The sequence below is a fragment of the Belnapia mucosa genome, assembly GCF_016775475.1.
Classification (GTDB): Bacteria; Pseudomonadota; Alphaproteobacteria; order Acetobacterales; family Acetobacteraceae; genus Belnapia; species Belnapia mucosa.
The window spans coordinates 341264-455657 of record NZ_JAEUXJ010000002.1; the positions used below are offsets into that span (position 1 = coordinate 341264).

The following is a 114394-nucleotide window of genomic DNA, read 5'->3' on the forward strand; positions in this document are numbered from 1 at the left end:
ACCGTCACGCTCGATCTCGGCCAGCGCCTGGCGCGGCGGGGCATCGCGGTGCATTTCCTGCTCCGCGGCTATGGCGGGCGGCTGAAGGGGCCGGTCCGGGTCGATCCCGCCCAGCATGACAGCCAGGCGGTGGGCGACGAGGCGCTGCTGCTGGCGGCCGAGCGGCCGGCCTGGATCTCGGCCGATCGCGGCGCCGGGGCGCGGGCGGCGGTGGCGGGCGGGGCACAGGCCCTCATCATGGATGACGGGCTGCAGAACCCGACGCTCGAGAAGGACCTCTCGCTGCTGATCATCGATGGCAGCTTCGGCTTCGGCAACAACCGCATCATCCCGGCCGGGCCGCTGCGGGAGACGGTGGCCGCCGCCGCCGCCCGCTGCCGGGCCGCCGTCATCATCGGCGAGGACGAGACCGGCGCCGCCGCGCTGCTGCCGCCCCGCCTGCCGGTGCTGCGGGCGCATCTGCGGCCAGGGCCGGAGGCGGAGATGCTGGCCGGGCAGCCGGTGCATGCCTTCTGCGGCATCGCCAATCCGAAGAAATTCTTCGCCACCCTGGGCGAGGCGGGTGCTGTCGTTGCCGGCCGCGCCCCCTTCGCCGACCACTACCCCTTCGATGCCGGCGATATGCGGGACATCCTGGCCGAGGCCGACCGGCTGCGCGCCATCCCGGTGACGACCCGCAAGGATTTCGTCCGCATCCCGCCGGCCTTCCGCAGCCGGGTCACCGTGGTGACCGTGCGCCTGGAATGGGAGGATACGGCGGCGATCGAGGCGCTGCTCGACCCCCTGGCGCAGCGGGTGCCGATCCCGGCCTGACCCCGATGCCGAACCCGCAGCACCGGCTGGAAACCGCGGCGGCACGGCTGCTGCTCGGCCTCTCGCGGCGGCTCGGGCCGCGTCGCGCCTCGGATTGCGGCGGCTGGATCGCCCGCACGATCGGCCCGTTGCTCCCCGTCTCCCGCATTGCCCGGCGCAACCTGGCGCGCGCCCTGCCATTGCTTCCGGCCGCCGAGCGGGACCGGGTGGTGCGCGCCATGTGGGACAATCTCGGCCGCACCGTCGCCGAGCTGCCGCATCTCCCGGTGCTGGAATGGGAGATGGTGGGACGGGAGCATCTGGTGCCGCTGATGGAGCATGGCGGCCCGGCCATCCTCGTCTCCGGCCATATCGGCAATTGGGAGGTGCTGCCGCCGGCGCTGGCCACGCTCGGCATCCGCATGGGCAGCGTCTATCGCGCCGCGGACAATGACGCCGTGGACCGGCTGATCCGCGAATGCCGGGCGGCGGCGGTCGAGGGCGAGCCGCTGCCGCTGTTTCCGAAAGGCTCAACCGGGGCGCGGGCGGCGCTGCGCTACCTCTCGGGCGGCGGCGTCCTGGGGATGCTGGCCGACCAGAAGCTGAATGACGGCATCGCGGCGCCCTTGCTCGGCCTGTCGGCGATGACGGCGCCGGCGCCGGCCCAGCTCGCGCTCCGCTTCGGCTGCCCGATCATCCCTGGCCATGTCGAGCGCCTGGGGCCCTGCCGCTTCCGGCTGGTGGTGGAGCCGCCGCTGCCCGTCCCCCCCGGCCCGGACCGGCAGGTGCAGATCCTGGCCCTGACAACGGCGATCAACGACCGGCTTTCGGCCTGGATCACGGAGCGGCCGGCGGAGTGGCTCTGGCTGCACCGGCGCTGGCCCGAGTGACGCCCGCGTGACTATACCGGCTGGACGGTTGACGAACCGTCCAGCCGGTATAGTATTCCGCCATCATGATGGATGGCACCCCCCACCCGGCACCCGATGCCCGCACCCGCATCCTCGATGCGGCCGAAAGCCTGGTCCGCGCCAAGGGCGTTGCCGGGCTGACGCTGGACGCCGCGGCGCGGCTCGCCGGCGTCTCCAAAGGCGGGCTGCTCTATCACTTCGCCTCGAAGGAGGCGCTGCTCATCGGCCTCATCGCCCGCATGGCCGAGTTCATCGCCGAGGACTTCGCCGCCGGCACCGCCGCCCAGCCCGAGGGGCCGGGCCGTGTCGCCCGCGCCATGCTCGCCTGGGGCTTCGGCCAGACGCCGGAGGCGATGAACGAGCGTTGCGACCGCGCCGCCGCGGTTTTCCTGGCCACCTTCCATCACGACCCGGCCCTGCTGGACCCGGTCCGGGCCATCATCGCCCGGATGCGCCAGGCGGTGGCGGAGGATGGGCTGTCGCCGGGTGTCGGCGGCATCGTCATGGCGGCCGGGGATGGGCTCTTCATGGCCCGGATCTTCGGCATGTACGCCCCGACGCCCGGGGAGATGGCGGCCATGCACGCCACCCTCTCGCGCCTGATCGAGGAGTCCCCCGCATGAGGCTCTCCACCGCTCTTGCCGGCGCGGTCCTGACCATGCTGGCCGCCGGCGCCGGCGCCGCGACCCAATTCCACCCGGCCATGCCCGGCCTGCTGGGCCTGATCAGCGAAACCCTCCGCTGCGGAGAGGCGCCGGATGGCGCGCTGCTCGCCTTCGATGTGCTGGACGAGGCGGAGGTGCTGGAACTGCTGGATGCGCCGGAGGCGCCCTCCCCGTGAACCGCCGGGCGGCGCTGCTCGGCCTGCTGCTGCTGGCCGGATTGGGCGGCACCTTCGCCTGGGTGCAGCGCAGCGAGGCTGACCGCGGCCCGGCCCCGGTCGAGGCGCCGCTATCTCCGGTCGGGGTCGGCGCGCTCGGCCGAGTGGAGCCGATGAGCCGCATCCGGAAGCTGAACCAGCCAGGCGGCATGGCCGTGACCCGGCTCGGCCGCTTGCTGGTCGCCGAGGGCGACCGGGTCGAGGCGGGCCAGCTCCTCGCCGAATTCGACGATGCGCCGCAGAAGGATGCCGCCGCCGCCCAGGCCGAGGCGCAGGTCCGGCAGGCCCGCACCGCGCTGGAGCGCATCCGCGCCGCCGGCCGGCCGGAGGAAATTGCCGCCCAGCGCGCCCGGATCGAGGCGCTGCGCTTCGCCGAGGGCAGCGCCCGCCGCGATGCCGAACGGGCCGAGGCGCTGGTGCCCTCCGGTGCCGGCGGTGCCGCCGTGGCGGAGCGGGCCCGTTTCGCCGCCGCCCGCGCCGCCGCCGAACGGGCCGAGGCGGAGGCGACGCTGCAGCGCCTGCTGGTGCCGCGACCCGAGGATCTGGCGGTGGCCGAGGCGGAACTCGCCATGGCCGAGGCCGGCCTCGCCAAGGCGCGGGCGGATGCGGCCCTGGCGCGGGTGGTGGCGCCGATCGATGGGACCATTCTCAAGCTCTATGCCCGGCCGGGCGACCAGGTCGGCAGCGACGGGTTGCTGGAGATGGCCGATCTCACCCGGCTCGATGTCGTCGCTGATGTCTATGAGACGGATATCCCCCGCCTCCGCCCCGGCGCGCCGGCCGAGGTGGTGGTGCCCGGCGATGCGCGCCGCTACCCGGCCGAGCTGCGCGACATCGGCTGGCTGGTCCGCCGCACCACCCAGGCCGGAACCGATCCCGTCGCCGCCGTCGATGCCCGCACGGTCGAGGTGCGCCTCACCCTCTCGCCCGAGGGGCGCGCCGCGCTGGAGCGGCGGACCAATATGCAGGTGCAGGTCTCGATCCGGCCATGAACGCCATCCCCCGCACCGCCGAGGCGCCGCTGCTGCCCTGGGCGCCGGAGCTGACCGGCGAGGCGGCAGCCGAGGCCTCGCCGCCACCAACGCCGCCGCGCGGCCCGGGCCTGTTCGATGCGCTGTGGCTGCCGCTCCGCCTCGCCTGGCGGCAGTTGCGGGCCGAGCGGTCCCGGCTGGCCTCGGCTATCGCCGGCGTGCTGTTCGCCTGCGTGCTGGTCTTCATGCAGCTCGGCTTCCGCTCGGCGCTGTTCGAGAGCGCGACGGCGCTGCTCTCGGCCATGCGCGCCGATATCTTCCTGATGCATCCGATGACGACGGTGAGCTTCAAGCCGGAGACGCTGCCGCGCGTGCGCGTCAGCCAGGCCATGGCGCTGCCCGAGGTGCAGGCGGCGGTGCCGGTCTATCTGGCCCAGGCGACCTGGCGGAACCCGGAGAATGGCAGCCGCCGCGCGGTGCAGCTGGTCGGCTTCGACACCGAATCCGGGGTGATGGAATTTCCCGGCCTGGCGCCGCTGATCGAGACGCTGAAGCGGCCGGACACGCTCGCCTTCGACCGCCGCTCCCGGCCCGAATTCGGCGATGTGGCGCGGCTGCTCGCCGAGCGCGGGCCCTTCCCGGTGCAGGTTGGCAACCGGCTGATGGAGGTGGCGGGGTTGGTCGAGATCGGCCCCTCCTTCGGCGCCGACGGCAATGTCGTGATGTCGGAGCTGAATTTCCGCCGCATCATGAAGGACCGGCAGGCCTCGGCGGTTGATCTCGTCGCCATCAAGCTGCGGCCGGGCGCCGACCGCGCGGCGGCGGTGGAGCGGCTGCGCGCCGTGCTGCCGCCCGATGTGCTGGTGCTGAACGGGTCGGAGCTGGTCGCGCATGAGCGCGACTATTGGGAGAATGCCACGCCGATCGGCTTCATCTTCATGTTTGGCAGCATCATGGGCCTGATCGTCGGCATGGTGATCGTCTACCAGATCCTGTTCAGCGACATCGCCAGCCATCTGAAGGAATACGCCACGCTGAAGGCGATGGGCTATTCGAATGGCTTTCTCGGCCGCGCCGTGCTCTCGGCCGCGCTGATCCTCGCCGTGCTCGGCTTCCTGCCGGGCTTCGCGCTCTCGGCGGTGCTCTATGACGTGGTGGGGAAGGGGACCTTCCTGCCGCTGGCGATGGACACCGAACGCGCGCTCGGCGTCTTCGCCATGATCTTCACCATGTGCGGGCTGGCGGGGCTGCTGGCGATGCGGAAGCTGCGCGACGCCAACCCGGCCGACATGTTCTGATGACGGCGCCGATCCGCCTTTCCGGCGTCACCTATGCCTATGGCAAGGGCGAGCTGGCGCGGCCGGTGCTGCGCGATGTTGATCTCGCGGTCGGACCGGGCGAGGTGGTGCTGTTGACCGGTCCCTCCGGCAGCGGCAAGACCACGCTGCTGACGCTCATCGGCGCGCTGCGGGCGATGCAGGCGGGCGATGCCCTGGTGCTCGGCCAGCAGATGGCGGGCGCGAGCGAGGCGCAGCGCGTCGCGCTGCGCCGGCGGATCGGCTTCATCTTCCAGCAGCACAACCTGCTCGGCTTCCTCACCGCGCGGCAGAATGTAGCGATGGCGCTGGAACTGCATCCGGGCCTGTCGGAGCGGGATCGCTTGACCCGCGCCGGGGAAATGCTGGCCGCGGTCGGCCTGGCGGACAAGACCGAGAGCCGGCCCGACCAGCTTTCCGGCGGCCAGCGGCAGCGGGTGGCGGTGGCGCGTGCCCTGGCGGGACGGCCGGGGCTGATCCTGGCCGATGAGCCGACCGCGGCACTCGACCGGCAATCGGGCGGCGATGTGGTGCGGCTGCTGCGGGAGTTGGCGCGGCGCCAGGGCGTGCCGATCCTGATGGTGACGCATGACCCGCGCATCCTCGATATCGCCGACCGGATCGTGGCGATGGAGGATGGGCGCATCCTGCCTGCGAATGAGGCAAAGTCCGTCTCAGCGGCCTGATCGGCCATGATGTTCCGGTTGACGTGCAAAGCCGGCAACCGCGACGATCCTGGCCAGATTTCAACAGGGCAGGACAAACATCATGCTGGGACGAGGCATCATGGCCGCGGCGGCGCTCGCCTGCGCGCTGTTCTCCACCACCACCGCCCGCGCCCAGCAGACGCTGGAGGCGATCAAGGCGCGCGGGCAGCTTGTCTGCGGCATCGGCACCGGCGTGGCCGGCTTCGGCCTGCCGGACAGCCGCGGCGTCTGGCAGGGGATGGATGTGGATCTGTGCCGTGGCCTGGCCGTCGCCATCTTCAACGACCCGGCCAAGGTGCGCTTCGTGCCGCTCTCCTCCTCGACGCGCTTCACCGCGCTCGGCGCCGGGGAGGTGGATGTGCTGTTCCGCACCAGCACCCAGACCATGCTGCGTGACGTGACGCTCGGCCTGCGTCATGTCGTGACCTACTTCTATGACGGGCACGGCTTCATCGTCCGCGCCGGGAGCGTGGCCAAGGTCTCCGAGATGCGGGACGCCACCATCTGCCTCGTGCAGGGCACGACGAATGAGCAGGTGACGGCGGATTATTTCCGCAGCATCAACACGCCCTTCCGCCCGGTGCTGTTCGAACGCACCGACCAGGCCGCGGCGGCGCTGCAGGCCGGGCGCTGCGACAGCTTCGGCACCGATGCCTCGCAGCTCGCCGGCGTGCGGTCCACCATGCCGAAGCCCGCCGACTGGACCATCCTGCCCGAGCGCTTCAGCAAGGAACCCTATGGCGCCTATATCCGCCGTGACGACCAGCAATGGTTCGACGTGGTGCGCTGGTACACCACCGCCCTGATCGAGGCGGAGGAGCAGGGCGTGACCCAGGCCAATGCCGAGGAGATGCGCCGCACCAGCACCAACCCGAACACGCGCCGGCTGCTGGGCGTGACACCGGAACTGGGCGAGGCGCTGAAGCTCGACCGCGCCTGGGCCTACAACATCATCCGCGCCATGGGGAATTACGGCGAGATCTATGACCGGTCCTGGGGGCCGGAGACGCAGATCAACCTGCCGCGCGGGCCGAACGAGCTCTGGACCCGTGGCGGGCTGGTCTACGCGCTGCCGATGCGCTGAGTATTCCCCACAAAACCGCTGCGCGGCTTTGCGGGGGCCCCGGATTGTCGCTCAGCGTCCAAGGCCTCGCACGCCTTCCGCGGCAAAGCCGCGGAAGGGCACCAGGTCAGAGGTATCAGCCGTTGCGCAGCGCCACGGTGAAGGGCGCTTCGGTCTTCGCCGTGACCTCTTCGAGCGTGACCTCCGGGGCCAGCTCGACCAGCTTCACCTCGGTCTCGCCACGCCGGGCCAGTTCGAAGACGGCGAGTTCGGTGATGACCATGTCCACCACCCGGGCGCCGGTCAGCGGCAGGGAGCATTCGCGAAGCAGCTTCGGCTTGCCGCTGGCGGTGTGCTCCATCAGCACCACCACCTTCTTCACCCCGGCGACGAGGTCCATGGCGCCGCCCATCCCCTTCACCATCTTGCCGGGGATCATCCAATTGGCAAGGTCGCCATTGGCCGCCACCTGCAAGGCGCCGAGGATGGAGAGGTCGATATGCCCGCCGCGGATCATGGCGAAGCTGTCGGCGCTGCTGAAATAGCTGCTGGTCGGCAGTTCGGTGATGGTCTGCTTGCCGGCATTGATCAGGTCAGCATCCTCATCCCCCTCATAGGGGAAGGGGCCGAGGCCGAGCATGCCGTTCTCCGACTGGAGCTGCACATTGATCCCCGAGGGGACATGGTTCGCCACCAGCGTCGGGATGCCGATGCCGAGATTGACGTAGAAACCGTCCTCGAGCTCGGCCGCGGCGCGGGCGGCCATCTGGTCACGGGTCCAGGGCATTGTCCGTCTCCCTTACGCCAGCACGCGCTTGCGGGTGGTGCGCTGCTCGATCCGCTTGTCGAAGCCGGGCGGGCACTGGATCATGCGCTTCACGAAGACGCCCGGGGTGATGATGTGGTCCGGGTCGATCTCGCCCGGCTGCACCAGATGCTCGACCTGCGCCACCGTCATGCGGCCGGCGGTCGCCATCATCGGGTTGAAGTTCCGCGCCGTCTTCCGATAGACGAGGTTGCCCTCGGTATCGCCCTTCCAGGCATGGATGATGGACAGGTCGGCGACGAGGCCGCGTTCCTGCACATAGGTCTCGCCGTCGAACTCTGCCGTCGGCTTGCCCTCGGCCACCTTCGTGCCGACGCCGGTCTTCGTATAGAAGGCCGGGATCCCGGCGCCGCCGGCGCGGATGCGCTCGGCCAGCGTGCCCTGCGGGTTGAACTCGATCTCGAGCTGGCCGGCCAGGTATTGCTCGGCGAAGGTCTTGTTCTCGCCGACATAGCTGCTGATCATCTTCCGCACCTGGCGGGTCTGCAGCAGCAGCCCGAGGCCCGCATCATCGATGCCGGCATTGTTCGAGACGATGGTGAGGTCGCGCACGCCGCTGTCGCGAATCGCCTCGATCAGCAGGGATGGAATGCCGCAGAGGCCGAAGCCGCCGGACATGATCATCATCCCGTCGCGCAACACGCCCGCCAGCGCGTCCTTCGCGTCGCGGTACACCTTCCCCATGGGCTCAAGCTCCCTCGATCCGGCGGCAACCTAGTCTTCCGAAGAATGCGACGAAAGAGGCGAAGGGGCCTCTTGCGCCCCCCGCGAGGGGCGGTTATACCGCGCCACCTTCCCGGGGGGGCCATAGCTCAGTTGGGAGAGCGCTTGAATGGCATTCAAGAGGTCGGCGGTTCGATTCCGCCTGGCTCCACCAGGAAGTTCACCAGGGCTTGGTCGCTACGGCGACCGGGCCCTTGTTGATTCCGGGCCTCAGCTTTTCCGGTAAAGCGTCGGGATCGCCGGATCGACCGCGACCGAGAGCAGCATCGGCCCCGGCGCGGCAAAGGCTTGGCGCAGGGCTGGCTCGATCTCCCCGGGCTCCGTGACCCGCAGCGCCGGGCAGCCCATGCCGGCGGCGAGGCTCGGGAAGTCGAGGCCGGGCAGGTCGATCCCCGGCGCATGCTCCACCCCCAGCACCTGGCTGAAGGACCGCATGGCGCCATAGCCGGCATTGTCCACGACGATGACCGTGACCGGCAGCGCCTCCCGCACCGCGGTCCAGAGCGCCTGGATCGAATACATCATGGATCCGTCGCCGATGACCGCCACCACCCGCCGGCCCGGCTGGGCCAGCGCCACCCCGACCGCGGCCGGCAGCCCGTAGCCGAGGCCGCCGCTCGCCATGGTGTAGAAGCCGCCCCAATCGGGAATCGGCAGATGCGCCTGGATCGCCGGGCGGTGGGAGGGCGCCTCCTCGACGATGATGGAATCGGCCGGGCGGGCGCGGGCGAGTTCGTGGAAGAGGAAGCCGGCCGGGATCGGGCCGGCGGGCGCGGGCGCCGGCGGCAGGGCGCGCGGCGGCGGGGCAGGGCGAGTTGCCTCCGGCAGCAGCGCGGCCAGGGTCGGCAGGCCGAGGCGGAGGCTGCCGAGGATGCCCATGCCGGTAGGGGCGGCGGCGATCGCCTCGCCCTCGACCGTCATCTGGATCACCGGCGGCAGGCGGTACTGGCCGGCGACATGGAAGGTGAAGACCGGGGCGCCGAGGACCAGCACCAGGTCATAGGGGGCGAGGGCCGCCGTCACCGCCTCCGGCGCCGCGGCCAGGAAGCCGGCAAAGAGAGGATGCCCCTCCGGGAAGCTCACCCGGCTGGAAAAGGGGCTGGCCAGGACCGGGGCGCGGAGCCGCTCGGCCAGCGCCACCGCGGCGGGGCCGGCGCCCGTCGCATCCACCTCCGGCCCGATCACCAGCACGGGGCGCTGGCTGGCGGCGAGCGCCGTGGCGGCCTCGGCCAGCAGTGCCGGGTCGGGCGCCGTCTCCCAGCCGACGCGGCGGGGTGGCAGCGGCGCGGCGGGGGCCGCCCAGTCATCCATCGGGATGGAGACGAAAGTCGGGCCGCAGGGGGGCTGCATGGCGATGTGCCAGGCATGGGCGATGGCGGCCGGGACATCCTCGGCCCGGGCCGGCTCGACCGACCATTTCACGTAGGGTTTCGGGAATTGCGCCGCCTCGGTGGCGCCGAGGAAGGGGTTCAACGGCAGCAGGCTGCGCGCCTGCTGGCCGGCGGTGATGACCAGCGGCGCGTGGTTGCGGAAGGCGGTGAAAATGCTGCCCGCAGCATGACCGACGCCGGCGGCCGAGTGCAGCGAGCAGAAGGCTGCCCGGCCGGTGGCACGGGCATGGCCATCCGCCATCGCCACCACCGTGCTCTCCTGCAGGCCGAGTACGTAGCGGAAGTCGTTCGGCCAGCGGTCGAGGAAAGGCAGTTCGGTCGATCCCGGATTGCCGAAGACGGTCGTCATCCCGCAATCGCGCAGCAGATCCATCACCGTCTGGCGCACCGTGCTCATGCTGCCCTTTCCCCCGTGTCGACGCTGATGGTGTCCGGCGTCGTCCTGGGCGACGCTAGGCGGAAAGCCCGCGACCCCGGAAGGGACCACCCCGCATGACCCGCCCCGCCATCGGCACCATCCTCCCCTCCTCCAACCGCATGGTGGAGAGGGTGCTCACCGCGCTCATGGCCCATTTTCCGGGCGTCGATTCCTGCGTCGCCCGCATCCCCTATTTCGGCCAGGGGCAGGGCCAGCCGGCGGATGCCTACGACACGGCGAGCTTCGAGGCGGCGGCACGGCTTCTCTCCCATGCCGCGGTGGGCGTGGTCTGCTGGAACGGCACGCGCGGCGCGGCGCTCGGCCTGGAGCACGACCGGGCGCTGGCCGCGGCGATGGCGGCCGCGGCGGGCTGTCCAGCCACCACCACGGCGCTGGAGACGGCGCGGCTGCTGGAACGGCTGGGCGTGCGGCGGATCGGCCTCGTCGCCCAGGGGCCGCTGGAGGAGGCGGCCGCCCATGCCGCTGGCCTGCCGGCCGAGACGGTCGGGCTGCGGGGCCTTGGGATCCGGAACAATGCCGAGGCGAGCGCGGTCGATCCCGCGACGCTGGCGGCCCTGGCACGCGAGGTGGCGCCGGGCGCGGAGGCGGTGCTGCTCTGGAGCACCAACCTCCCCGGATTGGGACTGATGGCGGGGCTGGAGGCGGAGCTCGGCATCCCCGTCCTCGATTCCGCCGCCATCGGCGTCAGGGCCTGCCTGGCAGCGGTCGGGGTGGACCCCCGTGCCGCCGCCGGCTTCGGCCGGCTGTTCAGCCTGCCAGGCTAGAGCATGATCGCCGAAGGCTGGAACGGCCGGAGGCGTGAATCATGCGACCCAAACAATGAACTCAAGCGCGATCCACGATCACCGGATCGCGGATCGTGCTTTAGTCGCCGGCCGCGGCGCGGCGCAGCATCTCGTCGTCATTCGCCGCCTCGGGCGGCAGGCTGGCATCGATGCGGTTGAAGGTCGCCAGGGCCTGACCGACGATCTGGTCCATGTTGTAGTAGCGATAGGTCGCCAGCCGCCCGACGAACCAGACATCCGTCTGCGCATCCGCCAGCGCCTCGTAGCGCTTGTAGAGCGCCTGGTTCTCCGGGCGGGGAATCGGGTAGTACGGATCGCCCTCGCCGCTCGGATATTCCAGCGTGATGGTGGTCTTCGGATGCTGCTGCCCAGTGAGGTGCTTGTACTCGCTGATGCGGGTATAGGGCACTTCCTCGGCCGGGTAGTTCACGGTGCCGACCGGCTGGTATTCCGCCTGGTCCAGCGTCTTGTGCTCGAACCGCAGCGAGCGGTAGGGCAGCTTGCCGTAGCGGAAGCCGAAATACTCATCGACCGGCCCGCTCCAGATCACCCGGCGATGCGGCACCTGGTCGCGGATCTCGGCATAGTCGACGCCGGTGCGGACGGTGATGTTCGGATGCGCCAGCATGCGCTCGAACATCTTGGTGTAGCCTTCGGCCGGCATGGCCTGGAAGGTGTCGGTGAAGTAGCGGTCGTCGGTATTGGTCCGTGTCGGCACGCGGGCGGTGACGGACTTGTCCAGCTCCGACGGGTCGAGCGCCCATTGCTTGCGCGTATAGCCGCGGAAGAACAGCTCGTAGAGCTCCCGCCCGACCTTCGAGACGACGACATCCTCCGAGGTGCGGATCGCATCGACCGTCTCGGCCCGCTCCGCCATCCACTGCTCGACCTCGCTCTCGGTCAGCGAGAGGCCGTAGAGGCTGTTGATGGTGTCGAGGTTGATCGGGATCGGCACCCGCATGGTGTTGCCAGTGCCGGGCTGCTTCACCTCGGCGAGCACGCGATGCTCATAGGGGCGCCAGGAAGTGAAGCGCGAGAGGTAGTCGAAGACCTGCTGCGAGTTGGTGTGGAAGATATGCGGGCCGTAGCGGTGCATCAGCACCCCGGCCTCGTCCAGATGGTCGTAGGCATTGCCGGCGATATGAGGCCGGCGATCGATGACCAGTACCTTCTCCCCGCGCACGGTGGCAAGGCGCTCGGCCAGGACGCTGCCGGCGAAGCCGGCGCCGACGATCAACCAATCAAACATGAGATGCCCTCCGCAGCGTGGTATCGGCAGCGGGGCGCTGGCGCAGCGTGGCGGCGCGCAGCCCGGCTTCGATCTGTCCATCCATTTCGGCCCAGGTCTGGTCCCAGGACATCTGGGCCAGCCGGCGATCGACCTGCTTCAGCCAGGGCGCCCGCGGCCGTTCCAGCACTTGTTGCAGGGCGGCGGCGAAGGTCACCGGCTCCTCGGCGATCTCGACCAGTCCGGCGGTGCCATCCGGCTTCGGGCCCCAGTCGCGCACCACATCAGTGATCGGCGTCGAGACCACGGGCAGGCCGGCGGCGAGGAATTCCGGGGTCTTGGTCGGGCTGATGAAGCGCGTGCTCTCGTTCTGGGCGAAGGGCATGAAGCCGGCATCCCAGCCGCCGAGATAGCGCGGCAGCTCGGCATATTGCCGGCCGCCCAGCCAGTGGATGTTCGACAGGCGCGGCAGCGCCGCCGGGTCGATCTTCACCACCGGTCCGATCATGACGAACTGCCAGTCCGGCCGCGCCGCGGCGAGGGCGCCGACCAGCTCGGCATCCATCCGCTCATCGATCACGCCGAAGAAGCCGATCCGCGGATGCGGGATATCGGCCTGGTCCTCGGGATCCGCCTGGCCGGCCCGGGCCGCGGCGTAATGCGCGGTGTCGATCGAGGAGGGGAAGCAGGAGACCTTCGGATGCCGGTTGCGCTTCGCCTCATAAAGGCTGCGGCCGCCGGTGAAGACCAGGTCGGCCCGGGCCAGCAGCGCCCGCTCCAGCTCCAGCATCCGGGGCGGGGCACCACGGAAGGCCGAAAGCTCATCCATGCAGTCATAGACGGTGAGGTCGGGGTTGAGATGGCCGGCGAATTCCAGCGCCATCGGGGTGTAGAACCAGACCACCATCGGCCGCCCGGCCTCCGGCGCCAGCAGCTCGTCGAGCAGGCTGCGCTGGGCGGCGATGACGGCGTCGCTGGTCAGGCCCTCGGGCAGCAGCGGCACGGCGACGGTCACGCCCTGCGGCGTACGGTTCAGGTCCATCCGCGGCGAGATACCAGGATGGAAGATCGGCTCCTCGACGAAAAGGACTTCGTAGCCCCGGGCGGCGCGCGTCAGCAGGTGTTGCGGTCGCTGGAAAACGAAGTTCCAGCGCAGATGCGACAGGCACAGCAGCAGCGTGGACGGGCGCGCTGCCGGCTGGCCTTGGGCCGAGCTCTGGGCAGCGGTGCCCGGCGGGGCATCGGTCATGAGGGGTCCCTTCTGTTGCAGTCGCCTTGGGACCGCCGGCGGGGAACCCGCCGACAGTGGATCGATCCGGGCACACGAAGCCTGCGGGCGCAGGCCATGCCTACGGATCGGTTATGAACCCATAACGCTGCGGTCACCCCACAGGTTCCCCTCCGGCGGGTGGGCCGGAGCGGCGGCGGCAACGGGAAGGGGTCAGCCGGGGGCGGGCACCTTGTCGCGATAATTGCAATGCGCCGCCGCCGGGCATCGCCAGCATTCGGGCACCCGGGCCTTGCAGACGTAACGCCCGTGCAGGATCAGCCAATGATGGGCATCGCGCAATAATTCGGGAGGGCAACGCTTCACCAGCCCGTCCTCTACCTCCCGCGGCGTCTTGCCGGGTGCAAGACCGGTGCGGTTGCCGAGGCGGAAGATATGGGTATCGACCGCCATGGTGTTCTCGCCGAAGGCGACGTTGAGCACGACATTGGCGGTCTTCCGTCCCACCCCCGGCAGCGCCTCCAGCGCCTCGCGCTCGGCCGGCACCTCGCCGCCATGGCGTTCCAGCAGCAGGCGGGAGAGGGCGGCGACATTCTTCGCCTTGCCCTGCCAGAGGCCGATGGTGCGGATGAAGGGGGCGATGCCCTCGGCGCCGAGCGCGGCCATCTCGGCCGGGCCGGGGGCGGCGGCGAAGAGGGCAGGGGTGCAGCGATTGACCGCCGCATCGGTGGTCTGGGCCGAGAGCACCACCGCCACCAGCAGGGTGAAGGGGGTGGTGTAGAGAAGCTCCGTCTCCGGCTTCGGATTGTGCATCGCCAGGGCGCGGAGAAACTCCGCCGCCTGGGCCGCCGACATCCGCCGGGCCCGGCGCGGCTGTTCCGCCGTGCCGTGCAGCGGCCGGCGGGCAGATGTTTCAGGCGCCGGGACAGCGGGCTTGACGGGAGATCGCGGCATCTTCGGGATTCAGGGCGTGACAGGACCGCCAGCCCATCCCATGTCCGGCCTCGTGATGCCAGCCCCTGCCGAACCCGTGCTGTTCGAAGCCGTCTGCACCCCGTCCCGCAGCCTCGGGCCGCGGGGCATGCGCATCCTGGCGGCAGTGCTGCTGACGCTCTCGGCCGGGACGGGCGGATTCTTCCTAGCGCTCGGCGCCTGGCCGGTCCTCGGCTTCTCGGGCCTGGAGGCGCTATTGGTGCTGGGGCTGATGCTGCTGCACCGGCGCCAGGCCCGGCGGGCGATGGAGGTGCTGATCCTGACCGGGGGGCGCCTGACCATCCACCGGACCGACCGGCGCGGCCGACGGGAGGAGATCGCGATCGATCCCTATTGGGCGCGGTTGCGGCTGGAGGAACGGCCCGGTCGGGTGAGCCTGCTGGTGCTGCGCCAGCGCGGCGAGTCGGTGGAGATCGGTGCCCTGCTGGGCGATGAGCAGAAGCGCGACCTGGCGCGCGCGCTCGGCGAGGCGCTGCGGCGCTGGCGGGAGCCGGTCTTCGACAACCCGCAGCTGCGGGAGCCGCCTATTCCGTCGGCGTCAGGCTCTTGATGAGGTCGAAGACGCGCTTGCGGACCGAGGGGTCGGTGATCCGGTAATAGGCGCGGACGAGTTCCAGCGTCTCCCGCCGGTGCAGCGTGTCGTCTTCGAAGGCGTCCTGGCTGTCGGAGAAGCCCATGGCGCGGCGGACGCCGTTCATGGTGCCGCCCATCGCATCCGGCATGTCGTCGAAGAAGAAGCCGATCGGCACGTCCAGCACGCGGGCGAGGTCGAACAGCCGGCTGGCGCCGATGCGGTTCACCCCACGCTCGTATTTCTGGACCTGCTGGAAGGTGAGGCCGAGCGCTTCGCCGAGCTTCTCCTGACTCATGCCGAGCAGGGTGCGTCGCAACCGGACCCGGGTGCCGACATGCACGTCGATCGGGCTGGGGCGCGGTTCCCGCGCGGTGCGGTCGAGGAGCTCGTCGCTCGGCATGTCCGGTCCATCCAATCCCAGGGAGGGCCGCCGCGGCGCCGCCCGTCATGGTTGTTTTAGGGGTGCAGCAACGAAGCGTCAATACTTTTGAGATTTCTCAATAAAGATCACACCCGCTCCGGGCGCGGCGACTCCATATCGGATACAACCTGACGCCGTAGCAGCCAGGCCAGCACAAGGCAGGCGAGCGCCGCCGCAAGGGGGATCGCCAAGCCGAATCGGGCGAAGGACGGGGGTGCATCCGGCCCCGGCAATGCAACCGCGGCCGTCCCGGCCTGGCCGAGCGGAATCGCCGCCAGCTCCCGACCTCGCGCATCGAAGACCGCCGAGATGCCGGTCTGCGCCGCACGGGCCAGGGGCAGGCCTTCCTCCACCGCCCGCAGCCGCGCCGTGGCGAGATGCTGCCAGGGGCCGGCCGAGATGCCGAACCAGCCGTCATTTGTGATGTTCACCAGCCAGTCCGGTCGGGGGGTGGGGGTGACGGCGGCGGGAAAGATCACCTCGTAGCAGATCAGCGCGCCGAAGGGCGGCAGGCCGGGCGGGGCCAGGCGCTCCGGCCCGGGACCGGCGGAGAAATCCATCCCCCCCGTCACCAGCCGGATCGGCAGCAGGCCCGAGAGCGGCATGTATTCGCCGAAGGGGACGAGATGCGACTTGTCGTAGATCGCCTCGATCCGGCCCGACTGGTCGAGCGCGACCAGGCTGTTGAAGACCTCCCGCAGGGATCCATCCGGGCCCCATTCGGCCCGTACCGTGCCGGCGAGCAGCATGGCGCCGGGCGGCAGGGCAGCGGCGGCCAGGCGCTGCGCCTCGGGGTCCTGGGCGAGGAGGAAGGGGCTCGCCGTCTCCGGCCAGATCGCCACCAGCCGGCGGCCGGCGGCGGCTGCGTCGCGGGCCGCGGCGGCGGTGAGGTCGAGATAGCGCTGGAAATTCGGCATCCGCTGCTCGGGGCGCCACTTCACCTCCTGCGGGATGTTTCCCTGCACGAGGAGGAGCTGCACCGGCTGGTCCGGCGGGGCCGGCTGGCCGAGCCGCCAGGCGCCGAAGCCGGCGAGGCCGGCCAGCAGCAGCGCCGCCCCGGCCCAGGGACGCCAGCCCGGCAGCAGCGGCAGGCCGGCCAGAACCAGGGTCAGCAGCGAGAGGCCATGCACGCCGACCAGGGCGGCCGGCTGCACCGGCAGGGCGGCGAAGGCCCAGACCGTGCCAATCAGATTCCAGGGAAAGCCGGTGAAGAGGAAGCCGCGCGCCAGCTCCGCCAGTACCCAGGCCCCGGCGAAGCCGAGGAGTCGCGGCCAGCCGGCGGGAAGGGCCCGCGCCACGAAGACCGGCGGCAGCACGAAGAGGGCGAGCGGGATGGCCAGCGCCGGCGCGGCCAGCGGTACCAGCCACCAGAAATGCGCCACATCGGTCAGGATGGCATAGGTCACCCAATAGATGCCGGCGATCCAATGCCCCCAGCCCCAGGCGAAGCCGAGCCAAGCGGCGCGGCGCGTATCGGGCGCGGCAGCGATGAGCGCCAGCAGGCCGGGGATGGCCAGCAGCAGCACCGGCACCGCATGCACCGGCGGCAGGGCGAGGGCGGAGAGCAGCCCGAGCGCGAGGGCGGCCAGCAATTGCTGCCGCCAGGGCAGGGCGGTGAGACGGCGGAGGATCACGCCGGCAACTAGCCCGGCCGGGTCGGCCGCGGCAAGCGGCCATCCCGTGTCAGCCGAGCGGCTCGACCCCGACCACCCGCCAGCGCGGCGGCAGCCAGCCCTGGCAGGCCAGGGAGAGCGCCAGGCCGCGCCCCGGCTGGCCGGGACCGGCCAGGATCAGCCGGGCACGGCCGAGGCCGGTCGGCTCCATCTGCGGCGCCGGCCAGGCGGGGCCGAGCCGCGCCTCGGCGAGGGCCAGCAGCCCCTCCGGCGTCCCCAGCCGCTGCTGCACGATCTCTTCCAGCCGGCCGAGGAAGGGATGGGCCGGCGGGTGTGGAGCTGCGCGCAGCGCCCTCCAATCGACCAGCGCTTCCACCGCCGCCCGGTCGCCGCCGCGCAGGGCCTCGGCGATGCCGCCCGCGGCGCGGAGGGGGGCCGCATAGGCGGTGGCGACCAGCAGGACCAGGCTGGCAGCGGTGAGGAGGACCAGCCCGACGCGGCCATTGCGTGCCCGGCTGGCCATTCGGTCGAGCACCGCTGGCGGGGGCGCCTGGGGCTGGCGGGCATCGAAATTCGCCCAGACCTCATCCCAGGGGTCATCGCTGGCGCTTGACCTCGCGCCCAGGCTGCGGGTCATCATGATACGATGCCTGCCGCATCGGCGGCATCGGAGATCTGATTTACGAGAGGCGATCCCATCGCACGCTCCATTGTCTCAGTAGATGGGATTTTGTCTCGTTTATATGAGCGAGGGGTTAAAGTGCGGCCGGCATGCCGATCAGGATGGTGAGGCGATGCGCATTCTCCCGCTGCCCCTGCTGCTCGGCCTGGCGCTGGCTGGCTGCAAGACGCCGACGCCGCAGACCGAGAAGGCCTGGGTCTTCGCCTGCCCCGAGCCGGGCAGCCGGGTGACCTGGGATGATGGCCGCAGCCCCACCTTCACCGGCACCGACCCGGCCGAGCCCGGCCTCTGCACCGCCGAGGCGGGCGGGACGCCGGTGAAGCTGGCCTGGGGCATGGTCGAGGGGGCGAGCTATGAAGGCCGCGGCCACGGACCCGGCATGGCCAGCCTCTTCCCGGCTAGGACCGGGGCCAATGCCGCCTACAATGCCCAGGTCTCCTCGCCGGGCAGCGGCATCCGCTATGAATTCGAGACCCGCTGGCGGGTCGTCGGCTTCGAGAAGCTGGAGGTGCCGGCCGGGCGCTTTGACACGGTGGTGCTGGAGCGGGTGGTGAATGGCACCGGGTCCAACGCCACCCAGAATTTCACCGTGCGCTATTGGCTGGAGGGCGTCTCCGGCATCCTCTTGCAGCGGAAGGTGACGCTGGGCCGCGGGGCTTCCTCCCTGCTGCGCGACCTGAAGGCAACCTCCATCAGCCTGCCCCCGCCGCCGCCCCGGGCCCCGCCGCCGCCCGGAGCGCCCTCTGGCCCGCCAGCCTGAGGTTGTGCAACCCTTCTCCCATTGCAACTTTCCGGCTTCTGCCCAAATGGTAAGGAACCGGCCGGAACGTTGCCTGGGGGGAGAGGGCCATGAACATCCAGACGCCAAGCCACGTCATCGACACCAAGGCCTCGGTCGAAGCCCGGCCGAGCCGGGCGGAGGCGGAGGCGGCGGTGCGGACCCTGCTCCGCTGGTCCGGCGACGACCCGGACCGCGAGGGGCTGGTCGATACCCCGGCCCGCGTCGCCCGCGCCTATGAGGAATTCTTCGCTGGCTACGAGGTGGACCCGGTCGAGCTCCTCGCCCGCTCCTTCGAGGAGACGGATGGCTATGACGAGATGGTCGTCCTGCGCGACATCCGCGTCGAGAGCCATTGCGAGCACCACATGGTCCCGATCATCGGCCGGGCGCATATCGCCTATCTGCCCGCCGGCCGCGTCGTCGGGATCAGCAAGCTGGCCCGCGTGCTCGAGGTCTATGCCAAGCGGCTGCAGATCCAGGAGAAGCTGACCGCGCAGGTCGCCAATTGCATCAACGACGTGCTGAAGCCGAAGGGCGTCGCGGTGGTGATCGAGGCGGCGCACCAGTGCATGACGACGCGGGGCATCCACAAGCCCGGCGTCACCATGGTGACCAGCCGGATGCTCGGCGCCTTCCGCGACGATCCCTCCACCCGGCGGGAATTCCTGGCGATGATCGGCGGCCAGCGGAGCTCCGCCGAGGGCTAGGACTGCCGCAGCCGGGTGAGGCGGTCCTCCGCCTCCTCCGGCGGCATGTCGAGCGCCGTTTCCGCCACCTCCCGCCCGAAGCCGGCGCGGGCGAGGGCGGCGAGGGCCTTCAGCCGCGCCTCCCGCGGCATCGGCTCCGGTGCGAAGGGGCCGATCCGCCGGCGGCGGCATTGCGCCAGCGCGGCGTCGATCTCAGCGCCTTCGGATTCGGGCAGGGCGGCCGCAGCCACCTCCCGCGCCACACCCTTGCCGGCGAGATGCGCGGCGATGGCGCGGCGGGACCGGCCGGAACGGGCCAGGCGCCGCGCCCGCGATTCGGCGAAGGCGGCATCATCCACCGCGCCGAGCGCCACCATCTGCCGTGCCACCTGCGCTGCCAGCGCCCGCGCCGCCGCGGCTGGCGTGGGGTCCAAGCCCTCGGCCTCGGCCCGCCGCGCCCAACGGTCCACCCGGCGTTGCAGCACCCGGCGCAATCCGACCTCGGTCGCGGCGAAACGGGCGAGATGCGCCAGCGCGGCCTCGCGCAGCGCCGCCTCGGTCGGGGGCGGGCCGGCGGGGCGGGGGGAGCGGGGCCCCTTTGGTCGCTCTTTCGTCATGCGCTCCATCCTGCCACGCCGCCGCCAGGGCTGGCGAACCACTCGGGTCGCAGGCATAGGGGCGCGGAAATCGTACCCAGGGAGTCCTGCATGGCCCGCTACCCGACCAATGGCCTGAGCCTCGACCAGGCCAATGCCATCACCGCCGCCGCCCTCGCCAAGGGGCGGGAACTGGGCCTGATGCCGCTGACCGTGGTGGTGCTGGATGCGGGTGGGCAGGTGAAGTCGGTCCAGCGGGAGGATGGCGCCTCGCTGCTCCGGCCGGAGATCGCGCTCGGCAAGGCCTATGGCGTGCTGGCGCTCGGCCTCGGCGGGCGGGAGCTGGCGCGGCGGGCCCAGGCGATGCAGGGCTTCATGAATGCGCTCTCGGATCTCTCGGGTGGCCGCGCCGTGCCAGTGCCGGGCGGCGTGCTGGTCTGCGATGCCGGAGGGGTGATCCTCGGCGCGGTCGGCATCAGCGGCGATGCCTCGGCCCAGGATGAGGTCTGCGCCATGGCGGGAATCGCCGCGGCCGGGCTGAGCGCCGAAACGGGTGATCCGGCCTAGCGGCAACCGGCAGTCATTCCGGCCGTTGCTGAGGCCTCACCCGGTCCTGCCGGGGTAAGCCAAGGAAGGTAACGCCGGAATGACCAATCGCACCCAATGGATCGCCATGACTGCCGCCGCGGGCCTGCTCGCGCTGCCCTGCCTCGCCCTCGGGCAGACCGCGCCGCAGGCCAACCCGCCCGGCACCCCGCCGAATCGCGTCGATTCCATGAACGGCGCCCGCACCAACACGGATGGCACCCCCGGCAACCCGCCGAGCACCGCGACCCAGCGCGGCGTCGATTCCACGACCGGCAACCGCACCCCGGCCGATGGCACCCCCGGCAACCCGCCCGGCACGGCGGCCGGCCGCGCGGTGGACCGGGCGCTCGGCACCAATACCACGGGCGCGCATCCGGAGAACGAGCGCAACCGCACGGCTTCGCCCGCCAATACCGGCGCCGCGACCGGCACCCTCGCGGTGGACAGCGCCGCGCTGCATAACGGCCGGCGGGCCAGCAAGGTGATCGGCTCCGCCGTCTACAACGAGAACAATGAGAGCATCGGCGAGGTGGACGACATCCTGATCCCGCCGGGCGGGACCTCCCCAGTTGCGGTGATCTCGGTCGGCGGCTTCCTCGGCATCGGCGCCAAGCTGGTGGCGGTGCCCTATGACCGGCTGAACATGGCCGCCAACAGCAATGGCCGCTGGACCCTGACCGGCGCCACCAAGGAAAGCCTCGGCAGCCTGCCGACCTTCACCTATGAAGGTACGGCAACCGACCGTCGCGGCTGAACGAAGGGCGAGCGGGGCTTCGATTCCCCGCCCGCTTTCGCCGTTTTTCACCGCGGGATGGTTTGACGCGGCGGTCCGAATGCGGCCAAATCCCCGGCTTCTCCCGCCAGGGCCCGCGATCGACGCAGGGTAGGGGAGAAGTCAGGAGCCCAGAGCCCGTGATCCCGTCCTTGATGCCCACCTACAACCGCGCCGACCTCGCCTTCGAGCGGGGCGAGGGCGCCTGGCTGTGGACGGCGGATGGGCGACGATTCCTGGATTTCGGCTCCGGCATCGCCACCGCCTCCATCGGCCATGCGCATCCGCATCTGGTGCAGGCCATCGCCGAGCAGGCGGGGCGGGTGATGCACACCTCGAACCTCTACCGCATCCCGCAGGCCGAGCGGCTGGCGGCGCGGCTGGTCGAGACCTCCTTCGCCGACAGCGTCTTCTTCTGCAATTCGGGCGCCGAGGCGAATGAGGGAATGATCAAGGCCGTCCGCAAATACCATGCGGAGAACGGCCATCCCGAGCGTTTCGTGACGATCTGCTTCGAGGGCGCCTTCCATGGCCGGACCCTCGCAACGCTGGCCGCCACGGGCAACGAGAAATACCTCGCCGGCTTCGGCCCGCCGGTGCAGGGCTTCAAGCATGTGCCCTTCGGCAACATGAACGCGGTCCGCGACGCCATCGACGGCACGACGGCGGCGATCATGGTCGAGCCGATCCAGGGCGAGGGCGGCGTGCGCCCGGCCTCGCTCGACTTCCTCCGCGCGCTGCGCGCCGCGGCGGATGAGTTCGGCATCCTCCTCGCCCTCGATGAGGTGCAGACCGGCATGGGCCGTTCCGGCAAGCTCTGGGCCCATCAATGGGCCGGGATCGAGCCGGATGTCATGTCCTCGGCCAAGGGCATCGGCGGCGGCTTCCCGCTCGGCGCGATCCTGGCCAAGGAGCGGGTGGCGCAATACCTGAAGCCCGGCACCCATGGCAGCACCTATGGCGGCAACCCGCTGGCCTGCGCCGCGGGCAATGCCGTGCTGGACGTGATCCTCGCCCTCGGCTTCCTGGATGGCGTCGATCGCGTGGCGCGGCATCTCTGGCACGGGTTGCGCGAACTGGCCCATCGCCATCCGGCGGTGGCCGAGGGCGTGCAGGGCGCCGGCCTGCTGCTCGGCCTCAAGCTGCGGCCGGAGGTCTCGAATGGCGAGATGCAGAATGCCGCAGTGGCGGAGGGGCTGCTGACCGTCGCGGCCGGGATGAATGTGCTGCGGCTCGCGCCGCCGCTCATTATCACCGAGGCCGAGGCCGATGAGGCGCTGCAGCTGCTCGACCGCACCTGCCTGCGCTGCACCCCGTCCCAGGCCCGGGACGCGGCGAAATGAGCGCGGCGCTGAAGCCCATGGCCGGCGGGGGGGAGCATCCCCCCCGCCACTTCCTCGAGCTGATGGATTTCGAGCCGGCAACGCTGCGCCGCATGCTCGACCTCGCCGCGCAGACCAAGCGCGGCCTCGGCGCCAAGCCGCTCGCCGGCAAGACGGTGGCGCTGATCTTCGAGAAGCCCTCCACCCGCACCCGCGTCAGCTTCGAGGTCGGCATCCGCCAGCTCGGCGGCGATGTGGTCTATCTGAACGCGCGGGACATGCAGTCCTCCCGCGGCGAGGAGCTGAGCGACACCGCCAAGGTCCTCTCGCGCTATGTGGACGCCATCATGATGCGGACGCATGACGTGAACCGCATCCGCGAGATGGCAGCGCATGCGACGGTGCCGGTCATCAACGGCCTGACCGACATCTCGCATCCCTGCCAACTCATGGCCGATGTGCTCACCTTCGAGGAACATCGCGGCCCGATCGCCGGCCAGGTGGTGGCCTGGGTCGGCGACGGGAACAATGTCGCGCAGAGCTTCATCCAGGCCGCCGCGCGCTTCGGCTTCACCCTGCGCCTGGCGACGCCGGCCGCGCTGCGCCCGCCGCAATGGGTCATCGACTGGGCCCGCGCCCAGGGCGCGACCATCGAGCTGACCGAGGATCCGGTCGAGGCCGTCCGCGGCGCCCGCTGCGTCGTGACCGATGCCTGGGTCTCGATGAATGACGAGACCGGCGACGGCTCGGCGCCCAACCGTCACAACCTCCTCGCCCCCTATCAGGTGACGCCGGAGCTGATGCGGCATGCCGCGCCGGACGCCATCTTCCAGCACTGCCTCCCGGCCCATCGCGGCGAGGAGGTGGCGGCGGAGGTGATCGACGGGCCGCAAAGCGTCGTCTTCGACGAGGCGGAGAACCGGCTGCATGCGCAGAAGGGCGTGCTGCTCTGGGCCCTCGGCGCCGGCTGACCGGGTGGGCGAAGGCGGTCCGGCCTCCTATCTAAGGGGCCGAATCACCGAGGCCCCCTGAATTGTCCGACCCCACCCAGCCTTCCGCCAAGCCCGATTTCCTCCAGCATGACCGGCCGCCCGTGCCGGATATCAGCCTGCCGCGCGGCATCCAGCCCTTCCACCTGGCGGACCAGCCGGTGCGCGGCCGGCTGATCCGGCTCGGCCCGCTGGCCGATGCGCTGCTGACCCGGCACGAGAACCACCCCCAGGTGACGAAGCTCGCCGGGGAGGCGCTGGCGCTGACCGCCGGCCTCGCCGGGGCGCTGAAATACCGGGGCAGCTTCTCCCTCCAGGCCAAGGGTGATGGCCCGGTCTCCATGCTGCTCGCCGATTGCACCGAAGGCGGGGCGCTGCGCGGCTATGCAAGGGCGGATGCCGAGGCGCTGGCGCGGCTGCTGGCGCGCGACCCGATCGGCGATGCGGCGGCGCTGCTCGGCCGCGGCTACCTCGCCTTCACCTGCGACCAGGGTCCGGACATGGACCGCTACCAGGGCATCGTCGAGATCAAGGGCCTGACCCTCGCGGCGATGACCGGCCACTACTTCGATACCTCGGAGCAGCTCCGCGCCCATGTCCGCCTCGCCTGCGACCGGACCGAGGCCGGCTGGCGGGCCAGCGCCCTGATCATGGAGCGAGTGGCGGGGGAGGGCGGCATCGCGCCCGAGCTGGATGCCGGGGCGCAGGAGGAAGCCTGGCGCACCGCCCTGGCCCTGGCCGCGACCCTGACCGATGCCGAGCTGCTGGATGACGCGCTGCCCTCGCATGCGCTGCTGCACCGGCTCTTCCATGCCGAGGGGCTGCAGCTCGACCGGCCGCGGCCGCTCTCCTATGGCTGCCGCTGCTCGCGCTCCCGCCTCGCCGGCGTGCTGGCGAGCTTCGGCGGGAACGATCTCGACCACATGGCGCAGGAGGACGGGGCGATCACAATGACCTGCGAATTCTGCAATCTGGACTTCCGCTTCGATCGTGCGGAGGTGCGGGGTAGCGGGACTGGGGGCTGAGCCGTTACACTATTCGTCCCGATTTCCCCGGAGGACGCTTCCGCATGACCGACCGGCGCGGCCTGCTGCTGCCCCTGCTCGTCGCTGCCTGCGGCGGCCGGCCCGAACCCGTGCCGCTGCCGCCCGGGCCGCTCTCCTACAAGCATCTCACGCCGCTGCCGCTGAACGTCGCCAGCATCGAGATCGGGCAGGAGCCGCCTCTGGCGATCCCCGGCGATATCGGCGCCCGGCTCTCGCCCTCGGCGGCGGAGGCGGTGCGGGTCATGGCACGGGACCGGCTGATCGCCGTCGGCACCACCGGCCAGGCGAATTTCAGCGTGACCCAGGCGCAGCTGGTCCAGGCGCGCGATTCGCTGAATTGCCTGCTCGCCTGCCGGCTCGAGATTCTCTCCTCCCTCGGCAGCCGGCTCGGCTTCGTCGAGGCGCAGTCCCGCCGTGCCGTCAGCGGGCCGGATGCGAACCGGCCGAACGCGCCGGAAGCGCTGCTGCGGCGGACGATGGACGACCTGAATGTGGAGTTCGAATTCCAGCTCCGCCGCACCCTGCGCGACTGGCTTTCCGCCACCGCGCCGAATGCGGATGGCGGCTTGGCGGCGCCGGCGCCCGCGCCGGTGAGCCAGGAGGATCTGCCGCCCGGGCCCGGCACGGCGCCGTCGCGGCGCGAAACGTTACCGCCCTGAACGGCAGCGGCGGGAACCGGGGCCGGCGCCGGGCGATTCAGCCGGCATGCACATCCTTCGCGCCAGCGGCCTCCTGGCCGCGACCCTGACCCTTTCGGCCTGCATGGTGCGGGTGCCGGTGAGCGAGCAGCCGCCGCCGCGCTATGCCACGGCCTCCCCCTATGCCGCATCGGCGCCGGGCGCCTACCGCCCGGCCGATCCGTATTGCGCCGAGGCCGAAGCCGTGGCGGCGGATCAGGCCATGCGGGCCGATGTGACCGGCCGTGGCCGCGATGCCCGTCGGGCCGAGCGCACCGAGCAATATGCCCGGCGCGACTGCCGGTAGCCTCGTCGCCTCAGGCGGGCTGGACGGTATTGGTCAGCGTCCCGATGCCGTCGATCTCGCAGCGGATGACATCGCCCGGCTTCAGGGTACGCGGCGGCTGCATGGCATAGCCGACGCCCTCCGGCGTGCCGCTGATGATCACGTCGCCCGGCTTCAGGGTGAAGCCGATCGAGAGCTGGCGGATGATCTCCTTCACGTCGAAGATCATCTTGCTGGTATGGCTGTCCTGCCGCTTCTCGCCATTCACGTAGCAACGGATGCCGGTGTTCAGCGCGTCCAGCTCCTCGGCCGGGATGATCCAGGGGCCGAGCGGGCAGGAGCGATCCAGCGACTTGCCCTTGAACCACTGGCCGTAGCGGCGCTGCAGGTCGCGGCCGGTGACGTCATTGCCGATGGTCCAGCCGAAGACATGGGACAGCGCATCCTCGGCGCTGATATCGGCCCCCTCGCGGCCGATGATGACGGCCAGCTCGACCTCGTAGTCCAGCCACTGCGTGGTGTTGGTGTGCGGCGGGATCAGCTCGTCCGGGCCGATGACGGTGTCCGGCGCCTTGGTGAAGAATTGCGGGTATTTCGGCAGCTCGCTGCTGGTGATGCCGCGGGTGCGGTCGCCCTCCGCGACATGGTCCATGTAGTTGCGGCCGACGCAGAAGACGTTGCGGCGGGGGCGGGGGATCGGCGCCAGCAGCCGCCAGCCGCCGGCCGGCAGCACCGCGCCGGGCGGCGGGGCGGCGGCCAGGGCGCGCACGGCGGCCAGGGCGGCGGGCCCCGCTTCGATCAGCGTCAGCATATCGGTCACCTGGGCGGCGAGCGCCCCGTTCGCCGCGGTGGCGAGGTCGAGCATGCGGCCATCCTCGAGCACGGCGCCGAGGCGCGTCCCCTTGGCATCGGTGAAGGTGGCGAGCTTGGTCATGGATGAGTCTCCCCTGGATGATGGCTGTCGGCGCCCAGGGGACCGCGTGTGCCGCCGGGTGGCAAGCCCCCCGATCGCGGGGAGTTGCAATCCAAATGGATGCATCAGTGGCGATGTCGGCAACCTTGAGTTGCTAGAGGCGCGGCCTGCTTGTAAATGGGGGTATAAGCCAACAGGGTTGTGCCGCGTGCCGCTCGCAAGCGTTCCCGAGTCCTCGCCATCCCACCCGGGTCGTCGCGCCGTTCTGGCCGGACTTGGCATGCTGGCCGGCGCGGGCCATGCCCTGGCCCAGCCGAGCGATGCGAGCCGTGCCGAATGGCGGGCCTTCCAGTCCCGCTTCCTGGCGGCCGATGGGCGGGTGGTCGATACCGGCAATGGCGGCGTCTCGCATTCGGAAGGGCAGGGCTGGGCCCTGTTCTTTGCCGTCCGCGCCGATGACCAGGCCGCCTTCCAGCGAATCCTCGGCTGGACCCGGCGGGTGCTGAAGCGGCCGCGGGACGAGTTGCATGCCTGGCGCTACCGCCCCGAGGCGGCGATGCCGGTCGAGGATCTGAACAACGCCACCGATGGCGACATCTTCATCGCCTGGGCGCTGCTGGAAGCCGGCGAGCGCTGGGGCAATGCCGAGTACACGGCGATCGGCATCGCCATCGCGCGCGACATCCTGCGGCACCTGGTGCGGCGGGCGGGCGCCTTCAGCGTGCTGCTGCCGGGGGCACGCGGCTTCGAACATGCCGGCACCACCATCATCAACCCGTCCTACTATGTCTTCCCGGCCTTCTCGGCGCTGGCGCGGGCGGTGCCCGACCGGGCCTGGGTGCGGGTCGCGGCGGATGGGCTGGTCCTGCTGCGGGCCAGCCGCTTCGGCCGCTGGGGCCTGCCTCCGGACTGGGCGGTGCTCAGCAAGGCGGATGGCGAGGTGAAACTGCCGCAGAGCTGGCCGCCGCGATTCTCCTTCGATGCGGTGCGGGTGCCCCTCTATCTGGCCTGGGCGGGACTCGGGGCGGAGCCTGCCATGGGACGGGCGCGTAATTTCTGGACGGACCCATCCCATCCCTTCGTCCCGGCCTGGACCGATCTCGAAAGCGACCTCCTGGCTCCTTATCCGGCTTCGCCAGGGGTCATGGCCGTCGCCCGGCTGGCCAGCCAGCAACGCGGAAACGCGCTTCCCGCCTTGCAAAGCCTCGCTTCTGTGGTTTCCGCACCCGACTACTACTCGGCTGCCCTGAGCCTCCTGGTTCGCTTCGCCTGGGGGGATGCCGAAGCTGCGGCAGGTTAATTAACGTCTCACAAGATAAAAACCTGTTCCGTTTTCTGACCCCTCGCGGCATCTTGTCCGCGATACGGGGAACCATTTTGTGATGGCGCAGGACTCCGACGTCGCCAGGGTGGCTGCGGCCCTCAAGGCACCTGGGATCCGCTATAGAAGCTTCGGCAATGATCCGGTGCGTGGGGCCACGCCGCCGGCTGACAATGCTGCGGGCGCCTTACCCGATCATGACCGCGTCCCGGAGGATGCCGCACCTCCCGCGCCGCAGCCTGCCGCACAGGCACCGCAGCCGGTCGAGCCGCCGGCCGCCAGGGCCATCCCCGACCGCATCGTCTATGCCCCGCCGGCGATGCCGGAGGCGCCGGCCCCACAGCCCGTCGCCCAGCCGGCCTATGCCGTGCCGCCCCAATTGCCGCCATCTCCCCCCGCGCCGTCCGCCTTCGTGGCGCAGCATCAGACGTCCCCGGCACCGCCCTCCTTCACGGCGCAGCCCTATATTCCGTCGGCGCCGCCCGGCTACCCGCCGCCGCAGGCCTATGCCGCGCCGGCCTATCCGCCGGCCGGCCCGCCGCCCAGCTTCGCGCCGATGCAGCCTGCCATGCCGCCTCCCGCTCCGGCGCCTGTCCCCACGCCGGCGCCCTATCGCCTGCTCGAGGCGCTTGGCCGGCCGGATGACGTGATGCCGCAGGGCGCGGCCCTGGCTCTCGGGCCGATGGAGGGGCGGCGGGCTGATGGCCTGTTGCCGGCCGCCCTGGTGACGCTGCCCCTGGCCGAGGTGTTGCGTCTGGTCGCGGCCGGCCCGCCGATCACGGCCGCTTCCCCCTTCGCCGCCTTCCGGATCCCGGGCAACTCGCCCAGCGGCCGGTAGCGGAGAAGGATCCCTCATGCCGCTGATCTGCTTCGCCTCGCCGAAGGGCGGCGTCGGCAAGACAACGCTTGCCGCGAATGTCGCCGATGCGCTGCGGCGCAGCGGGCAGCGGGTGCTGGCCCTCGATCTCGATCCGCAGAATGCGCTGCGGCTGCATTTCGGCCTGCCCTTGCAGGATAACGAGGGCTTCGCGCACGAACTGGCGCGGCGGCCCGACTGGCGCAATGCGGTGCGGGAGACGCCCTCCGGCGTGATCCTGCTGCCGCATGGCGCGGTGGACATCATCGGGGCGCTCGACCTCGCCACGGCGCTGGAGCGCGAGCCGGAACTGCTGGCGGCGCCGCTGCGCGCCATCCTCGCCGATCCCGACCTGATGGTAGTGGCCGATATGCCGCCGGGCGCGTCCCGGGCGCTGACCCTGGTGGCGCCGCATGCGGCGATGATCGTGGCCGTGCTGCTGGCCGATGCCGGCAGCGCCGCGCTGGTGCCGGAGATCGAGAGCGGCCGCTTCCTCGGCGCCGGCAGCATGACGGCGCTCTTCGCCGGGCGGCTGCGCGTGGCGCTGAACCAGCTGGAGCCGGAGAGCCGGCTGTCCGCCGCGGCGGCGGAGAGCGTGGCGCGGCGGTTCGGGCCACGGCTGCTCGGCGCCATCCGGCGCGACGTTGCAGTGGCGGAGGCGCTGGCCTCGCAGCGCCTGCTGCTCGACCTCGCGCCTGGCAGCCTGGCGGCCCAGGACCTCGCGGCGCTGGTGCGCGGGATCGCGGCGGCGCGGCCGGCGATGCCCGAGATCGCCGCGGCCGGATGGGCCGGCCGATGAGTGGTGCGGCGCATTCCCGCGAACGCCTGGCGCGGCTGCCGCTCATGCGCAGCCGCGTCGGCGGCGCGGTGGCGACGGTGATGGGGCTGATGGCGGCGCTGGTCGTCATCGTCGCGCCGCTGCAGCCGGAAGACCAGGCCTATCTGGCGATCGGCGGCCTCGTCCTCTTCCTCGTTGCCAATGTCTTCCGCGGGCGGACGGTGACGATCGCCCTCTCGGCCCTCTCGGCCATCGTCTCGCTGCGCTACATCTATTGGCGGCTCAACGACACGCTCGACTACAACGGCTTCTGGCAGACCTTCCTCGGCACCGGCCTGCTGCTGGCCGAGATCTATGCCGTGGCGGCGCTGGTCCTGTCCTATTTCCAGAGCGTCTGGCCGCTCGACCGCAAGCCGGTGCCGCTGCCGGAGGATGTCGATCTCTGGCCGGTGGTCGATGTCTTCATCCCGACCTTCAACGAGCCGCTGGAGGTGGTGAAGCCGACCATCTTCGCCGCGCTGGCGCTCGACTGGCCGCCCGAGAAACTGCGGGTCCATGTGCTGGACGATGGACAGCGCGAGGAATTCCGCCGCTTCGCCGCCGAGGCCGGGGCCGCCTACATCACCCGTCCGGACAACAAGGGCGCCAAGGCCGGCAACATCAACCACGCACTCGAGGAGACGGATGGCGAGTATGTCGTCGTCTTCGACTGCGACCACGTGCCGACCCGCGCCTTCCTCCAGCTCACTGTCGGCTGGATGCTCCGCGACCGCGACCTCTGCATGGTGCAGACGCCGCACCATTTCTATTCGCCCGATCCCTTTGAGCGGAACCTCGTCACCGGCAACCGCGTGCCGAACGAGAACCTGCTCTTCTACGGCCTCATCCAGCAGGGCAACGACTTCTGGGGCGGCACCTTCTTCTGCGGCTCCTGCGCCGTCATCCGGCGGACCGCGCTGGAGGAGATCGGCGGCGTCCCGACCGAGACAGTGACCGAGGATTGCCATGCCTCGCTGCGGATGCAGCGCCTGGGCTGGCGCACCGCCTATCTGCGCATCCCGCTCGCGGCCGGCCTCGCCACCGAACGGCTGATGCTGCATATCGGCCAGCGCATGCGCTGGGGGCGGGGGATGATCCAGATCCTCCGCATCGAGAACCCGCTGACGGCGAGCGGCCTCGGCTGGGCGCAACGGCTTTGCTACTTCATGGCGATGTTCCACTTCCTCTTCCCGCTGCCGCGCTTCGTCTTCATGACGGCGCCGCTCGCCTACTTGCTGATGGGAGAGACGATCATCGCCGCCTCGCCGCTGGCGATCGTCGCCTATGCGGGGCCGCACATCATCCATTCCATCGTCACCGCCAGCCGCATCCAGGGTCGCGTCCGGCATTCCTTCTGGTCGGAGATCTACGAGGCGGTGCTGTCGGTCTATCTGCTGCCGGTGACGCTGGCGACGCTGCTCGACCCGCGGCGCGGCCGCTTCAACGTCACCGACAAGGGCGGCACGCTGGCGGATGGCTATTTCGACCTGCGCGCGGTCGGGCCGAACATGGTGCTGTCGCTCTTCCTCATGGCGGGGCTCGTCTCCGGCATCGTCGGCTTGCTGACCAATGAGCGGCAGAGCCTCGAATTCCAGGCCTATGCGCTGAACCTGGTCTGGGCGCTGCTCTGCCTCATCACCGTGCTTACCGGCCTGGCGGTGGGGCGGGAGAGGCGGCAGCTGCGCGAGCGGGCGCGGATCAGCGCCGAGATTCCGGCGATCGTGCTGCTGCCCGATGGCCGCGCGGTGGAGGCGGAGACGCGCGACCTCTCGCTCGGCGGCGCCGCGGTCTATGCCGACCGGCCCGATGGGCTGCCCGAGGATGCGGTGGTCACGCTGGAACTCGATTGCGGCGGCGAGGTGATCGCGCTGCCGGCCGAGGTGCTGCGCTGGTCCGAGGGCCGGTTGCAGGTGCGCTTCGCGCCGCAGGATCTGCGCGATGAGGGGCAGATCGTCCGTGCCGTGCTCGGCCGCGCCGATGCCTGGGTGAATTGGGACGACACGCGGGTGGACCGGCCGCTGCGCTCGCTGCGCGAGGTGATCCTCAGCATCACCGGGCTGGTGCGCGGCGGCTCGCAATTCTCGCTGCGGCGGCGTTCGCGCGCAAACCGGCAGCCGCCGCCCCCGCCGCCGGCCCCGCCACCGCCGGAACGCCCGGCGGCCCTGTCGCGCACCACCCGGCCGGGTGAGGGACGGCGAGAGGCGCCGCGCCGGGCCGCGGCCTGGCTGCTGGTCGGGCTGGGGCTCGGCCTCGCCGCCCCGGCCGCGGCGCAGCGGGCGAGCGTGCCCCCGGCCGCGCCGGCCCCGGCCGTGCCTTCCCCGGCGCAATCCCCCGCCTTCGGCGCGCCGCCCGCGCCAGCCCAGGCCCCGGCCTTCGGTGCCGCACCGGCCCCTGCGCCCGCCTTCGGCACGCCGGCCCCGGCCGCCCCGGCCTTCGCGGCGCCCGGCGCGCAGGATCCGACGCTCGGCACCCGCCGGGTCAGCTATTCGCTGCGCCAGCTCGGCCTGCGCTCGCCGATGCAGCTCCGCGGCACCTCGGACCTGCAGGGCGTGCTGTTCGGCGTCCGCAGCGACGAGGTGGTGACCCAGGCGCGGCTGGTGCTGCAGGGCTCCACCTCGCCGGCGCTGATCCCGGAGCTGAGCCAGATTGCGGTCTCGCTGAACGAGCAATTCGTCGGCGCGATCCAGCCGGACCGCAACCGGCCCTCCTTCGGGCCGCTCGACTTCCCGGTGAACCCGGTCTTCTTCGCCGACAACAACCGGCTGAATTTCCGCTTCTCCGGCCGCTATGCGGTCGAGTGCAACGATCCGCTTTCGGGCCTGCTCTGGGCGGTGGTCTCCGATACCTCGACCCTGAACCTGGTGCTGGAGAAGCTGCCGCTGACCCGCGACCTGGCGCGGCTGCCGGAGCCCTTCTTCGATCCGCGCCTGCTGCGCGACCCGCTGGAACTGCCGGTGGTGCTGCCGGAGGGCGCCGGCAACGACGCCATGCGGGCCGCGGCCATCGCCACCTCCTGGTTCGCGGTGCAGGCGGATTACCGCGGCGCCAGCTTCCCGACCGGCGCCAGCCCGCCGCTGCGTGGGCATGGGGTGGTGATCGCGACCGGTGCGGACAGCGTCCCCGGCCTCGCCCTGCCGCGCTTCGACGGGCCGACGGTCGCCGTGGTGCCCAATCCCAACGACCCCTTCGGCCTGCTGCTCGTGTTGGGCGGCCGCACCGGGGCGGAGACCGTGGCCGCCGCCACCGCCATCGCGGTGGGGCGGGAGGCGCTGTCGGGCGAGCTGGCGCTGGTGCAGGTGCCGGATGTGCCGGCCCGCCAGCCCTATGACGCGCCGCGCTGGATCCGCAGCGACCGGCCGGTGAAGCTCGGCGAACTGGTCGATCCCTCGGAGCTCCAGGTCTATGGCTATTCGCCGGGGCCGATCTCCATCCCCTTCCGCACCGCGCCCGACCTTTTCACCTGGCGCAACCGGCCGCTGGAGGCGGAGATCCGCTATCGCGCCCCGCCGGGCCCGATCGTCGATGTCGCCGTCTCGCGCATCGATGCCACGGTGAACGACCTCTATCTCCGCAGCTTCCCGCTGCGGCGGGCCGAGCCGGCCTGGCCGCTCTCGACGCTCGCGCGCGTCTTCGGCGGCGGCGACCGGTCCGAGGGGCGGGTCGGCATTCCGCCCTGGATCGTCTTCGGCCAGAACGAGATGCAGCTCCGCTTCGACATGAAGCCGCTCTCGCGTGGCGACTGCGTCGCGGTGCCGGGCGATATCCGCGCCGGGATCGATCCCGACAGCACCATCGACCTTTCCGCCGCGCATCGCTTCACGACCCTGCCGAACCTCTCCTATTTCGCCAGCTCGGGCTTCCCCTTCACCCGCCTCGCCGATCTCTCGACCACCACGGTGGTGCTGCCGGACCGGCCGAGCCCGGTCGAGGTCTCGGCCTTCCTTGGCCTGGTCGGGCGGATCTCGGCGCTGGTCGGCTATCCGGCGACCGGCATCCAGGTGGTGCGGCCGCAGGCGCTGGGCCAGGCGGCGGAGCGCGACCTGATCGTGGTCGGCGCGCTCGGCCGACAGCCGGCGCTGCAGCAGCTTATGCAGAACGCGCCGCTGCAGCTCGACGGCAACCGGCTGAGCGTCGCGCTGCCGGATGCGCTCGGGCCCTTCCGTCATGTCTTCGGCGGCGGCGCCCGGCGGGGCGAGGCGGAGCGCGCCTCTGCCCAGCTTGCGGCACCGGGCGATGCGCTGGGCGCCGTCTTCGGCTTCGAATCCCCGCTCAAGTCGGGCCGATCGGTGCTGGTCGTCACCGGCGCCTCGCCGGCCGGGCTGGAGGCGATGGTGGCGGCGCTGCGCGACCCCGAGCAGCTGCCGCGCATCCAGGGCGACCTCGCCATCCTCAGCGGCGGCCGGGTGCAGGGCTACAGCCTCGGCCACAGCTACCCGGTCGGCACGCTGCCGCCCTGGCTCTGGCCGCAATACTACCTCTCCGGCAGCCCGAGCATGCTGCTGCTGGCCCTGGCCATCGCCATCCTGTTGATCGCATCGCCGCTCTACTGGGTGCTGCGCCGCCGTGCCGTGCACCGCCTGCGCATGAGGACCAACTGATGCCCCGCCGCGCGCATTGGATCGTCGCCGCGCTCGCCGGCCTGCCGCCGGCCGCGGCGCTGGCGCAAACTAACCCCCCAGCCGCAGTGCCCGCCGCCGCGCCCGCCACCCCGCAGGCGGTGCATCCGGGCACCGATCCGGCGGTCGCCGCGCTGCTCGACCAGGCGAATTACTGGCGGCTGCAGAACCGGCCCGAGCTGGTGCTGCGCACGCTGGAGCGGGTGCTGGCCGTCGATCCGCGCAATGCCGAGGCGCTGTCGGGTGCGGCCCAGTCCCAGGCGCAGCTCGGCAACCGGCAGGCTGCCGAGGGCTACCTGACCCGCCTGAAGCAGCTCGCCCCCAACGACCCGCGCCTGTCGGAGACGGACATCACCGTCCGCGCCGCGACCGTCGACCAATCGGCGCTGAACGAGGCGCGGCGCCTCGCCCAGGCCGGCCGCGCGGCCGAGGCGGCGCAGCGCTACCGCGAGCTGTTCCGCGGCGCCGCGCCGCCGGATGCCTATGCGCAGGAATACTACGCGACCCTCGCCGGCACCGAGGGCGGCTTTGCCGAGGCACGGGACGGGCTCTCGCGCCTCGCCGCCCGGGCGCCGAACGACATGCGGCTGCAACTGGCCTATGCCCAGGTGCTGACCTATCGCGACACCACCCGCACCGATGGCATCGCCCGGCTGCGCCAGCTCGCGGCGAATCCCGAGGTCTCGAACACCGCGACGGCGGCCTGGCGCCAGGCGCTGCTCTGGCAGGGGCCGAGCCCGGAGATGGTCCCGCAGCTCCAATCCTTCCTGGAGCGTTTCCCGAACGACACCGCGGTGCAGCAGAAGCTGGCCGAGGCGCAGAACCCGCCCGTGGGTGCGCCGGACGAGACCAGCCTCAGCCGCATCCGCGGCTTCGAGCAGCTGAATGCCGGCAAGCTGCGCGACGCGCAGCGGGAATTCGAACTGGCCGTCAGCCGCAACCCGGAAGATGCCGATGCCACCGGCGGCCTCGGCTTGGTGCGGCTGCGCGAGGGCCGCGTCGGCGAGGCGCGCACGCTGCTGGAACGCGCCATCCGCCTCGCGCCCGAGAAGCGCGACCAGTGGCAGCGGGCGCTGGACGGCGCCAGCTATGCCACCGACCTCGCCACCGCCCGCAACCAGCTCCAGGCCGGCAATCTCGATGCGGCGGAGCAGGCGCTACGCCGTGCCACCGCGCGCGAGACCGGCGACCGCGCGGATGCGGATGCGCTGCTCGGCGATCTCGCGCTGCGCCGCGGCGACTTCGCCGGCGCCGAGACGCGCTACCGCGCCGCGCTCTCCCGCCGGCCGAATTTCGGCGCTGCCGCCAGCGGCCTCTACGAAGTGCTGCAGCAGCAGGGCCGCTTTGCCGAGGCGGAGGAGATGCAGCGCCGTGCCGGCGGGCCGCTGACGGCCGGCACGGCGAATGCGACGCGCGCCAATGCGCTGCGGACCGAGGCGCAGCGCGCCTCGGACACGGCAACCGCCATCGCCATGCTGCGCGAGGCGCAGGGGCTCGATCCGGCCAGCCCCTGGATCCGGCTCGACCTGGCCCGGCTGCTCGCCCGCCAGGGGCGGATCGCCGAGGCGCGGCAGGTGGCGGAGGAGCCGGCCAGTTCCGGCAATCCGGATGCGCTCTATGCCGCCGCCCTGTTTGCCGATGACGACAACCGGCCGGCCGAAGCCGCCGGCTATATCAACCGCATTCCTGTCCGGCTCCGCAATGCGGATATGAACCGGCTGCTGGCCCGCACCCGCGTCGCCGAGGAGGCGCAGCGCGCCGCGACGCTCTGGCGCAGCGGCCAGCAGCAGCAGGCGCGCAGCCTGCTGCTGGCGCTGGCTGCGCGGCCCGACCCGACCGGCGCCAATGGCCAAGCGGCGGTGCGCGGCTTCGGCCAGCTCAACGACACCAGCGGGGCGATGCAGGCGGCGCAGGCCGCGCTGGCGGCCAATCCGCGCGCCACGGCGACGGCGCGGCTCGGCATCGCCGGCGCGCTGCTCGGTGCCGGGGCGGAGCAGGAAGCGATCCGCCTCGCCCGCACCATCGAGGCGCAGCCGAATCTCAGCAGCGAGGAGCGGCGGCAGGCCGCGTCGCTGCAATCCGGCCTCGCCATCCGCGTCTCCGACCGGCTGAACGAGCAGGGCGACCAGGCCGGCGCCTATGATGCGCTGGCCCCGGTGCTGGCGCGCGACCCGACCAATACCGCCGCCAACCTGGCCCTCGCGCGGCTCTACCAGGGCGCCAACCAGCCGCAGCAGGCGGGGCAGATCGCCGAGGGCGTGCTGCGCGCCGATCCGCAGAGCCTCGATGCCCGCTTCGCCGCGGTGGATGCCGCCATCGCCGCGCGCGACTGGTCGCGGGCCGAGGCGCTGCTGGTCGAGGCCCGGGCGCTGAGCCCGGACGAGCCGCGCGTGCCGCTGCTGGAAGCGAAGCTGGCCCGGGCCTCGGGTAATACCGGCCGCGCGCTGCGGGCGCTGGAGATGGCGGCGGCGCAGCGCCGCGCCCAACTCGGCAGCCGCCCCGGCGGCGACCCGATGACGGGCGGCGCGGCGATGGTCGCCGAGGGCGGCTCGGACAACCCCTTCCGCCGGCAGGCCCGGCCGCTGACGCCGATGGCGACCACCGGCACCGACCCGCTGACCAGCGAGATCCAGCGCGAGCTGCTGGCGGTGCGGGATGAGGCCGCGGCGCGGATCCAGGGCGGCATCGGCTACCGCACCCGGTCCGGCACCGCCGGCCGCGACCGGCTGGAGGAAGTCTCGGCGCCGGTCGAAGCCTCCATCGGCTCCGGCGTGCTCGGTGGGCGGGTCACCGCGACGATGACGCCGGTCAGCATCGATGCCGGCAAGATGGGCGGCAACAATATCGACGACCTGCGCAGCTACGGCACCAATGCGGTGGCCGGGTCGCTGCAGGGCACCAATGCCTCGCCGAGTGCGGCGGAGCGCAGCCGGCTCGTCGCGCGCGATACCCAGGCGAGCGGCGTGGCACTCGGCCTCGGCTATTCCCAGGAAGGGTTCCGGGCGGATGTCGGCACCTCGCCGATCGGCTTCCGCCAGCAGAACCTGCTGGGCGGCGTCGAATGGGCGCCGGCGCTCAGCAGCACGGTGCGGCTGCGGCTGACCGCCGAGCAGCGTTCCGTGACCGACAGCGTGCTGTCGTGGTCGGGCGTGCGGGACCCGAATTCGGGGCGGAGCTGGGGCGGCGTGGTCCGCACCGGCGGGCGGGCGCAACTCGAATATGGCAGCGGGCCGGTCGGCCTCTATGCCGGGGCGGGCTATTCGGTCTTCAACGGCCAGAACACCGCCAGCAACAGCCGCTTCGAGGCAGGGGCCGGCGCCTCCTACATGGTCTGGAAACGGCCGGAGGACGAGCTGCAGACCGGGCTCGACCTGGTCTATTTCGGCTATGACAAGAACCAGCGGCTCTACACCTACGGCAATGGCGGCTATTTCAGCCCGCAGAGCTATTTCGCCGCCAATATCCCGGTGGATTATCGCGGCCGCAGCGGCGACCTCGCCTACCGGATCGGCGGCACCATCGGCTATCAGAGCTACAAGGAAGACGCGGCACGCTACTTCCCGACCGATGCCGGTTTGCAGGCCCAGCTGGAATCCAGCCTCGGCGCCGATCCGACGGCGCGGGCCAGCCAGCCGGCCCGCTCGGGCTCTGGCATCATCGGCGGCGTGCGCGGCGACATAGAATATTCCGTGACGCCGAATCTTCGCATCGGCGCCTTGTTGCGCTACGACCGGACGGCGAATTGGAACGAGGCGCGTGGCCTGTTCTTCGCCCGCTATCGCTTCGACCAATAGCGTCGGGAAGCCGTTTCATGGACCATGGCCCGCTGGCCCAGGCTGCCCCCGAGAGGCCCCGCATGCAGGCCAATGAGCCGACTGCGCTGAGCTATCTCGCCCGCCGCGGCGTCGCGGCCCAGTGGCGCGGCTTCCTCCGCGCGCTGGTCGAGACGCTGGATGCGCATCTCGACGCCACCTCGCGTGACTCACTGCTGCGGACGGTCGGCACCAGGCTCGGCGCCAACCAGCCCCTGCCGCCCTGCGGCAGCCTGGCGGAGCTGGAGGCGCGGATGAACGAGGTTCTGGCGGCGGCCGATTGGGGCTGGGCGGATATCGCGCTCGACCCCAATGACCGGATGCTGGTCATCACCCATTGCGCCGCGCCGGCGGTGGCGACCGGGGCGGATCCAGGTGGCAGCTGGATCGGCGCGGTGCTGGAGGGGCTCTACGGCGCCTGGCTCGGCGCCCAGCCCGGGGCGGAGCCGAGCCTGGTGCCGCGCCGCGCCGGCACGCAGCCCGGCATGATCACCTTCCGCTACGGTCGCGGCTGATCAGCCCACCGCGATATCCAGCCAGCCGCGCCCATCCATCCGCGCCGCATCGCCGGGGCGCAGCAGCACGGTGGTCGTCGCACTTTCGACGATGGCGGGGCCGGCGATGCGCTGGTCGGGCGCCAGGGATTCGAAGCGCCAGACCGGCAACTCCGCCGATGCGCCCTCCAGCCGCACCGGACGCGTGCCGAGCGGGGCGGCGGGCGCAGCCTCCGTGCGCGCGGCCGGCGGGTGGCCGGGCAGCCGGCCGATGACGGCGATGCGGGCATTGACCAGTACCACCTCCTCCTCCGGCAGGTCATAGGTGAAAAGCGCGCGGTGCCGTGCATGGAAGGCAGCGCGAAGCTGGCCGGCGAGATCGGGTCCCGCCCAATCGATGCCGTCGAGCGGCACCGCGATCTCGAAGACCTGCTCCCCATAGCGCATATCGGCGCTGCGGCGGATGGCGACCTCGCCCGCATACCAGCCGGCCATGCGGGCGCGGCCGTCGCGTTCCAGCGCATCGAACAAGGTGCGGAGCGCCGCATCCTCCGGGATGCCGGTGGCGCCGACGGCGCTCTGCGCCAGCTCGTAGCGCAGGTCGGTGTGCAGCATGCCCCAGGCGGAGAGCCCGGCGGCAAAGAGCGGGACGGTGGCCCGGCGCAGGCCGAGCTCCCGCGCCACTGCCGTCGCATGCAGCCCGGCCGCGCCGCCGAAGGCGAGCAGCGCGGAATCGCGCGGATCGACGCCGCGCCGCACCGTCGCCACGCGGACGCCATCGGCCATGCGGGCATTGACCAGCGCATGGATGCCAGCGGCGCAGTCCAGCAGGCCGAGACCAAGCTGCCCGGCGAGCCGCCCGACCGCCGCCTCCGCCGCCGCGCGGTCGAGCCGCCGCGCGCCGCCGAGGAAGGCGCCGGGATCGAGAGTGCCGAGGACGAGATTGGCATCCGTCACGGTCGGCTCGGTGCCGCCATTGCCGTAGCAGGCGGGGCCGGGCACCGCGCCGGCGGATTGCGGCCCGACCTGCAAGGTGCCCCCCGGTCCGAGATGGGCGATGGAGCCGCCGCCAGCGCCGAGCGTCACGATATCGAGGCTCTCGAGCGCGATGCGCTCCCCGCCCACGGTGCGGCCACGGCCGAGCGCCGCCTCGCCGCCGACCACGAGGGCGATATCGGTCGAGGTGCCGCCCATGTCGAAGGTGACGAGATCGGCGCCCATTCCCTGCTGGGCCAACGCCACCGCCGCGGCAACGCCGCCCGCGGGGCCGGAGAGCGCGGTGCCGACCGCGAGCCGCGCCGCCTCCTCGACCGGCGCGACACCGCCATGGGAGAGGATGACGAAGAGCGGGCCGGGATAGCCCGCCTCCTCCAGCCGTCCGGCCAGGCGTGCCAGATACCGGGAGACCACGGGGCCGACATAGGCATTCACCGCAGTGGTGCTGAAGCGCTCGAATTCCTTGATCTGCGGCAGGACATCGGCCGAGCAGGTGACGGTGGCGCCGGGCAGGGCGGCGGCGATGGCGGCGGCCACCTCATGCTCATGCTTCGGGGCCGCCCAGGCATGCAGGAAGGCGATGGCGACGGCCTCGGCGCCCTCCGCCTTCAGCCGTGCGACGGCGGCCTCGACCGAGGCGCGGTCGAGCGGGATGGCGACGCTGCCATCCGCGCGCAGCCGTTCGCGGATGGGCAGGCGACGGTGGCGCGGCACCAGCGGCTCGGGCGGCGGCAGGCGGAGGTCGTAGCGCTCCGGCTTCAGCCCCTCGCGCATCTCGATGACGTCGCGGTGGCCCTCGGTGGTCAGCAGCCAGACCTTGGCGCCCTTGCGTTCCAGCAGGGCATTGGTGGCGACGGTGGTGCCGTGGACGATGCGGTCGGTCTGGGCGAGCAGCGCGCCGAGCTCGAGCCCGAGGGCGGCGGCGAGGTTGCGCAGGCCCTGGACCACGCCGAGGCTTTGGTCCTCCGGCGTGCTGGCGGCCTTAGCGAGGGTCTGGGTGCCGTCGGCAGCGATGCCGACCACATCGGTGAAGGTGCCGCCGACATCGATGCCGATCCGATAGCCCGCCATCAGACCAGCCCTTCCTGCGCGTCGCGGGCGCGGGATGCCGGGTCGCGCCGCGCCGGATCGCCCCAGCCACCGCCGCCGCCGGCCCGCACCATCACGCGGTCGCCGGGCCGCACCTCGATCCCGACCTCCTTGGTGCGCAGCACGCGCTCCGTGCCATCCTCCCGGCGCAGGACATAGTGGTGCGGCGCGCCATCCTGGCCGCCGCAGATGCCGGCCGCGCCATGCCGGGCGCCGTCGCCGGCGGTATTGGCACGGCAGGGCCCGTCGCTCTCGACCAGCAGGGACAGCTCGCCGCCGAGGCCACCGCGATGCTCGCCATCGCCGGCCGAGCCGGGGAGGAATTCATGCCGTTCGAACAGCAGGGGGAAGCGCGCCTCGGCCATCTCGACGCTGCCGAATTTCAGCCCGCCGGCCGAATGCCATTCGCCGGCGGTGGACCAGCCATCGCCGCGCGCGCTACCGCCGCCGCCGGGCCGCGCATGGAACAGGTGCCAGACGAAGCGCCGCCCGGGGCGACGCGCATCCTGCCCGGTGATCGCCACCCGGAAGCGCCTGCCCCAGCCGCCCATGGCGCGGTCCGGCACCGCATGCTGCAGGGCGCGGATGATCGCCTCCACGATCTCGTTCGAGCAGTGGGAGGTGCACATGGTCACCGGCGCGCCCTCCCGCGCCCAGACCACGGTGCCTTCCTTGGCGATCACCTCCAGCGGGCGGAAGGCGCCGTCATTCTTGGCGAGGTCGGGGTCGAGCAGGAACGCAAACGCCATCGCGACGGCGCTCCGCATGTTGGGGTAGCTGGAATTGACGAAGCCGGTCGCCTGCGGGTCGCTGTCCGAGAGATCGACGGTCAGGCTCTCGCCCCGCTTGGTGACGCGGGCGCGGATCGCGATGTCCTCCCGGCCGAAGCCGTCATCATCGAGGAAGGCCTCGCCCGTCCAGCTCCCATCCGGCCAGGTCGCAAGGATGCGCCGCGCATGCGCCTCGGAGAGGTCGAGGATGGCGCCGACCGCCGCCTCCATCCCCGCCGCGCCGTATTTCGCCAGCAAGGGCCGCAGGCGCTGCTCGCCGAGCCGGGCGGCGCCGATCATCGCCATCAGGTCGCCGGTGAAGTCGCGCGGGATGCGGGTATTGGTCGCCAGCATGCGGATCAGGTCGTCCCGCAGCGCGCCGCCCTCGCCGAGGCGGATGGGCGGGATGCGGAGGCCTTCCTGCCAGATTTCCGTCGCACCCGGGTTGTAGCCTCCATGGGTGGCGCCGCCGATATCGCTCTGATGCGCCCGCACCACGGACCAGAAGCGCAGCGCACCGTCCGCGAAGACGGGGATCAGGATGGTCAGGTCGGGAAGGTGGCTGCCGCCATGATAGGGGTCGTTCAGCAGATAGGTATCGCCCTCCCGCGGCGCCGGGAAGGCGGCGGCGACCGCCTTCGCGGCCCAGGGCATGGCGCCGACATGGACCGGGATATGATCCGCCTGCGCCACCAGCCGGCATTGCGCGTCACAGAGCGCGATGGAGAAGTCGCGCGAGGAGTTCAGGATCTGGGAATAGGAGGTGCGCAGCATCGCCTCCCCCATCTCCTCCACGATGGCGCGCAGCCGGTTGTCGAGGACGGCGAGGGTGACGGGATCGGGCGGCTCGGTCATGCCGGGACGGTCCCCCGCCCGGGCGGGGTGCGTCAAGCCGGGCTGGACGGGCGCCCGGTCCGTGATATGCGGGATGGCGCATGAGCCCCATCCCAGGCCCGCGGGCCGCCTTCCGCGTCATCGACCGGCTGCTCGGTTTTCTCGCGGTCCCGCTGCTGATGCTCTTCGCCTCGCTGCTGCTGCGGGCGCTCGGCTTCCTCGTCGCGGTGATCGATACCGATGAGGGCCTCTATCTGGTCCAGGCCCAGGCCTGGCTGCGCGGCGGCTGGCCGTTGGTCGCGGTCTGGGACATGCATCCGGTCGGCGCGCCGGCGGTCTATGCCCTGGCCCTGGCCGCATTCGGCGAGAGCATCGCCACCATCCGCCTGCTCGGCGCGGTCTGCGTGGCGCTGGCGGCCTGGGCGCTGCATGGCGCGGTGCGGGCGGCCGGGGCGCCGCGCGGGATCGGCATCGCCGCCGGCCTCGTCTATGTCGCGCACAGCTTGCGGATGGGCGGCCTCGCCAGCAATACCGAGATCCTCTTTGCCCCGATGGTGGTCTCCGCCATGGCGCTCGGCATCCGTGGCGCCGCCCTGGCGCTGCGGCGCGGCCGCGCGCCGGGCTGGGTCCCGCTGGTCGCCATGGGCACCGGCATCGGCTGCGCCCTGGCGATCAAGCCGGTGATGGTGGCCGAAGGGTGCCTGGCCTTCGCGCTGATGGTCTTCCCGGCCCTCTGGCGCGGGCTGCTGCCCTGGCGGCGGGCGCTCGGCATGGCGGCGGCCTATGCCGGCTTCTGCGCCCTGCCGACCTTTGTCCTCGGCCTGCTCTACTGGCTGCGCGGCGATCTCGGCGCCTTCCTCGACGGCACCTTCTTCGCCCCGCTCCGCTACGCGAATGAGCGGCTGAGCGGCCTCGAATCCTTCCACCGCATCCTGGTCGAGATCCTCACCCTGCTCTGGCCCTTCAGCCTGGCCGTCCTGGCGCTGTGGCGCTGGCTCGGGCGGCGCGGGGTGGCGGGCTGGCTGGCGCGCTTCGGCCTGATCTGGTTCGTCGCGGCCAGCATCGGCGTGGCGATGCCCGGCCTCTACTATCCGCATTACTTCCTGATCTGGCTGCCCTCGCTCGCCATCCTGGCGACGCTCGGCTGCTGGCGGCTGGCGCGGCTGCTGCCGCCGGCACGGCGGGGCTTCGGCTTCGCCCTGCTGGTCCTGGTGGTCGTCATCGGGTCCTGGCGCGCCGATGCCACGGCGCGGATCGACCGCGGCATCGGCTTGTTCGAGGCCGACCCGGTCTACACCCTGACCGGCCTGATCCGCGCCGAGCTGAAGCCGGGCGAGGCGATCTTCGTCGCCAATTATCACCCGGTCCTCTATGCGCTGACCGATGCGGCGGTGCCCTCGCGCTTCGTCTTCCCGGCGCAGCTCACCGGCGAGTTCACCCAGGTCGCGGGCATCGACACCGATGTCGAGCTGCGGCGCATCCTGGCGACGCGGCCGCGCTTCGTGGTGGTGGATCGCGGCTGGTGGCCGCGGCTGCGCGAAAGCGCCGCCGAGATCCTGGGCGAGGCGCTGGAGCGCGACTACCGGCTGGTCGCCGAGGTGCCGGAGGAACGCGGCCCGATCGAGCTCTGGGCGCCGAAATAGCCGGGCGGGGTTGCAAGCCTCGCCGCCGGGCGCATGATCGCCCCAACCAGCGGGGAGGGGATGAGATGTCCGAGTTGCGGATTCTGGCCGAGGGGCTGCGCTTCCCGGAGGGGCCGGTGGCCATGCCGGATGGCAGCATCATCCTGGTCGAGATCGCCTCCGGCATCCTGACCCGCGTGGCGCCGGACGGGACGAAAAGCGTGGTGGCGCGGCCGGGCGGCGGGCCGAACGGCATCGCGCTCGGGCCGGGCGGGAAGATCTTCTGCTGCAACAATGGCGGCTTCGCCTGGCATGAGGAGCCGGGCTTCATCCGCCCCATGGGCCAAGCGCTGGACTATAGCGGCGGGCGGATCGAGGTGATCGACCCGGCGAGCGGCGAGGTCCGCATGCTCTACGACCGCTGCGGCGAGAATCGGCTGAAGGGCCCGAACGACATCGTCTTCGCCCCGGATGGCAGCCCGGGCGAGGGCGGCTTCTGGTTCAGCGATCTCGGCAAGGTCCGCGCCCGCGACCGCGACCATGGCGGCGTCTACTGGGCCGCCAACGACGGATCGAGGATCGTCGAGGCCGCCTATCCGATCTTCGGCGGGGCCAATGGCATCGCCCTCTCGCCCGATGGCCGCACCCTCTATGCCGCGGAGACCGAGACGGGCCGGCTCTGGGCCTGGGATGTCGAGGGGCCGGGCGTGCTGCGGAAGGAGCCCTGGCCGTCCTCCAATGGCGGGCGGGTGCTGTGCCAATTCCCCGGCTACCGGCGGCTCGACAGCGTCGCGGCCACGGCGGCGGGCAATATCTGCGTCGCCACGCTGGTGAGCGGCGAGATCACCACCGTCTCTCCCAGCGGCGAGATCCTCCGCGTGGCGAAGATGCCGGAGCCGATGCCCACCAACATCTGCTTCGGCGGCGATGGCCTGCGCACCGCCTTCATCACCCTCTCGACCACCGGCAAGCTGGCGGCGATGGAATGGGACGAGCCGGGCCTCAAGCTGCCCTATAACTGAAGGATCGCGGGATGACGCTCTGGGTGCGCTATGCCCATGACGGCGGGGAAGGCTTCGGCACGCTGGACGGAGAGGAGATCGCAGTGCATGCGGGCGATTTCTTCGCCGCACCGGCCCCGACCGGGGAGCGCCTGAAGCGCGGGGCGGTGCGGCTGCTGGCGCCGCTGCGGCCGGGTGCCTTCATCGGGCTGTGGAACAATTTCCACGCGGCAGCGGCGAAGCAGGGGAATGCGATCCCCGAATTCCCGCTCTATTTCCTGAAGAACCCGCGCTGCGTCATCGGCCCCGGCGAGGCGATCCGCCCTCCCGCCGGCTATGAGGGCAAGGTGCTCTATGAAGGCGAGCTCGGCATCGTCATCGGCCGCAGCGTCTCGGCCGTGGACGAGGTCGCGGCCGAGGCTGCGATCTTCGGCTATACCGCCGTGAACGACGTGACGGCGCTCGACCTGCTGACCGCCGATGCCTCCTTCCCGCAATGGGCGCGGGCCAAGGGGTGCGACAGCTTCGGCCCCATCGGTCCCGCCATCGCCACCGGCTTCGACTGGCGCGCGGCGCGCGTCGCCGTCGCGCTGAACGGGCGGGTGCGGCAGGACTATCCGCTGGAGGACATGATCCTGCCGCCGGCGCGCATCGTCTCCCTGGTCTCGCGGGAGATGACGCTGCATCCGGGCGATGTCATCGCCTGCGGCACCTCGCTCGGCGCGCTGCCGATGCGGCCGGGCATGCAGGTGGCGGTGACGATCGAAGGGATCGGAGTCCTGGAGAACCCCTACGCACCGTCAGTGTAGGACGCTGCGCGCCGCCTTCGCATAGCCGGCGCGCCGCTCCGGCGGCACCGGATGGCGGCCGGCGACGCGTTCCAGCAGCATCCGCGCATCCTCGGCCAGCCCCGCCCGCATGGCGGAATCGAGGAAGAACTGCTCCAGCAGGTCCTGCTGGGCATGGCTGCCGCCGAGCAGATGCATCCCGCCCAGCGTCGGGCGCATCACCGCGACGGCGCCGGCATAGTCGCCGCGGGCATGGCGCAGCACCGCATCGCAGATCGGCAGGGCATAGCGGCCGATGGCCGGGGCATTGGCGGCGCTGTTGCTGCCGGCATGGGCGCGGATCGCCTCCAGCATGCGCTCGGCGGCGCCGAAGCGTCCGGTCGCGGTCAGCGCCATCATCCAGTGCGGCAGGGTGAAGCCGGACTGGCAATCGCCGATCCGTGCCTCTGCCTTGTCGGCCAGTTCCTCCCAGCGGCGGCCGCCATCGACGCCCTGCAGCTTCAGGCGGAACAGCATGGAGATGGCGTTCTGCATGTCCATGGCGAGGTCGGGCATGACCTGCGTCACCGGGCTCTCCAGGTTGCGGAAGCGGCGGTCGTAGAGCTCGAGCACCTGCCCGGTCTCGCCGCGCTCCAGATGGAACAGGGCGCGATGCCACCAGAGATGGTGGGTGAGGTTGTTGCCGCCCTCCCAATGCTGCTCGAGGCCGGTGGTCCAGGCGATGCCCTCGCCGCGGCGGCCCTGCATCTCCATCACATGGGCGACGGCATGGGTGGCCCAGAGATCGGCCGGATTGAGCGCGACGGCAGCACGGCCCGCGGCCTCGGCGACTATAAAGAGGCCGCATTCCTCATGGGCGAAGGACTGGCAGGCGAGGACATTGCCATAGCCCGGCTGGTCGGCGCCCCAGCGGGGAAGGACACCCTGCACCGCCGCCAGCATCATGTCCGGCCGGCCGCGCCAGAAGGCGTTGTAGTGGTGCAGCCGCAGCGCCAGCAGGTCATGCGGGTTCTCGGCCAGGATGCCGGTCCAGGCGGCGAGCGCCCGGGTCATGTCGCCTTCCACCCAGGCCGAGAGCGCCGCGACATGAGCCTTCTCGCGCGCCGTGCCGAGCGCGGCGAGCTGGCCGGCCTGCACCGCCGCATCGCGGGCCACCGGCACCAGGCTGCGGTTGTTCGTCAGCATGGCGAAGCTGCCTTTCATCACCTGCAGCATCGGGGCTTCCGGATCGACCGTCATCGCCGCCTTCAGCCGCTGCGCGGTATCGGCCCGGTACAGCAGGAAGCCGTTCAGGCTGTGGTCGTAGCCGGAAGCCGCCTCCGCCGAGGCTGCGGTCAGCGGCAGGCCCTGCGCGTCCTTGAACATGGATCCGGGATCCTCAACCTGTGCGTTGGGTGATCCATAAACCAAGGATGTCGATGGCGGCCAGCAAATCATGCAATTCCATCGATTCATGCGGGTTGTGGCTGCCGCCCTCGTTGCGGATAAGCAACATGCCGGTCGGCACGCCGGCGGCGGCGAAGTTGTTGGCATCGTGGCTGCCCGGGCTGTTCAGCCGCGGCGGCGCGAGGCCACGGGCAGTGGCCGCGGCGGCGAGCTCGGCCTGGATGGTGGCGTCCATCGCCCCCGGCGCGGCGCTGCTGCGCGGCCCGAGATCAATCTCGACCCGCCGCGCCGCCGCCACCGCCCCGACCAGGCCCTGCAGCTTGGCCTCCAGCGAGGCGAGATGCGCCGCGTCATAGGCGCGGAGGTCGAGGCTGAGCTCGAATTCCCCCGGCACCACCGTCATCGCATGCCGCTCGGCGGGGGTGTGGAAGCGGCCGATGGTGACGGCCATGGGCCGCCCCGCCGCCTCCTCGTCGCGCCAGAGCCGTTCCAGCGCCAGGGCCAGCTCGGCCCCGGCCATGGCGGCATCACGGCGGAAACGGTGCGGCAGGCCGGTATGCGCATCCTCGCCATGGATGCGGATATGCGGGTGGCGCAGATTGCCCGGATTGGCGAGGCAGATGGCGACCGGCTGCCCCGCCTCGATCAGCTGCGGCGCCTGTTCGATATGGAGTTCGAGATAGGCGCCGATCCCGCGCGGGTCGCGCAGCGGCGCGCCCAGCCGGGCCGGGTCGCCGCCGCACTCGGCGATGCACTGGCCGAGGCTGCGGCCGCCCCGCGCATGCGGCAGGTCGAGCGCGCCCGGCGGCAGTCGGCCGAGCAGGCTGCGGCTGCCGATCAGGCCGAGGCCGAACCAGACCGCCTCCTCGCAGCGCAGCGCCAGCACTTCGATGCTGGCGCGCGGGCGGAATCCCTCGGCCTTGAGGGCGGCGATGGCGGCGAGCCCGGCGACGACGCCCGCCGCGCCATCGAAATTGCCGCCCTGCACCACACTGTCGAGATGCGAGCCGATCAGGATGGGCGGCAGGGAGGGATCGCTGCCCCGCCAGCGCATCGCCAGATTGGCCCCGGCATCGGTGGCGCAGTCGAGGCCGAGCCCGCGCGCCGTCTCCGTCATCAGCGCCATCGCCGCATTCTCGCCGCGGCCGAAGGCCTCGCGCGTGATGCCGGGTGGATCGGCGCCGATCTCGGCCAGGCGGTCGAGCAGGTCGCCTGCGAGGCTCACAGGCCGAGCTCGGCCAGCACCGCCTCCGTATGCTCGCCGAGCGCCGGCGCCGCGACCGACCAGGGGCCGAGGCCGGGCAGCTTCGGGAAGGGCAGGGTGCCGAGGCCCGGCTGATCGAGCGGCACGGCGGCGCCCACCGCCTGCACATGCGGGTCGGCCAGCCAGTCGAGCGGGGTGTTCACCAGATCACAGAGCATCCGCGCCGCCTTGAACCGCGTCGCCCAGTCGGCGGCGGTGCGGCGGGTGAAGGCCTCCCGCAGCACCGGCAGCAGCGCCTCGCGGTGCTCGGCCCGGGCGGCGAAGGTGGTGAAGCGCGGGTCCCGCGCGAGCTCGGGCAGCTCCAGGATCTCGCACATGGTAACGAATTCCGGGTCGCGCAGCAGCGCCACCATCACCCAGCGCCCGTCGCTGCCCTGATAGGTCCCGGCCGGGACATTGGCCAAGGGCGGCACCCGGCCGAGCAGCCCCTGCTCGGCGATGTTGAAGCCCATCAGCGCCGCCGCCGCCTGCATCAGGGAGACATCGAGAACCCGCGGCCGCGGCGGCGCCCCCGCCACGCGGTCCCGTGCCTGTTCCGCCAGCGCCGCCTGCACCGCGGCGAAGGCGGAGATGCCGGTCACCATGTCGATCGTCATCAGGTTACCGGTGCGGTGCGGCACGCCATCCATGCCCTGGTTCAGCGCGACCATGCCGGAATAGGCCTGGGCGACGCTGTCGGTGCAGGGACGCTCGGAATTCGGTCCCTCCTGCCCGAAGCCGGAGATGGAGAGGAAGACCACGTCGGGCTTGCCCGCTTCCGGCACCACGCCGATGCGCCTGGCGACGCCGGGGCGGAAGGCCTCCAGCATCACATCGGCCCGGGCGGCGAGGGCCTTGAAGGCGGCCCGGCCGCGCTCCTCCTGCAGGTCCAGCACCGCGCTGCGCTTGCCGCGGTTGAAGCTGACATGCATCACGCTCTGCGTGCCCTCCCGCGTCGAGAGACCGCGGGACCAGTCGCCGGCGGGCGGTTCCACCTTCAGCACCTCGGCCCCGCAGGCGGCGAGCAGCGTCGCGCAATAGGGGCCGGCGATGCCCTGGCTTGCATCGAGCACGAAAAGACCCTTGTAGGGTTGCATGGCGTTCCCCCTCGCTCCCGTCGCGCCTATCCTGCCTGGAACGACGGCGAGGGGAAGGGGAGGGGATGAGGATCACGCGCAGGCGGGCGCTCGGGCTGCTGGCGGCACCGGCCTTGATCGGCCCCGCGGCGGGGGCCGAGGACTGGCCCAGCCGCCCGATCCGCTTCGTCGTGCCCTATCCGCCGGGCGGGCCGACCGACATCCTCGGCCGGGTCGCGGCGCAGCGGGCCGGGGCGCTGCTGCCGCAGCCGGTGGTGGTGGAGAACCGGGCCGGCGCCGGCGGCTCGATCGGAGCCGAGGCGGTGGCGCGGGCGGCGCCCGATGGCGCGACCTTCCTGGTGAATGCCTCGGCGCATGTGATCGTCCCGCAGATGATCCGGGTGCCCTTCGACGCCATGGCGGATTTCGCGCCGGTCACGCAGATCGCCTCGGTCCCGCTGATCCTGATCGTCACCCCTTCGCTCCCGGTGCGTTCGGTCGCGGAGCTGCTGGCCTATGCGCGGGCGAATCCGGGGCGGCTCGCCTATGCCTCCTCCTCGAATGGCGGGGCGCCGCATCTGGCGGGGGAGATGTTCAAGCTGCTGGCCGGGGTCGACCTGCAGCACATCCCCTATCGCGGTAGCGGCCAGGCGCTGCCCGACCTCGTCGCCGGCAATGTGCAGCTGATGTTCGACAGCGCCGCCAGCAGCGCCGATCTGGTGCGGGAGGGGCGGCTGCGGCCGCTTGCCGTCACCACCGAGGCGCGGATCCCGGCCTTCCCAGACCTGCCGACCATCGCCGAGGCGGGGGTGCCGGGCTACGCCATCTCCACCTGGTACGGCATCTGGGCCCCGGCCCGGACGCCGGAGGCCATCACCACCCGCCTGCAGCGGGCGGTGGCGGAGGGGCTGGCCGCCCCCGAGGCCGCCGAGCGGCTGGCCGCGCTCGGCGCCATCCCGGTGGCCGAGTCGCCGGAACGCTTCGGCGCCTTCCTGCGCTCGGAATGGACCCGCTACGCGGCGCTGGTGCGCGACGCCAAGATCAAGGCCGATTGAGGAGAAGACCATGCGCGCCATCGTCTGCGACTCCTGGCGGGAATTCGATGCGCTGGAGCTGAAGGACATTCCTCCGCCGCCGATGCGCCCGGGCGGTGTCCGCATCCGGGTCGAGGCGGCCGGCGTCTCCTTCGCAACGCAGCTCGTCGTCGCCGGGAAATACCAGCGCAAGCCGCCGCTGCCCTTCACCCCGGGGACGGAGGTCGCCGGCACGGTGATCGAAAGCGCGCCGGACGTCGCCGATCCGCTGCCGCCCGGCACCCGCGTCTTCGCCGTGCTCGACTGGGGCGGGATGGCGGAGGAGGCGGTGGCGGATGCCATCCATGTGGTGGCCATCCCGGACGGGCTGCCGCTGGAAGCCGCGGTCGCCCTGCCGATCAGCTACCCGACCGCCGGTGCGGCGCTGCTCTGGCGGGCGCGGCTGGCCCCAGGGCAGTGGGTTCTGGTCCATGGCGCGGCGGCCGGGGTTGGGCTGGCGGGGGTGGAGATCGCCCGCGCCCTCGGCGCCCGGGTCATCGCCCGTTGCGGCGCGGCCAAGCGCGGCGTGCCGCTCTCACGCGGGGCGGATCTCGTGCTCGACAGCGCCGAGCCCTTCCGCGACGCGGTGCGGGAGGCAACCGGCGGCGTCGGCGTCGCCGCCGTGCTGGATACGCTGGGCGGGCCGGTCTTCGACGAGAATCTCCGCTGCCTCGGCGATGGCGGCATGCTGGTGACCATCGGCTTCGCCGCCGGCGGCATCCCGACCCTGCCGATCAACCTGCTGCTGCTGAAGAACATCGCGGTCGCCGGGCTGAATTGGGGCAGCTATGTCGGCTGGTCGCCGGGCGACAACCGCCAGCTCCATGCGCCGCGCGCCCGCGCGCTCTGGACCCAGCTGGTGCAGTGGTGGGCCGAGGGCGCGCTCCGGCCGGAGGTCCATGCCGGCTTCCCGCTGGCGCGATTCCGCGAGGCGATGGCCGAGGTGAGCAGCCGCCGCGCCAGCGGCCGGGTGGTGCTGCGGCCGGGCGAGGCGTAGCCTGCCTGGATGAGCGAGACCAGCGCGCCGACCGCCAAGCCCGACCCGCGCCTCACCGCCGCCATCGTCGCCAGCGCGCTCTTCATGCAGAACCTGGACAGCGCCGCGGTCACCACCGCGCTGCCCTCCATGGCGGCGGATATGGGGGTGGAGCCGGCGCGGCTCGGCGCCGCCATCACCTCCTATCTCGTGGCGCTCACGGTCTTCATCCCCGTCTCCGGCTGGGTGGCGGACCGGTTCGGGGCGAAGCGGGTCTTCATGGTGGCGATCGCCGTCTTCACCCTCGCTTCCGTCCTCTGCGGCCGGGCGACCGGCGTGCCGGAGATGATCGGCGCCCGCATCATCCAGGGCATCGGCGGCGCCATGATGGTGCCGGTCGCGCGCCTCCTCCTGCTCCGCCAGGTGCGGAAGGAGGAGATGCTGAGCGCCATGACCTGGCTGACCATGCCGGCCATGATCGGCCCGATCAGCGGCCCGCCCCTCGGCGGCTTCCTGACCGATGCCTTCGGATGGCAATCGGTCTTCCTCATCAATGTCCCGATCGGCGTGCTGGGGCTGGCGCTGGTGGCCTGGAAGATTCCGGACGTGCCGCCCGGCGATCCCGGCCCGCCGGACGTGGTCGGGCTGATGCTGATCGGCCTCGCCCTCGCCCTTTTTATGTTCGGGCTGGAGACGGTCGGGCGGCAGGTGGTGCCGGATGGCCTGCCGGAGGCCGGGCTGGTGCTGGGGCTGATGTTCGGCTGGGCCGCCATCCGCCATTGCCGGCAGGCGGCGCGGCCGGCGCTCGACCTTTCCCTGCTGCAGATCCGCACCTTCAACCAGGGGACGCTCGCCGGCAGCCTGTTCCGGATCGGCGCCGGGGCCACGCCCTTCCTGGTGCCGATGCTGCTGCAGGTGGGCTTCGGCAAGACCGCCTCGGCGGCCGGCCTCGTCTCCTTCGCCACGGCGCTCGGGGCGCTGGCGATGAAGCCGCTGACCCGGCCGATCCTGCGGCGCTTCGGCTTCCGCACGGTGCTGATCGGCACCTCGGTGCTGGCGGCGGCGGGGGTTGCGGTCTGCGCCCTCTTCACCCCATCCTGGCCGCTCTCGGTGATCTTCCTGCTGCTGGCGCTGGGCGGGCTGTTCCGCAGCCTGCAATTCACCGCGCTCAACACGCTGTCCTTCGCCGACATCCCCACCACGCGGCTTTCGGCCGCGACCAGCTTCTCCGGGACGGTGCAGCAATTGGCGCCGGCGCTCGGGGTGGTGCTGGCGACGACCAGCCTCGAGGCCAGCAAGGCGCTGGGCGGGCACCATCTGGCAACGGTGCCGGATTTCGCCGTGGCCTTCGTGGTGGCGGCGCTGGTGGTGCTCGCCTCCTGCCCCTTCTTCCTGCGGCTGTCGCCGGATGCGGGGGAGGAGGTCAGCGGCCATCACCTCGTGGCCGGGCGGCGCCGCGCCCCGGCGGAGTGACGCCTCCGCCTCAGTCGACGATGAAGAGCTTCGCCCCGGTGCGGGTCGAGGAGCGGTGCGGCGCATCGCCGAAATCGGAGACCTGGTAGCTCATCCCCGGCCGCAGGGTGAAGCGGCGGCCATCCTTCAGCTCCGTCTCCAGCTCGCCCTCCAGCACCAGCAGGACATGGCCGCGGTCGCACCAGTGGTCGGCCAGGTAGCCGGGCGAATACTCGACCTGCCGCACCCGGAGATCGCCGATGTCGAGGGTGCGCCAGATCGCCTCCCCGGTCTCGCCGGGATGGCGGGTCTCGGCCACCGCCGACCAGTCGGTGACGGTGAAGGGGAGGGTGGGGATCTTCATTCGGCGGGCGCCGCCTGGGGCGCAACCCGGCCGCGGCCGAAGCTCAGCCGCCGCGCCAGCCCGTCGAAGCCGAGATAGAGCACCGGCGTCACGAACAGCGTCAGCACCTGGGAGACGGCGAGGCCGCCGACCACGGCGAGGCCGAGCGGCTGGCGCAGTTCCGCCGCCGCGCCCCAGCCGGCGGCGATCGGCACCGCGCCGGCGCCGGCCGCCAGCGTCGTCATCAGGATCGGGCGGAACCGCACCAGGCAGGCCTCCCGCACCGCATCGAAGGCGGGCACGCCGGATCGCTGTCGTTGCAGGGCGACGTCCACGATCATGATGGCGTTCTTCTTCACCAGGCCGATCAGCAGCAGCACGCCGATCACCGCGATGACCGAGAGGTCGAGTCCGAAGGCATAGAGGGTGAGGAAGGCGCCCAGCGCCGCCGCCGGCAGGCCGGAGAGGATGGTCAGCGGGTGGATCAGGCTCTCATACAGCACGCCCAGCACCAGGTAGACGATGGCAATGGCGGCCAGCACCAGCGCGCCCTGGCCAGCCAGCGCCTGCTGGAAAACCTGCGCGGCGCCGCTGAAGCCGGTGACGATGGTGGGCGGCAGGCCGAGCTCCCGCTCCACCGCGCGAATGGCGTTCACCGCATCGCCCAGCGCCACGCCGGGCGGGGTGTTGAAGCCGATCACCACTGCCGGGAGCTGGCCCTGGTGGGAGACGTTCAGCGGGCCCGATTTCCGCTCGATGCTGGCAACCGCCGAGAGCGGCACCAGCCGGCCGGTATTGGAGCGGATATAGAGCTTGGCGAGGCCGGTCTCGTCCCGCTGGTCCTCCGGCAGCGCCTCCAGGATGATCTGGTAGGCATTGGCCTGGCCGTAGAGGGTCGAGATCTGCCGCGTCCCGAAGGCGGAGAACAGCGCCTGCCGCACCGCATCGACCGAGACGCCGAGCGAGGTGGCGCGGTCGCGGTTGACGTTCACCTGCACCACCGGGCTGTCGATCTGCAGGTCGGTGTTCACGTCCTGCAACTGCGGCAGCTTGGTCAGCTGCTGCTCCATCCGCTGTGCCCAGTCATAGAGCTCATCCAGCCGGAGGCCCTGGAGCGAGTAGAGATAGAGGGTGCGGGTCTGGCGGGAGCCGAAATTGAGGTTCTGGATCGGCGAGATGAAGACGCGGAGGCCGGGGATCTGGCTGGTCTCCCGCCGCAGCTGCTGGATGACCGGGACGATCCCCGGCCGCTCATCGGCCGGCTTCAGCTCGACGAAGAGGCGGCCCTGATTGATCGAGATGGACCCGCCGGTCGCGCCGATATTGGAGACGACATTGGCGACCGCGGGGTTCTGCCGCAGCTTCCGCGAGAGCTCGTTCTGCCGCTCCACCATGGCGGCGTAGGAGGCGCCGCGCGGGCCTTCGGTATTGATGGCCAGCAGCCCGGTATCCTCGATCGGGAAGAAGCCCTTCGGGATGATCACCGCCATGTAGCCGGCGGCGCCGAGCGAGGCGAAGAAGGCGATCCAGACCAGGAAGCGGAAGCGCAGGGCGAAATCCAGCATCGCGCCGTAGGACCGCTCGATGAAGCTCAGCATCCGCTCCAGCACCCGCTCCACCAGGCCGGGATGCGAATGCGCCGGCAGGCGGGAGGACATCAGCGGGGTGAGGGTGAGCGAGACGATGCAGGAAGCGATCACCGCGAGCGAGACGGTCGCCGCGAAGGCATTGAAGACGCGTCCCACCACGCCGCCCATCAGCAGGATCGGCAGGAAGACCGCGACCAGCGAGAGGGTGATCGAGAGGACGGTGAAGCCGATCTCGCGCGAGCCCTTGATGGCGGCCGGGATGGGCGCCATCCCCTCCTCGATATGCCGCATGATGGCTTCGAGCACGACGATGGCATCGTCCACGACAAGGCCGACCGCGATGGTCAGCCCCAGCAGCGTCACGTTGTCGATGCCGTAGCCCATTACATACATCAGCCCGAAGGCAACGCAGAGGCTGATCGGCACCGCGATGGTCGGGATCAGCGTGGCGCTGAGCTTGCGGAGGAAGATGAAGCAGACCAGCACCACCAGCCCGATGGCGATGGCGAGGCTTTCCTGCACGTCATGCACCGCGGACCGGATCGAGAGCGAGCGGTCCAGCATGATGTTGATCTTCGCCCCCGGCGGCAGCGCCGCCTCCAGCGCCGGGAGGCTGGCCTTCACCCCATCCACCACATCGACGGTATTGGCATCCGGCTGCCGGAGCACGGCCAGCACCAGGGCGCGGTCGTCATTGCGCCAGGCGGCGATCCGCTCATTCGCCACGCCGTCCACGACCTGGGCGATCTCGTTGAGGCGGACCGGGGAATTGGGCTTGCCGGCGACGACGAGGTTGCCGAAGGCCGCCGCATCCTGCGGCTGGTCATTGGCGCGGAGGGTGAGCTGCTGCCGCTGGCCGTTCATCAGCCCGACCGGGGTCGCCGAATTCGCCTGGGCAATGGCCTGCTGCATGGTGTCGAAGGCAAGGCCCATGGCGGCGATGCGGTCGGGATCCAGCCGGACCCGCACGGCATAGAGCTGCTCGCCATAGGTCTGCACCTGCGCCACGCCGGGCACGCGGGACAGCGCCGGGCTGATGATCGTGCTGACCAGGTCATTGAGGTAGTAGAGCGGCTTGTCGCCGCCCGAGACGGTCAGCAGCACCACCGGCGCATCGGCCGGGTTCACCTTGCGGTAATTGGGCGGCACCAGCATGTCCACCGGCAGCCGCCGCTGGGCGCGCGTGAGCGCCGCCTGCACATCCTGCGCCGCCGCGTCGATATTCTTCGACAGCACGAACTGGACCGTGATCTGCGAGGTGTCCTGCCCGTTGATCGAGCTCATGGAATCGACGCCGGCGATGGTCGACAGCTCTCGCTCGATCGGCAGGGCGACGCTGGTGGCCATGGTCTCCGGGCTGGCGCCGGGGAAATTGGCGAAGATGGTGATGACGGGGAAATCGACCCGCGGCACGGCGGCGACCGGCAGCCGCGTATAGGCGATGATGCCGGCGATGATCGCCGCGAGCGACAGAAGCCCGGTCATCACCGGACGGCGGATGCAGAGTTCGGAGATGTTCATCCTGGCCGATACCCCTGCCGCTTACTGGATGCTCGAGACGCGCTGCGGCGCCGAATTGCGCTCGACCGCCCGCGTCCCCTCGGTGACGCGCTGAGCGCCATCGACGATGACCTTTTCGCCCGGCTGGAGTTCGCCGATGACGACGGCACGGTCGCCGGCGACCCGGACCAGCTCCACATTGCGGCGCCGGGCGGTGTTGTCGGGGGCGAGGACGAAGACGAAGCGGCCGGTCTGGCCGGTCTGCACCGCCGGGCCGGCGACGGTGATGGCATTCTCGTCCACCCGCGGCGCCAGCCTCACCTGGACATATTGCCCCGGCCAGAGCCGGAATTCCGGATTGGTGAAGCGCGCCTTCAGCAGGATGGTGCCGGTCGTGGTATCGACCGCGCTGTCGACGAAGACCAAGGTGCCTTCGGCCGGCGCCTCGGTCTCGCCCTCGGCGCGGACGGTGACCTTGGGCGGGTCGCGATACATCGCGGCGCGCAGTTCCGGCAGCCAGCGCTCGGGGATGGCGAACTGGACCAGGATGGGGTCCATCTGGGTCAGCGTCGTGATGGCGGTGTTTTCCGCCTGGCGGACGAAATTGCCGGCGCGCAGCGGGATGGCGCCCAGCCTTCCGTCCATCTCGGCGGTGATGGTGGCGAATTCGATGCCGAGCTTGGTCTGCTGGATCAGCGCCTCGGTCGCGCGGGCATTGGCCGCCGCTGCCAGCGCATCCGCCTGGGCCTGCTCGAAGCGCTGCTGGGAGGCGAAGCTCTCGCCGCGCAGCGACTGGTAGCGCACCGCATCGGCCTGGGCGCGGGTCACCTGGGCGCGGTTGCTGGCGAGCTGCGCCTCCTGCTGCGCCAGCAGCGCCTGGGCGAGGCGGGAATCGAGGGTGAAAAGCGGCTGGCCGCGGCGGACAAGCTGGCCTTCGGTGACATGCACCCGCTCGATCTGCCCATCCACCCGGGTGCGGATGGTGACGACGGATTCCGAGGCAACGATGCCATTGGCCAGGATCTCGATCGGCACCGGGCCGACCCGGACGGGATCGGTGGTGACCGGGACGCCGCCTCCGCCGCCGCCCGGCGCCTGGGCGGATGCCGTCCCCGACAGGCCGAAGCCGATCAGGGCAACCAGGGCGATGGGCCGCAGGCGCGGCAGCAGGCGTCGCGTCATTCGTCTCGATCCCCGGGGCCGGTCCGGACCGGCCATGTCCACGCGCAGTGATACGGAGCCGGGCGGAAGAACCCACGAGGAGGCTGGCTGAAGGCCGGCCGCAGCGCCGGACCGATCGCCTGACCCCCGGTCCGGCATCTCAGTAATGCACCTTAGTAACGCCGATTTAGCAACACCCATGCCATGTGCCCATGCCATCGCACCTGCGCAAGGGTTCATTCCGGGTGCCGCCGTGATGTCCGCGCCGCTGCCGCCTGTGGCATGCTGCGGACAAACTCAGCCCGGGGGACGCCGCATGCGCCTGCTTCTTCTCCTTCTCGGCCTCCTCTGCCTCTCGTCTGGCCTCCGCGCCCAGGGCTTCGATCTGCCGGGGGTTTCGGCCGATGCGGAGGCCTGGCAGCGGGAGCTGACCCGCCGCTTCCCGGCTGGGGCGACGCCGCAGCAGAAGACTGCCGCGGAACAGCGCGCCGCCCAGGCGGAGCGCACGGGCAATTGGGCCGCCGCCGCCCAGGCCTGGGAGGACCGGGTGGCCGGCGGCGATCCGAAGCCGGAACACTGGCTGTCCCTGGCCCGGGCGCATCTGCAGAAGACCCCACCCGACCTGAACCGCGCCCTCCAGGCCGCCTGGTTCAATTTTCAGTATGTCCCTGCCGGCGAGCCCGAGATTCCATCGCTCCTGCTCATGGCCGAGGCCCTGCAGCGGCTCGACCGGCCGGCGCAGCAGATCCAGGCCCTGAACGCGGTGCTCGAACGCGCGCCCGACAATCCCCGCTACCGCCAGATGCTGGCCGATGCGCGGCGCGCCGCCGGCCTGCTCGTCGCCCGCATCAATACCGAGCCGGAGGCGGAGCCGGCCCGTGCCTGCCTCGCCTTCACCGTCCCGCCCGCCCGCCGCACCGATTGGCAGCCGCAGGACTGGGTGCGAACCGAACCGGCGGTCAGTGGCCTGTCGGTGACGCGGGAGGGTGATCAGCTCTGCATCGCCGGTCTGCCGAATGGGGCGACCACGCGGGTGCTGCTGCGCGCCGGCCTGCCGGGCGAGGATGGGCAGCGCCTCAACCGCGACGCCCAGCTCCGCATCGCCATGCCCAACCGCGCGGCGAGCATCATCTTCGATTCCAGCGGCTTCCTGCTGCCGCGCGGCCAGGCGCCGCGGATCGGCTTCGCCACCATGAACCTCTCCGCCCTCGGCCTGCGGGTGGTGCGGGTGACCGAGCGCAACCTGGTGCCCTTCGGCCGGAACTGGAGCCCGGGCAGCGCCCTCGACAGCTGGACGGCCGACGAGATCCCCGAGACCTGGGGCCGCACCATCTGGGAAGGCCGGATCGAGCTGCCGCGCTTCGAGGCGAACCGCCTCCAGCGCCAGGTGATCCCACTGCCGGAGGCGCTGCGCGCGGCCGGCCCCGGCCTCTATGCCCTGGTGGTGAAGCCGGCGGATGGCGCCCGCGCCCGGGCTGCCGCGCTGCCGATCATGGTGACCGATCTCGGCCTGACCGCCTGGCGCAGCCCGCAGGGGCTGGCGACGCAGTTGCGGGCGCTCGGGGCCGGGCGGCCGGTGACCGGCTCGCAGGTCCGGCTGATGGCCAGCAACAACGACATCCTGGCCGAAGCCGAGACCGGGGCGGATGGCCTCGTCCGCTTCGCCGCGCCACTGCTGCGCGGGCAGGGGCCGATGGCGCCGAAGGCGATCCAGGCCATGCTCGGCGACGACCTCGTCCAGCTCGACCTCGACAGCGCCGCCTTCGACCTCTCCGACCGCGGCGCCACGGGGGCCGAGCATCCCGGCGCCATCGACGCCTTCGCCTGGCTGGACCGCGGCATCTACCGCCCGGGCGAGACGGTGCAGGCCGCGGCGTTGCTGCGCGATGGCGGCGGCGCCCCGCTCGACATCCCGGCGCGCTTCCGCCTCCGCCGCCCCAATGGCAGCGTCTATGCCGAGGCGGTGCCGGCCCGGACGTCGGGCGCCGCCATCCTCTGGCCCATCCCGATCGGCAGCAGCGCCCCGGCCGGCGTCTGGACGCTGGAGGTGCTGGCCGACCCCAACGACCCGCCGGTCGGCAAGGTGGAGTTCCGGGTCGATGCCTTCGTCCCCGAACGCCTGGAGGTGAAGGCCGGCCCCGCGCCCGGCCCCCTCGTGCCGGGCCAGGTTCTGAACCTGCCCGTCAATGCCCGATTTCTCTATGGCGCCCCGGCCGCCGGCCTGACCGGCAGTGCGGAGCTGCGGCTGGAGGCGCTGCGCTCGCCCTTCCCGCAGCACAAGGACTACCTCTTCGGCCTGGTAGACGAGGCTTTCGCGCCCGACCTCATCCCCTTCGATATCGAGGCGCTGGATGACCAGGGCCGCGGCAGCCTCGCCCTGTCGCTGCCGCGCGCGCCCGACACCACGCGGCCGCTCCAGGCCGAACTTGCCATCTCCATCGATGAGCCGGGCGGACGGTCCTCGCGCACCTCGCTCACCCTCCCTGTGCGGACGGGCGGGCGGATGATCGGGGTCAGGCCCCTCTTCGCCGACCTCGCCATCGATGCGGGAGCGGAGGCGGGGTTCGAGGTCCTCGCCCTCGATGCCGATGCGAAGCCGGTCGCCGCCCGGCTGCGGGCGCGGCTGGTGCGGGAGAGGCCGGAATGGCGCATCGTCAGCCGCGGCGGGACCCCGCGCTATGAGACGGTCTGGCGGGACGAGGCGGTGGACAGCACCGATCTCGCCGTGCCTGCCAATGGCCCCGCCCGCTTCGCCCGCCGGCTGCCCTTCGGCCGCTACCGGCTGGAGGTCTCCGATCCCGGCGGCATGGCGATCACCTCGCTCCGCTTCCGCTCCGGCTGGGCCGGGGGCGAGACGCCGGAAGTGCCGGACAAGGTGGATGTCGCCGCCGACCGCCGCGCCTATGCGCCGGGCGAGACCGCGCGCATCCGCATCACCCCGCCCTTTTCCGGCCCCGCCAGCCTCGCGGTGCTGACCGATCGGCTGGTCACGCTCCGCGAGATCGAGGTCGCCGAGGGCGGGACGGAGGTGGAGGTGCCGGTCGATGCCGCCTGGGGCGCCGGCGCCTATGTCACCGTCACCGCCTTCCGCCCGGGCGAAAGCCGCCAGGGACAGCCGGGACGGGCGCTCGGCCTCGCCTGGGTGCAGGTCGATCCCGGCTCGCGCCGGATCGAGGTCTCGATCGGCACGCCGGAGCGGATCACGCCGCGCCAGAGCCTCGCCATCCCGATCAAGCTGGCCAATGCCGGGGAGGGCGCCATGTTGACCCTCGCCGCGGTGGATGAGGGCATCCTGCGCCTGACCCGCTTCGCCAGCCCGGACCCGGTCCCGCATTTCATGGGCCGCCGGCGCCTCGCGGTCGATATCCGCGACGATTACGGCCGGCTGATCCCGCCGCCTGAGGGCGAGCTCGCCGTGCTGCGCCAGGGCGGCGACGAATTCTCGGTCGGCGCCATCGAGATTCCGCAGCGCACCGTCGCGCTCTTCTCCGGACCCGTCGCGGTGGCGCCGGACGGCACTGCGACCGTGACCCTCGACATCCCCGATTTCGCCGGGGAGCTGCGGCTGATGGCCGTCGCCTGGGCCGGCAACCGCATCGGCGCCGGCAGCAAGCCGATCACCGTGCGCGACCCGGTCATCGCCGAGGCGCTGCTGCCCCGCTTCCTCGCCCCGGGCGACGAGGCGCGGCTGCCCGTGCTGCTCAGCAATCTCGACCTGCCGGAGGGCGAGGTCACCGCGACCCTTACGGCCGAGGGCGCCATCGCCCTGGCCGGCCCGGACAAGGTTACCGCCCGGCTCGCGCCCAATGCGCGGGCGCTGCCGGTGAGCACCCTGCGTGCGACGGCGGCGGGGCAGGGGGTGCTGCGGTTGACCGTCGCCGGGCCGGGCGGCTTCACCGCCAGCCGCGAATCCCGCATCACCATCCGCTCCTCCCGCCCCGTCACCACCGAGGTCGCGGCGCAGGAGATTCCGGCCGGGCAGGAACGCCCGCTGGCGCTGGCCGCCGAACGCTGGCTGGCCGGCACCTGGCGCGCCGCGGCGAGCTTCGGTGGCCCGACCCGCTACGATGCCGGCGGCATGCTGAAGCTGCTGGAGAGCTACCCCTTCGCCTGTCTCGAGCAATCCTCCTCCCAGCTCCTCGCCTTCGCCGCCGGTCCGGTGGACGGGCTGGCGGGGGAGGAGCGGGCGGCCCGGCTCCAGCGCGCCGTCGAATGGGTGCTGAACAAGCAGCGCTATGACGGCGGCTTCGGCCTCTGGTCCGCCCAGGGCGAGATCCAGTACTGGACCGGCGCCTATGCGACGGAGGCCCTGCTGCGCGCCCGCGCCGCCGGCGCCGCCGTGCCGGAGGCAGCACTGGAGGATGCGCTGAAGGCCATCGCCGAACAGGCCGAGGACATCTCGACCACCACGCCGGAGGAGCGGGCGGCTCAGGCCTATCGCCTGCATGTGCTCTCGCTCGCCGGTCGGCCGCGGCTCGGCGCGGCGCGGCGGCTGCTGGAGGAACTGGACCAGCTCCCGACCCCGCTCAGCAAGGCCCAGCTCGGCGCCGCCTTCGCCCGCACCGGCGACCGGCCGCGGGCCGAGGCCGCCTTCGCCGCGGCGCTCGCCGCCCCGGCCCGGCGGTCCTGGATGTACGACTATGGCTCGGCGGCGCGGGATTCGCTGGCCGTTGCCGCGTTGCTGAAGGAAAGCGGGCTGCTGCCCGAGCGGCTCTCGTCCCTGCAGGCGGTGCTGCCGGGGCCGGAGCTGACGCCGCAATCGGCCAATACCCAGGAACAGGCCTGGGGCGTGATCGCCGCCACCGTGCTCGGCCGGGATGGCCGGCCGGTCCGGGTCGCGGTGAACGGCACGCCGCAGGCGCCGGCGCCGATCCTCGCCGTCTCGCTCACCGGGCCGGGTGTGGCGCGGAACCTCTCGGACACGCCGGTCTGGGCCAGCACCTCCGTCACCGGCATCCCGGCCCAGCCGGCGCCGGGCGGGCGGGCGGGGATGCGCATCGCCCGCCGCTTCTTCGACCTCTCGGGCCAGCCGCTCAACCTCGACACGCTGAAGCAGAACACGGTCTTCGTCCTGCTGCTGGAAGGGAAGGCGGAGACGCGGGAGGCACACCGGGCCATCCTGCAACAGGGGCTGCCGGCGGGCTGGGAGATTGTCGGCCGCCTCTCCGCCGGCGAGGTGGCGGGCATGCCCTGGCTCGGCACCCTGACCGAGACGGCGGCGACGCCGGCGCTGGATGACCGGCTGGCCGCCGCGCTCGACCTGACGCCGGAGGCGCCCGACTTCCGCATCGCCGTCCGCCTCCGCGCCGTCACCGCCGGACGGTTCGAACTGCCCGGCGCCCAGGTCGAGGACATGTATCGGCCGCAGGTCTTCGCCCGGCAGAATACCGGGCGGATCATGGTGCTGCCGGCGGAGTGATGCGCCGGCTGTCAGGGCATGCCCGCGAAGGGCTGCGGCGCGTCTCGGCGGGTCTTGCCCGCCCTGGCGGCGTCCGCGGACTTGCCGATGCAACCAGCATCGGCTGCGCCCGCGTCCTGGCCAGGACGAACAATCCCTCGCCGATCCATCGCCGGTCCCTTCGCAGACATGCCCTTGCCGCGCTGGCGCTGCTGGCGGGCGGGGCCTGGGCGCTGGACCGGGCCCTGCCGCCCGACCTCTCCCGCCTGCAGGCGGTGGGGCAGGAGGTGCTGGCGCGCGATGGCCGAACCCTCTCGACCCTGCCGGCCTCGGGCGGGGTCTGGCGGCTGGCGACCGCTACCGAAGATGTCCCGCCGCATCTGATCGACCTGCTCATCACCGCCGAGGATCGCCGCTTCCGCTGGCATCCCGGCGTCGACCCGCTGGCCCTGGCGCGGGCCGCCTTCCAATGGGCTCGCGCGGGCCGCATCCTCTCCGGCGGCTCGACCCTGACCATGCAGGCGGCCCGGCTGCTGGAGCCGCGGCCGCGCACCCTGCGCAGCAAGGCGATCGAGATCCTCCGCGCCCTCCAGCTCGAAGCCCGCTACTCCAAGGACGAGGTCCTCGGCATCTGGCTCACCCTGGCGCCGATGGGCGGCAATATCGAGGGCGTCCGCGCCGGGGCGCTGGCCTGGTTCGGCCGCCCCTCGCTGCGGCTCGACCCCGCCGAGGCGGCGCTGCTGGTCGCCATCCCCCGAAGGCCGGAGGCAACCCGGCCGGACCGCCATCCGGAGCGCGCCCGCCTCGCCCGCAATGCGCTGCTGACGGCCCGCGCCGCCGGGGCGCCGGGCATCACCCCGGCCGATACCGAGTACGCGCTGACCGCCCCGGTCCCGGCCCGGCGCCAGCCCATGCCGCGCCTCGCGCCGCATCTGGCGCGCGAACTGGCCCGCGCCGACCCCGCCCGCCGTATCCCGAGCATGCTGGACCTGCCCTTGCAGCGGGCAGTGGAGGAAGTCGCAGCCACCGCCCTGGCCAGGCTGCCGGACCGCGCCTCCCTCGCCATCCTCGTCGCCGATGCGGAGGCGCATGAGATTCGCGCCCTCCACGGCGGCGCCTTCGGGGCGGAGGGGCGGGCCGGCGCGCTCGACCTCACCCGCGCCGTGCGCTCGCCCGGCTCGGCGCTGAAGCCGATGCTCTATGCCCTCGCCTTCGAGGCGGGGATCGCCGCGCCGGAGACGCTGCTCACCGACCTGCCGCGCCGCTTCGGCAGCTATGCGCCGGAGAATTTCGATGGCGGCTTCGCCGGCCGCATCACCGTCGCCGATGCGCTGCGGCATTCGCTGAACCTGCCCGCCGTGGCGCTGCTGGCCGAATTGGGGCCGCTCCGCTTCGCCTCGGCGCTGAAGGCCGGCGGGGCGCCGCCGCGGCTGCCGGCGGGGGCCGATCCCTCCCTGCCGCTGGCGCTGGGCGGGCTCGGCACCACGCTGCGGGAGATGGCGGGGCTCTATGCCGCGCTCGGCGGCGATGGGCAGGCGGTGCCGCTGCGGACCCAGCCCGGCCCCGACCCCAGCCCGCGCCGGGCCTTCGAGCCGCGCGCCGCGGGCCTCGCCGCCGCCATCCTGGTGAATCCCTTCCCGGGTGGCGGGCCGCAGGGCATCGCCTGGAAGACCGGGACGAGCTGGGGCGGGCGGGATGCCTGGGCCATGGGCGTCGATGCCCGGCATGTCGCCGGCATCTGGGTCGGCCGCCCGGACGGCACGCCGCTGCCGGGCGCGACCGGCGCGCGGACCGCGCTGCCGATCCTGGCCCGGATCTTCGAACGGCTGCCGCCCCATCCGCGGCCGGGCCTGCCGACCCGCGCCGCAGCGCCACCGATGGCCGAGGCGCTGGATCGCCTCCGCCTGACCTTCCCGCCGCCCGGCGCGGTGCTGGAGGAAGGGGGCGGCCATGTCACCCTCCGCGCCTCGGGCGGGCGGCGGCCCTTGACCTTCCTCATCGATGGTCGCCCTCTGCCCGCCGAGCCGGCCAAGCGGGAGGCGGCCTGGGTCCCCGAGGGGCCGGGCTTCTACCGCGTGACGGTGCTGGACGCGGCCGGTGCCGCGGCACGGGCGGAGGTGCGGGTCAGGTGACGACGTTGTTCATCGATGGCGATGCCTGCCCGGTGCGGGAGGAAGCCTTCCGCGTCGCCACGCGCCTGAACCTGCCGGTGAAGCTGGTGGCGAATGGCAGCCGCCCGGTGCGCCCGCCCGGCCTGCCGAATGTCGAGATGGTGCTGGTGCCCGAGGGCGCCGATGCCGCGGATGACTGGATCGCCGAGCGCGCCGCCCGCGGCGACGTCTGCATCACCGCCGATATCCCGCTCGCGGCGCGCTGCTTGGCGAAGGGGGCGCGGGCGCTGTCCTTCAAGGGCCGGCCCTGGACCACCGACAATATCGGCGGCGCGCTGGTTGGCCGGACCATCTCGCAGGGGATGCGCGATATGGGGCAGATGACCGGCGGGCCGGCCCCGCTGACCAAGGCCGACCGGTCCCGCTTCCTCGCCGCGCTGGATGCGGAGATCGCCGCCGCCCGGCGCGATTCGGCCACGCCGCCGCCGCGGGCCTGGGTGCCCTTCGAATAGGCTCAGCGCGGTTGGCGCGGCGGCGGAGTCTCGACATGCGGCGCCGGGATCGGCGTGCCGGGTGGGGCGAGCTGGCGCGAGAGGTCGTTCAGATCCCGCAGCTGCTGCCGGTCGCGCTCGGCGGCGGGACCCTCCTGCGGGCGTACCTCCCGCTCCACCTGGCCCGAGGGGAATTGTCGCCCGCCGAGAGTCGATGGCGGCGGCCGCGGCTGGTCCTGCGCCATCGCTGAACCGGCGAGGAGGGTGAGACCGAGAACCAGGACATGACGCATCGCGGGGCTCCTTCGCGGTGCCAACGCCATTTCGGGCTCCGCGTTCAGGAACAGCCCTGGCGGTCCAGCCTCTCCCGGGCCAGCCGGGCGGAGAAGCGGGCGCGGTCCATGCCGCGGCGAATCCGCTCCAGCTCCGCCGCGCCGCGCAATTCCTCGGCGAGGCCGGCGGCTTCGCGCGCCTGCCCGGCTGCCTGAGCGCAGCGGCAGCCGGTGAGCCAGGCGGCGGCTTCCGTCAGGCGGTCGGCGGCCTGGCCCGCAGCCTCGCGCCCGGCGAGCAGGGAAGGGGCCTCCGCCCCGGCCCGCAGCGGCGCCTCCGCCCCACGCAGCGCCTCGATCCCGAGGCCGAGGCCGCAGCCGCCCCGCTGTGCCGCGGCCGGCATGGCGGCCAGCAGCAGGATCAGCAGCGGGATCATGCCTGCCAGCCGCAGGCGCTGAGTGCCGCCCGCATATGCGGCGGCACCGGGGCGGTGGCGCTGACGGGCGGCTCCAGCGGCAGGGTGATGGCGCGGGCCAGCAGGTGCATCGGGCCATCCCCGCCGCCATAGCGGGCATCGCCCAGGATCGGGCAGCCGAGATGCGCGCAATGGACCCGGATCTGATGCGTCCGCCCGGTGCGCGGCCGGCATTCCAGCCAGGCGAGACCGGGACCGCGGCCCAGCACCCGCCATGCGGTCCGCGCCGGCTGCCCCGCCGGATCGACTGCCATCCACCAACCTTGCCGCGCCGTACTGCGCTTCAGGAGCGGCGCATCGACCTCGCCCGCCTCGGCCTCCGGCCCGCCGCGCACCACGGCCCAATAGGTCTTCCCGACGCGCCCCTCGGCAAAAAGGCCGCCCAGCATCGCCAGCGCCGGCTTGGTCCGGCCGAGGACGAGGCAGCCGGCGGTATCCGTATCCAGCCGATGCGCCGGCTGCGGCAGCCGGCGCTTGCCGAAGGCCAGGGCCGGCTGCCAATCCTCCAGCGAGGCGCCGCCGCGCGGGCCGGCATGCACCGGCAGGCCCGCCGGCTTGTCGAGGATGAGGAGACTGTCGTCGCGGTGGAGGAGCCGGCTGGCGGGATCGGCCGGCGCCGCGACGCGGTTCGTGCTGATGGGAAGGCGCTCCGGCTGCTGGCGCCCCTATATCACGGGACCGCAGCCGGGGTCCGGGGTCAGGTCACGGTCTCGACCGAGCCATCCAGCGCCATGATGCCGGTGACGACCTGGAGCGCCGGCTTGCGCCGCGCCACCTCGGCGCGGAAGGCCTTGAGCACCTCGGCATGGTTCGCGGTCTCGGCCGCAGGCGTCGCCACCGCGGCCTCGCCCAGGGCCAGCTTCGCCGCGCCGCAATCGCGATGCGACAGCGCCACGACGGCCTGGATGTTGTGCAGGGCGACGGTGATGTCGAGGTTGTCCCAGAAGGCCTGGTGCCAGGGGGCGAAGCGGGGATGCACGGCGCCGATCGGGCCGCCCGCGATCACGAACTGGCTGTAGCGGTCGCGCATATGCTTCTCGCCCATATAGCTGTAGCAGCCACTGGTGAAGCGTGGGTCGATGCAGTTCACCAGCATCGCTTCGTAATTGCCGCTGGCGGCGCGGGCGCCGCGCGGCAGGGCCGCGAGGGCCGTCAGCGCGCCGAGCCCGGCGAGCAGGCCACGGCGCTCGAGGCGCTTGGTGCAGCCGCAGGCGGCATGGTGGAGCGCATGCGGGGTGACGGCAGTGCAGCTGGGCATGGAGCATCCCTTAATCGATACGCCCATGATACACGCAAAATTGCGTTACTGCACGCTTAAGTGATGGGCCCGGCCACTGGGTGGCCACCCTGCGGGGCGATGCATGGCCCACTTTCCACTAGGTCACGGGTTCCTGGTGCTTTTTGGCCAAGGTCGCTGAATGGGCAGACGCTGGCCTGTCCTGCTCATCGTCATCAGCACGCCAGATCGCGTTCGTGCCGAAGCGCAGATGAAGGGCCGGCAGCACCAGCAAGGTCAGCACCGTGGCGCTGATCAGGCCACCGATCACCACAGTGGCGAGCGGCTTTTGCACTTCGGCGCCGGTGCCGGTGGCGATCGCCATCGGCACGAAGCCGAGCGAGGCTACCAGCGCCGTCATCACCACCGGGCGCAGCCGCGTCATCGCACCTTCCACGACCGCCTGGGCATGAGGCATGCCCTCGGCCATCAGCTGGCGGATGCGCGACACCATCACCAGGCCGTTCAGCACCGCCACGCCGGAGAGCGCGATGAAGCCGACGGCAGCGGAGACCGAAAGCGGCATGCCGCGCAGCCATAGCGCCAGGATGCCGCCGGACAGGGCGAGCGGCACGCCGCTATAGACCAGGGCCGCGTCGCGCCAGGAGCGCAGCGCCGCATAGAGCAGGACGAGGATCGCGGCGAAGACCATCGGGACCACCACCATCAGCCGCGCGCGGGCGGCCGCCAGGTTCTCGAACTGCCCGCCCCATTCCAGGAAGTATCCGGTCGGCAGCGCGACCTCCGAGGCGACGCGCGCCTGCACCTCGGCCACCAGCGAGCCGATATCGCGCCCGCGTGCATTGGCCTGGACCACCACCCGGCGCTTGCCGTTCTCGCGGCTGACCTGGTTCGGCCCCTCGGTGGTCACGAAGCTGGCCAAGTCCCGCAGCGGCACGGTGGGAACAGGTCCGCTCCCCGTTATGCGCAAGGGCACCGGCAGGTTGCCCAAGGCTTCCAGGTCGCTGCGGACGCTGTCGGGCAGGCGCACCACGATCTCGAACCGGCGGTCGCCCTCGAACAGCAGGCCGGCGGGGCGGCCGCCGACCGCGATGGCAATCACCTCCTGCACATCGGCGACCGCCAAGCCGCGCCGCGCGGCGGCGGCCCGGTCGATGCGGATATCGAGGAAGGGCAGGCCACCTGCCTGTTCCACCCGCACATCCGTCGCGCCCTCGGTCTGCCGCAGAATGCCGGCGATGCGGTTCGCGGTTGCCAGCATGGGTTCGAACTCGTCGCCGAAGACCTTGATGGCCAGGTCGCCGCGCACCCCGGCGATCAATTCGTTGAAGCGCATCTGGATCGGTTGGGTGAACTCGTAGGCATTGCCGGGTAGCTTGCCCAAAGCTTCGGAGAGACGCGCCACCAGTTCGTCCTTGGTCTGCGACGGATCGGGCCAGGCCTCCCGGGGTTTGAGCATGATGAAGCTGTCTGACGCGTTCGGCGGCATCGGATCGGTGGCGACTTCCGCCGTGCCGGTCTTGGAAAAGACATAGGCCACCTCGGGAAAGCGCGAGACCGTGCGCTCGAGCGCAAGCTGCATCGACTGCGACTGCGACAGGCTGGTGCTCGGTATGCGCAGCGCCTGGACCGCCAGGTTGCGCTCATCGAGAGTCGGGATGAACTCCTGGCCCAATCGGGTCGAGAGCAGCAGCGAGAGGCCGAACAGGCCGGCAGCGCCCAGGATGAAGGGCAGGGGACGGCCGACCGAGTATCGCAGGGCCGGCGCGTAGCGGGACTTCAGGCCACGGACCAGCCAGTTCTCCTTCTCCTGCACCCGGCCGGTCAGGGCCAGGGCGATGGCCGCCGGCACGAAAGTCAGCGACAGGATGAAGGCGGCCAGCAGGGCGATCATCACGGTGAGCGCCATCGGCGCAAACATCTTCTCCTCGATGCCGGTGAAGGTGAGCATCGGCACATAGACCAGGATGATGATCGCCTGGCCGAAGACGGATGGCCGGACCATCTCCACGGCGGAAACCCGGATCGTTTCCAGCCGCTCGCGCCTGGTCAGGATGCGCCCGGCCTCCGCCTGGCGCTCCGCGAGATGGCGCAGGCTGTTCTCGGCGATGATCACCGCGCCATCGACAATCAATCCGAAATCGAGCGCACCCAGGCTCATCAGGTTGGCGGACAGGCCGGCTTTCAGCATGCCGGTGGCGGTGAGCAGCATGGTGACCGGGATGACGGCGGCGGTGATCAGCGCCGCGCGCAAATTGCCGAGCAGCAGAAACAGCACGGCGATGACGAGCAGCGCGCCCTCGGCCAGGTTCCTGGCCACCGTGTGGATCGTCGCCTCCACCAGATCGCTGCGGTTCAGCACCGTCTGCACCCGCACGCCGGGGGGCAGGGCGCGCGCCACCTCGCGCATCCTGGCCTCCACCGCTTCGGAGACCGTGCGGCTGTTGCTGCCAAGCAGCATCAGCGCGGTGCCGATCACCACCTCCTCGCCGCCGCGGCTGGCGCTGCCCACCCGCAGCTCCTGGCCGAGCGCCACCGTGGTGACGTCCTGCAGCCGGATCGGCGTGCCCTCGCGGGTCTCCACCACCACGTCGCGGATATGCTCGAGCGTCGTGATGCGCCCGTCGGCCCGCACCACATAGCCCTCGCCGCCGCGTTCGACATAGCCGGCACCGATGGCGGAGTTGTTGCGCTCCAGCGCCTCGACCAGCGCGCGGAAGGTCAGCCCCAGGCCGAGCAGGCGCTGCGGGTCGGGGCGGACATGGTACTGCTTCACATAGCCGCCGATACCGTCCACGCCGGCGACCCCCGGCACATTGCGCAGCTGCGGCCGGATCACCCAATCCTGCAGCGTGCGCAGATAGGCCAGCCGCTGCGCCGGTTCGGCCAGGCGCTCGCCAGCCGGGGTGAGATAGCTGCCATCCCTCTGCCAGCCCGGCTGGCCATCCTTCGGCGCCGGCCGGGCCGGATCGCCGGCCGGGATGTACTCGACTGCCCACATATAGATTTCGCCGAGGCCGGTGGAGATCGGCCCCAGGCGCGGCTCGGCGCCTGGCGGCAGGGATTCCTCCGCCTCGCGCAGTCGCTCGCCGACCTGCTGGCGGGCAAAATAGATGTCCGTGCCGTCCTGGAAGATGACGGTCACCTGGGAGAAGCCGTTGCGCGAGATCGAGCGGGTGGAGCGCAACCCGGAGATGCCGGCCATCGCCGTCTCCACCGGGAAGGTCACCTGCTTTTCGACCTGCTCCGGCGACAGTGCCGGGACCACCGTGTTGATCTGCACCTGGACATTGGTGATATCCGGCACCGCATCGATCGGCAGGCGGGCCAGGGCCCAGATGCCGGCGGCGGCGGCGAGCAGCGTGGCGAACACCACCAGCCAGCGGCGGGCGATCGAGAAGGCGATCAGACGTTCCATCATGGTCCCGCCTCCTCAATGGGCATGCTCGGCTTCGCCTTTGCCGAGTTCGGCTTTCAGGACGAAGCTGTTCGCAGTGGCGACCTGCTCGCCGGCTTGCGCGCCCGAGACCAGCTCGGCACTGCGCTCATCGCGGCGCCCCAGCACCACCTCGCGTTTGATGAATCCCCCCTCGGTGCGGACGAACACCACCGTCCTGCCTTCCACCGTCTGCAGGGCCTCGGTCGGCACGGACAGCGCGACGCTCTGCGCCTCGGTCGCGATGCCGGCCGTGACGAAGGCGCCCGGCCGCCACCGCCCGTCCGGGTTCGGCAGCTCGGCCACTGCGCGCGCCGTGCGGGTCTGGCTGTCGAGCATCGGGCTGACGAAGACGACCTTGCCCTCGCCTGCCTGGCCGGTGGCGCCGCCGGTGAGGTGCACCGCCTGGCCTTCGCGCAGGTGGGCCAGATCGCTGGCCGATATGGCCAGCTCCACCCACAGCACCGACAGATCGGCCACCACGAAGGCTTCCGTCTCCGGTGAGACGGAGGTGCCGATATCGATGCGCCGGTCGGTGACGCGGCCCGCCAGCGGGGCACGGATCTCCTGACGCCGCAAGGCGTCGGTAGGCTGGCTGGGCAGCGCCTCGATCTCTGCGGTGCCAAGACCCAGGGCCGACAATTTCGCCCGGCTCAGATCGACCCGGATGCGTGCTTCCTCGGCCTCGGTGCGGGCCTTGAGGAAATCCTGCTCGGCCGAGATCTTCCGCTCCCAGAGCCGACGTTCCCGCTCCGCCGTGGTGCGGGCCAGGGCCTCGGCTCGCACGGCCGCCAGATAGGTCGCCTTGGCTTCGGCCATCTCACGGCTTTCCACCACGGCGAGCACCTCGCCGGCCGCGACCTGGTCGCCCAGGCGCCGGTGCAGCTCGGTGACCGTGCCGGCCACCCGCGCCGGAACACGGGCCAGCCGGTCGGCGCTGGCGGTGATAGTGCCCGGTGCGCTGAGCTGGCGGGCGATCCTGCCCTCGCCGATATCGGCCAGGCGAATGCCGGCAGCCTCGATCTGCTCGGCCGTTAAGTGCAGCTCGCCTTCGCCATGCGCCTCCTCGGCATGGTCCTGCCCCTCAGTCGCGAGCGTGGCAGCGGGCATCGCCAGGAATGCATGCAGCGCAGAATCCACCGGGCGCAGCCCGACGCCGCCCACTGCGCCGATCAGCAGCGCGATCATGGTGAGGCCGGTCAGGGTCGTGAAACGGATCGTCGTCATGGCCGGCCTCCTGGCCTGGTGGGTTGCGTGGCGCCGATCAGCGGGCCGCCGCTCAGGCGGTCCAGCTCGGCACGGCGGGTGTGAACCTCGCGCAGGGCGTCGTTCAGCTGGCTGCGCGCCTCGAACAAGCTGCGCTGGGCATCGAGCACCTCGAGGAAGGAGAACTTGCCTTCGCGGTAGCCCTCGCGGGCATAGCCGAAAGCCCGCTCCGCCCCCGGCAGCACGGTGCGGCGCAATGCATCGGCTTCCTGCCAGGCGGCCTCGAAGCGCTGGCCGGCATCCGCCAGCGAAGCTTCCAGCATCCGGCGCGCCTGCTGGCTCGCCAGTTCGGTGCGGGTCAGGTCGGCGCCGGCACGCGCGATATTGCCCTGGTTCCGGTCGAACAGCTGCAGCGGCACGGACAGGCCCAGCAGGAAGGCCGTATCGGTGGCGCGCGAGGAGGCCTCGCGGTACTGGCTGACGGCCCCGTTGACCGTGACGTCCGGGACGGCGCGCCGCCGCTCCAGGTCCAGGGCGGCACGGGCGCGCGAAACGGCATCATCGAGCCGCGCATAGTCGGGATTGGCCGCAGCGCGCAGGCCGGTGGCCGCCGGTGCCGGGCCGATTTCCGCGAACCAGATGTCGGCGGCACGACCGGCCAGCTCGACCTCCTCCGCCGCCAGCAGGACCGCCAGCGCGCGACGCGCCACCGTCGCCTCGCGCTGGGCCCGGTCCCGCGCGATCGAGGCAGTGGACAGCGCCGTTTCCGCCCGCAGCTGCTGCGCTGGCGCCTCACGGCCGGCGCGCACGCGCTCAGCTGTGGCACGCAGCACGTCCGCGGCGAGGCGCTGGCGTTCCTGCTCGATGGTCACGGCGCGCCGTGCTGCCACGGCCCGGGCGTAGGCCGCGCGGACATCGCGCACCAGGTCGAGCTGGACCGCAGCCAGGTCGCGCCCGGCCAGGGTCACATCCCGGGCGGCGAGGGCGGAGCGGGCGGCCCGCTGGCCACCGATCTCGAGCCGTTGCGACAGGCCGGCGCTGGTCTCCAGCGGACGGCCGGTCCGGTATGGGCCGGACCCGCTGTTGTTCTGCTGGCTGAGCTGGAGCTCGGGGTTTGGCCGCAGCCCGGCCTGGAGCTGCTCGCCCCGGCTCGCGCGCACTGCTTCCTGCGCCGCGCCCAAACTCGGGGAGCGTTGCAGGGCGAGGGTCACGGCAGCTTCCGGCGAGGCGACGCGCAAGGCGCCGCTGGCAGGGGCTGCAGGTGGAATGGTGGCCTCTCGGGCAGAAGCCGATGCCATGCCAGAAACCACCGGCAGCGCCACCAGCGCGGCCAGCCTGGCCGAAAACAGAAGTGTACGCATCACTCCGCCCCTGAATACGGTTGCACATGCGCGCCGCGTGCATCGCAGACGCGCAGATCAGACCGGGTTCAGGCGCGTGGAGGTTGAAGCGGCGGGGCGTCCTGGCGCGAGGTCAGGACCGGCTCCAGGCCGAGGAGCCTCGGCAGGATGCGGGCAACCAGCGGATGGCTGAGCCCGGCCACTGTATCGGGGCAGGTGCCGCCGTGACACGCACAGCGCAGCCCATGACAGGCGTCATGCCTGGCTGCCTTGCCGCCGGTGCCGCCATGCTCGCCCGACGTAGCGGAGACGGAGACCGGTGTCCGACCGGCACCATGGGCATGGGCCGGCGCCATGCCGGCTCCGAGCGCCGTCACCAGCAGCACCAGCGCCACCAGGCCCGTCAGGGCCCGGCGAAGGCCGGTCAGGTGGTGACGGGACAGCATGCGGACCATGGGAAAGCGGCAGCTCCTGCAAAGGCGGGAATGCCACCCAATCGCCGAGGGTTCAAGACCGCAGCACAGGCCGCCGGGCTGGGCGCCCTGCCCATCCCGCGCCTGGCATCACCGTCAAGGACGGCACCAGCATCCATGACGAGGATCGGGAGAGGAGCCGGCCATCGGCTTTTACGACCGGATGATCGGCATCGGGATCGCTTTCGCCAGGACGGTCGCGGCGGCGAAGCCTCAAGCTCGCTGCCGCCTGCATCCTGTCGATGACGGCAGCCGCAGCCACGACACGCCACGCAGGCCGGGACCATCAACGCGGATATCCTCACCTTCATCCGTCGGGCATGGTTCCTGCCTGGCTGTTTTGGCCTAGGTCGTCGACCTCAGACCTTCCCGTGGCAATGCTTGTATTTCTTGCCGCTGCCGCAGGGACAGGGCGCATTGCGCGGCGTGCGGTTCCAGGTCGCCGGGTCAGCCGGATCGACACCCTCCGCCATGCGTGCGGCGGGCGGGGCCATTGGTGCGGGCTCGAAACCGTCGCCGGCCAGGGCCATCTCGCCCATCGCCGGCTCCGGATGGCGCATGTCGAGGATCCGGACCGGCTCCGGCATCGGCGGCGGCGATTCGGGGCGCAGCTCGATCCGCATCAGCACGCTCGTCACCCGCTCCCGCATATCGGCGAGCATGCCGTTGAACAGGCCGAAAGCCTCGGACTTGTACTCGTTCAGCGGATCCCGCTGGCCATAGGCGCGGAGGCCGATGCCCTGGCGCAGGTGGTCGAGCGCCAGCAGGTGTTCCTTCCAGACCGCGTCGAAGATCTGCAGCAGCAGCGACTTCTCGACCATGCGCATCAGGTCGGGGCCGACATTGGCGGCTTTGGCGGCGTAGTGCTGCTCGGCCGCGGCCTCGATCCGCTCGCGGACCTGGGTCTCATCGATGCCCTCTTCCTTGGCCCAGGCGACGACCGGCAGCTCGAGCCCGAGCTGGTCGCGCACCTTCGCCTCCAGCCCGGCCACGTCCCAGCTCTCGGGATAGGCGTTCTCCGGGATGGCGGCCGAGACCATGGCCTCGATGCATTCGCGGCGCATCTCGGCCACCGTCTCGGCCACCTCGGGCGCCTGCATGAAGGCACGGCGCTGGGCATAGACCTCGCGCCGCTGGTCGTTCATGACGTCGTCGTATTTCAGCAGGTTCTTGCGCGTGTCGAAGTTGCGCGCCTCGACCTTCTTCTGCGCCTTCTCCAGCGCCTTGTTGATCCAGGGATGGACGATCGCCTCGCCGTCCTTCAGGCCGAGCTTCTGCAGCATCCCGCCCATGCGGTCGCTGCCGAAGATGCGCATCAGGTCGTCTTCCAGCGAGAGGAAGAAGTGGCTGGCGCCCGGATCGCCCTGCCGGCCGGAGCGGCCGCGGAGCTGGTTGTCGATGCGTCGGCTCTCATGCCGCTCGGTGCCGATGACGAAGAGGCCGCCGGCGGCCTTGGCCTTGGCACGCGCCTCCTCGACCTCCGCCTTGTGGCGGGCGAGCGCCGCCTCGTAGTCCGGCCCTTCGCTCGCACCCGTCTCCTGCCGCGCCAGCATCTCGGCATTGCCGCCGAGCTGGATGTCGGTGCCGCGGCCGGCCATGTTGGTGGCGATGGTGACGGCGCCGGGGCGGCCGGCCTGGGCGATGATCGTCGCTTCCTGTTCGTGGAAGCGGGCGTTCAGCACGTGGTGCGGGATGCCGCGCTGCTTCAACAGCCCGTCGATCAGCTCCGACTTCTCGATGCTGGTGGTGCCGACCAGGCAGGGCTGGCCGCGCGTCCGCGCCTCGTCGATCAGCTTGATGACGGCTTCGTATTTCTCGGCGGCCGAGCGGTAGACCTCGTCGTCGCTGTCCTTGCGGGCGACGGGGACGTTGGTCGGGATCTCGACCACTTCCAGCTTGTAGATCTCGGCGAATTCGTCGGCCTCGGTCGCCGCCGTGCCGGTCATGCCGGAGAGCTTGGGATAGAGCCGGAAGTAGTTCTGGAAGGTGATGGAGGCGAGGGTCTGGTTCTCCGGCTGGACGGTGACGTGCTCCTTCGCCTCCAGCGCCTGGTGTAGCCCGTCCGAATAGCGCCGGCCTTCCATCATGCGGCCGGTGAATTCATCGATGATGACGACCTTGTCGTCGCGGACGATGTAGTCGACGTCCTTGGAAAACAGCACATGCGCCCGCAGCGACTGGTTCACATGATGGACCAGCGTGACATTGTGGAAGTCGTAGAGATTGCCCTCCTCCAGCATCCCCGCCTCGCGCAGCATCTCCTCGACCGTCTCCGACCCGGTGTCGGTCAGATTGGCGGTGCGCTGCTTCTCGTCCTTGTCGAAGGTCGACTTGTCCTCGACCAGCCGCTTCACGACCTCGTCCACCTGGCGATAGAGGTCGGAGCTGTCCTCGGACGGGCCGCTGATGATGAGGGGCGTGCGCGCCTCATCGATCAGGATGCTGTCGACCTCGTCCACGATCGCGTAGTTGAAGTCCCGCTGCACCATCTCGGTCAGCTGATACTTCATGTTGTCGCGCAGGTAGTCGAAGCCGAATTCGTTGTTGGTGCCGTAGGTCACGTCGGCGGCATAGGCGGCGCGGCGCTCGTCATCGGTCAGCCCATGGACGATGACGCCGGTCGAGAGGCCGAGGAAGCGGTAGAGCCGACCCATCCATTCGGAGTCGCGCTTCGCCAGGTAGTCGTTCACCGTGACGACATGGACGCCCTTGCCGGACAGCGCGTTGAGGTAGACGGGCAGGGTGGCGACCAGGGTCTTGCCCTCGCCGGTCTTCATCTCGGCGATCTTGCCCTCGTGCAGGACCATGCCGCCGATCATCTGCACATCGAAATGCCGGAGGCCGAGAACGCGCTTCGCCGCCTCCCGCACCGTGGCGAAGGCTTCGGGCATCAGCGCGTCCAGCTCCTCGCCCCGGGCGAGCCTTTCGCGGAATTCGGTGGTCTTGGCCTGGAGCGCCTCGTCCGACAGGGCGACGAGGCTGGGCTCCAGCGCATTGACCTCCGGCACCCGGGCCTGGAGGCGCTTCAGCGCCCGGTCATTGGTGGTGCCGAACAGGGCGCGGGCGATGCGGGCGAACATGCGGACCTGGCTTCTCCGGCGAGGGGCGCGGGGAATCCGCGCGGGCCTCGGCAATGGCGGCGCCAAGGGCGGCCGAGGCGAGCCCGGAGCCGGGGCCTGGCTCCTGGTCTGGCGCGGGCGAAGAGATAGGCAAGCGGCGGGCGCAGGTCAACGCCGGCCCGCTTGCCGCCCCTTGACGCATCCGGCATTGTCCGGCGCCTTTTCCCGGAGCCTCCCCGCCGCATGCCCTTCCGCCCCGTCCTTCTGGCCGCCCTGTTGTTCCCGCTCGGCGCCCTGGCCCAGCCGGCTGGCACACCACCGGCCGCCACGTCATCGGCGGCGGGCGCGCAGCAGGCCGAGGACCCGGTCCTGGCCCGGGTCAACGGGGAGCCGGTGCGGCTTTCGGATGTGATGGCGACCGCCCAGGACGTGCTGCCGGCCCAGATGCGCGGCATGCCCGGCCCGATGCTGATGCAGATGCTGCCGCCCGAGCTGGCCAAGCAGCTGGTCGACCGCACCATCACGGAACGCGCCCTGACCGCCGCCGCCCGCGCCGCCGGCCTCGACCGCGACGAGGAGGTGCGGCGCCGCATGCAGCGGGCCGAGGACCAGGAGCTGCAGCAGGCCTACCTGTCCCGCGAGGTGAACGCGATCGTCACCGATGCCGCGCTGCGCGCCCGCTACGACCAGGATGCCGGCCGCCGCCAGGGCGAGGAGGAGGTGCATGCCCGCCACATCCTCGTCCAGACCGAGGCGGAGGCGAAGGCGGTCCTGGCCGAGCTCGCCGGCGGCGCCGATTTCGCCGATCTCGCCAAGCGCCGCTCGCGCGATCCCGGGGCGCACGACGGCGGCGATCTCGGCTTCTTCAAGCGCGCCGATATGGTGCCGGAATTCGCCGAGGCGGCCTTCGCCCTCCAGCCCGGCCAGGTGAGCCCCGCCCCGGTCCGCAGCCCCTTCGGCTGGCATGTGATCAAGCTGGAGGAGCGCCGCGCCGCGCCGGTGAAGAGCTTCGAGGAAAGCCGCAGCGAGCTGCGCCAGAAGATGCTGGAGGAGCAGGTGCCGGCGGTGGTCGAGCGCGCCCGCGCCTCCGTGAAGGTGGAGCGGCTGGACCAGCCGGCGCCCTCGCTGCTCGACACTGCGGCGCCGCCGGCGGCCACGCCGCCCGCCGCCGCGCCGCCGGCCGCCGCCGGCCGTCCCGCCCCGCAACCGCAACGTCGCTGAGAAGACCCAGACCATGGCCGGCCCGCTGCCCGTCTCCCCGCTTGCCCAACCGATGCCGGAGCTGCCGCCGATCGCCGGCGTCACCCTGGGCGTGATCGAGGCGGGGATCCGATACAAGGGCCGCGCCGACCTGACGATGCTGGAATTCGCCCCCGGCACCACGGTCGCGGGCGTCTTCACCCGCAACAAATGCCCCGGCGCGCCGGTCGATTGGTGCCGCGCCGCGCTGAAGGCTGGCCGCGCGCGGGCGCTGGTGGTGAATGCCGGCAACGCCAATGTCTTCACCGGCAAGGCTGGCCGCGAGGCGACCGCCGCCACCGCCGAGGCCGCCGCCGCCCTGGTCGGCTGCAAGCCGCGCGAGGTTTTCCTCGCCAGCACCGGCGTCATCGGCGAGACCCTGCCGCATGAGCGGCTGACCGCCGCCCTGCCGGCGCTGCATGCCGCGCTCAGCCCGGATCGCTGGGCCGATGCGGCGCGTGGGATCATGACCACCGACACCTTCCCGAAGGCCGCGGTCCGCAGCGCGACCATCGGGGATGCCACGGTGACGATCGCCGGCATCGCCAAGGGCAGCGGCATGATCGCGCCCGACATGGCGACCATGCTGAGCTTCCTCGCCACCGATGCGAAGATACCGGCCGCGGCGCTGCAGGCGCTGCTGTCCAAGGGCTCGGCCCGGTCCTTCAACTGCATCACGGTCGATAGCGATACCTCGACCAGCGACAGCGTCATCCTCTTCGCCACCGGCCAGGCGAAGCATCCCCGCGTCCCGGCCGAGGGCGGCGCCATCCTGCGCGACTTCGCCCGGGCCCTGGATGAGCTGCTGCTCGACCTCGCCCTCCAGGTGGCGCGGGACGGGGAGGGGGCGCAGAAGCTCATCCAGATCGACGTCACCGGCGCCGTCAGCGCCAAGTCCGCGCATCGGATCGCCATGGCGATCGCCAACTCGCCGCTGGTGAAGACCGCCATCGCCGGGGAGGACGCGAATTGGGGCCGCATCGTCATGGCCGTCGGCAAGTCCGGCGAGCCGGCGGATCGCGACAAGCTCAGCATCGCCGTCGGCGGCACCTGGATGGCCCGCGACGGCGGCGTCGTCCCCGGCTATGACGAGGCCCCGGTCGTCGCCCATATGAAGGGGCGGGAGGTCGAGATCACGGTGGATATCGGCCTCGGCCGCGGCAAGGCGCGGGTTTGGACCTGCGACCTCACCCACGGCTATATCGACATCAACGGCTCCTACCGGAGCTGACGGCCAGGGCTGGCGGCTACTCCGCCGCCAGCGCCTTCCCCTCGATCTCCGCCCAGGCGGCATCCAGCCCGGCCTTGAACCGGCCGCACATCTCGCGGATCTCCTCCGCCGTGATGATCAGCGGCGGGGTGAAGGCGATGCGGTCGCCGATGGCGCGGACGATCAGCCCGGCCGCCTGGCAGCGCTCCTGCACCAGCAGCCCCACCTTGGCGGCGGGCGGGAAGGGGGCCTTGCTGGCCTTGTCCGCCACCAACTCGACGCCGGCGATCAGCCCGACGCCCCGCACATCGCCCACCAGCGCATGGTCGCGCAGCGCCCCGAGCCCCTCAAGGAAGACAGGCGAGACGGCGCGGACATGGCCGATGATGTCCCGCTCCTCATAGATCGCCAGCGTCTCAAGCCCGACGGCACAGGCCACGGGGTGCCCGCCATAGGTGAAGCCATGGCCGAAGCTGCCATGCTTCCTGCTGCCCGCCATCAGCGCCGCATGGATCGGGTCGGAGATCAGCAGCGCCGAGAGCGGCTGGTAGCTGGCCGTCAGCTGCTTGGCGCAGACCAGCATGTCCGGCTGCATGCCATAGGTCTCGGAACCCCAGAGACTGCCGGTGCGCCCGAAGCCGCAGATCACCTCATCGGCGACGAGCAGGATGTCGTGCCGCTTCAGGATGGGCTGGATGAGGTCGAAATAGCCGCGCGGCGGGGTGATGGCGCCGCCGCCGCCCTGCACCGGCTCGGCGAAGAGGGCGGCAATGGTGTCCGCCCCCTCGCGCGCGATCAGCGCCTCCAGCTCCTCCGCCATCCGGGCGCTGAACTGCTCCTCCGTCTCGCCCTCCTGGCCGAAGCGGTAGTAGTTGGGGTTCGAGAGGTGGAGGAACCGGTCGCCGAGCGGCAGGTCGAAATCCGCCTGCATATGCGGCTGGCCCGACAGCGAGGCGGTCGCCACCGTATTCCCGTGGTAGCCGCGCACCCGGCCGATCAGCTTCTTCTTCTGCGGCATGCCGCGGATGTTGTTGTAGTACCAGATCAGCTTGATCGCGGCGTCATTGGCCTCGGAGCCGCTGCACTGGAACAGCACGTGGCCGAGCCCCTCGGGCGCGATGGCAGCCAGCTTCTCGGCCAGCCGCACGCTCGGCTCATGCCCCTTCTGGAAGAAGGTGTGGTAGTAGGGCAGGGCCAGCATCTGCTTGTAGGCCGCCTCGGCCAACCGCCGCTCGGAGAAGCCGAGCGAGGCGCACCAGAGCCCGGCCATCGCCTCGATATACTCCCGCCCCTCGGTATCGGTGACGCGGACGCCGTTGCCGCTGGCGATGAGGATGGCGCCCTCCGACTCATGCGCCCCGAGATCGGTCTGCTGGTGGACAAGATGCGCCAGATCGGCGGCATGGAGGCTGTTCGGGCGCATGGCCAGGGCTCCTTCGGCGGGTGCCGCATGCTCCGGCCAGGGGCGAGGTCTGGCAAGACCCCGTCAGGCGCTCCGGGCGGCGATCCGGCCAACCTCCGCCAGCACCGCGCTCCGCTCCGCCTCCGCGCCCCGCGCGCCGACCAGATAGGCGGCGATGAGGATCGGCGCCCGGCCCGGTGGCCAGGCCAGGCCGATGTCGTTGGTCGCCGAGTCCGGCTCGGGCCCGGTGCCGGTCTTGTCCCCGACCCGCCACCCGGCCGGCAGCCCCGCCCGCAGCCGCTTATCGCCGGTCCGGCAGGCGACCAGCCAGGCCGCCAGCTGCTCCCGCGAAGCAGGGCGCAGCGCATCGCCGATCAGCAGGCTCCGCATCAGCCCGACCATGGCCAGCGGCGTGGTCGTGTCCCGCTCATCCCCCGGCGGTACGACATTCAGCTCCGGCTCTCGCCGGTCCAGCCGCGTGACCGGGTCGCCGAGGCCCCGCATCCAGGCCGTGAGCCCGGCCGGCCCGCCGAAGCTGTCGAGCATCAGGTTCCCGGCGGTATTGTCGCTGAGCGTCACCGCCGCGTCGCAGATCGCGCCCATAGTCAGCCCGGCGGCCTCCGCCCCCGGCCCGGTCACCGGGGAATAGGGCACGAGCGCCTCCCGCCCATAGGCGATGTGGCGGTCGAGCCTCTCCTCGCCCCGGTCCACCCGCACCAGGACCAGGCCCGCGGCGAGGAATTTGAAGGTGCTGCAGAGCGGGAAGCGCTCCTCTCCGCGATGGGCCAGCATCCGCCCGGTGCCGGTATCGAGGATGGCAACGCCGAGCCGCCCGCCCTGCCGCGCCTCCAGCGCCGCCAGGGCATCGGCCGCCTGGGCCGGCATGGCCGCCAGCGCGGCGGCACCGGCCAGCAGGGCCCGGCGCCTCATCGGCTGTTCTCCCGCCCGAAGCGGCGTTCGAAGGCGGCGATCTGGTCCTCGAGCGAGAGGGTGAGGCCGATCTCGTCCAGCCCCTCCAGCAGGCAATGCCGGGCGAAGGGATCGACCTCGAAGCCATGCACCGTGCCGTCGGGGAAGGTCACTGTCAGCGCCACGAGATCGACCGTGACGCGGGCGCCCGGCGCCGCCTCGATCTGCGCGATCAGCGCGGCCACTGCCTCGGCCGGCAGGACCACCGGCAGCAACCCGTTCTTCATCCCGTTGTTGCGGAAGATGTCGCCGAAACTCGGGGCAATGGCGCAGCGGAAGCCGGCATCGAACAGCGCCCAGACCGCGCTCTCCCGCGAGGAGCCGCAGGCGAAATTCCGCCCCGCGACGATGATCCGGGCGGGCCGGTAGGCCTCCTGGTTCAGCGGGAAGTCCGGGTTGGGCTCCTCGGTGCCTGGCAGGCGGCGGGCGTCGTGGAAGAGGAAGGCGCTGTGATCCACCTCCCGCGGGCGGGAGAGGAAGCGGCCGGGAATGATCTGGTCGGTATCGATATTCGGCCGCGGCAGCGGCACCGCGACGGAATCGAGGCGGGTAAAGGCTTCCATCTCAGGCGCTCTCCGCCATCAGCCGGCGCACATCGGTGAAATGGCCGGAAACCGCCGCCGCCGCCGCCATCGCCGGGCTGACCAGATGCGTCCGCGCTCCCGGCCCCTGCCGGCCCATGAAATTCCGGTTGCTGGTGGAGGCGACGCGCGTGCCGGGCGGCGCGATGTCGCCATTCACGCCGAGGCACATGGAACAGCCCGGCTCCCGCCAGGCGAATCCGGCGGCGCGGAAGACCTCGTGCAGCCCCTCCGCCTCGGCCTGGCGCTTCACCGGCTCGCTGCCGGGGACGACCCAGGCTTCCACGCCTTCGGCCACTTTGCGGCCGCGGGCGATGGCGGCGGCGGCCCGCAGGTCCTCGATGCGGGAATTGGTGCAGGAGCCGATGAAGACCCGGTCCACCGGCAACCCGTCCAGCCGCGTGCCCGGGGCGAGGCCCATATAGTCGAGCATGCGGGCCATCATCTCGCGCCGCTCGGCATCGGCGGCGAGGTCCGGCCCCGGCACCACGCCGCCGATCGGCAGCGCATCCTCCGGGCTATTGCCCCAGGTCACCATCGGCTCGATCGCGTCCCCGTCCAGCGTGACCTCGGCATCGAACAGGGCGCCGGGGTCGCTCGGCAGCGCGCGCCAGCGCTCCACCGCTGCTTCCCAATCCTCGGGCGCGTAGGGACGGCCAGCGAGATAGGCGAAGGTCGTCTCGTCGGGCGCCACCATGCCGGCTCGGCCGCCCGCCTCGATCGACATGTTGCAGAGCGTCAGCCGCCCCTCCATCGACAGGCTGGTGATGGCGCTGCCGGCATATTCGATCACATGGCCGGTCGCGCCCGCCGCACCGATCTTCGCAATGATCGCCAGGATCACGTCCTTGGCCGAGACGCCGGGGCCGAGTTGCCCCTCCACCGTGATCCGCATGGCCTTCGGCTTGCGCTGCCACAGCGTCTGGGTCGCCAGCACATGCGCGACCTCGGTGCTGCCGATGCCGAAGGCGAGCGCCCCGAGCGCGCCATGGGTGCTGGTATGGCTGTCGCCGCAGACCATCACCATCCCCGGCTGGGAGAGGCCCGTCTCCGGTCCGATGACATGGACGATGCCCTGGTTCGGGTCGCCCAGGCCGAAATTGCGGATGCCGTGCTCGGCGGTGTTGCGGGCCAGCTTCTCCACCAGCTCGCGGTGGCGCGGGTCGCGGATCTCCTCCAGCTTGCGGCTGTCGGTCGGCACGTAGTGGTCGGGCACGGCGAAGATCCGCTCCGGCGCCCGCGGCTTCAGCCCGCGCTTGCGCAGCACATCGAAGGCCACTGCCCCGCCGTCATGCATCAGGTGGCGGTCCACATAGAGCAGGGTCTGGCCATCCTCCCGCTCCAGCACGCGGTGCCGATCCCAGATCTTCTCGAACATCGTCCTCGGCGCGTCGGACATGGTTTCCCCCGCTCGTTTGGCGCGATCCTGCGACCGGGGAGGGATGCGGTCCAGTGGGGGCAGCCCCGCCGAGCCGCCGCTTTCCTCTGGCGCCGATCCTGGCCATGCTCGGCGGAAACCCCATCTTCGGGGGGAGGAACACCAGGGATGCCCGCCATGACCACGCAGGCCGCCGGCTGGACCAAGCCCGAGCTCCGCTCGCTGACTTACGTCTCGGGCGCGCATCTCGTCAGCCATCTGCACCAGCTGGTGCTGCCGCCGCTCTTCCCGCTGCTGCGGGACCAGCTCGGTGTCTCCTTCGTCGAGCTGGCGCTGGCGTTGACGCTTTACAACATCGTCTCCGGCGTGACCCAGGCGCCGCTCGGCTATGCGGTCGATCGCTACGGCTCGCGCCGGGTGCTGGTGGCGGGGCTCTGCCTCGGCGCCTTCGCGCTCGTCCTGCTGGCGGCGATGCCGACCTATCCGGTGCTGCTCGTCTCGGCCGCGCTGCTCGGCCTGGCGAATGCCGTCTACCACCCCGCGGATTACGAGATTCTCGGCCGCACCATCGGCGAGGAGCGGATCGGCCGCGCCTTCTCCATCCATACCTTCTCCGGCTATCTCGGCGGGGCGATGGCGCCGGCGCTGATGCTCGGCCTCTCGAGCCTCGCCGGGCTCGAGGCGGCGCTCGGCGCGGCGGGCGGCCTCGCCATCCTCGCCGCCCTGCCGCTCGCCTTCGCCCGGGACGAGGCCGCCGCGCCCCGCGCCGCCGCGGCGAAGGCCGCCCAGGCGCCGGCCGAATCGGTGCTGACGCCGGCCGTCGTCATGCTGACGGTCTTCTTCACCCTGCTCGCCCTGTCGCTCGGCGGCATCCAGAACTTCTCCGTGGTCGCGCTGGTGAACGGGCGGGGCGTCGATTTCGCCGCGGCCAATGTGGCCCTCAGCGCCTTCCTGCTGCTGAGCGCCTTCGGCGTGCTGATCGGCGGCATCATCGCCGACCGCACCAGCCGGCATGGCGATGTGGCGAGCCTCGGCTTCGGCCTGACCGGGGCGCTGATCGGGGTGGTGGGGCTGGTGCCGCTCGGGCCGGTGACGCTGGTGGGAGTGATGGGGCTGGCGGGCCTTTTCTCCGGCATGATCATGCCCTCCCGCGACATGCTGGTGCGCTCCGCGGCGCCGCCCGGCGCGGTCGGGCGGGTCTTCGGCATCGTCACCACCGGCTTCAATATCGGCGGCGCGGTGGGGCCGATGATTTATGGCGCGCTGATGGATCATGGGCGGCCGCTACTGGTCTTCGCCGCCTCGGTCTGCTTCATCCTGGCCACCATGGCGATGGCCTTCGTCGGCGAGCGCCGCTTCAAACGACCGGTGGCCGCCGTCGAGTGACGCGTGGCGACCAGGGAGGACGGATAAGCATGAATGGTAATGTTTCACTGACCCGGCGCGGAGCGCTCGGGGCGGGCGCGGCCCTGCTGGCGGCGCGTGGTGCCCGAGCCGCCGGCTATCCGGACCGGCCCATCCGCATCGTCGTGCCCTATACGCCGGGCGGCACCACCGATGTCGCTGCCCGCTTCGTGGCGGAACCGCTCTCCAAGGCGCTCGGCCAGCCCGTGGTGGTGGAGAACCGGCCAGGCGCCAACAGCATTGTCGGCGCCGGCGCGGTCGCCGCCAGCCCGCCGGATGGATACAGCTTCGCGGTGGTGATCGGCGCCCATGCCGCCAATGCCACGCTCTACAAGGGCAAGCTGCCCTTCGACCCGGTGACGAGCTTCGCACCCGTCTCCCTGATGATGCTGGCGCCGCTGGTCATGGGGGCCAATGCCAAGCTGCCCTTCACCGACCTGCCGGGGATGCTGGCCTATGCCAAGGCACGGCCGGGCGCGCTCAATTACGGATCGAGCGGGATCGGCGCCGCGGCGCATCTGACGATGGAGGATCTGCAGGTCCGCACCGGCATCCAGATGGTGCATGTGCCCTATCGCGGCACCGCGCCGGCGCTGCAGGACCTGATCTCCGGCAATATCGGCGTGATGTTCGACAGCTATTCCTCGCTGCGGGCGCAGTTCGAGAGCGGCGCCATCCGCCCGATCGGCTTCGCCAGCGCCACGCGCCCGAGTTGGGCGCCCAATATCCCGACCCTGATCGAGGGCGGGCTGCCGGATTTCGTCTCCAGCACCTGGTGCCTGCTGCTTGCCCCGGCCAATACGCCGCGCGACATCGTCGAGCGCGTCTCGGCCGAGGTGGCCAAGATCGTCAAGGACCCGGCAGCCACCGAACGGCTGCGCGGCCTCGGCTTCGATGCCGTCGGCAGCAGCCCGGAGGAGGCCGGGACCTTCCTGCGCGGCGAGGTGGACCGCTGGGCCAAGGTCATCACCGCGGCCAACGTCACCGTGGAATAGGTTACTTCCCGCTGAACTCCGCGCGTCGGCGGCCGAGGAAGGCCCCGACGCCCTCGGCGAAATCGGCCGTGCCGGCGGAGGCGAGGAAGGCCTCCTCCTCGGCGTGAAGCTGCGTTGGCAGATCCCGGCCGGGCGAGGCGCGCAACAGCGCCTTGGCCCGGCCGAAGGCGGCGGTCGGCCCGCTGGCGAGCTGCTGCGCCAGCGCCTCGGTCGCCGCTTCCAGCTCGGCCGCCGGCACGATCCGGTTCACCAGCCCGGCGGCCAGCGCCGCCCGTCCGTCCAACTCCTCGCCCAGCATCGCCAGCCCCATCGCCCCACGCAGCCCGAGCAGCCGCGGCAGCACCCAGCTGCCGCCGCAATCCGGTACCGTGCCGAGCTTGAGATAGCCGAGGGCGAAGCGTGCATCCTCCGCCGCGATCATCAGATCGGCCCCGAGGGCGAGGGAGAACCCACCCCCCGCCGCCGCGCCCTGCACGCTGGCGAGAACGGGGACGGGGAGGGCGGCCAGCCCCGCCACCCCCTCATGCATCGGCTTCAGGATGCGGCGGATCTCGGCCAGGGCCTGCGGTCCCTGAAAGGCCGCAATGTCGCCCCCCGCCATGAAGGCCCGCCCGGCGCCGCAGAGCACGACGCAGCGGAGGTCGGGATCCTGCGGCAGGGCGTCCACGGCTTCGCGGAAGGCCGCGGCCATGGCCGCATCGATGGCGTTCAGCCGCTCCGGCCGGTTGAAGCGGAGGCGGGTGATGGCGCCGGAGCGCTCGACGAGGAGGGGGTTCGACATGGCGCGAGCCTGCACCCATCGCGCGCATAAAAAAAGGCCGGCGGGGTTGTCCCCGCCGGCCCGTGTCGCGTCCCGCCTCGCGGCGGGCCGGATCTTACTCTTCGCCGGCCATCTCGCGGCGGCGGCGGATGGCCGCGCCCAGGATGTCGCCCAGCGAGGCGCCGCTGTCGGTGGAGCCGTACTCCTTCATCGCCTCGCGCTCCTCCTCGATCTCCTTGCCCTTGATGGTCAGGGCGAGGCGACGGGCGGCGCGGTCCACGGCGGTGACCTTGGCATCGACCTTCTCGCCCACGGCGAACTTGTCGGGGCGCTGGTCGCCGCGGTCACGCGCCAGCTCGGCGCGGCGGATGAAGCCGGTGAGGACATCCTCGACCCGGACCTCGATGCCGTTGGCCTGCACCTGCGTGACGATGCAGGTGACGACATCGCCCTTGCGGACCTTGTCGAGCACTTCGGCGGCCGGATCGGCCTCGAGCTGCTTCACGCCGAGGGAGATGCGCTCCTTCTCGACATCCACATCGAGCACCTTGGCCTTGATGACTTGGCCCTTCTCGAACTTGGCCATCGCCGCCTCGCCGGCTTCCTCCCAGGAGAGGTCGGACATGTGGACCATGCCGTCGATCTCCGGGCCGATGCCGATGAACAGGCCGAACTCGGTGATGTTCCGAATCTCGCCCTCGACCACGGAGCCCGGCGGATGGGCCTCGAGGAAGACCTCCCACGGATTGCCCTGGGCCTGCTTCAGGCCGAGCGAGATGCGGCGCTTCGGCTCGTCCACGTCGAGGATCATCACGTCCACTTCCTGCGAAGTGGCGACGATCTTGCCCGGATGGACGTTCTTCTTCGTCCAGGACATCTCGCTGACATGCACGAGGCCCTCGACGCCCGGCTCCAGCTCCACGAAAGCGCCGTAGTCGGTGATGTTGGTCACGCGGCCGCTGAACTTGGCGTTCACCGGGTACTTGATGGCGACGCCATCCCACGGATCGGCCATCAGCTGCTTCATGCCGAGGCTGATGCGCTGGGTCTCCGAGTTGAAGCGGATGACCTGCACCTTCACCGGCTGGCCGATGGTCAGGGCCTCGCTCGGGTGGTTAATGCGGCGCCAGGCGATGTCGGTCACGTGCAGCAGGCCGTCCACGCCGCCGAGATCCACGAACGCACCGTAATCGGTGATGTTCTTGACCACACCGTCGAGGATCATGCCCTCCTTCAGGCCCTGGATCAGCTCAGAACGCTGCTCCGCACGGGTCTCCTCCAGCACCGCACGACGCGACACGACGATGTTGCCGCGGGCGCGGTCCATCTTGAGGATCTGGAAGGGCTGCGGGCTGCCCATCAGCGGCCCGACATCGCGCACCGGGCGGATGTCGACCTGGGAGCCGGGGAGGAAGGCCACGGCGCCGCCGAGATCGACGGTGAAGCCACCCTTCACACGGCCGAAGATCACGCCGTTGACGCGCTGGTTGGCCTGGTAGGCCTTCTCGAGATTGGTCCAGGCTTCCTCGCGCCGCGCCTTCTCGCGCGAGAGCACGATGGAGCCGTCGCGGTCCTCATAGCGCTCGACAAAGAGCTCGACCACGTCGCCGGCCTGCACTTCCGGCTTCTGCCCCTGCGGGGCGAATTCCTTGAGGGGGACGCGCCCCTCGCTCTTCAGCCCGACATCGACGACGGCGAAGTCGTCATCGATGCGGATGACGCGGCCGGAGACGACCGAGCCGGCGAAGCCGGTATCGGGGCCCAGGGTGGCGTCGAGCATTGCGGCAAAGTCTTCGGTCCCCGCATTCGGTGCGAGGGTGGTGGCGGATGCCATGCGGTCTGTCTGTCCTGAACGGCCCACAAGCTGCGGGCGGTGGTCCTGCGCCCCCAGCCAGTCGGCCGGGCACGGCTTGATCGGGCACCGGCCGTCCCTGAGGGGCGGGTGAAGGCGCCATGCGACCCTGTGCCTTGGGCGGCGTATCGGCCCGCCCGGTCCCGGCCCTCTGGCTGATGGCGCCACACGCTTTCGCGATCGCGTCCCATCAACCGCAGGCACCGCGGCCCTCACGGGCGCGCGGATAGGGGTTCGCTAGACTTTCGTTGACGTCCCGTCAAGGAAATTCGCCAGACGCTCCCGCACCAGGGCCATGGCCACGGCGAAGGCCGCATCGGCATCCAGGCTGGTCGTGTCCAGCAGCAGCGCATCCTCGGCCGGGCGCAGCGGCGCCACGGGGCGGTTGGCATCCTGCGCGTCGCGGTCGTGGATCTCGGCCGCGACCTGCGCCAGGTCGGCGGCGACCCCGCGGCCCTGCAATTCCAGCCAGCGGCGCCGGGCGCGTTCCTCCGGGCTGGCGGTGACGAAGAGCTTCACCGGTGCTTCCGGGAAGACCACGGTGCCGATGTCGCGCCCATCCAGCACCGCCCCATGGCGACGGCCGAATTCCCGCTGCCAGTCGAGCAGCGCCGCCCGCACCGCCGGGATGGCGGCGACGGTGCTGGCGGCCATGTCGGCGGCCGGGCCGCGCAGGTCGGGCCGCGCCAGATCCTCCGGCCGCATCGACGCGGCCTCCTCGGCCGCAACGGCCGCATCATGCGGGTCCGCCCCGCGGTCCAGCACCCGCCGGCCGGTCGCGCGGTAGAGCAGGCCGGTATCCAGATAGGGCAGGCCCAATTCGGCCGCCAGCCGGCGCGCCAGCGTGCCCTTGCCGGCCGCCGCCGGCCCATCCACTGCGATGACGATGGCGGCGTTCATGCCGGGCCGATCGCCTCCCCGCCCGCCGCCCGGTTCACCAGCGCGGCGAAGCCGGGGAAGCTGGTCTCGATGAAGGCGGCATCGTCCACCGCCACCGGCGCCCGGGCGGCGAGGCCCATGACCAGGGCGCTCATCGCCAGCCGGTGATCCATATGGGTGGCGACCAGGCCGCCGCCCGGGATGGCGCCGCCGGTGCCCTCCACCAGAAGGTCGTCGCCCTCGATCCGGGCCGCGATGCCATTGGCGGCCAGCAGCGCCGCGGTCGCGGCCAGCCGGTCGCTTTCCTTCACCCGCAGCTCCGAGAGGCCGCGCATCCGGGTCGTGCCAGAGGCGGCGGCGGCGGCGACGGCCAGCACCGGATATTCGTCGATCATGGAGGGTGCCCGGCCGGGCGGCACCTCCACCGCCCGCAGCGGCCCGTATTCGGCGACCAGGTCGCCGACCGGCTCGCCGCCCTCGGTGCGGGCATTCTCCACCCGCAGCCGGGCGCCCATCTCCCGCAGCGTGGCCAGCAGCCCGGTCCGCAGCGGGTTCAGACCGACATTGGCGATGGTCAGGTGGGAGCCCGGGACCAGCAGCGCCGCCACCAGCAGGAAGGCGGCGGAGGAGGGGTCGCCCGGCACCAGGATCGGCGCCGCGACCAGCTCCGGCTGGCCCTCCAGCTCGATCACCCGGCCCTCGGCAGTATCCGCCACCCGGACCGTCGCGCCGAAATGGCGCAGCATATTCTCGGTGTGGTCGCGGGTCGGCTCCGGCTCCACCACGCGCGTGGTCCCCGGCGCGCAGAGCCCGGCCAGCAGGCAGGCCGACTTCACCTGGGCCGAGGCGACCGGCAGCGTGTAGTCGAGCGGCAGCGGATCCCGCGCCCCTTGCACCGCCAGCGGCAGCCGCCCGCCCTCGCGGGCCCAGAAGCTGGCCCCGGTCGTCGAGAGCGGGTTGGTCACCCGCAGCATGGGCCGGCGGCGGAGCGAGGCATCCCCGGTCATCACCGCGAAGATCGGATGGCCCGCCAGCAGCCCGCAGAGCAGCCGGGCGGCGGTGCCGCTATTGCCCATGTCGAGCACGTCCGGCGGCTCCACCAGCCCGCCGATCCCGCGCCCGGCGACGCGCCAGGCGCCGGGGCCAAGCTGTTCCACCTGCGCGCCGAGCAGCCGCATCGCGGCCGCCGTCCGCAGCACATCCTCGCCTTCCAGCAGCCCCTCGATCTCGGTCGTGCCGACCGCGAGCGCGCCGAACATCAGGGCGCGGTGGCTGATGGACTTGTCGCCCGGCACGCGATGGGTGCCGGAGAGCGGGACCGCTGGAGCGACGGCGCGCAGCGGCCGGACGGGAGCGTCATGAACCATGGGGGCGGCGTTTGACACGGTGCGCTGGCCCATGGCAATGCGCTTGGCCCTTTCCCGTCCCCGCACGAGGCATACCCCCCATGGCCAAGCCCGAACTGGGCCTCAAACGTGTCTGCGTCGCCTGCGGCACTAAATTCTACGACCTGACCCGTGCACCTGCCATCTGCCCGAAATGCGGCACCGAGCAGCCGGCCGAGCAGCCCCGCCTGCGCCGCGCCGCCGGCGCCCTGCCGGTGGACGACAAGCTGAAGAAGCGCGCCGTCGTGCCGGATGCGGAGACGGATGACGTCGAGCTGGAGGATGTCGAGGCCGACGAGACGGTCGAGGACGCCGAGGAGCTCGAGGACGAGGCCGACGCGATCGGCGAGGAGATCGAGGTCGAAGGCGATCGCGACGAGGAAGGCTGACCCGACCCTCCGGCTCACGCGCCTCATGCTGCGGGACTTCCGCAGCTATGGGGCGCTGACCGTCGCCTTCACCGCCCCGATCGTCGTCGTCTCGGGCGAGAACGGGGTGGGCAAGACCAATCTGCTGGAGGCGATCAGCCTGCTCGGCCCCGGCCGCGGGCTGCGCGGGGCCCGCGCCGCCGAATTCGGCCGCCGCCTGCCGGAAGGGCCGCTGCCCTGGGCCGTGGCCGGCCGGTTCGAGAATGGCGACTGGCCCGCCTTCGACCTCGGCACCGGCACGCCGGAGGGCGGGGCGCCCGAGCGCCGGGTCTTCCGCCTGGACGGCGCCCCGGTCCGCAGCCAGGCGGAACTGGCCGAGCGCGTTGCGACCCTCTGGCTGACCCCGCAGATGGATCGGCTGTTCCAGGACGGCGCCGGCGACCGCCGCCGCTTTCTCGACCGCTTGGTCTGGGCGCTGGAGCCGCATCATGCCCGCGAGGTCGCCGCCTATGAGAATGCCATGGCCCAGCGCAACCGGCTCCTGGCGGCCGAGCGGCGGGAGGGCAAGGTGGCCGATCCCGCCTGGCTCTCGGCGCTCGAGGATGCGATGGCCCGGCATGGCGTGGCCGCCGCAGCCGCCCGGCGCGGCCTGGTTGGGCGGCTGAACGCCACGCTGGCCGGCGGCATCACCGGCGCCTTCCCGGCGGCCCGGCTGGACCTGCAATGCGGCACGGCCGCCGCGCTCGATTCGCAGCCGGCCCTGGCGGTGGAGGACGAACTGCGCGCCGCCTGGGCCGCCAATCGCCGGCGCGACGCCGCGGCCGGCGCCACGCTGGAGGGGCCGCACCGGGCCGACCTGCTGTTCACCCATGTGCCGAAGGGGCTGCCGGCCGGGCTCTGCTCCACCGGGGAGCAGAAGGCCCTGCTGGTCGCGGTGGTGCTGGCCCATGCCGGGCTGATCGCAGCCAGCCGCGGCTTCGCCCCGCTGCTGCTGCTGGACGAGGTGGCGGCGCATCTGGACGCGCCGCGGCGGGAGGCGCTGTTCGCGGCGCTGGCGGCCCTGCCGGCGCAATCCTTCCTGACCGGGACCGATGCGGCCATCTTCCAGCCCCTGCGCGGGGTGGCCGAGGGCTTCCTGGCAAGGCCCGGTGAACTTGTTCCGGATAGCGATTTACCCGTGCCAGGAGCCGGATGAATCCCTATATCTAGAGCCGTTCCCACCAGCGATGACCGAGGAGCTTGCCGCAGGCATGAGTGACGAGGCTGCGCGCGCCGTATCCACCCCGACCGGGCCTGTCCCGCAGGGGCCTCCGGGCGCTGATTACAACAGCGCATCCATCACCGTCCTCAAGGGCCTGGAGGCCGTGCGGAAGCGGCCGGGCATGTATATCGGCGATACCGATGACGGCTCGGGCCTGCACCACATGGCCTTCGAGATCATCGATAACTCGGTCGATGAGGCCCAGGCAGGCTATGCCACCCGGGTCGAGGTCGTGCTGAACGGCGATGGCAGCGTCGCCGTGCGCGATGATGGGCGGGGAATCCCCGTCGATATGCATGAGGAAGAGGGCGTCTCCGCCGCCGAGGTGGTGCTGACGCGGCTGCATGCGGGCGGCAAGTTCAACCAGAACTCCTACAAGGTCTCGGGCGGCCTGCACGGCGTCGGCGCCGCGGTCGTCAACGCCCTCTCCGAATGGATGGAGGTGCGGATCTGGCGCAACGGGATCGAGCATTTCATCCGTTTCGAGCATGGCGAGACGGTGGAGCCGCTGCGCATCATCGGCCCCTCCGCGGAGCGGACGGGCACCGAGGTGGTGTTCAAGCCGAGCTCCGGCACCTTCACCAAGACCGAATACGACTTCGCCGTGCTGGAGCGGCGGCTGCGCGAGCTCGCCTTCCTTAATTCCGGCCTCGCCATCGCCCTGAAGGACGACCGCCACGTCCCGGCGGAGGAGATCTTCTTCCAGTTTCGCGGCGGCCTCACCGCCTATGTCGAATGGCTGGACCAGGGGAAGGAGCCGCTGTTCCGTCCGCCGATCGCCGCGATCAGCCGGGAGCATGAGGGCATCCGCGTCGAGCTGGCGATGTGGTGGAACAATACCCCGCGCGAGGTCGCGCTCTGCTTCACCAACAACATCCCGCAGCGCGACGGCGGCACCCATCAGGCCGGCTTCCGCCAGGCGTTGACTCGGGTGGTGATGAAATACGCCGAGGATCTGGCGAAGAAGGAGAAGGTCGAGCTTTCGGGCGAGGATATGCGCGAGGGGCTGACCGCCGTCATCTCGGTGAAGGTGCCGGACCCGAAATTCTCCTCCCAGACCAAGGACAAGCTGGTCTCCTCCGAGGTGCAGCCGGTGGTGCAGGTGGCGGTCGCCGATGCCCTGACCCATTGGTTCGAGACGCATCCGAAGGAAGCCAAGATCGTCCTCGAGCAGGTCGTCCTGGCCGCCGCCGCCCGCAAGGCGGCGCAGCTCGCCCGCGACAAGGTCGGGCGGAAGAACGCGCTGGAATTCAGCACCCTGCCGGGCAAGCTGGCCGACTGCCAGGAAAAGGATCCGGCGCGGAGCGAGCTCTTCCTCGTCGAGGGTGACAGCGCGGGCGGGTCCGCCAAGCAGGGGCGCAACCGCGCCTATCAGGCGATCCTGCCGCTCAAGGGCAAGATCCTGAATGTCGAGCGGGCGCGGATGGACAAGATGCTGTCCTCCGCCGAGATCGGCACGCTGATCACCGCGCTCGGCACCGGCATCGGCCCGGGCGAGCCGGCCAAGGGCGGGTTCGATCCGAACAAGCTGCGCTACCACCGCATCGTCATCATGACGGACGCGGATGTGGACGGCAGCCATATCCGCACCCTGCTGCTGACCTTCTTCTTCCGGCAGATGCCGGAGCTGATCGAGCGCGGGCATCTCTACATCGCCCAGCCGCCGCTCTACCGGGCGAAGCGGGGCAATGACGAGCGCTACCTGAAGGACGACCGCGCGCTCGAGGACTATCTGCTCGAGAAGGCGCTGAACGGCGCCTCGATGCGCCTGGGCGACGGGCGGGAACTCGCCGGGGCCGAGCTGCGCGCCGAGATGGAGCAGCTGCGCCAGATCGCCTCCCGCATCCGCCGCCTCGCGGCGCAGCTGCCGCCGGAGATCGTGGAGCAGGCGGCGGTGGCCGGTGCGCTCTCGCTCGATGCCGATCGGGCGACGGCGGCGGCGGCACGGCTAGTGGCGCGGCTGAATGCGCTTGCGGCGCCGTCCGAGCGGCACTGGAACGCGGCGCCGGGCGAGAACGGGTTGCAGCTCTGGCGCACCGTGCGCGGCGTGACGGAGCGGCATGCGCTGACCCAAGCCGCGCTGCGCAGCGCCGAGGCGCGCTGGCTGGACGAGCGGCGCGAGTTGCTGGCGCGCGACTTCGCCGAGGGTGCGACCCTGATGCTGGATGCCAACGGCACGCCGGTGCAGGGCCCGGTCATGGCGCTGGAGCGCGTGCTGCAGCAGGGCCGCAAGGGCCTGACCATCCAGCGCTTCAAGGGCCTCGGCGAGATGAACCCGGAGCAGCTCTGGAAGACAACGCTCGACCCCGCCGTGCGCACGCTGCTGCGGGTGCAGGTAAACGACGTGAAGGAGGCGGAGAACGCCTTCTCCACCTTGATGGGCGACGTGGTCGAGCCGCGCCGGGAGTTCATCGTCACCAATGCGTTGAAGGTGGCGAATCTGGACGTGTAACCCCGGCTACCGTCCGAAGGCCTCCGCTAGTCCAGAGCACGATCGCCGCAGGCTGGAACGGCCGACAGCTTGGACCGTGACCCGCGATCCAATGACCGCGGATCATGGCCTAGCCGCCACAGATGAAGTCTGCCGCCTTCTCCGCGATCATCAGCGTCGTCGCACAGGTATTGGCGGACCGCATGCTCGGCATGATCGAGGCATCGGCGACGCGCAGCCTCTCCATCCCGTGCACGAGTAGCCGGTCGCTTACCACCGCGCTCGGATCGGTCTCCGGCCTCATGCGGGCGGTGCCGATCAGGTGGTAGGTGGTGCTGCCGTTGCGCCTGGCGAAGTCAGCAGCTCGTCATCGGTCTGCGCCTGGGGACCGGGCAAGGTCTAGCCCTCCAGCTAGCGGGAGAGCTCGGGCGTGTTCAGCATCCGTGAAGTCTGCCAGGATGCGAGGCCGGTTCAAAGAGGCGCTTCCGCCGTAGCAACGGAAGGTGTTGCCGCCCTATCCTCCGCCCATGCCCCCGGCATGAGGGGCGGGACCAGGGAAGGAAGACAGGATGCAACGCCGCCGCGCCCTCGCGGGCGGGATCGCCGGGATAACCGGCACCGCCACGCTCGCCACCCCGAACCTCGCCAGCGCCCAGCCGCGCATCCGCTGGCGCTGCCCGAACAGCTTCCCGAAGACGCTCGACACCCTCTACGGCGCGGCCGAGATCGTGGCGCGGCGGGTGCGGGAGATGTCGGACGGCGCCTTCGAGATCACCGTCTCCGGCCCGGGCGAGATCGTGCCTGGCCTGCAGATCCTCGATGCGGTGGGGCAGGGCTCGGTCGAGTGCGGCTTCACCTCCAGCCTCTTCTACTTCGGCAAGGACCCGAGCCTCGCCATCAGCACGACGCTGCCCTGGGGCATGTCGAGCCGGGCGATGTTCGCCTGGCTGAACTACGGCGGCGGGCGCGACCTGCTGCGCGACGTCTTCCGCGACCAGGGCGTCGTCGCCATTCCCGCCGCCTGCACCGGCGCCCAGATGGGCGGCTGGCTGAAGCGGGAGATCAAGGCGCCGGAGGATCTGAAGGGGCTGAAATTCCGCATCGCCGGGCTCGGCGGCAGCGTGATGGCGAAGCTCGGCGTCATCCCCCAGCAGATCGCGCCCTCCGACATCTATCCCGCGCTGGAACGGGGGGTGATCGATGGCGCCGAGTATATCGGCCCCTATGACGACGAGAAGCTCGGCTTCGGCCAGGTGGCGAAATACTACTACTACCCCGGCTTCCAGGAGATCGCGCCGAGCACCGACCTGCTGATCAACCAGCGGGCCTGGGATGGGCTGCCGAAAGCCTACCAGTCCATGCTGGAGACCGCCTCGGCGGAGGCCTGGGCCGCGACGGCGGCGAAGTACGATGTCCTGAACCCGCCCGCGTTGCGGCGCCTGCTGGCGGGCGGCACCCAGCTCCGCCCCTATCCGCGGGAGGTGATGACGGCGCTCTATAAGGCAGCGCAGGAGCTCTATGCCGAGCTCGGCGCGCAGAATGCGCGGTTCAAGCGCATCCACGAGCATTGGGACAAGTTCCGGCTGGAGCAGATCCAGTGGTTCCGCGTGGCGGAGGACAGCGCCTCGAATTTCGTCGCGGTGACGACCTCGCAGCGCTGACCGGTCCCGTCAGGCGGCCTCGGCCGCCTGGCGCCCGAGGATGAAGTCCGCCGCCTTCTCCGCGATCATCAGCGTCGTCGCATAGGTATTGGCCGAGGGCATGCTCGGCATGATCGAGGCATCGACGACGCGCAGCCCCTCCATCCCGTGCACGAGCAGCCGGTCGCTGACGACGGCGCTCGGGTCGGTTTCCGGCCCCATGCGGGCGGTGCCGATCAGGTGGTAGGTGGTGCTGCCGTTGCGCTTGGCGAAATCCAGCAGCTCGTCATCCGACTGCACCTTGGGCCCCGGCAGGGTCTCGGCCTCAAGGAAGGGGGCGAGCTCCGGCGTCCCCAGCATCCGCCGCAGCAGCCGCATCCCGCCCAGATGCACCCGCACATCCATCGGGTCGGAGAGGTAGTTGGGATTGATCTCCGGGTCCTCGAAGACATCGGCGCTGCGGGCGCGGACCCAGCCGGTGCTCTCCGGCCGGTGCTGCCAGGCACCGGCGGTGACGCCCGGGTAGTCGTCCAGCACATAGACCTTGCCCTCGGCGTAACTGCCCGGGGTGAAGACGCATTGCAGGTCCGGCGCGTCGAGGCCCTCGAAGCTCTTCCAGAAGACATGCACATGGGACGGGGCAGTGGCCAGGATGCTTGGCCGCCGCAGCCCCCAGCGGGCGATCTGCAGGCCGAGCTTCACGCCGCGGCCGAGCTGGTTCAGCGTCTCCACCCCCGGCTTCGCCCGCATGACGAAGCGGGAGGCATAGTGGTCGCGGAAATTGGCGCCAACGCCGCGCAGCGCATGCACCACCGGCACGCCGAGATCCTGCAGCAGCGCCTCCGGCCCGACGCCTGAGACCTGCAGCAGCCGCGCCGTGTTCACCGTGCCGGATGACAGGATCACCTCCCGCCGCGCCCGCACCTCGCGCGGCGGGGCGCCGCGCGCGGCGAGATAGCGGATGCCGACGGCGCGCTTCCCTTCGAACAGGATGGCGCTGGCCCGGGCATTGGTCCGCACCTCCAGATTGGGGCGGGACATGGCGGGCTTGAGGAAGGCCCGCGCCGCCGAGACGCGGCGGCCATTGCGGATGGCGCGCTGGAAATAGCCGACGCCGGCTTGGTCGCCGCTGTTATAGTCCGGGTTGCGGGGAATCCCGAGGCCCATGCAGCCGGCGATGAAGGCCTCGGAGACCGGGTTGATCCAATCCATGTCGGTGATCGGGATGCCGTCCGACTCGCGGCCACGGCTCTCGCCGCAGACGCCGACACGGTTCTCACTGCGGCGGTAATAGGGCAGGCAATCGGCATAGCCCCAGCCGCGGTTGCCACGCTGCGCCCAGCTATCGAGATCGGCGGGCTGGCCGCGATTGTAGATCATGCCGTTGACCGAGGACGATCCGCCCAGCGTCCGCCCCTGCACCGTGCTGATGCGCCGGCCGCCGGTCATCGGCAGCGGCTCGGTCTTGAACTGCCAGGTGACGGCGGGATCGGCCAGCGTCTTGATGAAGCCGGCGGGGATGTGGATGAAGGGGTTGCGGTCCGGCGGCCCCGCTTCCAGCACGCAGACGGTGGTGCCGGGATCGGCGCTCAGCCGGTTGGCGAGCACCGAGCCGGCGGCACCGGATCCCACGATGACATAGTCGAACGTATCAGCAGCCATCCTTGGCCAATCCTCCCTCGGCAGCGGGAGGCTATAGGCCGCTGCGCGTTTCTGTGAAGCTCTCCCGCAGTGGGCGGAAGAAGGCGGCGATCTCGGCGGCCAGCGCCACCGGCTGCTCCATGGCGGCGAAATGCCCACCCTTCGGCATCTCGGTCCAGCGGCGGATATCGGTATAAGTCCGCTCGGCGATGCTGCGGGGCGGGCGGCGGATTTCCTTCGGGAAGGCGGCATAGCCCATCGGCACATCCACGGTGCGGCCCTCGGGGATCGGCCAGGCGCCGTGCATCCGGGCGTAGTAGGGCCAGAAGGAGGCGCCGATGCTGCCGGTGAACCAATAGAGGGCGATATTCGCCAGCAGCCGGTCGCGCGGATGCACGCTCTCGACATCGCCGTCGCAATCGGACCAGGCGCGGAATTTCTCGACGATCCAGGCGGCGAGGCCGGCCGGGCTGTCATTCAGCGCATAGGCGAGGGTCTGCGGCCGCGTGCCCTGGATCCATTGATAGCCGGTCTCCTCCCGCATCCACTGCGCGACCTCCTCGAGGTAGCGCCGCTCCTCCTCGGTCGGGTTCTCCGGCGGGGGCTGGTCGGGGCGGAGGGAGAGCAGGTTCAGGTGGATGCCGATCAGCTTCTCCGCATGCGCGACGCCGAGGCGGGAGGCGGTGAAGCCGCCCCAATCGCCGCCCTGGGCCCCGAAACGCTCATAGCCCAGCACGCCGGTCATCAGATGCGCCAGGCAATCGGCGATCGCCTCGATCGGGAAGCGCGGCTGGCCAGGATGGAAGGAGAGACCATAGCCGGGCAGGGAGGGGGCGACGACGGTGAAGGCATCCTCCGGATCGCCGCCGAAATGCTCGGGATCGGTCAGGCGGGGGATGATATCGGCGAATTCGAAGACCGATCCGGGCCAGCCATGCATCAGCAGCAGCGGCATCGGGTCGGGCCCCCGGCCCTGGACATGCAGGTAGTGCAGGTCGATCCCGTGCAGCGGAACGGTGAATTGCGGGAAGGCGTTCAGCCGCGCCTCCGCCAGGCGCCAGTTGAAGCCGGATTGCCAATAGGCGAGCAGCCCGCCGAGATAATCCACATCGGTCCCGGTCGCCCAGGGCTCGCCCGGCGCCTGGTCCGGCAGGCGGGTCAGGGCCAGCCGGGCATTGAGATCGGCGATGGCGGCATCGGGGATGTTCAGGCGAAAGGGCCGTGGGCTCGGGACCATGGATTCCTCCTGCCGCCGGCACGGCGGTTCCGCGGCGAAGGCGACGACGCCTGGATGCCGGCGTCAAGCGGCAGGATGGGGTCGCGGGTTGACGAAGCGGTGCCGCCTGCGGCCAATGCCGGCAAGACCAGGAGAGGAAACCCATGCATCGCCGCCACGTGATCGGGGCCGCGGCCCTGCTGCTCGCCGGCCGTCACGCCCGGGCCGAGGAGGAATGGCCGGCCCGCAATGTCACCATCCTCATTCCTTTCGCGCCCGGCTCCTCCTCCGACATCATCGGCCGGGCCATGGCGCAGGGGATGCAGCAGGCGCTCGGCAAGCCGGTGGTGGCCGAGAACCGGCCGGGCGCGACCGGCGAGGTCGGCGCCCGCGCCGTGATCCGCAGCGCGCCGGATGGCTATACGCTGATGCATGCGCCGATCAGCACCTGGGCCATCAATGTCGCCCTGCGGCCCAACCTGGCCTACGACCCCGTGACGCAGCTGACCCGCATCACCCAGACGGTGCGGACGCCGAATGTGCTGGTGGTGCATCCCGGCCAAGTGCCGGCGAAGACGCTGCCCGAGCTGCTGGACTGGCTGCGCGCCCAGCGCGGCCGCGCCTCCTACTCCACCAGCGGCATCGGCTCCTCGGACCATCTGACGATGGAGATGTTCAAGCAGGCGACGGGGACGGATGCGGCGCATGTGCCCTATGCCGGCGGCGGACCGGCGACCACCGACCTGATCGCCGGGACGGTGCAGCTCTCCTTCCAGAATCTCGGCTCGATCGCGCCGCAGATCCGCGACGGCCGGGTGCGCCCCATCCTGATCACGAGCGAGGCGCGGAGCCCGCTCCTGCCCGAGGTGCCGACCGCGACCGAATCCGGGCTGCGCGACTTCGTCGTCTATTCCTGGCAGGGCTTCGGCGGGCCGGCCGGGATGCCGGCGCCGCTGGTGGCGCGCATCCATGGCGCTGCGGTGGCGGCGCTGCGCCAGCCGCAGACCGAGGCGCGGCTGAGCGATCTTGGCTTCGAGGTGGTGGGCAACAGCCCGGAGGAATTCGCCAACTTCCAGCAGGCCGAGATCGCCCGCTGGAAGCGCGTGGTGACAGCGGGCGGCATCACCGCCGACTGATCCGGCTGAAAAAGAGATGGCCGGGACAAGCCCGGCCATGACGGAGAGGGAGCGGCAGGAGTTCCGGCCGCACTAATCCGCGATCGGCGGCCGGCCCAGCATCTTCAGAGTCAGCCGCCGCCCGGCCACCATGGCCGGGTAGAGGAACCGGCCAAGCTTCGGCCGGCTGAAGACAAGCCGGTTCAGCCGGTTGAAGGCGCCGTCCTCCGAGCCGAGCAGCGCCAGGACATGCAGTGCATCCGACCCGTGATAGAGCCGGCCGTTCCACTTCACCGCCATGCCGTTCTCGAGGCTGAGGCCGGCGGCCCGCACCTCGGCCACCACCGGGTGGTCGGAGCGGGCATCGATCATGTGCACCTTCTCCGCCAGCTGGCGGATCCGGTAGAGCATGACGTAGCGCGTGCAGAAGGGGCACATGCCGTCATAGACCACGAAGATCTCCCGCGCCGAGGGAGCGGCCCCTGCCGGCCTCGGCGCGTCGAGCTGCATCTCAGCGGACATCGAAGGTGAACTCGTCGCGCTTCTTCACGTCGCGCACGAGCTGCCCGTCACGGAGCGTCAGACAGACCGACTCCACCACATATTTGTAGCCGACGATGTCGTCGATGCTGAGCCGGTTGAACTCCCGGAAGGCCCAGGGATTCGGCTGCATGTGGTGCGGGTAGAGATAGTAGAGGTTGTCGTTCTTGATGTAGGGGTGCCGCACCATGAATGCATGAGTGTTGTGCACCAGGTCCGCCATGTTCTGCAGCGTCGCGCCGGTGGTCTGGCTCTCGGCGGTGCGTGGCCCGCAGGAAGTGGCGTCGCGCCAGTCATCCGGGTTCAGGTTGTTGCCGCCGATCCGGAAGTTGAAGTGGCCATCGGGCACATAGGTGGCCGCCTGGGCGATGGTGTAGGAGTAGATGCCGTAATAGACCTGCGGCACCCACACTTCCCGCCCGTCCTTCGTCAGCGCGTAGAACTGCGGGCTGGCGAGCTTGGCGCCATCCAGCCAGCCGAGCCAGTTGGTGTAGAACAGCGTGTTGCCGAACATCACCGTCAGCACGCAGACCAGCTTCATCATCGAGGTGATCTGCTCATCCTTCAGCCGCCAGGCCGAGGTGTAGATGATCAGGTTCACCGCGATCCAGAAGTGAAAGAGCGCGCCGAGGGTGAAGTAGACGCCGATGTGGAAGACGTCGAACAGCATGGTGAAGATCAGCAGCCAGCGCACCCGCAGGATGGCGAGCGGGCAGAGGAGCTGGGCGCCGAGGACGAAGAAGTTGAAGGCGAGGCCGAACTCTGAGATCGCATCCCAGCTGAACTGCAGCAGGCCTGGGAACATCATCAGCGGGTTGTCGCCGCGTTCCGTGCCGATGACGATCGCCGTCTGGGTCGGGTTCTGCAGCAGCCAGGTCCAGGGCGCCGGCCCGCCGGCCAGCAGCTTGGCGACACCGGAGCAGAAGTAGTTGCCGAGATGCGCGCCGACCACCATGGCCCAGACGAGGCCCGTGGCCTTCTGCCGCAGCACCGCCGCCGGCATGTCGGACATCATGCTGCGCAGCCAGGGCAGCCGCGCCAGCGTCCAGTCGCTGGTCACCAGCACCGCCACGATCCCGCCGAAGGTGGCGAAGAGACCGGTATCGGTCATCGAGGCGTAGTCGGTATCGGACACCCAGATGCCCGCCACCAGCGGCCCGATCATCAGCCGGAAGGCGATGTAGTAGATGGTCAGCGGGATCAGGAAGATCGGCCGCCAGAGCGAGGCGATGCCGGCCGCGACGCCGATCATGGCGCCGTAGCGGAAGAACAGCGTGTGCTCGTTCGCGGCACCGAAGATGATGTTCGGCGCCGGCGGGACCGGGGCAAAGCTGTCGAACAGCACCTGCGCGAATATCACCACCCCGATGCCGCGGACGATCGCCCGCAGCAGCTTGGGGATGTCGGCATAGCGGATGCCGATGAAGGGCAATGCCGCGACGACGCAGAAGACGACGAGGGCGAAGGCATGCGGCTCGGACCGGGCCGCGAAGAAGGTGATCTTCCGCGCTGCTCCATAACCGAGTAGAGACAGAAGCAGTAGAACAAAGGGCAGCGATACCGCAACCGAAGGGATGCGGAGCGCCTGTGGGCGGAGCCTCGACGAATACACCGTTCTCTCCTTGCGCAGAGGGAATGGGGAAGGGGGGGGTGGGCCGGCTCAGCCGGATGGTGGGGATGCCCGCGCTGCGGGACGACCGGCCGCGACGCCTGCCAGCCAGCGGTCGCGGTAGCGGATGCGAAGACGTCGCGGGGAGGGCGGCAGCAGTGCCGAACCGCGCGCGGCGATTCCATAGACCAGGCGCCGCACCAGCAGCCCGACGGAACGCCGTCCGGCATAGTGGCGGCCCTCGCCGACGCCGTAGCGGAAGGCGCGGTTCAGGATCCACCGCTCCTCCATCTGCTCCGGCCGGATGATGTGGCGCACGCAGGCGCTTGCCTCGAACCAGCCGCGATGGCCGGCGCCTTCCAGGCGACGCAGCAGCTCCGTCTCGCTGCCCATGGCATAGAGCGGGTTGGTGTCGTCCGGCCCGACATGCTCGGCGAAGCGGGTGCCGGCGGCGAAGATCGCGCTGCGCACTGCCATGTTGGGGCCGAAGATATCGGCGAAGCCGCAGGCGCCGCTCGGCCGTCGCTGCTGGGCATAGAGCACGCTGAACTCCACCGCCCGCTCGCAGAGCCAGTCCGGCTTCGGCTGCGGCCAGTCGGGCAGGACGGTGCCGCCGAAGAGATCCGCCTCGGGGTGCGAATCGGCGGCGGCGCGCAGCCGCACCAGCCAATCCGGCTCCGGCAGCACGTCGTCATCGGTGAAGACTGCGAGGTCGCCCTGCAGATGCTGCAGCGCCGCGTTCAGCGCCCGGTTCTTGCCCGGCTGCGGGCAGGACAGGGCCGTGAGCGGCAGGCGGTCCGTATAGCTGCGCAGCACCTCCACCGTCCGGTCGCGGCTGCCATTGTCCACGACGACCAGGGACCAGCCGCCGGGCGGCGATTGCAATTCGGCGAAGCGGTCGAGCACGCGGGGCAGCAGGGTGGCCCGGTCACGCGTGGCGAAGACCACCGTCATGCGCGGCCCGCTCATGGTCGGGTCTCCGCGTTTTCCTCGGCCCGCGCGCCGATATCGAGCCGCGGGATGATCGGTCCGTCCTGGCGGCCCAGCAGCTTCCGCAGCAGCCGCATCGGCAGGCTGCGCTTCGGCTGTTCGCCCATCAGCGCCATGCGGGTGAAGCCGCTGGCATAGGCATAGCGCCAGCGCAGACCGAGCAGCGCGGTGCTCCGCTTCGGCAGCAGGCCGGCGGGGAGGGTCAGGGCTTCGACCAGCAGCCGGCGCGGCAGGTCGCGCCAGACCTGATTGCCGGAGCCGAGGATGCGCTGTGTCGCGACGGTGGAGGCGCCCTGCCAATACAGCCGGTCGAGCAGCCATTCCGGCCGCAGTCGCACCGCCTGGATCTGGTGCCGCACCACGATTCGGCTGTCGTACCAAGCCGAAAGCCCATGGTCCTGCAAGCGCCAGGCAACCTGCACATCCTCGTCCGAGAGCAGCAACCCGGCAACGCGGCCGAGCTTCTCGGCGAAGCCGCCGAGTTCCAGCAGCGGCTTGCGCAGCACCACCATGTTCACGCCATAGGGCTCGAGCCCGGCCGGCACCTGCGAGCTGCGGAATTCACCGCGCCCATCCCATTCGATGATGGAGAGGATGCCGCGCAGGCTTTCCGGCCACCAGTCCGGCAGCGGCGCTTCCCATTCCGGCACGACCTTGCCGCCCAGCACGCCCGGCCAGGGGTCGTGCTCGACCACGACCCGCTGGATCTGCTCGATCCAGTCCGGCATCGCCAGCGCATCATCGTCCAGATAGGCAATGTAGTCGGCGTTGCTGGCCGCCGCGCCGCGGTTGCGCGCGACGCTGGCGCCGGGCCGGTCCTCGCGCAGCAGCCGCGCATTGGGCACGGTCGCCACCATCGCGGCGAGCTCGGCGCTGACCTCGGGCCGGCAGCAGCTATCGACGACGATGATGTCGAAACCATCGAGGCCGATGCTTTGCACGCGAAGGCTCTCGAGGCAGCTCCGAACGTAATGAGGGCGGTTATGCGTAACGAGGCAAGCTGTGACGCTCGGCCGCACCGCTTGCGCCGGCGCCTTGAGCGTCTCGTCAGTGCTGGCGCCTCCGTCCTGCATTCCTGTCCTGCCTTGTTTCGCGTCCACAGAATAACGGCCTATGTTGGAAAAGTGGAAGATGGTAGGGGGACCTTCACGCCGCCGAACTAGTCACGATACGTTGCGTTTCTGAAAGCGACGACCTATCGCGTGGGCCATGCTCTCGGTTCCGTGTTACTCAACCTCGCAGTTCATCGCCCATATACATCTTACCTTTACGTCAGCCTCCTGCCTTTCACGGCAATGGCATTATCGTTGATCGGGCCCGAGTGTGATTTTCCTGCTGGCTTCTGAAGCACGGATATCCTGATGCAAGGTTTGCGTACTAGTCCGACGGCGCCGGAGACCGGTGGGCCGCTGCCCCTGGCGGTCGACCTCGACGGCACGCTCCTCGCTACAGATACGCTTCATGAGGGGCTGGTGGATGCATTGCTGCATTCGCCGGCCGCATTTCCTGGCCTGCTGCGGTCGCTGCCGCAGGGGCGCGCCGCCTTCAAGCGCCGGGTCAGCCGGCATGCGCCGGCCGATGCGGCGAATCTGCCGCTGCGCCAGCCTTTCCTCGACTGGCTGAAGGAACAGCACGATTCGGGGCGGGAACTGCATCTCGTTACCGCCGCCGATCAGGCGATCGCCGATGCCATCGCGGCCCATGTCGGCCTGTTCCGCAGCGCCACGGGCAGCGACGGCACCCGCAACCTGCGGTCCGAGGAAAAGGCGGAGTTCCTCCGTCGCGCCTTCCCGGACGGCTTCGCCTATGCCGGGGATAGCCGGCACGACCTGCCGGTCTTCGCCGCTGCCACCGAGATCGTGCTGGTGAATGCGAGCCCGGCGACGGCCGCGGCCGCGCGCGCCGTCAACCCGGCCGTCATTGCGGAGTTCCCGCCCGAGGGCTCGCGGCTCTCGACCTGGCTCAGCGCACTTCGCATCCATCAGTGGTCGAAGAACGTTCTGGTGCTGGTGCCGCTGCTGCTCGGCCACAAGCTGGGCGACGCCACCGCCATCCTGCATTGCGTGCTGGGAATGCTGCTGCTCAGCCTCGCTGCTTCCGGCACCTATCTGCTGAATGACCTCGCCGATCTCAGCTCGGACCGGATGCACCGGAAGAAGCGGCACCGCGCCATCGCCTCTGGCCGGATCAGGCCGTTGCACGCGCTGGCCGTCGCCACCGGACTGATCGTCTTCGCGCTGCTGGCGCCGCTGCTGTTCCGCCCGATGCTGTCCGTGGCGATCATCGGCTATTGCGCTCTGTCGCTGCTCTATTCCGGCTTCCTCAAGCGCATCGCGCTGATCGACACGTTGACCATCGCCGGCCTCTTCACCATGCGCCTCTCGCTCGGCATCGAGCTGGCGGATGTGCCCTATTCGCCCTGGCTGGTCGCCTTCGCCGGCTTCTTCTTCTTCTCGCTCGCCCTGGCCAAGCGGCATTGCGAGCTGATGGAGGCGCAGGCCGGCAATTCCCTCGCCCGCCGCGGCTGGGAGGTGGAGGATTGGCCACTGACCCTCGGCTTTGGTGCCGCCGCGGGCATGAGCGCGCTGATCATCATGATCCTCTTCGTCGCCGATGACGCGCTGCCTTCGCGCATGTACAGCCACCCGGCCTGGCTCTATGTCGCGCCGGGGGCGGTCGCGGTCTGGCTGATGCGGATCTGGCTGCTGGCGCATCGCCGCCGGCTCCAGCACGACCCGGTGGTCTTCGCGCTGCGCGATCCTGCTTCCTGGGGCATCGGCGCCGTGGTCGCCGCCGCCATCGTCATGGCCCTGTGACGGCCGCGATGCCCGATACCCTCGCCGGCCAGGCCGCCACGCGCAGCACCGGCTGGAAGGCCACCAATTTGCAAGGCTGGGGCCGGAGCAGCACCAGCCCCTGCCTCGCCGCGCGGCCGGAACGGCTGCGGGAGCTGCATGCCGCGCTGCGCACGCCGGATGGCCGTTCGCTGATTGCCCATGGCGCCGGCCGCAGCTATGGCGACGCTGCCCTGAACAGCGGCGGCGCGGCGGTGCTGACCGGCCGGTTGGACCGCATCCTGAGTTTCGATCCCGCGACCGGGGAGCTGGTGGCGGAGCCGGGCGTGACCTTCGCCGACCTGCTGGAGGTGTTCCTGCCGCGCGGCTTCGTCCCGCCGGTCTCGCCGGGCACTGCCTTCGTCACACTGGGCGGGGCGGCGGCGAATGACGTGCATGGCAAGAACCACCACATCGCCGGCAGCATCGGCGACCACATCGCCTGGTTCGACCTGCTGCTGGCCGATGGCCGCACCCGCCGGGTGACGCCGGAAGGCGAGCCGGAGCTGTTCCGCGCCACGCTCGGCGGCATCGGCCTCACCGGCATCATCGCCGCGGTCTGCCTGCGCATGGCCCCGGTGCCGTCCAACGCCCTCCGCGTCCGCCGCCGCCGCGTCGCCGATCTGGGCGAATTCCTCGCCGGCTTCGAGGCCGCGTCCGGCGCCACCTGGTCGGTCGGCTGGATCGATGCGCTGGCCGCCGGCCGCTCGCTCGGCCGCGGCATCCTGGAAACCGCCGAGCCGAATCCCGAGGGCATCCGCGAATCCGCGGTGAAGTCGAAGCGCTTCCCGATCGAGGCGCCGGGCTGGCTGCTCAACAGCCTCAGCGTCCGCGCCTTCAACGAGATGTACTGGCGCCGCGTCCCGGCCGGAGGGCAGGAGGCGGTTGTGCCCTATCGCCAGTTCCTCTACCCGCTGGATGCGATCGAGGGCTGGAACCGCATGTATGGCCGGCAGGGCTTCCGGCAATTCCAATGCGTCCTGCCCTTCGGTCCCGGCGAGGCGGCGCTGCGCCGCCTGCTGGAGACGGTGGCGGCCGGCGGCGTTGCCTCCTTCCTCGCGGTGCTGAAGGTGATGGGGCGGCAGGGCAGGGGGATGCTGTCCTTCGGCATGCCGGGCTATTCCCTCGCCCTCGACATCCCGGCGCGGTCGGGTGCCGAGGCACTTTTCGCCCGGCTGGAAGGCATCACCCGCGATGCCGGTGGCCGCATCTATCTGGCGAAGGACAGCCTGCTCTCGGCCGAGGGCTTCGCCGCGATGTATCCCGAATCCGCAGCCTTCCGCGCGCTCCGCAGCCGCCTCGATCCGCAGCGGCGCTTCGATTCCGATATGGCGCGGAGGCTCGGGCTGTGACCGATACCTGGCTCATCCTCGGCGCCTCCTCCGCCGTCGCCCGCGCCTTCGCGCGGGAGGCCGCATCCCATGGTGCGGCGCTGCTGCTTGCCGGGCGCGACATGGAGGATCTGGAGCGCCAAGCCGCCGATCTTTCGATCCGGTATGAGGTGCCGGCGGTGCCGATGCGCTTCGAGGCGCGCGACCTCGCCAGCCATGCCGGCTTCGTCGCCGAATGTCGCAGCCGTGCCGCGGATGGGCTGCTGAACGTCTTCCTCGCCTTCGGCATCATGCCCGAGCAGACGGAGGCGGATGCCGATCCGCAGATCGCGGCGGCGATGGTCGAGGCCAACTTTACCGGCGCCGCCTCCATCCTCGGCGCGCTGGGCCCGGTGCTGGAAGCGCAGCGCGGCGGCAGCGTGGTTGCGCTCGGCTCGGTCGCCGGCGATCGCGGGCGGAAGCGCAATTTCCTCTACGGCGCCACCAAGGCGGCGCTGCTGACCTATCTTCAGGGCTATGCCGCGCGGCTGTCCGGCGCCGGGGTGCGGGTGCTCTGCATCAAGGCTGGGCCGGTCGATACCGCCATGACCTGGGCGCTGCCGAAACTGCCCTTCATGGCGACACCGCGCGCCTTCGCCGCCGCCGCCTGGGCGCGCACCCGGAGCGGTTCCGGCAGCGCCTATCTGCCGCGGATCTGGTGGCCGGTGATGAGCATCATCCGGCTGTTGCCGACGCCCATCTTCAATCGGCTGGATATCTGATCGAGACCATGGCCGTGCATGCCGGGAAATCCGGCCGGAGGAAGGGATGAACTCGCTTCTGGACACCAGGCCGGATCCGGCGCTGGCGGCCGATCGGGCCGTGCCCTATCCGCGCGCCCTCATCCTCGGCTGCATCGCGATGGTCGCGGCGGCGCTGTCTAGCGGAAGTCTTCCCCGCAACCACGGGCAATTCGCCTACACGCTCGATGCGCGCTACACCCACTTGGCCCTGGCGGAGCCTATCCTGCAAGGCACATATGGGTTGAATGAGGGCGAGCCGGCTTCGCCCAGCTCCTCCATCCTCTATCCCTTCCTGCCTGCGCTGCTCTCCTGGATGAAGGCCGGGGCGATCGGCATCCTTGCCGTGATTGCCCCGGCGCAGCTCATGGGCGGCAGCCTCGGCTCCTTTTCCCGCGACGAGGTCTATGTCCTCGCGCTCGGCACCTGCGCCCTGATGGTGGCCTGCCAGCCGGAAGTGAATGCCTGGCTCGAACGGCCGGGCCGGCTGCTCTGCCTTGGCCCCTGCTTTGCTATGCTGGTCCTGACCGGCGGATATGTCTTCCATACGGCGGACGCGGTGTCAGCCTCGGGCAATGTGCATGATCAGCAGCAACAGATGCATCGCTTCGTGACCGAATACTGGCAACAGCCCTATGCCACCAACCAGCCATCCGGGCTGGGTGAACTGGCACAACCGGCATTACAGGCTCGGCACTTCGGGCCTGGCCTCGGGCGAGATCCGGCGCAGCCTGGGCAAGGAAGGTGCGGTGCTGCGGCCCGAATGGCTCGATCCGTTGGCGGCGCAGCATGGGATCGGCCTCGCCATGGTGTTTGACAATGTTCCCCCGAAGCCGCCGGCCGCATGGCAGCCCGTTTCCAGGCTGCGGCTGGCGGACCGGGTGGTGACGGCGGCCGGTCCGGTCGTTACGTTGCATCCGACCCGACCCGAGGCGGCGCTCGAGATTCGGCAAGCCGTCGCGCGCGTCGCGCCGCAGCTCCTGCCCGGGGCCAGGCTGGAGACGGTAGCCGCCCGATGACAACCCGATGCTGATCCGCCGTCTCATTCCCGGGCCCCGCTCGGCGGCCTGGGTGGCGGCCGAAACCGTCGCATCCGCCTGCTTCGCGCTGGTCGGGCTGCTGTTCATCGCGCGGCTGATCGGGCCGCATGCGGCGGGCCTCGGCGCCATCGCCGCCAGCGCCTTCCTGACCATCGACCTGCCGATCGGCTCGCTCTTCGGCGACGCCCTGCTGCAACGGCGGGATCTGGAGGAGCGGCATCGCTCCTCGGCGATCTGGGCCACCATCGGCGTGGCGCTGCTCGGCACGCTTGGCCTCGCCCTGGGGGCGCCCTTCATCGCCCGCGCCACCGGTGCCCCGGATCTCATCGAGATGATCCAGGTGCTCGGCCTGCTGCTGCCCTTCTCGGCAGCTTCCGGCATGCTGGCGGCGCTTGCGCTGCGCAACCGGCGCTACCGGCTGCTGGCGCAGCGGGTGCTGATCTGCCAGCCGCTCTCGGTCGGTGCCGGTGTGCTGGCGGCGCTGCATGGCTGGGGCGCCTGGGCCATGGTAGTGCAGCAGGCGGCGGCGACCCTGTCCGTCTTCCTGCTGATGGTCGCCCGGGCCGGCTGGCGGCCGCATCTGATGCTGGATCGAGCCGCCATCGCCGAGCTCTGGCCGGTGGCCGGGCCGCAGATCCTGGCGCTGCTGGTCTTCAACGGCCGCTACCGCATCTTCATCCTGGCGCTTGGCACCATGGTGGCGGAGGCGGTGGTGGCGGTCACCCATATCGCCTTCCGCCTGCTCGATGTGGCGATGGCGGTGGTGACGGGTGCGGCGGCGCGGCTGGCCATGCCGCGCCTGGCCGCCTTGCAGCATGACCGCACCGCGCTCGCCGAAGCCTATGGCGACCTGACCCAGCTCCAGGCGCTGATCGGCCTGCCGATCGCCACCGGCCTTGCCATCACCGCCCCGCAGCTCGTCACCCTGCTGATGGGCGGGCCCTGGGTGGCGGCGGCGGAGCCGGCCCGGCTGGTGGCCCTGGCCGCCATTCCCTCCTTCCTGGTCGGCCCGGCGCCCGCCCTCTGGCTGGCGCTCGGCCGCACCCGCATCAACCTGTTGGTTCAATTGGTTGCCTTCGCGGTGCCGCTGATCTCACTGCTGGTGATCCGGCCGGTGGATGCGGCCGGTGCCGCGCTGTGCTGGGTGGGCGGCAGCCTTGCCGTGCCGCCGGTTCAGCTCGTGCTCAGCCTGCAGGCCATCGGCAAGCCGATGCGCTGGGTGGCGGCGCGGCTGGCGGCGCCGGTGCTCGGCACCATCGGGATGACGGTGGCGGCGCTGCTCGCCGCACGCCATGCGGAGGGGCAATCGGCGCTGCTCGCGCTCTGCTGGATCGCGGGCTGCGGGGCAGCCGCCTATTTCGCTGCCCTCGCGCTGCTGCTCGGCGGAAGGTGGCCGAGGGCGCTCCGGGAAGCGTGAGACGTTCCGCCTGTTGTGAACCGTACCACCCATCGTCTCTACCTGTAGCTCTGCTATTGCACTGCAAACTCCCGTCGGAACATCGCATGGCGAAGTCATCTTCCTCGGCCGCAATCGGCAAGCTCGACCTGGCCGCCGGGCGCCTCGCGGCGCCTGGGGTGATCGTCGGCCTGGCCCTGGCCACCGTGACCCTGCTCGCGCTGATGCTGCGGCTCTATGATCTCGACACCGCCTCGCTCTGGAGCGACGAGGCCTTCTCCGGCCACTGGATCCATCGGAGCCTCGCCTATCTCTGGACCGATGGGCTGGTGATCGAGACCACGCCGCCGCTCTATTACATGCTGCTGAAGATCTGGGCGGCGCTGGTCGGCGATGGCGATTTCCAGCTGCGGCTCTTCTCCGCCCTGGCTTCCGCCGCGACCGTGCCGCTGATCTTCCTGATCGGCTTTGAAATGGCGGGCGCCATGGTCGGCCTCGCCGCGGCGCTGATCTTCGCCCTGGCACCCATGCAGATTGCCTATGCGCAGGAAGCGCGGGTCTATTCGCTGGTGCCGCTCTTTTATGGCTTGGCCCTGCTTGGCCTGTTCCGCTTCGTGCGCGCCGCCCTGGCCGAGACGCCGCGCCGCCGCAGCGACGACATGGCGCTGGCGCTTTATGCCGTGGGCGCGGTGCTGCTGATCTATGCCCATGCGACCTCGGTCTTCACCGTGGCGGCGCTCTGCCTCTGCGCCGGAGGGCTGCTGCTCGCGCGGCGCGGGCGCTGGGCCCTGCCGCGCTTCATCCTGGCCAATGCGGTGGTCGCGGTGCTGTCGGTGCCGCAGCTCTATGCCATCCTCCAGCAGGCCGGGCGCTTCGACATGACCTGGGTGCAGAAGCCCGATCTGATCGGGCTGCTGAACCTGGTGACGCATCTCCTCGTCGATCCGGTGACGCCGCTCACCCTGTTCCGGGTCTCCTGCATCATCGCCCTGGCGGCGGCGCTGATGCTGGCGATCACCTCGGCCTGGCTGCGGCCCGGGCGCCTGGTCGGCACGCTGCTGGTCGGGGTGCCGGCGATCTTCCTCGTCGCCGTGATCGCGGTCAGCTACATCTCGCCCTTCCTGATCCCGCGCATCATCATCTGGATCGGCCTGCCGGTCGCGCTGCTGGCAGCGATGGCGCTGCTCGGTCCGGCGCCCCGGCTGGTCCGTGCCGGATTCGCCCTGGCGCTCGTCGTCTGCATCGGCGTCGGCCTGCAGGGCGTCTATCTCCGCACCCCCGGCTCCAAGGAGGATTGGCGCGGCCTCATGGCCTCCCTCCTGCCGCAGCTCGGGCCGGAGGACATGCTGGTGATCGGGCCCGAGACCAGCATCCTGCCGATGCTGCGCTATGCCGGCGGTGCCTTCGACGACAATGGCCGCGAGATCTTCCGCTGGGAGCCGAGGCCGCGCCAGCCGGACCTCTACGTCCCGGCGCATATCCAACCGCCGATCGCGGTGGACAATGCGGCCCTCAGCGAGGCGGCGCGGCAGGGCCGGCGGATCTGGCTGCTGATGCGCTCCAGCGACTGGCAGCAGAATGTCGAGGCGGCGGCGAAGCTCGATCCGCCGCCGGTCGTGGACCGCTCGCATCCGATGCTGGTCCAGATGCGCTGGTAGCGCGGCGCGGTTGAGCGGCCAGCTAGGGAGGATGCGCCCCATGGCGCATCCTCGAACTGCCTTGTCAGCCCTCGGAGTTGGGCGATGCCGCGGCGGGCTGGGCCATGCTGCTGGTCAGGTGGCGGCCGACGATATAGAGCGGCCGCCCCTTGGTCTCGTTGAAGACCCGGCCGAGATACTCGCCGATGACGCCGAGCGTCATGAGCTGCACGCCGCCGAGGAAGAGGATCACCGCCATCAGGCTGGGATAGCCCGGCACCGGATCGCCATAGATCATCGCCTTCAGCACCACCTCGCCGCCATAGCCCATGGCGAAGACCGCCGTGGCCACGCCCATCCAGGTGGCGAGCCGCAGGGGAAGGGTGGTGAAGCTGGTGATGCCCTCGACCGAGAGATTGAACAGCCGGCCGTAATTCCACTTGGTGGTGCCGGCCGCCCGCGGCGCGCGGTCATAAAGGACGGCGCGCGAGGGGAAGCCGACCCAGGCGAAGAGGCCCTTCATGAAGCGGTGCCGTTCGCGCAGTTGCAGCAGCGCATCGACCGAGCGGCGGCTCATCAGCCGGAAATCGCCGACATCAGGCGGCAGCTGCACCGGCCCGCCGACCCGCGCCATCAGCCGGTAGAAGGCATGCGCGGTCGCCTTCTTCATCCAGGTCTCGCCGGCGCGGCTGCGGCGCTGCGCATAGACGATGTCGACGCCATCCTGCCAGCCGGCGACCAGCTCCGGGATCAGCTCCGGCGGGTCCTGCAGATCGGCATCGATGACGATGACGGCGCCCGAGCCCCTGGCATGGTCGAGGCCGGCGGTCATCGCCACCTCCTTGCCGAAATTCCGGCTGAGGCTCAGCAGGGCGATCTCGGGATGAGAGGCGCGGAGCGTCTCCAGCAGCCGCACCGTGCCGTCCTGCGATCCGTCATCGACATAGACCGCTTCCCAGGAGAGGCCGAGCGAGTCCATCACCGTGGCGAGCCGCGCGTGGAAGCAGGCAACTACCGCTTCCTCGTTGAATACGGGCACGACCACGGAAAGCACGGGCGCCGCCCGGCCCTGCACCACCTCGGCGCGCATCGCGCCCGAAAGATATCGTCCGTCGTCCACGGCGTCTGCTACCTGTCTCAACCTCCAGTCAAGATAAGTGTCACCGAAGCGCGGCCGAAATCGCATGGATGCGAGGCAGCCCTATTTCCCGTCTCTGTGCGCAACGGGTCACAGCCGATATGCCGGCTGCGGAAAACACCGCGTGATGCGCGGGGCCGCGCATTGCGGCGCGCCTTGCGGCGGCGCTACCTGGAATGGCCGGTCAGTGGATGAAAGCCGGCCGGAAAGCGCGCCAAGGTATGGATGGGCAGGACATGACGCAAGAAACGGGAACGCTTCCCATGCCGGCGCGCCACCGCGCCGCAAGCTGGTGGGAGACACTCACCCGCGGCCGCGACTCCGATCTGTGGTACGTGCTGCCTGGCCTCGGCCTCGCGCTGCTCTTCACCCTCCGCATGATGCGCAAGATGCCGGTGGTGCCGGTGCAGACCGGCGATTCGGCGGCCTATCTCGCGATGGCGGAATTCCGCCCGCCGCTCTATGGCTGGCTGGTCAATAGCTGGGTCATGGCAACCGGCGGCATAGCGAATATCGCGGTGCCGCAGCTCATCCTGCTCGGCTGCGCCGTCGCCGTCTTCGCCATCGAGCTTGGCCGGCTGCTCCGCACGCCGCTGCTCTCGGCCCTGGCGGTGCCGGCGATCCTGCTGCACACCGCGATCTATGACAGCAGCGGCTGGCTGCTGACGGAATCGCCCTATGCCGCGCTGACCCTGCTCGGCCTCGCCATGCAGTTCCGCTATGCAAGGCGCGGCGACCTCGCGCCGCTGCTGCTGGCGGCGGCGATCTTCGGCCTCTCGACCCTGCTGCGCAGCACCGGCGCCGCCTTCCTGCCGCTGCCGCTGCTCGCCGTGCTGTTCGACCGGCGCTTCCGCCTGCCCGCCG

93 protein-coding genes, 1 tRNA gene and 1 pseudogene (2 of these 95 cut by a window edge) are annotated in these 114394 nt (G+C 71.1%); 51 read left to right on the top strand and 44 right to left on the bottom strand.

Translation table 11 applies throughout. From position 1 onward, the window contains the following. The 8 genes from lpxK to JMJ55_RS06305 all read left to right on the top strand — a co-directional run. A protein-coding gene (lpxK, locus tag JMJ55_RS06270) for a tetraacyldisaccharide 4'-kinase (protein WP_202824654.1) crosses the window boundary here: on the top strand, positions 1-813 show its 3' portion. It extends 177 nt beyond the left edge of the window; 813 of the gene's 990 nt are visible here — the last part of the coding sequence; its start codon lies off the left edge, out of view; it ends in the stop codon at positions 811-813. 5 nt (positions 814-818) lie between these two features. Further along, complete coding sequence (locus JMJ55_RS06275; RefSeq protein ID WP_202824655.1) at positions 819-1682, top strand: lysophospholipid acyltransferase family protein; 864 nt, start codon at positions 819-821, stop codon at positions 1680-1682. A gap of 65 nt (positions 1683-1747) precedes the next feature. Beyond that, entirely contained in the window at positions 1748-2326 is a 579-nt protein-coding gene (locus JMJ55_RS06280; protein WP_202824656.1) for a TetR/AcrR family transcriptional regulator, read from the top strand. After that, positions 2323-2544 (top strand): hypothetical protein, encoded by a 222-nt coding sequence (locus JMJ55_RS06285; protein WP_202824657.1) that lies wholly within the window; start codon positions 2323-2325, stop codon positions 2542-2544. The genes JMJ55_RS06280 and JMJ55_RS06285 overlap by 4 nt, the downstream gene beginning before the upstream one ends. Continuing rightward, entirely contained in the window at positions 2541-3575 is a 1035-nt protein-coding gene (locus JMJ55_RS06290) for an HlyD family efflux transporter periplasmic adaptor subunit (protein ID WP_202824658.1), read from the top strand. Before JMJ55_RS06285 ends, JMJ55_RS06290 begins: the two co-directional genes overlap by 4 nt. Continuing rightward, the gene (gene devC, locus JMJ55_RS06295; RefSeq protein ID WP_202824659.1) at positions 3572-4852 is read left to right on the top strand and encodes an ABC transporter permease DevC; all 1281 of its coding nucleotides are present in this window, start codon (positions 3572-3574) and stop codon (positions 4850-4852) included. The genes JMJ55_RS06290 and devC overlap by 4 nt, the downstream gene beginning before the upstream one ends. After that, on the top strand, positions 4852-5556 hold the full coding sequence (locus tag JMJ55_RS06300; protein WP_202824660.1) for an ATP-binding cassette domain-containing protein: 705 nt from the start codon (positions 4852-4854) through the stop codon (positions 5554-5556). The genes devC and JMJ55_RS06300 overlap by 1 nt, the downstream gene beginning before the upstream one ends. 82 nt (positions 5557-5638) lie before the next feature. Further along, a complete protein-coding gene (locus JMJ55_RS06305; protein ID WP_202824661.1) occupies positions 5639-6661 on the top strand; it encodes an amino acid ABC transporter substrate-binding protein in 1023 nt (340 codons plus the stop codon). Between the two features lie 115 nt (positions 6662-6776). On the opposite strand, the gene JMJ55_RS06310 is transcribed toward JMJ55_RS06305, so the two are convergent. Further along, the gene (locus JMJ55_RS06310) at positions 6777-7427 is read right to left on the bottom strand and encodes a CoA transferase subunit B (protein WP_202824662.1); all 651 of its coding nucleotides are present in this window, start codon (positions 7425-7427) and stop codon (positions 6777-6779) included. Positions 7428-7439: 12 nt separating this feature from the next. Further along, positions 7440-8150 carry a CoA transferase subunit A gene (locus JMJ55_RS06315; protein WP_202824663.1) on the bottom strand — a complete coding sequence of 237 codons (711 nt, stop codon included), beginning with the start codon at positions 8148-8150 and terminating at the stop codon, positions 7440-7442. 117 nt (positions 8151-8267) lie between these two features. On the opposite strand from JMJ55_RS06315, the gene JMJ55_RS06320 reads away from it, so the two are divergent. Beyond that, positions 8268-8343 (top strand) — tRNA-Ala (locus tag JMJ55_RS06320). A 56-nt stretch (positions 8344-8399) separates the two neighbouring features. On the opposite strand, the gene mdlC is transcribed toward JMJ55_RS06320, so the two are convergent. Continuing rightward, positions 8400-9977, bottom strand: a complete 1578-nt coding sequence (gene mdlC / locus JMJ55_RS06325; RefSeq protein ID WP_202824664.1) for a benzoylformate decarboxylase — start codon at positions 9975-9977, stop codon at positions 8400-8402. 95 nt (positions 9978-10072) lie between these two features. On the opposite strand from mdlC, the gene JMJ55_RS06330 reads away from it, so the two are divergent. Beyond that, entirely contained in the window at positions 10073-10783 is a 711-nt protein-coding gene (locus tag JMJ55_RS06330; RefSeq protein WP_202824665.1) for a maleate cis-trans isomerase family protein, read from the top strand. Positions 10784-10883: 100 nt separating this feature from the next. Here JMJ55_RS06330 and glf read toward each other — a convergent pair whose 3' ends face one another. From glf to nth, 3 genes are all read right to left on the bottom strand, one after another. Further along, positions 10884-12053 carry a UDP-galactopyranose mutase gene (gene glf, locus JMJ55_RS06335; protein ID WP_202824666.1) on the bottom strand — a complete coding sequence of 390 codons (1170 nt, stop codon included), beginning with the start codon at positions 12051-12053 and terminating at the stop codon, positions 10884-10886. Further along, entirely contained in the window at positions 12046-13281 is a 1236-nt protein-coding gene (locus JMJ55_RS06340) for a glycosyltransferase family 1 protein (RefSeq protein WP_202824667.1), read from the bottom strand. The genes glf and JMJ55_RS06340 overlap by 8 nt, the downstream gene beginning before the upstream one ends. A gap of 192 nt (positions 13282-13473) precedes the next feature. After that, a complete protein-coding gene (gene nth, locus JMJ55_RS06345) occupies positions 13474-14115 on the bottom strand; it encodes an endonuclease III (protein ID WP_202824668.1) in 642 nt (213 codons plus the stop codon). Between the two features lie 139 nt (positions 14116-14254). Here nth and JMJ55_RS06350 point away from each other — a divergent pair, with 139 nt between their 5' ends. Continuing rightward, a complete protein-coding gene (locus tag JMJ55_RS06350) occupies positions 14255-14803 on the top strand; it encodes a DUF2244 domain-containing protein (protein WP_236033450.1) in 549 nt (182 codons plus the stop codon). Here the strand turns inward: JMJ55_RS06350 and JMJ55_RS06355 are convergent. The 3 genes from JMJ55_RS06355 to JMJ55_RS06365 form a co-directional block, all read right to left on the bottom strand. Further along, the gene (locus JMJ55_RS06355; protein WP_202824670.1) at positions 14778-15227 is read right to left on the bottom strand and encodes a helix-turn-helix domain-containing protein; all 450 of its coding nucleotides are present in this window, start codon (positions 15225-15227) and stop codon (positions 14778-14780) included. The genes JMJ55_RS06350 and JMJ55_RS06355 overlap by 26 nt on opposite strands. Before the next feature lie 107 nt (positions 15228-15334). Continuing rightward, positions 15335-16882 (bottom strand): apolipoprotein N-acyltransferase, encoded by a 1548-nt coding sequence (gene lnt / locus JMJ55_RS06360; RefSeq protein WP_202824671.1) that lies wholly within the window; start codon positions 16880-16882, stop codon positions 15335-15337. A 49-nt stretch (positions 16883-16931) separates the two neighbouring features. Next, the gene (locus JMJ55_RS06365) at positions 16932-17501 is read right to left on the bottom strand and encodes a DUF2939 domain-containing protein (protein ID WP_202824672.1); all 570 of its coding nucleotides are present in this window, start codon (positions 17499-17501) and stop codon (positions 16932-16934) included. Between the two features lie 154 nt (positions 17502-17655). On the opposite strand from JMJ55_RS06365, the gene JMJ55_RS06370 reads away from it, so the two are divergent. Together JMJ55_RS06370 and folE are read left to right on the top strand one after the other, a co-directional pair. Further along, positions 17656-18303, top strand: coding sequence for a hypothetical protein (locus tag JMJ55_RS06370; protein WP_202824673.1), 648 nt, complete (start codon positions 17656-17658; stop codon positions 18301-18303). A gap of 89 nt (positions 18304-18392) precedes the next feature. Beyond that, a complete protein-coding gene (gene folE, locus JMJ55_RS06375; RefSeq protein ID WP_202824674.1) occupies positions 18393-19031 on the top strand; it encodes a GTP cyclohydrolase I FolE in 639 nt (212 codons plus the stop codon). Here folE and JMJ55_RS06380 read toward each other — a convergent pair. Then, positions 19028-19627, bottom strand: a complete 600-nt coding sequence (locus JMJ55_RS06380; RefSeq protein ID WP_202824675.1) for a RecX family transcriptional regulator — start codon at positions 19625-19627, stop codon at positions 19028-19030. The genes folE and JMJ55_RS06380 overlap by 4 nt on opposite strands. A gap of 90 nt (positions 19628-19717) precedes the next feature. On the opposite strand from JMJ55_RS06380, the gene JMJ55_RS06385 reads away from it, so the two are divergent. The 7 genes from JMJ55_RS06385 to JMJ55_RS06415 all read left to right on the top strand — a co-directional run bounded on the left by JMJ55_RS06385 (position 19718) and on the right by JMJ55_RS06415 (position 25307). Further along, entirely contained in the window at positions 19718-20173 is a 456-nt protein-coding gene (locus tag JMJ55_RS06385) for a GlcG/HbpS family heme-binding protein (RefSeq protein WP_202824676.1), read from the top strand. 79 nt (positions 20174-20252) lie between these two features. Continuing rightward, the gene (locus tag JMJ55_RS06390) at positions 20253-20948 is read left to right on the top strand and encodes a PRC-barrel domain-containing protein (protein ID WP_202824677.1); all 696 of its coding nucleotides are present in this window, start codon (positions 20253-20255) and stop codon (positions 20946-20948) included. A 158-nt stretch (positions 20949-21106) separates the two neighbouring features. After that, positions 21107-22309, top strand: a complete 1203-nt coding sequence (locus JMJ55_RS06395) for an aspartate aminotransferase family protein (RefSeq protein ID WP_202824678.1) — start codon at positions 21107-21109, stop codon at positions 22307-22309. Next, entirely contained in the window at positions 22306-23259 is a 954-nt protein-coding gene (argF, locus tag JMJ55_RS06400) for an ornithine carbamoyltransferase (protein WP_202824679.1), read from the top strand. Before JMJ55_RS06395 ends, argF begins: the two co-directional genes overlap by 4 nt. A gap of 62 nt (positions 23260-23321) precedes the next feature. Continuing rightward, a complete protein-coding gene (gene hslO, locus JMJ55_RS06405; RefSeq protein WP_202824680.1) occupies positions 23322-24302 on the top strand; it encodes an Hsp33 family molecular chaperone HslO in 981 nt (326 codons plus the stop codon). 44 nt (positions 24303-24346) lie between these two features. Then, complete coding sequence (locus JMJ55_RS06410) at positions 24347-24982, top strand: hypothetical protein (RefSeq protein WP_202824681.1); 636 nt, start codon at positions 24347-24349, stop codon at positions 24980-24982. A gap of 46 nt (positions 24983-25028) precedes the next feature. Beyond that, a complete protein-coding gene (locus JMJ55_RS06415) occupies positions 25029-25307 on the top strand; it encodes a hypothetical protein (RefSeq protein ID WP_202824682.1) in 279 nt (92 codons plus the stop codon). Between the two features lie 10 nt (positions 25308-25317). Here the strand turns inward: JMJ55_RS06415 and JMJ55_RS06420 are convergent, their stop codons facing one another. Then, on the bottom strand, positions 25318-26220 hold the full coding sequence (locus tag JMJ55_RS06420; RefSeq protein ID WP_202824683.1) for a fumarylacetoacetate hydrolase family protein: 903 nt from the start codon (positions 26218-26220) through the stop codon (positions 25318-25320). 259 nt (positions 26221-26479) lie between these two features. On the opposite strand from JMJ55_RS06420, the gene JMJ55_RS06425 reads away from it, so the two are divergent. From JMJ55_RS06425 to bcsD, 6 genes are all read left to right on the top strand, one after another. After that, positions 26480-27499: a glycosyl hydrolase family 8 gene (locus JMJ55_RS06425; protein ID WP_202824684.1), complete on the top strand. Its 1020-nt coding sequence runs from the start codon at positions 26480-26482 to the stop codon at positions 27497-27499. A gap of 82 nt (positions 27500-27581) precedes the next feature. Beyond that, entirely contained in the window at positions 27582-28358 is a 777-nt protein-coding gene (locus tag JMJ55_RS31535) for a hypothetical protein (RefSeq protein WP_202824685.1), read from the top strand. A gap of 16 nt (positions 28359-28374) precedes the next feature. Further along, entirely contained in the window at positions 28375-29175 is an 801-nt protein-coding gene (locus JMJ55_RS06435) for a cellulose synthase operon protein YhjQ/BcsQ (RefSeq protein ID WP_202824686.1), read from the top strand. Next, positions 29172-33791, top strand: coding sequence for a UDP-forming cellulose synthase catalytic subunit (gene bcsA / locus JMJ55_RS06440; RefSeq protein ID WP_202824687.1), 4620 nt, complete (start codon positions 29172-29174; stop codon positions 33789-33791). The genes JMJ55_RS06435 and bcsA overlap by 4 nt, the downstream gene beginning before the upstream one ends. Next, positions 33791-37603, top strand: a complete 3813-nt coding sequence (locus JMJ55_RS06445) for a cellulose biosynthesis protein BcsC (RefSeq protein ID WP_202824688.1) — start codon at positions 33791-33793, stop codon at positions 37601-37603. The genes bcsA and JMJ55_RS06445 overlap by 1 nt, the downstream gene beginning before the upstream one ends. A gap of 17 nt (positions 37604-37620) precedes the next feature. Beyond that, a complete protein-coding gene (gene bcsD, locus JMJ55_RS06450; RefSeq protein ID WP_202824689.1) occupies positions 37621-38136 on the top strand; it encodes a cellulose biosynthesis protein BcsD in 516 nt (171 codons plus the stop codon). Here bcsD and JMJ55_RS06455 read toward each other — a convergent pair whose 3' ends face one another. Beyond that, positions 38137-40182, bottom strand: coding sequence for a hydantoinase/oxoprolinase family protein (locus JMJ55_RS06455; RefSeq protein WP_202824690.1), 2046 nt, complete (start codon positions 40180-40182; stop codon positions 38137-38139). It abuts the gene before it with no gap. After that, the gene (locus JMJ55_RS06460; RefSeq protein WP_202824691.1) at positions 40182-41825 is read right to left on the bottom strand and encodes a hydantoinase B/oxoprolinase family protein; all 1644 of its coding nucleotides are present in this window, start codon (positions 41823-41825) and stop codon (positions 40182-40184) included. Before JMJ55_RS06460 ends, JMJ55_RS06455 begins: the two co-directional genes overlap by 1 nt. 80 nt (positions 41826-41905) lie before the next feature. Here JMJ55_RS06460 and JMJ55_RS06465 point away from each other — a divergent pair, with 80 nt between their 5' ends. The 3 genes from JMJ55_RS06465 (at position 41906) to JMJ55_RS06475 (ending at position 45236) form a co-directional block, all read left to right on the top strand. Then, positions 41906-43447 carry a hypothetical protein gene (locus tag JMJ55_RS06465; RefSeq protein WP_202824692.1) on the top strand — a complete coding sequence of 514 codons (1542 nt, stop codon included), beginning with the start codon at positions 41906-41908 and terminating at the stop codon, positions 43445-43447. Between the two features lie 65 nt (positions 43448-43512). Further along, positions 43513-44448 (top strand): SMP-30/gluconolactonase/LRE family protein, encoded by a 936-nt coding sequence (locus JMJ55_RS06470; RefSeq protein ID WP_202824693.1) that lies wholly within the window; start codon positions 43513-43515, stop codon positions 44446-44448. An 11-nt stretch (positions 44449-44459) separates the two neighbouring features. Then, on the top strand, positions 44460-45236 hold the full coding sequence (locus JMJ55_RS06475; protein WP_202824694.1) for a fumarylacetoacetate hydrolase family protein: 777 nt from the start codon (positions 44460-44462) through the stop codon (positions 45234-45236). On the opposite strand, the gene JMJ55_RS06480 is transcribed toward JMJ55_RS06475, so the two are convergent. The 3 genes from JMJ55_RS06480 to JMJ55_RS06490 are packed head-to-tail and all read right to left on the bottom strand — an operon-like array spanning position 45228 to position 48941. Beyond that, positions 45228-46580: a tetratricopeptide repeat protein gene (locus JMJ55_RS06480; RefSeq protein ID WP_202824695.1), complete on the bottom strand. Its 1353-nt coding sequence runs from the start codon at positions 46578-46580 to the stop codon at positions 45228-45230. The genes JMJ55_RS06475 and JMJ55_RS06480 overlap by 9 nt on opposite strands. A gap of 13 nt (positions 46581-46593) precedes the next feature. Next, complete coding sequence (locus JMJ55_RS06485) at positions 46594-47826, bottom strand: hydantoinase/carbamoylase family amidase (protein ID WP_202824696.1); 1233 nt, start codon at positions 47824-47826, stop codon at positions 46594-46596. Next, the gene (locus JMJ55_RS06490) at positions 47823-48941 is read right to left on the bottom strand and encodes a CaiB/BaiF CoA transferase family protein (RefSeq protein WP_202824697.1); all 1119 of its coding nucleotides are present in this window, start codon (positions 48939-48941) and stop codon (positions 47823-47825) included. The genes JMJ55_RS06485 and JMJ55_RS06490 overlap by 4 nt, the downstream gene beginning before the upstream one ends. A gap of 65 nt (positions 48942-49006) precedes the next feature. On the opposite strand from JMJ55_RS06490, the gene JMJ55_RS06495 reads away from it, so the two are divergent. Genes JMJ55_RS06495 through JMJ55_RS06505 form a run of 3 tightly spaced genes read left to right on the top strand, consistent with a single transcriptional unit; the run spans position 49007 to position 52442 of the window. Then, entirely contained in the window at positions 49007-49975 is a 969-nt protein-coding gene (locus JMJ55_RS06495; protein ID WP_202824698.1) for a Bug family tripartite tricarboxylate transporter substrate binding protein, read from the top strand. A 10-nt stretch (positions 49976-49985) separates the two neighbouring features. Beyond that, entirely contained in the window at positions 49986-50990 is a 1005-nt protein-coding gene (locus tag JMJ55_RS06500; RefSeq protein WP_202824699.1) for an NADPH:quinone oxidoreductase family protein, read from the top strand. A 9-nt stretch (positions 50991-50999) separates the two neighbouring features. Next, entirely contained in the window at positions 51000-52442 is a 1443-nt protein-coding gene (locus tag JMJ55_RS06505) for an MDR family MFS transporter (protein WP_202824700.1), read from the top strand. Positions 52443-52452: 10 nt separating this feature from the next. Here the strand turns inward: JMJ55_RS06505 and JMJ55_RS06510 are convergent, their stop codons facing one another. From JMJ55_RS06510 to JMJ55_RS06520, 3 genes are read right to left on the bottom strand one after another with little or no spacing between them, the layout of a single operon-like run. After that, positions 52453-52785 (bottom strand): DHCW motif cupin fold protein, encoded by a 333-nt coding sequence (locus JMJ55_RS06510; RefSeq protein WP_202824701.1) that lies wholly within the window; start codon positions 52783-52785, stop codon positions 52453-52455. Then, positions 52782-55874 (bottom strand): efflux RND transporter permease subunit, encoded by a 3093-nt coding sequence (locus JMJ55_RS06515; protein WP_202824702.1) that lies wholly within the window; start codon positions 55872-55874, stop codon positions 52782-52784. The genes JMJ55_RS06510 and JMJ55_RS06515 overlap by 4 nt, the downstream gene beginning before the upstream one ends. Positions 55875-55895: 21 nt before the next feature. Beyond that, a complete protein-coding gene (locus JMJ55_RS06520; RefSeq protein WP_202824703.1) occupies positions 55896-57035 on the bottom strand; it encodes an efflux RND transporter periplasmic adaptor subunit in 1140 nt (379 codons plus the stop codon). A 295-nt stretch (positions 57036-57330) separates the two neighbouring features. Between JMJ55_RS06520 and JMJ55_RS06525 the strand changes: the two genes are divergently transcribed. From JMJ55_RS06525 to JMJ55_RS06535, 3 genes are read left to right on the top strand one after another with little or no spacing between them, the layout of a single operon-like run. Continuing rightward, entirely contained in the window at positions 57331-62433 is a 5103-nt protein-coding gene (locus tag JMJ55_RS06525; protein ID WP_202824704.1) for an alpha-2-macroglobulin family protein, read from the top strand. Further along, on the top strand, positions 62433-64544 hold the full coding sequence (gene pbpC / locus JMJ55_RS06530) for a penicillin-binding protein 1C (RefSeq protein ID WP_202824705.1): 2112 nt from the start codon (positions 62433-62435) through the stop codon (positions 64542-64544). The genes JMJ55_RS06525 and pbpC overlap by 1 nt, the downstream gene beginning before the upstream one ends. Continuing rightward, complete coding sequence (locus JMJ55_RS06535) at positions 64541-65035, top strand: YaiI/YqxD family protein (protein ID WP_202824706.1); 495 nt, start codon at positions 64541-64543, stop codon at positions 65033-65035. Before pbpC ends, JMJ55_RS06535 begins: the two co-directional genes overlap by 4 nt. Before the next feature lie 2 nt (positions 65036-65037). Here JMJ55_RS06535 and JMJ55_RS06540 read toward each other — a convergent pair whose 3' ends face one another. The 9 genes from JMJ55_RS06540 to secA form a co-directional block, all read right to left on the bottom strand. Beyond that, entirely contained in the window at positions 65038-65307 is a 270-nt protein-coding gene (locus tag JMJ55_RS06540; RefSeq protein WP_202824707.1) for a hypothetical protein, read from the bottom strand. 44 nt (positions 65308-65351) lie between these two features. Beyond that, entirely contained in the window at positions 65352-65720 is a 369-nt protein-coding gene (locus JMJ55_RS06545; protein ID WP_202824708.1) for a hypothetical protein, read from the bottom strand. Then, positions 65717-66325, bottom strand: a complete 609-nt coding sequence (locus tag JMJ55_RS06550; RefSeq protein WP_328702588.1) for an RluA family pseudouridine synthase — start codon at positions 66323-66325, stop codon at positions 65717-65719. Before JMJ55_RS06550 ends, JMJ55_RS06545 begins: the two co-directional genes overlap by 4 nt. A gap of 131 nt (positions 66326-66456) precedes the next feature. After that, the gene (locus JMJ55_RS06555; protein ID WP_202824709.1) at positions 66457-67017 is read right to left on the bottom strand and encodes a hypothetical protein; all 561 of its coding nucleotides are present in this window, start codon (positions 67015-67017) and stop codon (positions 66457-66459) included. A 118-nt stretch (positions 67018-67135) separates the two neighbouring features. Continuing rightward, on the bottom strand, positions 67136-70417 hold the full coding sequence (locus JMJ55_RS06560; protein WP_202824710.1) for an efflux RND transporter permease subunit: 3282 nt from the start codon (positions 70415-70417) through the stop codon (positions 67136-67138). A 12-nt stretch (positions 70418-70429) separates the two neighbouring features. Further along, positions 70430-71620 (bottom strand): efflux RND transporter periplasmic adaptor subunit, encoded by a 1191-nt coding sequence (locus tag JMJ55_RS06565; RefSeq protein ID WP_202824711.1) that lies wholly within the window; start codon positions 71618-71620, stop codon positions 70430-70432. Positions 71621-71655: 35 nt separating this feature from the next. Then, positions 71656-72849: a TolC family protein gene (locus tag JMJ55_RS06570; protein ID WP_202824712.1), complete on the bottom strand. Its 1194-nt coding sequence runs from the start codon at positions 72847-72849 to the stop codon at positions 71656-71658. Positions 72850-73067: 218 nt separating this feature from the next. Beyond that, on the bottom strand, positions 73068-73433 hold the full coding sequence (locus JMJ55_RS06575; RefSeq protein WP_202824713.1) for a hypothetical protein: 366 nt from the start codon (positions 73431-73433) through the stop codon (positions 73068-73070). A gap of 377 nt (positions 73434-73810) precedes the next feature. Beyond that, entirely contained in the window at positions 73811-76531 is a 2721-nt protein-coding gene (gene secA / locus JMJ55_RS06580) for a preprotein translocase subunit SecA (RefSeq protein ID WP_202824714.1), read from the bottom strand. Between the two features lie 222 nt (positions 76532-76753). Here secA and JMJ55_RS06585 point away from each other — a divergent pair, with 222 nt between their 5' ends. Together JMJ55_RS06585 and argJ are read left to right on the top strand one after the other, a co-directional pair. Beyond that, positions 76754-77731 carry a peptidylprolyl isomerase gene (locus tag JMJ55_RS06585; protein ID WP_202824715.1) on the top strand — a complete coding sequence of 326 codons (978 nt, stop codon included), beginning with the start codon at positions 76754-76756 and terminating at the stop codon, positions 77729-77731. 13 nt (positions 77732-77744) lie between these two features. After that, positions 77745-78980, top strand: a complete 1236-nt coding sequence (gene argJ / locus JMJ55_RS06590; RefSeq protein WP_202824716.1) for a bifunctional glutamate N-acetyltransferase/amino-acid acetyltransferase ArgJ — start codon at positions 77745-77747, stop codon at positions 78978-78980. A gap of 16 nt (positions 78981-78996) precedes the next feature. Here the strand turns inward: argJ and JMJ55_RS06595 are convergent, their stop codons facing one another. The 4 genes from JMJ55_RS06595 to leuC all read right to left on the bottom strand — a co-directional run bounded on the left by JMJ55_RS06595 (position 78997) and on the right by leuC (position 83310). Further along, positions 78997-80382, bottom strand: a complete 1386-nt coding sequence (locus JMJ55_RS06595) for an aminotransferase (protein WP_202824717.1) — start codon at positions 80380-80382, stop codon at positions 78997-78999. 63 nt (positions 80383-80445) lie between these two features. Next, positions 80446-81291, bottom strand: a complete 846-nt coding sequence (gene bla, locus JMJ55_RS06600; protein WP_202824718.1) for a class A beta-lactamase — start codon at positions 81289-81291, stop codon at positions 80446-80448. Then, the gene (gene leuD / locus JMJ55_RS06605; RefSeq protein WP_202824719.1) at positions 81288-81893 is read right to left on the bottom strand and encodes a 3-isopropylmalate dehydratase small subunit; all 606 of its coding nucleotides are present in this window, start codon (positions 81891-81893) and stop codon (positions 81288-81290) included. The genes bla and leuD overlap by 4 nt, the downstream gene beginning before the upstream one ends. Position 81894: 1 nt before the next feature. After that, positions 81895-83310: a 3-isopropylmalate dehydratase large subunit gene (gene leuC, locus JMJ55_RS06610; RefSeq protein ID WP_202824720.1), complete on the bottom strand. Its 1416-nt coding sequence runs from the start codon at positions 83308-83310 to the stop codon at positions 81895-81897. 156 nt (positions 83311-83466) lie between these two features. On the opposite strand from leuC, the gene JMJ55_RS06615 reads away from it, so the two are divergent. Together JMJ55_RS06615 and JMJ55_RS06620 are read left to right on the top strand one after the other, a co-directional pair. After that, entirely contained in the window at positions 83467-84675 is a 1209-nt protein-coding gene (locus JMJ55_RS06615) for an MFS transporter (protein ID WP_202824721.1), read from the top strand. A 29-nt stretch (positions 84676-84704) separates the two neighbouring features. Further along, on the top strand, positions 84705-85688 hold the full coding sequence (locus tag JMJ55_RS06620) for a tripartite tricarboxylate transporter substrate binding protein (RefSeq protein WP_202824722.1): 984 nt from the start codon (positions 84705-84707) through the stop codon (positions 85686-85688). 1 nt (position 85689) lies between these two features. Here JMJ55_RS06620 and JMJ55_RS06625 read toward each other — a convergent pair whose 3' ends face one another. The 4 genes from JMJ55_RS06625 to aroA all read right to left on the bottom strand — a co-directional run bounded on the left by JMJ55_RS06625 (position 85690) and on the right by aroA (position 90546). Continuing rightward, positions 85690-86469, bottom strand: coding sequence for an enoyl-CoA hydratase/isomerase family protein (locus JMJ55_RS06625; RefSeq protein ID WP_202824723.1), 780 nt, complete (start codon positions 86467-86469; stop codon positions 85690-85692). Between the two features lie 94 nt (positions 86470-86563). Continuing rightward, positions 86564-88282 (bottom strand): 30S ribosomal protein S1, encoded by a 1719-nt coding sequence (rpsA, locus tag JMJ55_RS06630; RefSeq protein ID WP_202824724.1) that lies wholly within the window; start codon positions 88280-88282, stop codon positions 86564-86566. Positions 88283-88537: 255 nt separating this feature from the next. Next, positions 88538-89200, bottom strand: coding sequence for a (d)CMP kinase (gene cmk / locus JMJ55_RS06635; protein ID WP_202824725.1), 663 nt, complete (start codon positions 89198-89200; stop codon positions 88538-88540). Then, positions 89197-90546, bottom strand: a complete 1350-nt coding sequence (aroA, locus tag JMJ55_RS06640) for a 3-phosphoshikimate 1-carboxyvinyltransferase (RefSeq protein WP_202824726.1) — start codon at positions 90544-90546, stop codon at positions 89197-89199. The genes cmk and aroA overlap by 4 nt, the downstream gene beginning before the upstream one ends. An 80-nt stretch (positions 90547-90626) precedes the next feature. On the opposite strand from aroA, the gene JMJ55_RS06645 reads away from it, so the two are divergent. From JMJ55_RS06645 to gyrB, 3 genes are read left to right on the top strand one after another with little or no spacing between them, the layout of a single operon-like run. Then, complete coding sequence (locus JMJ55_RS06645) at positions 90627-90953, top strand: TIGR02300 family protein (protein WP_202824727.1); 327 nt, start codon at positions 90627-90629, stop codon at positions 90951-90953. A 25-nt stretch (positions 90954-90978) separates the two neighbouring features. Then, complete coding sequence (gene recF, locus JMJ55_RS06650; RefSeq protein WP_236033451.1) at positions 90979-92127, top strand: DNA replication/repair protein RecF; 1149 nt, start codon at positions 90979-90981, stop codon at positions 92125-92127. Between the two features lie 55 nt (positions 92128-92182). Then, positions 92183-94645 carry a DNA topoisomerase (ATP-hydrolyzing) subunit B gene (gyrB, locus tag JMJ55_RS06655; RefSeq protein WP_202824729.1) on the top strand — a complete coding sequence of 821 codons (2463 nt, stop codon included), beginning with the start codon at positions 92183-92185 and terminating at the stop codon, positions 94643-94645. A gap of 109 nt (positions 94646-94754) precedes the next feature. Here gyrB and JMJ55_RS06660 read toward each other — a convergent pair. After that, positions 94755-94973, bottom strand: a pseudogene (locus JMJ55_RS06660) (GMC oxidoreductase); the annotation flags it as partial. A 220-nt stretch (positions 94974-95193) separates the two neighbouring features. Here JMJ55_RS06660 and JMJ55_RS06665 point away from each other — a divergent pair. Then, a complete protein-coding gene (locus JMJ55_RS06665; RefSeq protein WP_202824730.1) occupies positions 95194-96285 on the top strand; it encodes a TRAP transporter substrate-binding protein in 1092 nt (363 codons plus the stop codon). Between the two features lie 9 nt (positions 96286-96294). Here the strand turns inward: JMJ55_RS06665 and JMJ55_RS06670 are convergent, their stop codons facing one another. Next, entirely contained in the window at positions 96295-97926 is a 1632-nt protein-coding gene (locus tag JMJ55_RS06670; RefSeq protein ID WP_202824731.1) for a GMC family oxidoreductase, read from the bottom strand. A 31-nt stretch (positions 97927-97957) separates the two neighbouring features. Beyond that, positions 97958-99142: an epoxide hydrolase family protein gene (locus JMJ55_RS06675; protein WP_202824732.1), complete on the bottom strand. Its 1185-nt coding sequence runs from the start codon at positions 99140-99142 to the stop codon at positions 97958-97960. A 143-nt stretch (positions 99143-99285) separates the two neighbouring features. On the opposite strand from JMJ55_RS06675, the gene JMJ55_RS06680 reads away from it, so the two are divergent. Continuing rightward, the gene (locus JMJ55_RS06680) at positions 99286-100257 is read left to right on the top strand and encodes a Bug family tripartite tricarboxylate transporter substrate binding protein (RefSeq protein WP_202824733.1); all 972 of its coding nucleotides are present in this window, start codon (positions 99286-99288) and stop codon (positions 100255-100257) included. Between the two features lie 72 nt (positions 100258-100329). Here JMJ55_RS06680 and JMJ55_RS06685 read toward each other — a convergent pair whose 3' ends face one another. The 4 genes from JMJ55_RS06685 to JMJ55_RS06700 are packed head-to-tail and all read right to left on the bottom strand — an operon-like array spanning position 100330 to position 104448. Further along, positions 100330-100758 (bottom strand): DCC1-like thiol-disulfide oxidoreductase family protein, encoded by a 429-nt coding sequence (locus JMJ55_RS06685; RefSeq protein WP_202824734.1) that lies wholly within the window; start codon positions 100756-100758, stop codon positions 100330-100332. Next, complete coding sequence (locus JMJ55_RS06690) at positions 100748-102388, bottom strand: hypothetical protein (protein ID WP_202824735.1); 1641 nt, start codon at positions 102386-102388, stop codon at positions 100748-100750. The genes JMJ55_RS06685 and JMJ55_RS06690 overlap by 11 nt, the downstream gene beginning before the upstream one ends. Before the next feature lie 48 nt (positions 102389-102436). Beyond that, the gene (locus JMJ55_RS06695) at positions 102437-103354 is read right to left on the bottom strand and encodes a glycosyltransferase (protein WP_202824736.1); all 918 of its coding nucleotides are present in this window, start codon (positions 103352-103354) and stop codon (positions 102437-102439) included. Then, positions 103351-104448 (bottom strand): glycosyltransferase family 2 protein, encoded by a 1098-nt coding sequence (locus JMJ55_RS06700; protein WP_202824737.1) that lies wholly within the window; start codon positions 104446-104448, stop codon positions 103351-103353. Before JMJ55_RS06700 ends, JMJ55_RS06695 begins: the two co-directional genes overlap by 4 nt. 288 nt (positions 104449-104736) lie before the next feature. Here JMJ55_RS06700 and JMJ55_RS06705 point away from each other — a divergent pair, with 288 nt between their 5' ends. The 6 genes from JMJ55_RS06705 (at position 104737) to JMJ55_RS06730 (ending at position 112413) form a co-directional block, all read left to right on the top strand. After that, entirely contained in the window at positions 104737-106191 is a 1455-nt protein-coding gene (locus JMJ55_RS06705) for a UbiA family prenyltransferase (protein ID WP_202824738.1), read from the top strand. A gap of 8 nt (positions 106192-106199) precedes the next feature. Then, on the top strand, positions 106200-107561 hold the full coding sequence (locus JMJ55_RS06710; protein ID WP_202824739.1) for an FAD-binding protein: 1362 nt from the start codon (positions 106200-106202) through the stop codon (positions 107559-107561). Then, positions 107558-108301, top strand: coding sequence for an SDR family NAD(P)-dependent oxidoreductase (locus JMJ55_RS06715; protein ID WP_202824740.1), 744 nt, complete (start codon positions 107558-107560; stop codon positions 108299-108301). Before JMJ55_RS06710 ends, JMJ55_RS06715 begins: the two co-directional genes overlap by 4 nt. A 100-nt stretch (positions 108302-108401) precedes the next feature. Further along, on the top strand, positions 108402-109136 hold the full coding sequence (locus tag JMJ55_RS06720; RefSeq protein WP_202824741.1) for a hypothetical protein: 735 nt from the start codon (positions 108402-108404) through the stop codon (positions 109134-109136). A gap of 209 nt (positions 109137-109345) precedes the next feature. Beyond that, a complete protein-coding gene (locus tag JMJ55_RS06725; RefSeq protein WP_202824742.1) occupies positions 109346-110776 on the top strand; it encodes an oligosaccharide flippase family protein in 1431 nt (476 codons plus the stop codon). Positions 110777-110862: 86 nt separating this feature from the next. Continuing rightward, the gene (locus JMJ55_RS06730; RefSeq protein ID WP_202824743.1) at positions 110863-112413 is read left to right on the top strand and encodes a glycosyltransferase family 39 protein; all 1551 of its coding nucleotides are present in this window, start codon (positions 110863-110865) and stop codon (positions 112411-112413) included. A 64-nt stretch (positions 112414-112477) separates the two neighbouring features. Here JMJ55_RS06730 and JMJ55_RS06735 read toward each other — a convergent pair whose 3' ends face one another. After that, positions 112478-113482, bottom strand: a complete 1005-nt coding sequence (locus JMJ55_RS06735; protein ID WP_202825013.1) for a glycosyltransferase family 2 protein — start codon at positions 113480-113482, stop codon at positions 112478-112480. A gap of 311 nt (positions 113483-113793) precedes the next feature. Here JMJ55_RS06735 and JMJ55_RS06740 point away from each other — a divergent pair, with 311 nt between their 5' ends. Further along, positions 113794-114394, top strand: partial view of a hypothetical protein gene (locus tag JMJ55_RS06740; RefSeq protein WP_202824744.1) — the 5' end (the start) only. It continues 857 nt past the right edge of the window; the window shows 601 of its 1458 coding nt (coding positions 1-601); it begins with the start codon at positions 113794-113796; its stop codon lies beyond the right edge, outside the window.

Coding starts and splice junctions, on each gene's coding strand:
- devC (WP_202824659.1), top strand. CDS start 3,572: ATGAACGCCATCCCCCGCACCGCCGAGGCGCCGCTGCTGCCCTGGGCG.
- JMJ55_RS06370 (WP_202824673.1), top strand. CDS start 17,656: ATGCGCATTCTCCCGCTGCCCCTGCTGCTCGGCCTGGCGCTGGCTGGC.
- JMJ55_RS31535 (WP_202824685.1), top strand. CDS start 27,582: ATGGCGCAGGACTCCGACGTCGCCAGGGTGGCTGCGGCCCTCAAGGCA.
- bcsA (WP_202824687.1), top strand. CDS start 29,172: ATGAGTGGTGCGGCGCATTCCCGCGAACGCCTGGCGCGGCTGCCGCTC.
- glf (WP_202824666.1), bottom strand. CDS start 12,053: ATGTTTGATTGGTTGATCGTCGGCGCCGGCTTCGCCGGCAGCGTCCTG.
- JMJ55_RS06425 (WP_202824684.1), top strand. CDS start 26,480: ATGCTGGCCGGCGCGGGCCATGCCCTGGCCCAGCCGAGCGATGCGAGC.
- JMJ55_RS06515 (WP_202824702.1), bottom strand. CDS start 55,874: ATGAACATCTCCGAACTCTGCATCCGCCGTCCGGTGATGACCGGGCTT.
- JMJ55_RS06455 (WP_202824690.1), bottom strand. CDS start 40,182: ATGGCGGGCTATCGGATCGGCATCGATGTCGGCGGCACCTTCACCGAT.
- JMJ55_RS06285 (WP_202824657.1), top strand. CDS start 2,323: ATGAGGCTCTCCACCGCTCTTGCCGGCGCGGTCCTGACCATGCTGGCC.
- JMJ55_RS06310 (WP_202824662.1), bottom strand. CDS start 7,427: ATGCCCTGGACCCGTGACCAGATGGCCGCCCGCGCCGCGGCCGAGCTC.
- argF (WP_202824679.1), top strand. CDS start 22,306: ATGAGCGCGGCGCTGAAGCCCATGGCCGGCGGGGGGGAGCATCCCCCC.
- JMJ55_RS06735 (WP_202825013.1), bottom strand. CDS start 113,482: ATGCGCGCCGAGGTGGTGCAGGGCCGGGCGGCGCCCGTGCTTTCCGTG.
- JMJ55_RS06665 (WP_202824730.1), top strand. CDS start 95,194: ATGCAACGCCGCCGCGCCCTCGCGGGCGGGATCGCCGGGATAACCGGC.
- JMJ55_RS06355 (WP_202824670.1), bottom strand. CDS start 15,227: ATGCCGAGCGACGAGCTCCTCGACCGCACCGCGCGGGAACCGCGCCCC.
- leuC (WP_202824720.1), bottom strand. CDS start 83,310: ATGTCCGACGCGCCGAGGACGATGTTCGAGAAGATCTGGGATCGGCAC.
- gyrB (WP_202824729.1), top strand. CDS start 92,183: ATGAGTGACGAGGCTGCGCGCGCCGTATCCACCCCGACCGGGCCTGTC.
- leuD (WP_202824719.1), bottom strand. CDS start 81,893: ATGGAAGCCTTTACCCGCCTCGATTCCGTCGCGGTGCCGCTGCCGCGG.
- JMJ55_RS06730 (WP_202824743.1), top strand. CDS start 110,863: ATGGCGAAGTCATCTTCCTCGGCCGCAATCGGCAAGCTCGACCTGGCC.
- JMJ55_RS06725 (WP_202824742.1), top strand. CDS start 109,346: ATGCTGATCCGCCGTCTCATTCCCGGGCCCCGCTCGGCGGCCTGGGTG.
- JMJ55_RS06675 (WP_202824732.1), bottom strand. CDS start 99,142: ATGGTCCCGAGCCCACGGCCCTTTCGCCTGAACATCCCCGATGCCGCC.
- mdlC (WP_202824664.1), bottom strand. CDS start 9,977: ATGAGCACGGTGCGCCAGACGGTGATGGATCTGCTGCGCGATTGCGGG.
- JMJ55_RS06445 (WP_202824688.1), top strand. CDS start 33,791: ATGCCCCGCCGCGCGCATTGGATCGTCGCCGCGCTCGCCGGCCTGCCG.
- pbpC (WP_202824705.1), top strand. CDS start 62,433: ATGCGCCGGCTGTCAGGGCATGCCCGCGAAGGGCTGCGGCGCGTCTCG.
- JMJ55_RS06555 (WP_202824709.1), bottom strand. CDS start 67,017: ATGCCCAGCTGCACTGCCGTCACCCCGCATGCGCTCCACCATGCCGCC.
- JMJ55_RS06615 (WP_202824721.1), top strand. CDS start 83,467: ATGACCACGCAGGCCGCCGGCTGGACCAAGCCCGAGCTCCGCTCGCTG.
- JMJ55_RS06695 (WP_202824736.1), bottom strand. CDS start 103,354: ATGAGCGGGCCGCGCATGACGGTGGTCTTCGCCACGCGTGACCGGGCC.
- JMJ55_RS06620 (WP_202824722.1), top strand. CDS start 84,705: ATGAATGGTAATGTTTCACTGACCCGGCGCGGAGCGCTCGGGGCGGGC.
- JMJ55_RS06275 (WP_202824655.1), top strand. CDS start 819: ATGCCGAACCCGCAGCACCGGCTGGAAACCGCGGCGGCACGGCTGCTG.
- JMJ55_RS06390 (WP_202824677.1), top strand. CDS start 20,253: ATGACCAATCGCACCCAATGGATCGCCATGACTGCCGCCGCGGGCCTG.
- bla (WP_202824718.1), bottom strand. CDS start 81,291: ATGAGGCGCCGGGCCCTGCTGGCCGGTGCCGCCGCGCTGGCGGCCATG.
- JMJ55_RS06645 (WP_202824727.1), top strand. CDS start 90,627: ATGGCCAAGCCCGAACTGGGCCTCAAACGTGTCTGCGTCGCCTGCGGC.
- JMJ55_RS06470 (WP_202824693.1), top strand. CDS start 43,513: ATGTCCGAGTTGCGGATTCTGGCCGAGGGGCTGCGCTTCCCGGAGGGG.
- JMJ55_RS06545 (WP_202824708.1), bottom strand. CDS start 65,720: ATGATCCCGCTGCTGATCCTGCTGCTGGCCGCCATGCCGGCCGCGGCA.
- JMJ55_RS06420 (WP_202824683.1), bottom strand. CDS start 26,220: ATGACCAAGCTCGCCACCTTCACCGATGCCAAGGGGACGCGCCTCGGC.
- argJ (WP_202824716.1), top strand. CDS start 77,745: ATGGCCGGCCCGCTGCCCGTCTCCCCGCTTGCCCAACCGATGCCGGAG.
- JMJ55_RS06280 (WP_202824656.1), top strand. CDS start 1,748: ATGATGGATGGCACCCCCCACCCGGCACCCGATGCCCGCACCCGCATC.
- secA (WP_202824714.1), bottom strand. CDS start 76,531: ATGTTCGCCCGCATCGCCCGCGCCCTGTTCGGCACCACCAATGACCGG.
- JMJ55_RS06505 (WP_202824700.1), top strand. CDS start 51,000: ATGAGCGAGACCAGCGCGCCGACCGCCAAGCCCGACCCGCGCCTCACC.
- JMJ55_RS06585 (WP_202824715.1), top strand. CDS start 76,754: ATGCCCTTCCGCCCCGTCCTTCTGGCCGCCCTGTTGTTCCCGCTCGGC.
- JMJ55_RS06595 (WP_202824717.1), bottom strand. CDS start 80,382: ATGCGCCCGAACAGCCTCCATGCCGCCGATCTGGCGCATCTTGTCCAC.
- rpsA (WP_202824724.1), bottom strand. CDS start 88,282: ATGGCATCCGCCACCACCCTCGCACCGAATGCGGGGACCGAAGACTTT.
- JMJ55_RS06475 (WP_202824694.1), top strand. CDS start 44,460: ATGACGCTCTGGGTGCGCTATGCCCATGACGGCGGGGAAGGCTTCGGC.
- JMJ55_RS06575 (WP_202824713.1), bottom strand. CDS start 73,433: ATGGTCCGCATGCTGTCCCGTCACCACCTGACCGGCCTTCGCCGGGCC.
- JMJ55_RS06520 (WP_202824703.1), bottom strand. CDS start 57,035: ATGACGCGACGCCTGCTGCCGCGCCTGCGGCCCATCGCCCTGGTTGCC.
- JMJ55_RS06330 (WP_202824665.1), top strand. CDS start 10,073: ATGACCCGCCCCGCCATCGGCACCATCCTCCCCTCCTCCAACCGCATG.
- JMJ55_RS06705 (WP_202824738.1), top strand. CDS start 104,737: ATGCAAGGTTTGCGTACTAGTCCGACGGCGCCGGAGACCGGTGGGCCG.
- JMJ55_RS06565 (WP_202824711.1), bottom strand. CDS start 71,620: ATGATCGCGCTGCTGATCGGCGCAGTGGGCGGCGTCGGGCTGCGCCCG.
- JMJ55_RS06305 (WP_202824661.1), top strand. CDS start 5,639: ATGCTGGGACGAGGCATCATGGCCGCGGCGGCGCTCGCCTGCGCGCTG.
- JMJ55_RS06300 (WP_202824660.1), top strand. CDS start 4,852: ATGACGGCGCCGATCCGCCTTTCCGGCGTCACCTATGCCTATGGCAAG.
- JMJ55_RS06350 (WP_236033450.1), top strand. CDS start 14,255: ATGTCCGGCCTCGTGATGCCAGCCCCTGCCGAACCCGTGCTGTTCGAA.
- JMJ55_RS06365 (WP_202824672.1), bottom strand. CDS start 17,501: ATGATGACCCGCAGCCTGGGCGCGAGGTCAAGCGCCAGCGATGACCCC.
- JMJ55_RS06380 (WP_202824675.1), bottom strand. CDS start 19,627: ATGACGAAAGAGCGACCAAAGGGGCCCCGCTCCCCCCGCCCCGCCGGC.
- JMJ55_RS06540 (WP_202824707.1), bottom strand. CDS start 65,307: ATGCGTCATGTCCTGGTTCTCGGTCTCACCCTCCTCGCCGGTTCAGCG.
- JMJ55_RS06700 (WP_202824737.1), bottom strand. CDS start 104,448: ATGCAGGACGGAGGCGCCAGCACTGACGAGACGCTCAAGGCGCCGGCG.
- nth (WP_202824668.1), bottom strand. CDS start 14,115: ATGTCGGCGGCCCAGGCGGCGGAGTTTCTCCGCGCCCTGGCGATGCAC.
- JMJ55_RS06410 (WP_202824681.1), top strand. CDS start 24,347: ATGACCGACCGGCGCGGCCTGCTGCTGCCCCTGCTCGTCGCTGCCTGC.
- JMJ55_RS06625 (WP_202824723.1), bottom strand. CDS start 86,469: ATGTCGAACCCCCTCCTCGTCGAGCGCTCCGGCGCCATCACCCGCCTC.
- JMJ55_RS06490 (WP_202824697.1), bottom strand. CDS start 48,941: ATGCAACCCTACAAGGGTCTTTTCGTGCTCGATGCAAGCCAGGGCATC.
- JMJ55_RS06385 (WP_202824676.1), top strand. CDS start 19,718: ATGGCCCGCTACCCGACCAATGGCCTGAGCCTCGACCAGGCCAATGCC.
- cmk (WP_202824725.1), bottom strand. CDS start 89,200: ATGAACGCCGCCATCGTCATCGCAGTGGATGGGCCGGCGGCGGCCGGC.
- JMJ55_RS06340 (WP_202824667.1), bottom strand. CDS start 13,281: ATGACCGATGCCCCGCCGGGCACCGCTGCCCAGAGCTCGGCCCAAGGC.
- JMJ55_RS06710 (WP_202824739.1), top strand. CDS start 106,200: ATGCCCGATACCCTCGCCGGCCAGGCCGCCACGCGCAGCACCGGCTGG.
- JMJ55_RS06495 (WP_202824698.1), top strand. CDS start 49,007: ATGAGGATCACGCGCAGGCGGGCGCTCGGGCTGCTGGCGGCACCGGCC.
- recF (WP_236033451.1), top strand. CDS start 90,979: ATGCTGCGGGACTTCCGCAGCTATGGGGCGCTGACCGTCGCCTTCACC.
- JMJ55_RS06500 (WP_202824699.1), top strand. CDS start 49,986: ATGCGCGCCATCGTCTGCGACTCCTGGCGGGAATTCGATGCGCTGGAG.
- folE (WP_202824674.1), top strand. CDS start 18,393: ATGAACATCCAGACGCCAAGCCACGTCATCGACACCAAGGCCTCGGTC.
- JMJ55_RS06525 (WP_202824704.1), top strand. CDS start 57,331: ATGCGCCTGCTTCTTCTCCTTCTCGGCCTCCTCTGCCTCTCGTCTGGC.
- bcsD (WP_202824689.1), top strand. CDS start 37,621: ATGGACCATGGCCCGCTGGCCCAGGCTGCCCCCGAGAGGCCCCGCATG.
- JMJ55_RS06315 (WP_202824663.1), bottom strand. CDS start 8,150: ATGGGGAAGGTGTACCGCGACGCGAAGGACGCGCTGGCGGGCGTGTTG.
- JMJ55_RS06560 (WP_202824710.1), bottom strand. CDS start 70,417: ATGATGGAACGTCTGATCGCCTTCTCGATCGCCCGCCGCTGGCTGGTG.
- JMJ55_RS06680 (WP_202824733.1), top strand. CDS start 99,286: ATGCATCGCCGCCACGTGATCGGGGCCGCGGCCCTGCTGCTCGCCGGC.
- aroA (WP_202824726.1), bottom strand. CDS start 90,546: ATGGTTCATGACGCTCCCGTCCGGCCGCTGCGCGCCGTCGCTCCAGCG.
- JMJ55_RS06435 (WP_202824686.1), top strand. CDS start 28,375: ATGCCGCTGATCTGCTTCGCCTCGCCGAAGGGCGGCGTCGGCAAGACA.
- JMJ55_RS06415 (WP_202824682.1), top strand. CDS start 25,029: ATGCACATCCTTCGCGCCAGCGGCCTCCTGGCCGCGACCCTGACCCTT.
- JMJ55_RS06465 (WP_202824692.1), top strand. CDS start 41,906: ATGAGCCCCATCCCAGGCCCGCGGGCCGCCTTCCGCGTCATCGACCGG.
- JMJ55_RS06480 (WP_202824695.1), bottom strand. CDS start 46,580: ATGTTCAAGGACGCGCAGGGCCTGCCGCTGACCGCAGCCTCGGCGGAG.
- JMJ55_RS06670 (WP_202824731.1), bottom strand. CDS start 97,926: ATGGCTGCTGATACGTTCGACTATGTCATCGTGGGATCCGGTGCCGCC.
- JMJ55_RS06460 (WP_202824691.1), bottom strand. CDS start 41,825: ATGACCGAGCCGCCCGATCCCGTCACCCTCGCCGTCCTCGACAACCGG.
- JMJ55_RS06510 (WP_202824701.1), bottom strand. CDS start 52,785: ATGAAGATCCCCACCCTCCCCTTCACCGTCACCGACTGGTCGGCGGTG.
- JMJ55_RS06685 (WP_202824734.1), bottom strand. CDS start 100,758: ATGTCCGCTGAGATGCAGCTCGACGCGCCGAGGCCGGCAGGGGCCGCT.